Genomic DNA, 110,600 nt, shown 5'->3' with positions numbered 1-110,600 from the left:
ACCAGGCAATTCTGGTCAGTGAAGGGCTGGAGGTGAATGCCGAACGTATGGCACACAACCTCGACCTGACTCAGGGCCTGGTACTGGCCGAAGCGGTGAGTATCGTGCTCGCCCAACGCTTGGGCCGCGACACTGCGCACCATCTGCTGGAGCAGTGCTGCAAACGTGCGGTCGCCGAGCAGCGCCATTTGCGCGCGGTACTGGCGGATGAGCCGCACGTCACCGCCGAGCTGTCGGCGGCTGAATTGGACCGCCTGCTCGACCCGGCCCATTACCTGGGCCAGGCGTCTACCTGGGTCACGCGTGCGGTGACCGAACATTTTGCTTTGACTGCCTGAGGAGACCGCTGTGGCTTTTGTACAACTCGCCGAGGGCGAACTGCATTACCAACTCGAGGGGCCCGCCGACGCACCGGTACTGGTGCTGTCCAATTCCCTGGGTACCGACCTGCATATGTGGGATATCCAGATTCCGGCCTTTACCGAGCATTTTCGTGTGCTGCGCTTCGACACCCGTGGCCACGGCCAATCCCTGGTGACCGAGGGGCCTTACAGCATCGAGCAACTGGGTGCAGACGTGCTCGCACTGCTGGATGCGCTGGATATCCAGAAGGCGCATTTTTGCGGATTGTCCATGGGCGGCTTGATCGGCCAATGGCTGGGCATTCATGCCGGCGAGCGCCTGCAACACCTGGTGGTGTGTAATACCGCGGCCAAGATCGGCACGCCCGAGGTGTGGAACCCGCGTATCGAAATGGTCCTGCGTGATGGCGCCGCCGCGATGGTGGCGCTGCGCGATGCGTCCATTGCGCGCTGGTTCACCGCAGATTTCGCCGCTGCCAACCCGCACCAGGCCAAGCAGATCACCGATATGCTCGCGGTCACTTCGCCCGAGGGGTATGCCGCCAACTGCGGCGCCGTGCGCGATGCGGATTTTCGTGAGCAATTGTCCTCGATCAAGGTGCCGACCCTGGTGATTGCCGGCACCGAAGACGCGGTGACGCCGCCAGCTGGCGGCCACTTTATCCAGAGCCATGTGCAGGGCGCCGAGTACGCCGAGTTCTATGCAGCGCACCTGTCCAACGTTCAGGCCGGTGCTGCGTTCAGCGACCGGGTGATCGAATTTCTGCTGGCCCGCTGAGGAGCTATTTGTGGACGAGAAACAACGTTACGCCGAGGGCCTGCAGGTGCGCCGCGAAGTACTGGGCGATGCCCATGTCGACCGCAGCCTCAATGCCCTGACCGAGTTCAACAGCGAGTTCCAGGAAATGATCACCCGCCACGCCTGGGGTGACATCTGGACCCGTCCCGGCCTGCCTCGGCATACCCGCAGCCTGATCACCATCGCGATGCTGATCGGCATGAACCGCAGTGAAGAACTGAAGCTGCACCTGCGTGCCGCCGCCAGCAACGGCGTAACCCGCGCCGAGATCAAGGAAGTGCTGATGCAGAGTGCGATCTACTGCGGGATTCCGGCAGCGAATGCGACGTTTCATTTGGCTGAGTCAGTGTGGGATGAGTTGGGTGTGGAGTCTCGCCAACAAGACTGAATGTGAAAGGCGATCACCTGTGGGAGCTGGCTTGCCTGCGATTGCAGCGACGAGGTCTGACTGGGGACCGTGTTGTCTGCATCGCAGGCAAGCCAGCTCCCACAGGGGATCGTCACAGGTTTAAGGTATTAGTGGGAATCAGCATCCCACAGCCAATTCCACACTCCAGGCAGATGCACCGGCTCGTTCACAGCCTTGACCGTACGGGCCAGCGCTGCGCGTTCCAGCGCGGCGTGGTCGGTATAGAACGGCTCGGCCGCGGTCTTCAAACCGTTGACCCGTGCGCTGTCCATCAGAATCTGCAAGTACTCCTGCATATGCCGCGCGGTGTAGCGGTTGATGTCATGGAAGGTCACCACTACCGGGATCACACTCTCCACTGTCGGTAGTTCACCCAAGGCGATGCGTTCGCGTACCACCGACAGTTGCCGATACAGGTTGGCGCGCCGACGCGGGCTGGCGTTGAAGCCCCAGATCTTGCCGTCATTGGCACTCAAATCCGTCAACAGTACCTGCATGCCGTGGCGTTGGTAGGCGGCGAAGGTGCGCTTGTCGTAGTTCCAGAAGGGGGGGCGTACCAGCACGGGGGGCGCGCCCGTGATGGCGGCAATGTCTACGGCGCCTTCGGTAAGGGTGTGTTCCAGCGTGGTGTCGTTCAACCAGCGATGATTGGTGTGAAACGCGGTAGCAGTGTGGAAGGCCAGGATATGGCCAGCGGCGAATTCTCGTTCCATGGTCTTGCGCCCCCGAGAGCTGCCGCCGGAGCGGGCCGCTTCGGTCTGCAGGAAGAACACCGCCTTGATCCCCGGCAGCACCGGGTTGTTGGCCAGGTCCGCCACTACCGAACGGCTCGGATTGTTGTAGCCCGAGGCGCTTGGGCCATCGTCGAAGGTCAGCAAAAAGCGGATCGGCGCTTGGGTTTGCAGGCGCTGTTCGGTTTGAGGCGTCAGGGCGATGGGGGCGCTGATGCAGCCCCCCAGGCTCAAGGCCAGGGCAAACAGTGCGATTGCTGTAGCGAAGGATTTCATGCCGTGCAGGGCCCGAGTAAAGGCCGCTGCTGGGGGGATCAGCAGCGGCAGGCGCGCACCATACAGTAAGTGCTATGCCGGTTTACAGCAGACTGATCGGATAGCTGACGATCAACCGGTTCTCATCGAACTCGTTGTTGCTGTAGTCCCTGCGCATGCTCGAATTGCGCCAGCGCACGTTGAGGTTTTTCAGCGTGCCGCTTTGCACCGTATAGCCTACTTCGGTCTCGCGGCCCCACTCCTTGCCGTCGGTGATGGTGCCGGTGTGCACGTTGCTGCCGCTGATATAGCGGTTCATCAGGGTCAGGCCTGGTACACCGAGGGCGGCGAAGTTGTAGTCGTGGCGAACCTGCCAGGATTTTTCCTGTGCGTTGTCATAGCTGGAGTTGTAGCTGTCGTTGGCCAGGGTGCCGCCGCTGGTGCCGTTGACGCGCATCCAGGCACTGTCGCCGGTGAGTTTTTGCAGGCCGACGTAGAAGGTGTTGCCACCGTACCTGGCCGAGAACAAACCGGACCAGGTTTTGTTGTCCAGGTCGCCGGCGCGGGCGCTGCCGTCGTCCTTACCGTAAAAGAAGCCCAGGTTGGCGCCCAGGGTCCAGTCGCCCACAGGCTGGCTGTGGATCAGATTGACGAACTGCTGGCTGTAGATGTCCTTGAGCTGGGCATTCCACACGCCGACTTGGGTGCGTTTGTCGTTGAATGCGTATTCGGCGCCCTGGAAGTTGAAACGGTCGGAGGTGAAGGCGGTTTTGCCGAACATTGACATGTCGCTCATGCTGCCATCGTCCCGCGGACTATTGGCGCGGAATTGGCCGCCATAGAGGGTCAGGCCGTCGATTTCCTTCGAGGTGATCTGCCCGCCACGCAGGGTCTGTGGCAGGGAGCGGCCATCGTCGGAACGCAGGATCGGCAGCACCGGCATCCATTCGCCCACCTTCAGCTCGGTCTTGGAAAAGCGCGCCTTGAATGCCACGCCCAGCCGGCCAAACTCATCGGCTGGCCGGCCGTCATGGTCCAGCGGCAGCAACTGCGTGCCGCCTGTGCCACGCCCGCCATCGAGCTTGAGCGAGTACAAGCCCAGCACGTCCACACCAAAACCGACTGTGCCTTGGGTGAACCCGGACTTGGCGTCGAGAATGAAACTTTGCGTCCACTCCTGCGCGCCACCCTGAGCCTTGGTCGGGTTGGTGTAGTTGCGGTTGAAGAAGAAATTACGCAGGTTGAGGTTGGCGCTGGCGTCTTCGAGAAAGCCGTGATCCTGGGCGAGAACGGGCAGGGCAGAACTGGCGACAGCAGCCGCCAGCAACAGCTGGCGCGGTTGGAAAGTGCTCATGGTGTGAACCTGTTGTTATTGGGTTTATGCAGGTGGCGGCCATGGTGCGCGGCGGTGCGGGGGCGATGAAAGTAGGGGAAGGTGGGTTGTGGGCGATGATCGAACGCAAGTTGTAAGGGCAACAATGCAGGCATAAAAAAACCGCTTCCGGTGAGGGAAGCGGTTTTCACACCCGCGCTATCAGAACAACTTCAACGGCGGTGCTTGTTCTTTCAACGGCTCGTTCTTCGCAGTCTGCTCGTTCCAGCCACCGCCGAGGGCCTTGTACAGGTTGACCTCGCTGGTGAGCTGCGCCAGGCGGTCGGTGATCAGCGATTGCTGGGCACTGAACAGTTGGCGCTGGGCGTCGAGGAAGGTCAGGTTGCTGTCGACACCAATGCGGTAGCGACGCTCGGCCAGGCGGTAGTAATCCTGGTTAGCCTCGACGAAGCCGCGCTGGGCATCCAGTTGCTGCTTGTAGGTCGCACGCGCGGCCAGGCCGTCGGAGACTTCCTGGAAGCCGGTCTGGATGGCCTTCTCGTAGTTGGCCACGTTGATCTCTTTTTGGATCTTCGAGTAGTCCAGGCTTGCGCGCAGGCTACCAGCGTTGAAGATCGGGATGTTGATCTGCGGGGCAAACGCCCAGGTTCCCGAACCGCCTTTGAACAGGCCACCCAGGGTAGGGCTGGCAGTACCGGCGCTGGCGGTCAGGCTGATGCTCGGGAAGAACGCCGCACGGGCCGCGCCGATGTTGGCGTTGGCGGCCTTGAGGTTGTACTCGGCTTGCACAATATCGGGACGACGTTGCAGCAGGTCCGATGGCAACCCGGCCGGCACTTCGCTGAGCAGGTCATCGGACAGCGGCTTGCTGGCGATATTCGCCGGCAGGCCGGTGCCCAGCAGCAGGGTCAGGCTGTTTTCGTCCTGGGCCACCTGGCGGGTGTAACGCGCCAGTTGCACACGGGCGTTTTCCACCGAGGTGCGTGCCTGGCTGAGGTCGAGGGCCGAGGCCACGCCGACTTCATTGCTGCGCGAGGTGAGCTTGTAGCTTTGCTCGAACGCGGCCAGGGTGTCCTGGGTCAGCTTGAGCAGCTCCTTGTCGGCCTGCCAGGTCAGGTAGGCATTCGCCACGCTGGCCACCAGGCTGATTTGGGTGCTGCGACGTGCTTCTTCAGTGGCGAAGTACTTCTGCAGCGCTTCTTCACTGAGGCTGCGCACGCGACCGAACAGGTCCAGCTCATAAGAGCTGATCCCAAGGCCCGCCGAGTACTGGCTGGCGATGGTCGATTCGCCGGTCTGCGACAGCTTGGCCGGGGTGCGCGAACGGCTGCCGTTACCGGTGGCCGACACGGCCGGGAATAGGTCGGCACGTTGGATCTGATATTGCGCCGCATAGGCGTCGATGTTCAGCGCCGCGACACGCAGGTCACGGTTGTTCACCAACGCGGTCTGGATCAGCTGTTGCAGGGCAGGGTCATGGAAAAACTGCTTCCAGCCTTGCTCGGCAGCGGCCTGGCTCGGCGCCTGGGCCGACGAATACGCCGGCCCCTGCGGGAACTGCGCGGCCACCGGCGCTTCGGGGCGCTGATAGTCAGGTATCAGCGAGCAGCCACTGAGCACGAATGCGGTGACGGCTAGGGAAAGTAGCGACTTGCTCATTGGCCAGCCTCTTTAGGAGTTTCAGTAGTGTCTTTCTTTTTGCGTTCGCCAGCGGCGGACACGGTTGCGTAGAACAGCGGCACCCAGAAGATCGCCAGCACAGTGGCCGTGATCATACCGCCGATAACGCCGGTACCGATTGCGTGCTGGCTGCCTGAGCCGGCGCCGGTGGAGATTGCCAGCGGTAGTACGCCGAGCATGAACGCCAACGAGGTCATGATGATCGGGCGCAGACGCATACGGGACGCTTCGATAGCCGCCTCGACGATGCCTTTGCCTTGCTCGTGCAGTTCCTTGGCGAATTCCACGATGAGGATGGCGTTTTTCGCCGCCAGGCCCACCGTCACCAACAGGCCCACCTGGAAGAACACGTCGTTGGACAAGCCGCGCATGCTGGTGGCGATCAGTGCACCGATCACACCCAGTGGCACAACCAGAATCACCGCAATCGGAATCGACCAGCTTTCGTACAGTGCTGCCAGGCACAGGAACACGACCAAAAGCGACAGTGCGTACAGGGCTGGCGCCTGGGAACCGGAAAGGCGCTCTTCGTACGACAGGCCTGTCCAGGCATAACCGACACCGGCCGGCAGTTCTTTGGCAATGCGTTCGACTTCGGCCATCGCATCACCGGTACTGTAGCCCGGTGCCGGGGTACCGAGGATTTCCATCGCCGCTACACCGTTGTATCGCGAAAGCTTGGGCGAACCATAGATCCACTGGCCCGACGAGATAGCCGACAGCGGCACCATTTTCCCGTCGTTGCTGCGCACGTACCATTTGTCCAGATCTTCAGGCGACATGCGGCTGGCGGCGTCACCTTGTACATACACCTTCTTCACGCGACCACGGTCGATGAAGTCGTTGATGTAGCTACCACCCAAGGCAATGGCCAGGGTCTGCTGGATATCGGCGAGGCTGATGCCTTGGGCACTGGCCTTCTCGTCGTCAACGGTCAGCTCGTACTGCGGCTCATCGTTCACGCCGTTAGGGCGTACGCCGGCCAGCACCTTGCTTTGTGCCGCAGCGCCCAGGAACTGGTTACGTGCAGCCATCAGCTTGTCGTGGCCGACGCCACCCTGGTCTTGCAGGAACACGTCAAAACCGGTGGCGTTACCCAGCTCCAGCACCGAAGGCGGCACGATGGCAAATACCATGGCGTCCTTGAAGGCCCCGAAGAAGTAACCCTGGGCACGCTTGGCCACTTCGAACACCGACTGGCTCGAATCCCGCTCGTCCCACGGCTTGAGCATCACGAACGCAAGACCCGAGCTCTGGCCACGGCCAGCAAAGTTGAAGCCGTTCACGGTAAACACCGATTTCACTGCCTTGCCTTCGCCTGGCTCGCCTTCCTTGTCGTTCAGCAGGAAGGCGCGCATGTCGTCGACGACTTTTTGCGTGCGCTCAGCCGAAGCACCGACCGGTGTCTGCACCTGGGCGAAGATCACACCCTGGTCTTCCTCAGGCAGGAACGCGCTTGGAATACGGGTGAACATCCAGATCATGCCGGCCAGGATCAGCGCGTACACCAGGAATGCCGGGATCTTGTGCTTGATCATGCCGCCCACGCCGCGCTCGTACTTGAGTACGCCACGGTCGAAGGTGCGGTTGAACCAGCCGAAGAAGCCGCGCTTGGGCTGGCCGTGTTTTTCCGGATCAATCGGCTTGAGCATGGTGGCGCACAACGCCGGGGTGAAGATCAGGGCAACCAGCACCGACAACGCCATCGCCGAAACGATGGTGATGGAGAACTGCCGGTAGATCACACCGGTAGAACCACCGAAGAACGCCATCGGCAGCAGTACCGCCGACAGTACCAGGGCAATACCCACCAGGGCGCCCTGGATCTGGCCCATGGACTTGATCGTTGCTTCCTTGGGCGACAGGTGCTCCTCAGCCATTACCCGTTCGACGTTTTCCACCACGACGATGGCATCGTCCACCAGCAAGCCGATGGCCAGGATCATGCCGAACATGGTCAAGGTGTTGATGGTGAAGCCGCACGCCGCCAGGATCCCGAAGGTGCCCAGCAATACCACCGGTACGGTCATGGTGGTGATGATGGTGGCACGGAAGTTCTGCAGGAACAGGAACATCACCAGGAACACCAACACAATCGCTTCGACCAGGGTGTGAACCACACCGGAGATCGACTCGGTCACGACCGGGGTGGTGTCATAAGGCACCACCGCCTTCATGCCAGGCGGGAAGAACGGTTCCAGGGACTTGACTGTTTCGCGGATGGCCTTGCCAGTGTCCAGGGCGTTGGCACCGGCCGCCAGCTTGATCGCCATACCCGAAGCCGGCTTGCCGTTGAACTGTGCACTGATGCTGTAGTTCTGGCCGCCCAGTTCGATGCGCGCGACATCACCCAGGCGAACCTGGGAGCCGTCGGTGTTCACCTTCATCAGGATCTTGGCGAATTCCTCGGTGCTTTGCAGGCGCGTCTTGCCGATGATCGTGGCGTTCAGCTGGGTGCCGGGCAGGGCAGGCAGGCCGCCCAGTTGGCCGGTGGCCACCTGCACGTTCTGGGCCTTGATGGCATTGCTGACGTCCACTGGCGTGAGCTGGTAGTTGTTCAGTTTGGCCGGGTCGAGCCAGATACGCATGGCGTACTGCGAACCGAACACCTGGAAGTCACCCACCCCCGCGGTACGGGAGATCGGGTCCTGGATGTTGGACACGATGTAGTTGGAGAGGTCGTCCTTGGTCATGCTGCCGTCTTCCGACACCAGACCGATCACCATCAGGAAGTTCTTCACCGACTTGGTCACACGGATACCCTGTTGCTGCACTTCTTGCGGCAGCAGTGGGGTGGCCAGGTTCAGCTTGTTCTGTACCTGGACCTGAGCGATATCCGGGTTGGTACCCTGGTTGAACGTCACGGTGATGGTCATGCTGCCGTCGGAGTTACTGTCCGAGGAGACATAACGCAGGTTGTCGATACCGTTGAGCTGTTGCTCGATGACCTGCACCACGGTGTCCTGCACGGTTTGTGCGGACGCGCCTGGGTAGGTCACCTGGATATCAATGGCCGTTGGCGCAATGGCCGGGTATTGGTTGATGGGCAACTTCAGGATCGAGAGTGCCCCGACCAGCATGATCACCAGGGCAATTACCCAGGCGAAAATGGGACGGTCGATAAAAAATTTCGACATGGATTACTCCCCTTGACCAGCAGCGGCAGCAGGCGCTGCGGCAGTACCGGCGGGTTTAGCGTTGGAGGCTTCCGTGACCTTCACCTCGGCGCCTGGCTTGACGTACTGCAAGCCTTCGGTGATGACGCGATCACCGGCATTGAGGCCTTTTTCCACCAGCCAGTAGGCACCGGCGGTACGGTTGGCAACCAGTTCACGTTGCTCGACCTTGTTGTCCTTGTTCACGATCAGCGCCGTCGGAATGCCGCGCAGGTCACGGGTCACGCCTTGTTGCGGAGCCAGGATGGCCTTGCTGTTCACACCGGCCAGCAACTGGGCGTGGACGAACATGCCCGGCAGCAGCACGTGGTCAGGGTTGGGGAACACGGCACGCAGGGTCACGGAACCGGTGGTCTGGTCGACCGACACTTCGGAGAACTCCAGCTTGCCGTCCTGGGCGTAAGCCGTGCCGTCTTCCAGGGTCAGCTTGACCTTGGCAGCGTTGTCGCCGGCTTTTTCCAGTTGGCCACTGGCCAGGTCGCGACGCAGCTTGAGCATTTCAGCTGAAGATTGCGTGACGTCGACGTAGATCGGGTCCAGTTGCTGGATCACCGCCATGGCGTCGGCCTGGCCATTGCTGACCAGTGCGCCTTCGGTGACCGAAGAACGGCCAATACGCCCGGAGATCGGCGCGTACACCTTGGTGTAGCGCACGTTGATCTGGGCGGTTTGAACGTTTGCCTCAGCAGTCATGCGGTTGGCAACGGCGGTGTCGTATTCCTGACGGCTGACGGCCTGCTCCTCGACCAATTGCTTGTAGCGATCGGTGATGGACTTGGTCTGGGTCAGGCTCGCCTGTGCGCTTTTGAGCGTGGCTTCATACACCGACGGGTCGATCTGGTAGAGCTGTTGCCCTTCCTTCACGTCGGCGCCTTCCTTGAACAGGCGCTTGAGAATGATGCCGTTGACCTGCGGCCGAACTTCCGCAATGCGGAAGGCCGTGGTGCGGCCTGGCAGCTCGGTGGTCAGGGTATAGGCTTGCGGTTGAATGGTGACCACGCCGACCTGAGGGGTTTGAGCGGGCGGTGCCGCTTCTTCCTTTTTACATCCGCTGAGCAGCGATGCCAGGGCGACGGCAGTGACCAGAGCGGTAACAGCTGGCTTAAGTTGCATGAAGATCCTCGGGTCAGGCGCGCAGAGTGCGCACAAGAAGTGTGGAAGGGTAAAAAACAAGCCGTGAGTGGATAAGTAGCTTGCTACGCAATATACTTACGTTCATGGTTGTTTGTAAACTCTTGACAGGCTTCGCGCAATGCTGACAAAGCACCGCTGCAAGCCTCGATTCTAGTACGTTCGGCGCCCATGACGGCGTCGTCCCACAATTATTCAGATGATGGTCAAGTACCATCCACAGTGTCCTGATTGAGGTTTTACTGCCATGGTTCGTCGCACCAAAGAGGAAGCTCAGGAAACGCGCAGCCAGATTCTCCAAGCCGCCGAGCAAGCCTTTTATGAGCGTGGCGTGGCGCGCACCACCCTGGCGGACATCGCCGCGCTGGCAGGGGTGACGCGCGGGGCTATCTATTGGCATTTCAGCAATAAGTCCGATTTGCTCCAGGCCCTGCTCGACACGCTGCACGAACCGCTGGACGAACTGGCCCGGGCGAGTGAAAGCGAGGATGAAGCCGACCCGCTCGGCTGTATGCGCAAGCTGCTGATTCATCTCTACCATGAAGTGGCCCTGGACCCGAAAACCCGGCGCATCAACGAGATTCTGTTTCATAAGTGCGAGTTCACCGATGAAATGTGCGACATGCGCCGCCAACGCCAGACCCACACCCTTGAGTGCAACCTGCGCATCGGCTTGACGTTGCGTAACGCGGTCCATCGCGGGCAACTTCCAGCCACGCTGGATACCACCCGTGGGGCCGTGTGTATTCATGCGTTTATCCACGGGTTGATCGGCCAGTGGCTGCTGGTGCCTGACAGTTTTCAATTGCATCAGGACGCCGAGCGCTGGGCGGATATAGGGCTGGACATGCTGCGCCTGAGCCCCAGCCTGCGCAATTGAAACAAAATGCGTAATTGCAACCCGTTGTGTCAACAGTAAAGCCTAAAGACAGTTAATCGTCCTTCTGCCTGATTTGTGGGGTGACTTTATATACGGCCTGGCGGGCGGTTGATAGGTAGCCGGCTAAGTATTTTGTAGCGATATTGTTGCAAGGCTGTGAAGGAATGTTACCTGCGGCCCATAAAAAGCCCTGGCTCTCGAAAGCCGGGGCTTTTTTATTTCAATTGAATGCCAGGGAGGGTGGTTAGGACTTGACAGCGCTGGGCGAGTGAAGGCGGTCAAGTGCGCGGCCGCCTAGCATAAAGGTTATCCGATAACAACTGCCTGAGTAGACAGGTGTGTGGTTTTTTGTGGCTCGTTAGTGTCTGCATCCAGAGCGGGCAGCCGCAGTGGCGAAAAACCTATGTCGATGAGGAAGCAGGTTATGGGTGCGGTAAAGGTGTTTGATGAGTTCACCGTAAAGTATGACGCTGTGCACCGGGCGTATTGGACTAATACGTTGAGTGAAGACGATTTGAAGCAATGGCATGAAGCCCAGCTTAGAACAGTCTTGCGCCACGTTAAAAACAAGTCCGCTTTCTATGCCGGGCATTTGAAGGACATCAATGTCGACGGTGTCACGCTGGCGAATCTTTCGTCACTGCCTTTTACCACCAAGGACGATTTGCGCGAGTCCATGCTGGACATCCTGTCAGGCACATTGGAAGACAGTATCTATTACTACGAAACCACCGGTACCACCGGCCCAGCGACACCTTGTCCGAGGGATAAGAAGGAAAGTTATGCCAGCAACAAACAACTGGCCATGTCATATCAAGCGGTATTGGAGAAGCATTTCCCCACAGAGAAAACAGTTGTAGGCGTCATGGGACCGACCGAGGTGCATTCCTTCGGCGATACCTTGGGCGATGTCTGCCAACAACTGGGGGTCTGTAACGCCAAAATCTGGCCACATTCCCCCGTCATCGGGTACCCCAAGACGCTCCAGTTGATGAAGGATTTGCGTATTGGTGTTGTTGCGTCCGCACCTGGACTATTACTGGCATTGGCCAAGGAAGCCGAGCGACTTGGCTTTAATCCTAGTCAGGACTTTCACTTGCGGGCGTTCATGATGAGCGGCGAATTGTGCACGCCAGCGCTGAAGAACAACTTGTATAGCCTCTGGGGCTGTGAAGCCTACAACAGCCTGTATGGCTCCCAGGAAACAATGATCATTGCCGCGGCCAACGCCAGCGATCAACTGATGCCTCACCGACTCAACTACATCATTGAAGTGCTGAATCCGCAAACGGGTGAAAGCCTGGGTGACAGTGGCGAAGGGGAGCTGTGCGTCACAATGTTGATCGATGGAGTGAAGCCGCTGATTCGCTACCGTACGGGCGACCTGGTTTGCATACAAAAAAATCCGAAGAACCCTATCGCCCATGCGCACGTCATGAAAGTGGTCGGGCGGGTCAAGGATGCGATGACGCTCAACGGTAAGGCTTTCACCGCTGGTCATATCGAGCAGGCGCTGCTTGAAGGTGTGGAGCAATGTCTGGGTTATCAGATCGTCATTAACTCCGTGAACGGCAGGGATACGGTGATCGCCAAGATGGAAATGTCCAGGTTCTATGAAGGCGACCGCAGCCAATTGACATTACTGATTCGTGAGCGTGTACGCGAACGCCTGGGCGTCGAGGCCACGATCATGGTCGTCGATGACCTGGATGATCACGTCAACCTGGGCAGTTGGTTTAGTTGGAAAGAAGCGCGAATCGTCGATCAGCGCAATCGCTAGGCTGGGTCTGCGCATGAGCATGTCCGTGAAAATCGTTTCTGCGAAAAGTGAACTGTTCCAGAAAGTCTGCGCATTAAGGTCTCGCTATATAGGTGATAACCCGGCCAACGAGGAAAGTTTTTTCGATGCCGAGGTGGTGCGCGATACCTGTTCGTACCACATGGCTTATTTCGACGGCGACGAGATAGTCGGCGCTATCCGGATAACGCCATTGGGGCATGGCATGAGCTTTGTCGAACGTGTAGTTGACGTAGGCCACTACTTTGCTCACCCCCTGGACTCATTTGATGCCAATCGGTTGGTGTTGGATGAAAAATACAGAGGGGGATTGCACTTGAGGTCATTTCTTCTGCAAACCGCCATCTGGTTGAAGGCTAATACGCACTTTCAGTACATCTCGGCTTTATGCCGTGGGCGTTTGGCTGCCCTGTATGTCGATATCGGCGGCCATGTTCTGGCTGACGATATTACCTGGACGAACCGCCAGTCATCACGGGATTACAGTTTGGTTTACCTGGAACTGGAAACCGTCTTTAACACCATCAAAGGAAAAATAGCTCATGGATAATTTTTTCAAAGAACTGGACGCGATTGTTGATAGCGGCTGGGCCAAAATCAAGAAAGGACGTTATTGGAATCACAGCCTTGAGCAGACGATGACGGTCGAGCTTTATCAGCAGGTGATGCTCCAAGTTTATCACTACACCCGTTTCAACTCGATTAATCAGGCGGCCTGTGCGTTCAGCGCGGACCCCAGTCAGACTACGTTACTTCGCTTTGTCTACAAGCATGCGCTTGAAGAATTGGGGCACGAAAAAATGGTGATTCGCGACTTGGAATCCATCGGCGCCTTGCCTGTATCACTGCCCGCGCCGCTCCCGCCTACTCAGGCGCTGATCGCTTATTTGAATGACGTCGCCATTCGTCTTGGGCCGGTCGCGCGACTGGGTTACAGCTATTGGGCGGAGGAGGTGTATGAGCATATCCAGCCGATCCTAAACAAGTTTCGCACCGACCTGGGGCTCAAGGACGAGCAGATGACATTCTTCGTCGCCCATTCGAGCATTGACGAAAAACACTCCGAAGAAGTTCGTCTTGCGATGCAACGCTCGGTGAGGACGGATGAAGAGCGGACGCTTATCAAGGAAGTCGCCCGGGTGACCCTGTACCTCACCGGTCAGTTGCTGGAAGAGTCGTTGCTCGAATACGAGCGTATCGCCGACGCGCCGCTGGCCAAGGCGTCCTGAACTGATGAAGCTGATCGTCATTGTCGGGTCAAACCGCTTGCACGGGGTCAGCAGCCAGGTGGTGTCGTTGATTCGACGCCACTTGGAGGGACGCGCCTCTGTCCAAGACCTTTGGCTGCGCGATTATCGTATCGACTATTGCGACGCTGATAACGCGTGCTCACATCGCGATTGTTTACTGCAGGACGATGTCGGCGCGATTGTCGATGAAATGGCCAGGGCCGACGCCATCCTGTATCTACCCGTCATGCATGCCTATGGTACCAACAGCCGGTTCCAGGCGTTCCTGGAACGGGTGGGTTACGGCTTTTTGCGCCCCAGGGAGCGGCCGTTGCGGGACAAGCTTGCCGCGGTGGCAGTGGTGGGGCGCCGGTACGGACATACGGCCGTGTTCAGTCAGGTGGTGCTGAACGTTCTGTTGAACAAGATGGTGCTCGTTGGCTCCGGCTTTCCAGCCACATTCAACACGCAACTGGTTCAGGACACTGAGGCGGAACAGGCTCTGCGGGAGACGCTGGATCGCCTCCTTGAACACTTTCAAAAATTGAATGCACACCCACGCCAAGGCGCGGAGCGCCTGCGTCTGCTCAAGCAAGTCCAATTTCAAACGGGATGATGAATTAATGCCTATTCGCGATTCGTTGATAGCTGTCCTGGTCGCTTTTTTATGGGGCGCCCAAGTGACAGCAGTTAAAGTTGGGGGGCAGGAACTTCCGCCAATTCTCATGGTTGCCATGCGCTTTGCCTTGATGGCGATTGTATTGGTGCCGTTTTGCGGGATTCCTAAACGCCGTGAGCTCCTTCCTGTGTTCTGGATCGCCTCGCTGGTGGGAGCTCTGCATTTCGGGCTTTTATACTGTGGCATCTCGCGGGTGGATGCCTCCACTTCTGCTGTTGCGTACCAACTGGCCACACCTTTCACGTTGCTGTTGGCTTTCGCCGTCTTGAAGGAGCGAATTGGTTTGCAGGTGGTAGTCGGGATTGTCATCGCATTGATTGGAGTGCTGACGGTGGTAGGGGGGGTTGGCCGCGGCGGTGCGTTGTCGGGGGTGTTGCTGGTGATTGTTGCGGCGTTTGTTTTTGCGGTGGGCACTGTCCTTACCAAGCGCTGGGGACCTTTCAATCCTGTGGCGATCAGCGCGTGGACAGCATTGATTGCCGCACCGGAGTTACTGATGGTCTCCGCCGCGGTGGAGGGGGATGCATGGGGTTCGGTGCTGACTGCCAGCCCGAAAGCATGGGCTGCCGTCCTGTATACCGCTGTCAGTGGCGGGCTGATTGGGTTTGGCCTGTGGTATTGGCTTTTGGGGCGGCACCCGGTTCAGCGCCTTACGCCGTTCCTTCTATTGGTGCCAGTATTTGCAGTGGCGGTCAGCCAGGTACTTCTGCAGGAAGGTGTTTCGCTGAGCTTGGTCGTCGGTGGTGTTGCGGTTTTGGCAGGCGTTGCACTGTGCCAGGTCCGGCTACCGGCACGGCAAGTCCGCGCCGGAGATGCTCCTGTCGAATGATTGGCGAACCCGTTGAGAGGTAATGTTCGATGAATTGGCCAGGTCAGTGGGTATTGCTCGCCATGCGTAAGCAAAACCGGTTCCGCTACAGGCTTAAGGTCCGGCGGTGGAAGGGGCAAGGTTATGAAGTCGCCTACTTGCAATCGAGCAGGGTCAAGACCGGCCCTACCTTGGTGTTCCTTCATGGCCTGGGAGCCAGCAAGGACCAGTGGGGCCCTAAGCTTTACTCGTTGGTTGAGACCTGTAACTGCGTTTTCCTTGATCTTCCTGGAGAAGGCGAGTCGTCTTTCGACGGCTTGCAAAGCTATGACCCTACGGCTCAGGTGGTCCGATTAAGGGCGTTTTTCGAGGCGCATGCCTTCCCGGAGCTGGTGTTGATAGGCAGCTCTATGGGCGGCTGCATTGCCTGTCTTTATGCTGCCACTTATCCGGCAGAAGTTTGCGGTGTAATCGCGCTGGCACCTGCGGGGTTATCTTCGACACGGCTCAGTGCGGCGATGAATCAGTTTCTGGAGTCGGGCAGACACCCTTTTGGCTATCGCTGCGTTGACGAAATGCAGGCCCTGTGGGAGATGATATTCACCCGGCCGCCGAGGGTACCAGCCTTTCTGGCGAGGGCGCTGGCCAACAAGGGGGCGCAGCGCTATGAGAAAATCGGAAAAATACTAAGGGACTTCAAGGACGCCGGACTGTACCCGCTTCAATCGCGATTGGCGGACGTTCAAGCCAAGACGTTGGTGGTGTGGGGGCGCAATGATCGGGTCTTTGATGTTTCGTGCCTGCATGAGGTCCACCGGCTTTTGCCACAGGCCAGTATTTGCGTTATCGAAGATGCGGGGCATGTACCCTACCTGGAGTGTGCCGAGCAAACCCTGCAGGCTATTCAGTGGTTTCTCGCAGGGACTCAAGCGTTGCCTGACTCAGTGTGAGAGCACCTGTAAACCGTGGGTAATTGAGGTTGACCCCTATTGAACCTATGAGTAGTATCCAACGGGTATTCAGGAATCACTCCTGCAATGCCCTCAAGACACAGGAAGTCTTAAATGTACTACCGACTATCAGTGCTGAAGAGCTCCCTCGGATCGTCCTCCGGGTCCAACACTGCCCATCTTTCGGTTTTCAAAAGCAATATCTGGCGTCGCTAATCCAGCAACCGCCGGTGTCTTGCTGCCTGTTTCAGTCAAACACCCCTAATTGGTAACTCATTAATAGCCGAGCGCTATTATTCGATTTTTCGTGGCTGGTCCCGGGAAAATCGTAATAGGCGAATGGTGCGCTGAAGTTCTGTCTCTTTTTTGAGTAGGTGCTTTTGCGGGCCCGAGTGCGCGTGTGGCTGATGAGTCCTTCACATCAATAATTAACTGGTTGAACTGCCAGGCAGTTTAAGTAATCGCTCTGTGCGTTCGATTCTGCTGTGTGAGCCTGTTATCCATAAAAAGGAGTTATGTCATGCGTGGGATAACCACACCCGTGAGCGTTAAACTACATACCGAAAGTTTGAAGTGCGACCCGCTTGTTGTCTATGAAGCGGCGGCAAAAGTACTCGGTGCCGACAAAGTCTTCATTCTCGAATCGCTGTCCGGCCCCAGCCGGGATCGCAAGGCAACAATTATCGGACTAGAACCTCTATTGGCGGTAAAAATTTATGAGGGGTATGCAACACTCGAAGCCAATGAGCAACTGTTCAGTTATTTAAGAAGTGCATTGTCTGCTCAGGAAATAGTTCTGGATGACCATGGCCGTATAAACATTCGTTCGAACGATGCGGTATGGAATTTGCTGCGTGCGTTACAAACACCCTTTGAGGTTCAGCGTCAGACTCACCCCAGCCTCGCTTTTTTTGGCTACCTCTCTTATGACTGCGTTCGGTTTGTCGAGGAAATTCCCCACTTGACCGAGCAAACCAATGATTATCCGATTATTGCCTTGACCGTATTTCAGACGCTGGTTTACTTCCATTCCAATGGAACAGTGGACCTCATGGTCAACAACAGTTCCCTCTGGAAATCCCGTAGTACCGATGACTACGTTGCGCTACTGGCAGATGCCAAGGGTATCCCGGCTGATGACTCTCCGATTATTTACCCGTCGGTCACGGTCGCGCGCGATACGGTGCAAAAAGAGCAATTCCTTGGCTGGGTCGACAAGGCGCTGGAGCACATTCGCCAAGGTGATATTTATCAGATCCAATTGGGTCATGAGGTGCAGGTGGATACGCCGGTCAAACCTTTTGATGTGTACCGTGCGTTGCGCAAGAACAACCCGTCTCCTTACATGTATTTGGCCAACCTGGGGGGCGTTGACCTGATTGGCGCAAGCCCCGAGCTATTTGTTCGCATCAAGGACGATCTGATTGAGATGAGGCCCATCGCCGGCACCGTGGGCAAAACCCCTGGCATACCGTCGAGCGAGCTGATTTTAAGCATGACACGCTCTGAAAAAGAACGGGCTGAACATTTGATGCTGGTGGATTTGTGCAGGAATGACATCGGTCGTGTCTGCCAGCCAGGTTCACTTGAAGTCGATGAATTGATGTTGGTCGAAGAGTACTCGCACCTCTATCACATGGTCTCCAACGTGCGTGGCTTGTTGCGAAAAGGCTTCGATGCCTTCGACGTGATCAAGGCTTCTTTCCCCGCGGGAACCATGACCGGTGCGCCAAAAATACGTGCGATGCAGATTATCGAAAGCATGGAAAATAACCGTCGTGGAATATATGCCGGAGCAGTCGGTTTGATCGGATTCGACGGCAGCATCAATACGGCTTTATGCATTCGCTCAGCGGTTCATAAAGAAGGTACTTATTACCTGCGTGCGTCGGCAGGCGTGGTGGCCGACTCGGTTCCGGATAAAGAGTGGACCGAAACCTTCTACAAAATGGGTTCTGTCTATCGTGCGGTTACCGGCAAGGAGATGCTGCAATGAAAGTTTTCTTGATTGATGCCTATGACAGTTTTGTTTTCATTATCAGCCAGTATCTTGAACAGCTTGGACTGGAAACCCATGTGGAGCGCAATGATGTTCCAAATTTGATCGAACGTATCGAAGCGTATGCGCCAGACTTTTGTGTCTTGGGCCCAGGGCCTGGGCACCCGCAGGACGCGGGGTACATTGAAGTCATCCAAAACTTTAAAGGGCGCCTGCCGATATTGGGCGTCTGTTTGGGGCATCAAGCCATCGGTCTGGCGTTTGGCGGGGCGGTCATCCGAGCCTCGCATGTCATGCATGGCAAGATCAGCGCCATCGATAACGATGGGCTAGGTGTCTACGCCCATACAGGGGGGCGTTCGATCAAGGCGACTCGTTACCACTCGCTGATTATTGATAACGAGGGGCTACCCGGTGAACTGGCAGTAACGTCCACCTCGACCGATGATGGATACATCATGGGCGTGCGGCACGCTGACTATCCGATAGAGGGAGTCCAGTTTCACCCCGAAAGTATATTGACGGAGGACGGCCTTGGAATATTTAAGAGCTTTATAGACCAACACTGTCTCCAAGCAGGATTGTAAGCGGCGCGCAACGGGTCGCTTGTTCAGCGGCCCGTTTTTTTAACCAAGTTGTATCAAAAAAGCTTCTATGAGTGGCAGGGATTCATCGTGGATGACTTATTTAGGTATAAAAAAGAAGACGTACTCCTGAGGGTTAATTTCAAAGAAGTATTGGATGACTTTTCCGTGCTGGCCACCGACTTGCACCGACGAGATTGGGAACGCCATCTGCGCAAGGTGCTGCGTCGTATTGGCTATCAAAGCTATTTGCTGAGCTTGGGCCCTTCAACCACCAGTGACCCCTTTAACAGGATCATGACGACTTATCCTTCTGACTGGCTCAGGCGATACAAGGAGGAGAACTTCATTCAGGTGGACCCGATAATCAGGCATTGCCGCCATCACTTCGCGCCTCTTTTCTGGGGGCTGGCACGCAGACAAGCACGAGGTCGGTCCCATCAGTTCTGGACGGAGCGCGAGGGGTATGGGCTTTTGCAGGGTGTCAGTATTCCCCTGCGTTTTAACGAAATGGCCGGATCGCTCAACGTCGCTCAATGCGTGAGCTTTACCGACGATCTTGGCGATGACCTGAATGGTCCGTTAGGCAAGCTATTCATGCTGATTCCCTTCCTTCTGGAGGGCTCCCAAAAACATTTGAACGCAGTGGGTGAGCAACTCTGCAATCTGACATTAAGGGAGTCAGAAGTGCTGAAATGGTCTGGTGTGGGCAAAACGACTTGGGAAATGAGCTGCATCTTGGGATGTTCAGAGAGAACCATCAATTTTCACATTGCAAATGCGAGTCGAAAGTTGGGCTCTTTCAGCCGGCGGCAAGCCGTCGGCGTGGCGTTGGCGCAGGGACTGATCTCTCTATAGAAAATGATTCAAGAAGAGGCCGGTCATTTCAAATCATGCCAAGCGTTTCTCGCCGTCCATAAAAAGCCCCGGCTGTCGCAAGCCGGGGTTTTTTGTTCCAGTCGATCAGAGTGCCAGCGTCGGGTAGTCGATATAACCCACCGGGCCTTTACCGTAGAAGGTCTCCGGATGCGGCTCGTTCAACGGCGCATCAGCCTTCAGTCGCGCCGGCAGGTCCGGGTTGGCGATGAAAGGAATACCGAAGGCCACTGCATCCGCCTTGCCCGCCGCCAGCCAGGCATTGGCGCTGTCTTTGGTGAAACGTTCGTTGGCGATGTACGCGCCGCCGAAGGCTTTTTTCAGCTGCGGGCCAAGGCTGTCTGCGCCTTCTTTTTCACGGGAGCAGATAAAGGCGATACCGCGCTTGCCCAGTTCGCTGGCGACGTAGGTGAAGGTCTCGGCGAGGTTGTCGTCGCCCATGTCATGCGCGTCAGCACGCGGTGCCAGGTGCACGCCCACGCGGCCGGCGCCCCAGACTTCGATGGCGGCGTCGGTGACTTCCAGCAACAGGCGCGCACGGTTTTCCAAAGAGCCGCCGTACTGGTCGGTGCGCTGGTTGGTGCTGCTTTGCAGGAACTGGTCGAGCAGGTAGCCGTTGGCGCCGTGGATTTCCACGCCGTCGAAGCCTGCGGCCTTGGCGTTCTCGGCGCCGGTGCGGTAAGCGTCGACGATGTCGGCGATTTCAGCGGTTTCCAGGGCGCGCGGGGTCGGGTAGTCGGCCAATGGGCGAACCAGGCTGACGTGGCCTTTAGCCTGAACCGCACTCGGAGCCACCGGGGTTTCGCCGTTCAGGTAGGACGCGTGGGAGATGCGGCCCACATGCCACAACTGCAGGAAGATCTTGCCGCCCGCGCCATGCACGGCCTTGGTGATGTTGGCCCAGCCGCGCACCTGGTCGTTGGACCAGATGCCGGGGGTGTCCGGGTAGCCCACGCCCATCGGTGTCACGGAAGTGGCTTCGCTGAGGATCAGCCCGGCGGAGGCGCGTTGCACGTAGTACTCGGCCATCAGCGCATTGGGCACGCGGCCGGCATCCGCGCGGCAGCGGGTCAGCGGCGCCATGATGATGCGGTTCGACAGTTGCAGGTCGCCCAGTGTGATCGGATCGAAAATAGTCGTCATGGGAAAAACACCTTCTCTTTCAAGTTGATCAGTGGGTCGCGGGGGCCAGGTCGGCATTGGCGCCCTGACGGAAAGTGATCAGGGTCACCAGCAGCGCGAGAATCGCCAGTGCGGCGGCCGCCAGCGGCACGCTGGTCAGGCCGAAGCCGTGGGCAATCACGCTGCCGCCGACCCAGGCGCCGAGGGCGTTGCCAATGTTGAAGGCCCCGATGTTCAGGGTGGACACCAGGTTCGGCGCGGCCTTGCCGAAGGTCACCACGTTGATTTGCAGCGCCGGCACGGCGGCGAACGAAGCGGTGGCCCACAGGAACAGGGTGATTTCAGTCGGTATCACCGCAACGCTGGTCCAGCTCAGCACCGTGCAAACCACCGCCATGCTGATGAACACGCCGATCAAGGTGGCCGCCAGGCGCTTGTCCGCCAGTTTGCCGCCGATGATGTTGCCCACGGTGAGGCCCAGGCCGATCAGCAGCAGGGTCCAGGTCACGCCTTTGGGCGACACGCCAGTGACATCGCCCAGCAGCGGCGCGACGTAGGTAAAGAGGGTAAACATGGACGCGGCAAACAGCGCAGTCATGCTCAGTGACAACCAGATACCGGCGCCCTTGAGGGCGGCCAGTTCGGCACGCATGTCGAGTTTTTCTTCGTCACGCTTGGCGGGCAGGAAGCGAATAAGGCCGATCAAGGCGATCACGCCAATCACGGTCACGGCCCAGAAGGTCGAGCGCCAGCCGGCTTCCTGGCCCAGCGCCGTACCCAGGGGCACGCCCAGCACGTTGGCCAGGGTCAACCCGGTGAACATCAGCGCCACCGCCGACGCACGTTTGTTGGCCGGCACCAGGTTTGCCGCCACCACCGAACCAATTCCGAAGAAGGCTCCGTGGCACAACGCCGTGACCACACGGGCAAACATCAGCACGTTGTAGTCGCTTGCCAGGGCGCAGAGCAGGTTGCCGATAATGAAAATACCCATCAACGCTACCAGCGCCGCCTTGCGTGGCAGCCTGGCGGTGGCCAGTGCCATGAACGGTGCGCCGATGGCCACGCCCAAGGCGTAACCGGTGACCAGCCAGCCGGCGCCGGGAATTGACACACCCAGGTCTGCCGCCACATCGGGCAGCAAGCCCATGATGACGAACTCGGTGGTGCCGATGGCGAAGGCGCTCAGGGCCAGTATGAGTAGCGAGAGGGGCATGTACGTGTCCTTGGTGATTACGGTGCGCTGAGTTCGGTAATGAGCGCAGTCAGAAAGGCTTGGATCACTTCCTCATTGCGCTTGAAAAAGTGCCACTGTCCAGCCTTCTGGCTGCTGATCAGACCCGCACGTTGCAAGGTGGCCAGGTGGGCCGACACCGTCGACTGGGACAAGCCGCAGCGCTGGTCGATCTGCCCGGCGCAGATGCCGTATTCGTGGTTGTGCAATTGCTCGGGGAACTGCACTTTCGGGTCTTTGAGCCAGGTGAGGATGTCTCGTCGTACTGGGTGCGCCAGGGCTTTTATTATTTCGTCGAGGTCGATGGACATGGCAGGGTGCTCGGTGTCGTAAAGCGTTATATCGCGATAAGGCGAACTTTAGATCGTAATATCCCGATATACCAATATGATTTTGATCTGAGGCCAGGTCGAATCGGTATATCGGGTTATAACGATATGTTGGTGGCAGTGGTAGACTGCGCGGCATGAATTATCTCGCACATCTGCACCTGGGCGGCCAACTTCCTGCGCAATTGCTGGGTAGCCTTTATGGCGACTTCGTCAAAGGCCGCCTGCAGGGCCAGTTCAGCCCGCAAATCGAAGCGGCGATCCAGTTGCATCGCTCCATCGACCGCTTTACCGATAGCCATCCGCTGGTGGGCGAGGCCTTGTCGCGCTTCAGTCTGACCCGCCGGCGCTATGCCGGGATCGTCCTCGATGTGTTTTTTGACCATTGCCTGGCGCGGGATTGGGCGCTGTATGCCGACCAGCCTCTGGAGCGTTTCACGTCCCAGGTGTATCAGGTGTTGGCGGCTGAACCCGCGTTACCGGGGCGGCTGGCGCAGATTGCGCCGTATATGGCCGCGGATGATTGGTTGGGCTCGTACCGCGAGTTTGCGGTGATGGACCAGGTGCTGCGCGGGATTTCGCGGCGGCTGACGCAGCCTGAGGAGTTAGGATATGCGATGCAGGAGTTGCGGGTTTTATATGAGCCCCTGAGTGAGGACTTTCGACTGTTCTACCCAGAGTTGCAGAAATTTGCGCAATCTCAACTGACTACATGAGAGCTGAATGTGGGAGCTGGCTTGCCGGCTCCCACATTTGGATTGTGTTCACATTGCTTCAGGCTGCGAATGCAGGTCGAGCAGCCACTTGCTCTGCTTCCGGCACTGGCCCAAACAACGCCTTCTGCACCGCTTGCTGCGCCTGATACGCCAACGCCGCACGTTCCTGCCCAGTGCAGGCAATCGGCTTGAGCACATGAATCTCTACATCGCCCTGGTCATTGGAAAACAAGCGCATCAGGTGCGAGAGCAAATCATCATCGCCAATAAAGGGCGCCAGCGGGTCGACCTGGCCGTCGCGCAGATACCGAATCGCCACCGGCTGCAGCGACACATCCGCATCGATCGCGCTGGCCAGCAAGCGCCCGTGGAACGTGCGCAGGCCGCGACCGTCGGTGGTGGTGCCTTCGGGGAACATCAGCAAGGGGTGCTGTTGTTCCAGATGACGGGTCATCTGCTTGCGAATCAGTTGGCTGTCACCTGAACCGCGACGAATAAACAGGCTGCCAGCCTTGGCCGCCAGCCAGCCCGCCACCGGCCAGGTACGTACTTCGGCCTTGGACAAAAACGACATCGGCGCCACCATGCCCAGCAACGGGATATCCGTCCAGGACACATGATTGCTCACCCACAGCATCGGCGTTTGCGGCAACTCGCCATGCACCGTCACGCGAAAGGGCAGGGCGTTGGTCAGCCGTGCCATGAAGAAGCGCGACCAACGCTGGCGCCGCACCATCGAGTTAGCCACCCCCAGGCGCTCGAACAGGCCGAACACACTGGCCATGCTCAACCCCAGCCCCACCACCAACAGCACGCGGGCGATGCGCCCGTAAATGCGCAGGCGGTTCATCACATGGCCGCCTTGAAGTGGCGCGCGTAACGCGGGCACAACTCGTCGCGCTTGAGCAGGATAAACACGTCGGCTACCTGGAAGTCTTCATCCCAGCACGGCTCGCCGCAGATCTTCGCGCCCAGGCGCATGTAGGCCTTGAGCAGCGGCGGCATTTCGGCGATGACGTTGGACGGCAAGTCCAGGGCCGGCAGCGGTTTTTTCGGTTCGGCGCGCAGGTGTTCGTTGCACAGGTAGCGCTCGCGCAGGCGCTGCATGATCGCGTGGGCCTGGATGCCGCCATCGTGCATCGGGATGCTTGCGCAGCCCATCAGGTAGCTGTAGCCACCCTGGTTGAGTACCTCGGCCAACTCGCCCCACAACACCGCGATGGTGCCGCCATTGCGATAGGCCGGGTCGACGCAGGTGCGGCCAATCTCCAGAATCGGGCCCTGCAAGTGCAGCAGGCCATGCAGGCTGAATTCTTCTTCGCTGTAGAACCGGCCCAGGGTGCTGGCGGCCTGGTGGTCGAGCAGACGGGTAGTAGCGACGAGTCGACCGCTGTTCAAATCCCGCACGCCGATATGGCTGCAGTGAACATCATAGTCATCCATGTCCAGACCCAGTTCCGCGCCTTTCAGCTTGGCGTTGAACTCGCCGCTGAACACGTTGAACCGCAGGGCCTGGGCTTCCTGCAATGCCTGTGCGCCTACCAGGCGTTCGGCTTGCAGACGGCGTTCATTGCCTTTGTCGCTGATGCGGGCGATCTGAGTCATAGCGAGTCTCCGGGTGCCGGCCAGGTTGCGGCCAGTCGACTTTGTTGTCCAAAGTCAGGCTATGTAGCCTCGGTGTCAGCTCCATGAAGTTACGGTGACGGTTGGATGACAGCCCCCTTGTCGCAAATCTGTCACTGGCGTGAGCTAGGCTCGCGGGCTTGAATGCCCCCCTTGAGTTTGCGTCCATGGTCCGAGGCCTGTTGTGCGTTGCCCTGTTGTTTGTCGCCGTGAATGCTCGCGCTGAAATCTGGCCTGAAAAGGAGTGGGCCGTGGGCACAGCCCTCACTGGTCCCGCTGTCGATGCCCTGAACGCCTACGCTTTCCCACCCCGTGACGATGCCACCCGCAACGGTATTCGCACCGACGCGTTGCTGGTCATTCGGGATGGCGAAATCATCTATGAACGCTACGCCGCACCCACCACTGCCAGCACACCGCACCTGACCTGGTCCGTCAGCAAAAGCCTGATGGCTACCGTGCTGGGCGTGGCCTATGGGCAAGGCCGCTTCAAACTCAGCGACCCTGTCGCACGTTTCTACCCGCCGATGAAGCAGCACCCTAAGGTAACCATGGCCGACTTGCTGCACTGGGCCTCCGGGTTGGATTGGCAGGAAGACTACGAATACGCCCCGCTGAAGTCTTCGGTAGTGGCGATGCTCTACACCCGTGGCCACACCGACATGGCGCAATTCACGGCGGATACCGAAGCCGCCGCCGCCCCCGGCCAGGTTTTCCGCTATTCCAGCGGCGACAGTAACCTCTTGTCCGCCGCGCTCAAGGGCATGCTCGGCCACAAGGCTTACATGAACTACCCATGGGACGCGCTGTTCCAGCCCCTGGGCATTCGCGACGCAACCTGGGAAACCGATGCGGATGAAACGTTTGTCGCGTCGTCCTATGCCTATCTCACAGCCCGCGATCTGGCACGAGTAGGGCTACTGATGGCGCGGGATGGGCGCTGGGGCGAGCGACAACTGCTGCCCAAGGACTGGGTCGCCTTCAACCGCCGGCCCTTCGATCGCTACAAAGCCGGCCAGGATGAAGCCGTGCCGGGCGGCCATTGGTGGCTCAACACCGGCGCCCCCCAACCCTGGCCCGACGCACCGGCCGCCACCTTTGCCGCGCTGGGGCACTGGGGCCAGGCGCTGTTTGTGCTGCCCGATGAACACCTGGTGATCGTGCGTTACGGCGATGATCGCGATGGCAGTTACCGGCATAACGAACTGCTCAAACGAGTGCTGGCGGCGGTGCGCTCATGATGCGTCGTCATCCGTTCATCAGCGTTTTACTGGTGTTGCTTTTCGCATTGTTCGGCTGGGTTTGGCACGAGCGCGTCAACCTGCAAGCCTTCCCCGACATCATCGCGGCGTACACCGCCAAGGAGTATTGCTCGTGCCGGTATGTGGCCAACAACCCTGCGCAGTATTGCCTGGGGTATGTGAAGCAGTACGTGCCAACCAGTGCGTTCACTGACTCGCCGGAACGCAGTGAAGTCACGGCAAGCGGTTTAGGGCGTACGCAGACGGCGCGGTGGTTGGGCGACCGTCAAGGCTGCCGCCTCAACCCCTGACACACCCAAATTCCCCTGTGGGAGCTGGCTTGCCTGCGATAGCGCCAGGTCAGTCAACATCACGGGTGCCTGTGCCGCCGTCATCGCAGGCAAGCCAGCTCCCACATTTAGATTATCTGCGTGGGTTCTCGGAAAAAGAACCGGCCCTGAGGTTCCACAGAGTGGAACCACCTTTGATTGTCCTCACGCGCACATCGCGCTTAGCTGTCGATGTGTCGCCAACAAGAACGGGACCACTCGCCTGTGAGGAGAATCACCATGCGCCCGCACCAGCACATCCTGGATTGGCTCAGTGACGTTGCCAGCGACTTGCACGCTGTGCGTCACGATATCCACGCTCATCCTGAGCTTGGCTTTGAAGAGAACCGCACCTCAGCACTGGTCGCGCAGTCATTGCGGGAGTGGGGGTATGAGGTGCATACCGGCATCGGCAAGACCGGTGTGGTCGGCGTGCTGCGTAACGGCAACAGCTCGCGCACGTTGGGGATTCGCGCCGACATGGACGCCTTGCCCATCATCGAAAATACCGGCGCGGTCTATACCAGCCAGCATGCCGGCTGCATGCACGCCTGCGGCCATGACGGCCACACCACCATGTTGCTCGGTGCCGCGCGTTACTTGGCGGCGACGCGGCAATTGGACGGCACTTTGAACCTGATTTTCCAACCCGCCGAAGAAGGCCAGGGCGGCGCCGAGGCGATGCTGGCGGACGGTTTGCTGGAGCGCTTTCCTTGCGACGGGTTGTTCGGCATGCACAATATGCCGGGTTTGCCGGCGGGGCATCTGGGCTTGAGAGTTGGCCCGATGATGGCGTCCCAGGATTTGCTTACCGTGACCCTCGAAGGTGTCGGTGGCCACGGCTCCATGCCACACCTCACTATCGATCCACTGGTGGCGGCAGCCAGCATGGTCATGGCTCTGCAAACGGTGGTGGCGCGCAATATCGATACCCAGGAAGCCGCCGTGGTCACCGTCGGCGCCTTGCAGGCCGGCCAGGCGGCCAACGTGATTCCCCAGCAAGCGTTATTGCGCCTGAGCCTGCGCGCACTCAACCCCAAGGTGCGTGAACAAATGCTGGAACGGGTCAACGCGATCATCCAGACCCAGGCCGCCAGCTTCGGCTGCACCGTGCAGGTCGAACACCGCCCGGCCTACCCGGTGCTGGTCAACCACGCCGAAGAAACCGAATTCGCCCGTCAGGTCGGCGTGGCCTTGCTCGGTGCCGACGCCGTGGACGGCAACACCCGCACGCTGATGGGCAGCGAAGACTTCGCCTGGATGCTGCAACGCTGCCCAGGCAGTTATCTGTTTATCGGCAACGGCGTGTCGCGGCCGATGGTGCACAACCCCGCCTATGACTTCAACGACGACATCCTGCTGACCGGCGCAGCCTACTGGGGCGCGCTGGCCGAGAGCTGGCTCAAGCCGGCCTGACGACCTCTTTTTTCTGCCGCTGGACCCTTTCCCTGATCGGTTGAACGGAGTGTTCCTCATGCAGACTGCAAAACCTGGTGTTTCGCGCACCCGCCAAGTGGTGGCGGCGGTGATTGGCAACGCGTTGGAATGGTATGACTTCATCGTCTACGGCTTTCTCGCCAGTATCATCGCCCGGCAGTTCTTCCCCTCGGAGGACGAATACGCCTCGCTGCTGATGGCCCTGGCCACCTTCGGCGTGGGCTTTTTCATGCGCCCGGTGGGCGGCATCCTCTTGGGCATCTACGCCGACCGCAAAGGCCGCAAGGCGGCGATGCAGTTGATTATCCGGTTGATGACCGTGTCCATCGCGCTGATCGCCTTCGCGCCGAACTATGCTGCCATCGGCATGGGCGCGCCGTTGCTGATTGTGGTGGCGCGCATGCTGCAGGGGTTTGCTACCGGCGGTGAGTACGCGAGTGCCACGGCATTTCTGGTGGAAAGTGCACCGGCCCATCGCAAGGGATTGTATGGCTCCTGGCAACTGGTGGGGCAATGCCTGGCGGTGTTCGGTGGGGCAGCGATGGTGGCGCTGGTCACGCATTTCTTTTCGCCCGAAACCCTCGACTTGTGGGGCTGGCGCCTGCCGTTTGTGCTGGGCTTGCTGATCGGCCCGGTGGGGTTGTGGATTCGTCGGCACATGGAAGACCCGGAAGAGTTCATCGAAGCGCGCAAGCAAGCCACCGGCCCGGCGCCGAGCCTCATGCAAGTGCTGCGTGAGCATCGGCGCAGTATTCTGGTGTCGATGGGGCTGGCCTGCGGCGCGACGGTGTCGTTTTATGTGGTGCTGGTGAACATGCCGACCTTCGCTCACAAGAACCTTGGCCTGCCGCTGGACCAGGTACTGATGGTGCAGATGTTTGCGGTAGCGCTGATGACTGTGGTGATTCCGTTGTCCGGCCTGCTCTCGGATCGATGGGGGCGGCGGCCGGTGTTGATGGCCTTCACCTTGGCGTTCTTCGTGATGGTCTACCCGTTGTATGTGTGGGTGGCCGCCGCGCCGTCTATCGAGCGCCTGCTGGTGATGCAGGTGATGTTGTGCACGGCGATTGGCGGGTTCTTCGGGCCAGCGCCGACGGCATTGGCCGAGCAGTTCCCTATCGAGGTGCGCTCGACCGGTGTGTCGGTGGCCTATAACGTGGCGGTGATGGTGTTCGGTGGTTTCGCGCCGTTGATCGTGACCTGGCTGAGCAAGGTACTGGGCACGCCGGTGGCGCCCTCGTTCTATGTATTGTTTGCGTGCGTGCTGACGCTGCTGGGCACTTACTGCATGCGCGAGGCACCCCGTGCGAGCAAGCCGCTGCCGTTTTCCAGAGAGGTGAAGCCTTGAGTATTGTTGATTGGGATGCCACTGAGCTGTCGCGGGCCATTCATGGGCGGCAGGTGTCGTGCGAAGAGGTGATGCAGGCGTACCTGGCACAGATTCAGCGCTTTAACCCTGGCGTGAATGCGCTGGTGTCGTTGCGCGACAGCGAGGCCGTGCTGGCCGAGGCGAGGGCGTGCGATCGTGAGTTGGACCAGGGCCACTCCCGTGGCTGGATGCATGGCATGCCCCAGGCCATCAAGGACCTGGCGGCCACCCAGGGTTTGCGCACCACCCTGGGCTCACCGCTGTTCGCCGAGCATGTACCGAACGAAGACGCCATCAGCGTGGCGCGGGTGCGGGCCAGTGGTGCGATCATCATTGGCAAGACCAACGTGCCGGAGTTCGGCCTGGGCTCCCACACCTACAACACGCTGTTCGGTACCACCGGCAACGCCTATGACCCGCGCCTGGCGGCCGGCGGTAGCAGTGGCGGAGCGGCGGTGGCCCTGGCGCTACGCATGCTGCCGGTGGCCGACGGCAGCGACATGATGGGCTCGCTGCGCAACCCGGCGGCGTTCAACAACGTGTTCGGCTTGCGCCCCTCCCAAGGACGGGTGCCCCACGGGCCGATGCCGGAGTTGTTCGTGCAGCAACTGGGCACCGAAGGCCCGATGGGGCGCAGCGTGACGGATGTGGCGCGGTTGCTGAGCATCCAGGCCGGTTACGACCCCCGCACGCCGCTGTCATCCCAGGCCGATCCGGCGGTGCTGGGCCAGCCGTTGCAACGCGACTTCAACGGCGCACGCCTCGGTTGGCTGGGGGACTACAACGGTTATCTGCCGATGGACGATGGCGTGATGAGCCTGTGCGAGGCGGCGTTGGATGATTTCGCCAGGTTGGGCTGTGAAGTGCACAGCTGCCAACCGGACTTTTCCATGGCGCGCCTGTGGCGGTGCTGGTTGGTACACCGCCATTGGCTGGTGCACGGCAACCTCGGCGCGGCCTATGCCAACCCGCAAAAACGCGCACTGCTCAAACCCGAAGCGCAATGGGAAGTGGAGGGCTGCCAGGGCTTGAGTGCTCAGCAGGTTTACCAGGCGTCGGTGGACCGCAGTGAGTGGTACCGCGCCTTGGGCAAGCTGTTCGAACGTTACGATTTCCTGCTGTTGCCCACCGCCCAGGTGTTCCCTTTCGATGCACAACAGCCTTGGCCACGCCTCGTCGGCGGGCGTGAAATGGACACTTATCACCGTTGGATGGAGGTGGTGATCGGCCCGACCCTCGCCGGTTTGCCGAGCATGAGCATTCCGGTGGGCTTCAACCCCCAGGGCTTGCCCATGGGCCTGCAAATCATTGGCCCGGCCCAGGCCGACAGGGCCGTGCTGCAATTGGCCTACGCCCATGAGCAACTGACCCAATGGGTACAACGCCGGCCGCCGGCGTGCCTTGCAACGCCGCGCTGAGTGCTGACCGGGCCTGTATCTTGCTGTGAAAAAAGATCATCCACCGGCAACAGGGAGATCGAACATGGAGACAGGCACCGTACGCTCGGTTGAACGCGCACTGGCAATTGTCGAGTTGCTGGGCGAGCACCAGGCCCTGGGGCTGGAAGAGTTGCACTACCTCACGCGCCTGCCCAAGGCCACGGTGTCGCGCATGTTGCTGACCTTGCAGGAACAGGGTTGGGTCTATCGGGGCCTGAGTGATCGGCGTTACCGCCTGCGTGCCCGGCGCTTGTTCGGCGATACCCAGCAACGCTTCAAGCGCCAAGTGGTGGAGAGCGCCGCGCCCTGGTTATTGGAGCTCAGCGAGCGCACCGGGCTGGTGGTGGACTTGTCGTGCTTCGATGGTGAGCGCCTGGAGGTCATGGAGAGTGCAATTCCCAGCGTGTTACGCAAGCTGTACCCGAACAACTGCCAGATCGTCGGGCAGTATGCCAGCCTGTTCCATTCCGCGATGGGCAAAGCCTGCTTGACGCAATTGCCGGCCGAAGAAGTACATCGCCTGGCAGGCCGTAATCATGTGGCGGCAGACGAGCACTATCGCGCATGCGAGCAAACCCAGCACCAGGGCTTTGGCCAGCGTACCGAGGGCTATTGGGAATATCCTGTGCGTTTGCCGTTCCTGATCCGGGCGGTGGCGCTGCCGGTGCGCGCCAATGGCCGCCTGGTGGGGAGCATGGCGCTGCATTGGCCAATGCATCAGGCGCCGGTGGAGCGAGTGTTGAATTTGCATATGGGCAGCCTTGAACAGGCGGTGTGCGAAGTGCAGCGAACGCTGGATTAAAAACACCGCAAAACCCTGTGGGAGCTGGCTTTGTGGCGAGGGAGCTTGCTCCCGCTGGGGTGCGTAGCGCCCCCAAAGAGCCGGCTCCAGCTGCGCTGTCGAACGGGAGCAAGCTCCCTCGCCACAGCAAGCCAGCTCCCACATTTGAATTTGCGCCGGTTGTGAGATTGCGCTTAAGGTTCGCCCAGGTTTTTTGCCCCATGAGTCTTTATGTTCAATGTCAAACCTCTGGTCTTCGCGCTGCTGACCTGTGCTGCCGTGCCCGCCCACGCCGACTGGTACCTGGATAACGAATCCTCACGCCTGTCCTTCGTCACCACTAAAAACACCGAAGTGGCTGAAGTCCAGCGCTTCCTGGTATTGCATGGCAAGGTCGACGCCAAAGGTGCGGCTCGGCTGGAAGTGGAGCTGGACTCAATCAACAGCGGCATCCCGCTGCGCGACGAGCGCATGCGTAAAGAGCTGTTCGAGATCAAGACCTTCCCCGAAGCGCAGATCAGCGCGCAAATCAATCTGCAGCCCATCAATGACCTGGCATCCGGCGCGCAGTTGGAATTGCGCCTGCCCTTGAGCGTCACGCTGCACGGCAAGACCCAGACCTACAGCGCCGAACTGCTGGCCACGCGCCTGGATGAGCGGCGTTTCCAGGTGGTAACCCTGGAGCCCGTGGTGCTGCATGCCGAAGATTTCGACCTGGCGCCCGGTGTGGCTACCTTGCGCAAGGCGGCGGGGCTCAAGTCGATCAGTTTGTCGGTGCCGGTGGGTGCGGTGCTGATCTTCACGGCGCGCTGACATGAGCGGCGCGGTGTTCCCGTGGCGCAGCGCCAATCAGTTCGAATTGCTGATCGACGGGCCGAATTTCTTCCCGCAGATGCTGGTGGGCATCGCCCGGGCTGAGCAGCAGGTTGACCTTGAGTTGTACCTGGTCGAAGCCGGGGCCTGCGCCGAGGCCATGGTGCAGGCACTGGTGCTGGCCGCTGAACGCGGCGTGCAGGTGCGTTGCCTGTTTGACGATTACGGCAGCCTGGCGTTTACCCTTGGGCTGCGCAAGCGCTTGACCGACGCAGGCGTGACGCTGCGCTTTTACAACCGCCTGAATTGGCGGCGCTGGATGCGCAACCTGTATCGCGACCATCGCAAGCTGCTGCTGATCGACCAGCGCATTGCGGTGGTCGGCGGCACCGGTGTCACCGACGAGTTCTGGACGCCGGGGCAAGACACCGCCGACTGGCATGAAGTGATGGTGCAGATCAGCGGCCCGCTGGTGCTGGACTGGCAGGCCCTGTTCGATCGGCAATGGCACGCTAACGCCGCGCGCCGTGAATGGAAACCGGCGACCCATTTTGGTTTGCCCCGCTTACCCAAGGTGCCCGCCACCGGGCCGGGGCTGGGTCGCGTGGCGTATGCCGATGCGCGTCAGCACCGTGACATTCTGCAATCGTTGATTCGCGCCTTGAACAGCAGCAAATCGCGTATCTGGCTGGCGACCCCGTACTTCCTGCCTACCTGGAGCGTGCGCCGTGCCTTGCGCCGGGCGGCTGGGCGCGGCGTGGACGTGCGACTGTTGCTCACCGGGCCGCGCACTGATCACCCGTCGGTGCGTTACGCCGGGCACCGTTATTACCCGCGTCTGCTGCGTTCAGGGGTGCAGATCTTCGAATACCAGCCGTGCTTCCTGCACCTGAAGATGGTGCTGGTGGACGATTGGGTGAGCATTGGCTCGTGCAATTTCGACCACTGGAATTTGCGTTTTAACCTGGAAGCCAATCTTGAAGCGCTGGACCCGGGATTGACGGCGGCGGTGGTGGGCAGTTTCGAAGCGGACTTTGCCCAGAGCCAGGCGGTGAGTCTGGAGGCATGGAAGGCGCGGCCATTGTGGCGGCGGGTAAAGCAGCGGGTGTGGGGCTGGATTGATCGGTTGGTGGTCAACCTGCTGGATCGGCGCGGCTAGTCGGGCCAACTCAATCAACTGTGGGAGCTGGCTTGCCTGCGATAGCATCACCTCGGTACACCTGACAAACCGAGGTGCCTGTATCGCAGGCAAGCCAGCTCCCACAGCGACCGTGTTGACAGCTTCAGATCAGAGCAGTTCGAAGGTTTGCTGCTGCACATCCTGGGAATCCAACCCGATCTGTACATTGAACTCACCCGGTTCGGCTGCGTACTTGAGCTGGGTGTTATAGAACTTCAGGTCGTCCTCGGTGAGGGTGAAGTGCAGCGTGCGCGCTTCGCCAGCCTTGAGCATGACCTTCTGGAAGTGCTTGAGCTCCTTGATCGGGCGGATCATCGAACCGGCCACGTCCTGGATATACAACTGCACAACCGTTTCGCCATCGACCTTGCCGGTGTTCTTCACGGTGACGCTGGCGTCGAGCTTGCCGGTCTTGTTCAGCGTGGTGGACGACAGTGCCATGTCCGACAGGCTGAACGTGGTGTAGCTCAGGCCATAGCCAAACGGAAACAGGGGACCGGTGGTGTCATCGAAGTACTGTGAGGTGTAGTTGCCCGGCTTGCCTGGGGTGAATGGCCGGCCCACGGTCAGGTGGTTGTAGTAAGTCGGAATCTGCCCCACCGAACGAGGGAAGGTGATCGGCAGTTTGCCCGACGGGTTGTAGTCGCCGAACAGCACGTCGGCAATGGCGTTGCCGCCTTCGGTACCTGCGAACCAGGTTTCCAGGATCGCATCGGCCTGTTGGTTCTCTTCGAGAATCGACAGCGGACGGCCGTTCATCAACACCAGCACCAGCGGTTTGCCGGTGGCTTTGAGGGCCTTGATCAAGTCGCGCTGGCTTTGCGGGATGTTCAGGTCGGTACGGCTCGACGATTCGTGGGACATGCCACGGGACTCGCCCACCGCCGCAACGATGACGTCGGCGTTGTTCGCCGCCTTCACCGCTTCATCAATCAGCACCTGGGCAGGGCGCGGGTCATTCACCACTTCCGGGGCATCGAAGTTGAGGAAGTTGAGGTAGTCGAGCACCGCCTTGTCGCCGGTGATGTTGGCGCCACGGGCATAGATCACTTTGCCTTTTTCGCCGATCACGGCGTTCATGCCGTCGAGCAGGGTCACCGACTGCGCAGGCCGGCCGGCAGCAGCCCAACTGCCCATCATGTCGATGGGTGCCTTGGCCAGCGGGCCGACCAAGGCAATGGCCGCGGATTTTTTCAGCGGCAGGGTGTCGTTGTGGTTCTTGAGCAACACCAGGCTGCGGCGCGCAATGTCGCGGGCCTCGGCGCGGTGCAGGCGGCTGTCGGCGTAGGTGTCGACCGGGTCATCCTCGGCCTTGCCGATGCGCAGGTATGGGTCCTTGAACAGGCCCATGTCGTACTTGGCACCGAGCACTTCGCGCACGGCGTTGTCGATGTCGCTCTGCTGGATCTCGCCGGACTTGAGCAGCCCCGGCAATTCCTTGCCGTACAGCGAGTCGTTCATGCTCATGTCGATGCCGGCCTTGATCGCCAGCTTGGCGGCTTCACGCCCGTCCTTGGCCACGCCGTGCTTGATCAGCTCGAAGATCGCGCCGTGGTCGCTGACGGTCAGGCCCTTGAAGCCCCAGTCCTTGCGCAGCAGGTCGTTCATCAGCCAGGTGTTGGCCGTGGCGGGCACGCCGTTGATCGAGTTGAGCGCCACCATCACGCCGCCGGAGCCGGCTTTGATCGCCGCGTGGTAGGGCGGCAGGTAGTCCTGGTACATCTTGACCGGGCTCATGTCGACCACGTTGTAGTCGCGCCCGCCTTCCACCGCGCCATAGAGGGCAAAGTGCTTGACGCTGGCCATGAGGCTGTCGGCATTCGCGGGGCTGGTGCCCTGGAACGCCTTGACCATGACTTCGGCAATACGTGACACCAGGTAGGTGTCTTCACCGAAACCTTCTGAAGTGCGGCCCCAGCGCGGGTCGCGGGAGATATCGACCATCGGCGCAAACGTGATGTCGAGGCTGTCGGCGGCGGCTTCCTGGGCGGCGATGCGCCCGGAGCGGCCAATGGCGTCCATGTCCCAGCTGGAAGCCAGGGCCAGGCTGATCGGGAAAATGGTGCGGTGGCCGTGGATCACGTCATAGGCGAAGAACATCGGGATCTTCAAGCGGCTGCGCATGGCCGCGTCCTGCATTGGACGGTTTTCCGGGCGGGTGATGGAGTTGAACGTGCCACCGATGCGGCCGGCGGCGATTTCCTTGCGGATCAGCTCGCGGGGCATTTCCGGGCCGATACTGATCAGGCGCAATTGGCCGATCTTCTCATCCAGGGTCATTTGCTTGAGCAGGTCGCTGACGAAGGCGTCCTTGTCGTTAAGCGCAGCAGGCTTTGTTTCTGCCCATACGGGGTGGCTGGCCAGAGTGGCAACAAGGCCGAGCAAACACAGCTTTTTCATGAATATCCTTTTTCGGCGACTGCGCAGCATTCAGAGAGATGCTGTCGGCCAAAATGTGGGGAACGTCTATTGTTGTTCGGGTGTTGTTCAGATAAATGCAGCACACTCTGAACTCTTTTTCGCGCTGGGCATCTTTGTAGCTGATTGGCTCGAAGCATTCCAGTGGTGGCGGATTATGCCCCAAGCGCGTGGTTTATAGGGTTAGTCGTCACATTCCATCAGATCGGGCAGGAGAAACACTATGCAAGCAGCACACACTTATCGCTGGGGCTTCAAGGCTGCGGCGCTGTTACTGATCAGCAGCGTGCTGAGCGGTTGCGGCATCAACAACATCCCGACCCTGGACGAACAGGCCAAGGCCGCCTGGGGCCAGGTGCAGAACCAGTATCAACGCCGTGCCGACCTGATCCCCAACCTGGTGGAAACGGTGAAGGCGTATGCCGCCCACGAACAGGAAACCCTCACCGCGGTGATTGAAGCGCGGGCCAAGGCCACCTCGATCCAGGTGGATGCGAGCACCCTGGACAACCCCGAGAAGCTCAAGCAGTTCCAGCAAGCCCAGGATGGCCTGAGCGGCGCACTCAGCCGTTTGATGGTGGTGTCCGAGCGTTACCCGGACCTGAAGGCCAACCAGAACTTCCTGGCCTTGCAATCGCAACTTGAAGGCACCGAGAACCGTATCGCTGTGTCTCGCCGTGACTTTATCCAGGCCGTACAGGCTTACAACACCGAGATCCGTACTTTCCCGGGCCGCCTGTGGCACAGCGTGATGTACAGCGATTTGCCGATCCGCGCCACGTTTGAAGCCACCAGCGCCGATGCCGATAAAGCGCCGCAAGTGAAGTTCAAATAAGGCTGCACTGAGGTGTCGATGCGTTTATTACGGATAGGCCTGGCGCTGTGGCTGTTGGCCTGCGTGGGCGTGGCCCAGGCGGCACTGAGCTTCCCGGCGCTGACCGGGCGGGTGGTGGACAGCGCGCAGATGATCGACCCGGCGGTGCGCGAGCAACTGACCCAGCAATTGCAGGCGCTGGAGCGGACCTCGGGCGACCAGCTGGTGGTGGTCACCGTGCCCGACCTGCAAGGCGTGCCTATTGAGGATTACGGTTATCAACTGGGCCGCCAGTGGGGCATTGGCCAGAAGGGCAAGGACAACGGCGCGCTGTTGATCGTCTCCCGTGATGACCGCCAATTGCGCATCGAAGTCGGCTATGGCCTGGAAGGCGTGCTGACGGATGCGCAATCCTGGGTGATCATCAACCAGGTGATCCTGCCCAAGTTCAAGGCCGGCAATTTCAGCCAGGGCATCAGCGACGGCGTGGCCGCGATGATCCAGGTGGTGGGCGGTGAGCCCTTGGCGGTGCCGGCTCATGTGGCGGATGCGAACTTCGCCATGGATAATCCCGGTTTTTCCATCGGCCTGTTTATTCTGCTGATCGGCGTGCTGTGGCTGTGCAATCGCATGGGCTTGCCGGTGGGCGCTATCCTGCTGGCGATTCTCAACAGCAGCGGGCGCGGCGGTGGTGGGGGCGGCGGTGGCGGTGGTTTCCGCGGCGGCGGCGGTGGTTTTGGCGGTGGCGGGGCTTCGGGCAGCTGGTAATGACAATAACGAGAATAGAGCATCTACAACCATGGCATTACTGACTGAACACGAGCAGCGCCAAGTCGCCGAAGCGATCGCCCGGGTCGAGAAAACCACCGACGCGGAGTTGGTCACCGTGCTGGCGGCGCGCGCCGACGACTACGCCTACATTCCGTTGCTGTGGGCGAGCTTGATCGCGTTGGTGGTGCCGGGCGTGGTGCATTACCTGTCGGGTTACCTGACCATGTACACCTTGCTGGTGGCGCAGTGGGCGACGTTCATTGTGCTGTGCCTGGTGTTCCGCTTGCCCAAGGTCACTACTCGGCTGATCCCGCGTTCGGTACGCCACTGGCGTGCGTCCAACCTGGCGCGGCGGCAGTTTCTGGAGCAGAACTTGCACCACACGCTGGGCAGCACCGGGGTGCTGATTTTTGTCAGCGAGGCTGAGCGTTATGTGGAGATCCTGGTGGATGAGGGGATTTCCAAGCGCCTGGATGACAGCAATTGGGACGCTATTGTCCAGGCGTTTACCCAGCAGGTGAAACAGGGGCAGACGCTGGCCGGGTTCATCGCCTGCGTTGAAGCCTGTGGCGAGTTGCTCAAGGTGCATGTGCCCGTTACTCACACCCGCAACGAACTGCCCAATCGCCTGGTCGTACTCGAATAACTGCTTTCTGTGGGAGCCGGGCTTGCCCGCGATGGCATCGCCTCGGTTTGCCTGATTAACCGAGTGGCCTGCATCGCAGGCAAGCCAGCTCCCACACAAGGCAGCATCCTTATTCGGGTTGATTGACCGTTGATCAAATAACCCCGTGCCCTGAACCCCCATCCCGCCTAAAATGCCCGGCATTCTTTACCCGAGGCGTTTTTGTTCATGTCCGTCACCGCTCAACCTGCCCGCCCTGCGCCGGATCATCATGCCCAGTTCATCGAACTGTTGAGCGCAAGCCTGGCCCAGAACGCTTTTATCAAGCTGGTGCTGGCCAAGTACGTCGGTGAGGAAGCCGAGTTGCAGCGGCTGATCATCAAGCCGGTAGTCGTCAAGGACCGGCCATGCCTGTCGTTCGTCTATCGCTACAAGACCCGCGATATCACCAAGAACTTCCCCTTGGACGACGGCGTTGCGGCGATCGGCGAGCTGTTGCCCAGCGCGTTCAAGAACGCGCACTTGCTGGCGCTGACCGACGAAGCCCAGTTGGAATACAGCAAGAAGAACAAAAGCTCGCTGTTCAAAAGTAAACCGCAGCAACTGCGCGAGGCGCCTTCGGCTGAGCATAACCGCGAAAAAAATCGCTTCCTCGACCTGAGCCGGCCGTTCCTCGCCGACCTGGGCGTGACCGACGCCAAGCAGGCGCTGATCCCCTCGATGTCGCGCAAGTGGAAGCAGATCAACAAGTTCATCGAAGTGTTCAGCCATGCGCTGACGTCGTCGCCGTTGCAGCTCGACCGCCCGGTGCGTGTCGCCGATTTCGGCTCGGGCAAGGGCTACTTGACCTTCGCCATTCACGATTACCTGCGCAATACCCTCAAGGCCGAGGGCGAGGTCACCGGTGTCGAGTTGCGTGAAGACATGGTCACCCTGTGCAACAGCGCCGCCGCACGCCTGGAACACCCGGGGCTGGTGTTCAAATGCGGCGATGTACGCAGCGTGGCGCCCAGTGAGCTGGACGTGATGATTGCCTTGCATGCCTGCGACATCGCCACCGACTACGCGATCCACACCGGCATCCGTTCCGGTGCGTCGATCATCATGTGCTCGCCGTGCTGCCACAAACAGATCCGCCTGCAGATCCAGAGTCCGGCGTTGCTCAAGCCGATGCTGCAATACGGCCTGCACCTGGGCCAGCAGGCAGAAATGGTCACCGACAGCCTGCGTGCATTGTTGCTTGAAGCCTGTGGCTATGAGACCAAGGTGTTCGAGTTCATCTCGTTGGAACACACGAACAAGAACAAGATGATCCTGGCGGTCAAACGTGCCGAGCCTGTGGACAACGCGCAGCTATTGGCAAAAATCCAGGAGCTCAAGGCGTTCTATCACATCACCGAGCACTGCCTGGAAACCCTGTTGCGCGGGGATGGCTACCTGGCCTGAAATGGGCGCGGTTCCCTGTGGGAGCTTGCTCCCGTGACGGCCCCGGCGGCCAGCGCATATCTACCTGACGCCCCACGATCCAAATGTGGGAGCTGGCTTGCCTGCGATAGCGGCCTGACAGCCGACGCCTATCTGCCTGACACCCCACAATCCAACTGTGGGAGCGGGCTTGCTCGCGAAGGCGGCCTGGCAGTCAACACCGTTGGATTGTGTGTATATCCATTCCTGCGGTAACGGCCACCTAGGGTTCCGCTCTGACAGCGGCTCACTTTTGAAAAGCCGGAATGCCGGCCCAGACAAAAGTAAGCAAAACGCTCTTGCCCCACCACTCGGCACCTCGCTTAGGCTCGGTGTGCCCGTAATCCGCCAGTGATTTGGGGGGCCGCCGCCACGCGCCATCCATGGCGCGGGGCGGCTAAACCGGCATCCCTGCCGGTTTACCCCCCAAATCCCTGTCGAATTCCGGCCAGCGTGGTTTGACGGGGCGCTTGAGATCAAAAGCAGATCAAGATCAAGAGCGGCTCGCTTCGCATCGTGGTTATCGTCGACCGTTACAGCGTTGTGTAGATACTTTTGGCTATCGCAGGCAAGCCAGCTCCCACAGTTGGAATACGTGCGTGCTTAGAAGAAACGCGTCACGCTGATCTTCGCATCACGCCCTTTCGTGTACGCCCGGTCGCCGCTCAAGGCCGGGCGGAAGTTTTTGTTGAACAGGTTGTCTACCGTGAAGTTCACCTCGGTGCCTTTGAGGTACGCCTGCTGCGGTGTCCATTTGGCGAACAGGCCCTGGGTGTTGTAGCGCTTGTTGCCGTACTGGTCGTAGAACAGATCGCCGACGCTGGAGCCCGGGCCGCCCGAGTATTTGTCGCTGGGCAGGCGGTCGGTGGCGCCGATGAACTGGCCCATCCAGCCCACCTGGGCATCCCAGGCCGGGATGTGGGTACCCAGTACCAGCACCCATTTGGTCGGCGGGATGTCTCGTGCGGCTACGTCCGGGCCCCAAGGGTTGGTGTAGGCGCCTTGGTGCTGGCCCTTGGCATAGGCGAACGACACCGAGCCAAACAGGTAGGTGGAGTTGTAAATCGATTCGAGCTCAACGCCCTTGATGGTCAGGCTGCCGATATTGCGGTAGTTGGACATCGGCCCAGGCGGGCAAGCTGAAGCGATGCTGCCGCCATTGACTGCCTGGTTCTGGCAGCCCACGCCGGTGGCCTTGAAGATCTCGTCTTCGACCTTGTTGTGAAACAGGGTGGTGCGCAGTTGCAGGTTATCGTCCTGGGCGATCAGGTTGTCGAAGCTGGTGATGTTGCCCAGGGTGATCGAGGTGATGCGCTCCGGGTCCAGGTCGACGCTGGTGGCGGTGCGACTGCCCACGCCCTGCACTTCGTATTGTTCGTCGATCACCGGGGCGCGCCAGGTCTGGCTCCAGTTGGCGAACAGCCCCACGTTCGGCGTCACGGTCCAGAACAGCGCCAGGCGTGGCGACCAACCTGTGTAGGTGCGGTCGCTGTAGTCGTGACCCACTGCCGGGCTGGGGTTGTTGTAGTAGGGCGCATCGTTGCCTTCGCCGCGGTTGCGCACATGGTCGTAGCGCAGCGAAGGCGTGATCGTCACGTCGCCCAAGGTCACCGCGTCCTGGATAAAGAAGCTGTTGGTATCGACTTTGCCGTGGGGCATGAAGCCCGGCTGGAAGTGCCCGTAGTTGTAGCGCGGCGTGTTGTAGGTGGCGCCGGGCATCCACATCTCGGTTTCGCGGGTGTGCTTGCGGATTTGCCCGCCGACCGTCACGGCATGCTGCAAGGGGCCGGTGTCAAACAGGCTGACGTTGCGGATGTCCAGGAGCTTGTCGGTGTAGGCGGTGTCCATCTTGCGCCCGCCGGTGGCCAACTGGAAAAACGCCGTGGCGTCACGCTCATCGGTCTGCTCGGTGTTGGACTGTGAGTACTTGACGGTCAAGTCCACCAGCGGGTTGTCCAGCGGCTGGTATTCATACTTGCCCGACCAGGTGGTGTCGACCGTGTCACGGTGGGCGAGGAAACGCTTCAACGCGCCTTCGTAGCCGTAGCGATCGATGTTGAACTGGGTTGGCGGCGTGGGGTAACTGGCGGCGGAAAACGGGGTCCAGCGGTTGCTGTGGGAGCGCGAGTATGACAGCCCGACACTGTGCTCATCGGTAAAGTGCGCGTTGACCTTGAACAGCTTGCCGTCCACATCCTGGGCGCTGTTGGGCAGGCGCTGAGGGTTGATCGGGTACTCATTGTTGTCGTTGGGCAACTTGGCGGCCACTTTCATATCGCCGCCGTCGCGTTGGGTCAGGTAGGCCAGCGCATCGAAACGGCCGTCGTCGGTACGGCCATAGACGGCACTGCTGTAGACCTGCTCATGGTCGTTGCTGGAGTAGCCATATTTGAGCATCGCACCGCTGTTGCGGCCGTCCTTGAGCAGGTCCGGGGCGTCCTTGGTGACCATGTTGACCGTGCCGCCGAAGCCGCCATTACCGGTGAACGGCGAGTTGGGACCTTTTTCCACTTCGATGCGCTTGATCAGCTCGGGCTCGATAAACACTGTACCTTGCTGGTAACGCTCAAAGCCCGTCTTGGTGGCACCGTCAACGGTCAGCGGCACGTCTTCGGCATCGCCGAAACCGCGGATGTTGATGGTCTGGCCGCCGGGTTTCAGCGAGCCGCCCTGGCTGACACCGGGCAAGGTCTGCAACAGGCTGGGAATGTTATTGGACTGGTAACGGTCGATGTCGGCCTGGGTCAGGGTGGAGCGGTTGACGGTGCTGGCGTTCACCTCGTTGCCGGTGCCGATCACGCTCAAGGTGTCCAACTGGATTGCCCCACCGGTGGTGGTGGTTTTACCCTCATCGGGGCGCACCACGTAGGTACTGCCGACCTTGAGCAGGATGAGTTCACCGTTTTTGAGCAGGGAGCGGATGGCCACTTCCGGGGTGTAGTCACCGTTAAGCGCCGGGGCCTGCACATTCTTGAGCAGGGTTTCATCGAACAGCAGCTGGATTTTCGCCTGCTGGGCCACCTGGCTCAGGGACGTGGCCAGCGACTGGGCAGGCAGGTGCAGCTTGAACGACTCGGCTTCGGCGCTGAGGCTCAAGGCCAGGCACGTAGCCAGGAGTGTCGGTCGAAGAAACAGGTGCGAAGCGTGACAAGGCGCGCGAAACATGAAATCCCCCGGAGCGGCTAAATAGCCAAAAAGGTGTGCGTATCAAACACGGACAGGAGGAAGACGGGGCAGGCAAAAAAAACCACACATGCGAATGCAAAATATTCTCATGTGTGATGTTGCCGCCTATTTGCTTGGCTCGATTCTCATGATGCCGTCCGCCGAGAGTACGGTTTTCACCGGCAACAGCGCGGGCAAGGCATTGAGCAGGGCGTCCGGGTCATTCACATCCAGGTTGCCCGAAACCTTGAGTTGCGCCACGGCCTTGCTCACCTGCAACGACGCCTGTGGACGGTACAGGCTCAGTTCGTCGATCAGGCTGGCCAGCTCTCGATTGCGAAACGACAAGTGCCCGCTGCGCCAATCGGCGACCTCTTCGGCGCTGAGGCTTTGCGGTTGCACGGTGCCTTTGGCGTAGTTGTATGAGGCCCGTTGCTGGGCGCCGAGCAGGGTGACGGGGCTTTTGCCATTGGGCGCGAAAGCGACCTGACCATGGGCAACGCTGACCACCAATTGCTGCTGCCCTCGGCGCACATCGAAAGCAGTGCCCACCACCCGTACGCTCGACTCGCCGGCTTGCACGTAGAGGGGGCGTTCCTTGTCGGCGGCTACTTCGAGGTACAGCTGACCTTTGTCCAGGTGAAGCACCCGTAGATGGGCGCTGAAGTCCACGCGGATATGGGTGTTGGCATTCACATACAAGGTACTGCCATCCGGCAGATTCAACGTGCGCATGCCCTTGGCCTGGGTGGCAACCTGGCTGTGATACAGCTCGCGCGGTGCGCCGATAGAGGTCGCCAACACGGCGCACACCAAGGCAGCGGCCACCGCCAGGGCAGGGCGCCACAAAGCGGGCTTGCGCTTGGGCAGTGCCAACGGTTTGTTCAGTTGTTGCAACTGGGCGAGGTCGGCCCATAACTGTTCGAATTCGGCATAGGCGCGCGCATGGTCGGGCACCGCCTGCCAGGCAGCAAAGGCTTTACGGTCGGCGCGGCTTACTTCGTTGCGGTTGCGTGCAAACCAACTGGCGGCCTGGGCATCGATGGAATCGCTCGCTTGGCTGTCCAGCGCGTTTGTGTCGCTCGGGCGGTTCATTCTGGCTGCTCCGTGCCGGTGTCGGGTTGAAGGCGTCGCTTGCAGTGCAGCAGGGCAAAGGCGATGTGCTTTTCCACCATGCTGGTGGAGATGCCCATGCGCGTTGCGATCTGCGCCTGGCTCAAGCCTTCGAAGCGGTGCAGCATAAGGGCTTCTCGCCGGCGGGGCGAGAGTTCGGCGAGGACTTCTTTCAACTGTTCCAGGCGTTGCAGGCGAAGGGCGGCGGCCATAGGGTCGTTGTGCTCGTCGGTGACCGGCTCGGCATCCATTTCGGCGTGATCAGGGTGGACGATTTGCCGTACCTTCTGTTTACGCCAGTGGTCGCGCAGCAGGTTGCGTGCCATCTGGAACAGAAACGCCCGTGGCTGCTCGACCTTGGCCCGGTCGCGGTAGCCCAGCCATTGGGTAAACACATCCTGGGCCATGTCTGCCGCATCGCTGGCGTTGTCCGTGCGTTTGCGCAGGAAATACAGAATGTCTGCATAAAACCCGCGACAGGCATCGGCCGACGACGGGTCGGGCTGGGGACGAGACATGGATACCCTTCTTGACGAAGCACGATGTGGAAAAGTCGCGAATGATATCGAGAATTATTGTCATTTGTCTCCAGCTAAATAGATCTCCCGTGTTTGGCTGGAAAAAATTGGGGCATGGCCTTTAATCCTACAAGTTTGGGAGCGATATCCCACTCAAAGGAGAAAGTCATGGCTGGATGGTATGAGTTGAGTAAAAGCAGTAACGGGCAGTTTCGTTTCGTGCTTAAGGCGGCGAACGCAGAAACCATATTGACCAGCGAGCTTTACACCACCCGCGGTGCTACTGAAGCCGGCATTGCTTCAGTGCAGGCAAACAGCCCACATGATGAACGTTATGAGAAAAAAGTGGCCAGCAACGGCCAACCGTTCTTCAACCTCAAGGCGGCCAATCATCAAGTGATCGGCAGCAGTGAGCAGTACACCTCTACAGCCGCACGAGACAATGGCATTGCCAGCGTCAAGACCAATGGTTCCAGTGTCACTATCAAGGACAAGACCTGACGGTTGTGCAAGAAGGCCTACGCCCGGCTCGCGAGAGCCGGGCGTTTTTTATACCGATGACAGCAACGCTTTGAGCTGTCCGATCCCTGCTTCGCCCAACGGGAACACCGGCAAGCGCGGATGACCCACCTCCAACCCGGTCAAGCGCAACCCGGCCTTGATCGTCGCCGGCAGCCCGCCTTTGAGGATGAATTGCAGCAAGGGCAACTGTCGGTAGAACAGCTCCCGCGCCTTGTTCAAATCATCGGCCAGTACGGCCTGATACAAGCTCAGGTTCAGTTGCGGGATCAGGTTCGGCGCCGCGGTGCACCAGCCTTTGGCGCCAGCCGCGAAGGCTTCCAGCGCCAGCGGGTTGCAGCCGTTGTAGAACGGCACGTCACTTTGCAGTTTCAACTGGTGCATGCGCTGGATGTCGCCAGTGCTCTCCTTGACCATCGTCACGTTCTCGACCTGCTTGAGGATGCGCAGGATCAGCTCCACCGACATGTCGGTGCCGCTGGTGGCCGGGTTGTTGTAGAGCATGATCGGCACGCCGATGCTGTCGCCGATGGCGGCGTAGTGAGCGAGGATTTCCGCGTCACTGAGTTTCCAGTACGAGGCCGGCAGCACCATGACCACATCGGCGCCGTGCTCTTCGGCATAGCGGGCGCGGCGTACGGCTTTGGCGGTGGTCAGGTCGGACACGCTGACAATGGTCGGCACGCGCTTGGCGACTTTCTTGATGCTGTAGGCGCTGACTTCATCCCACTCGGCATCGCTCAGGTAAGCGCCTTCGCCCGTGCTGCCCAAGGGCGCAATGGCGTGGACGCCGCTGTTGATCAAGCGGTCGATGGAGTGCCCGAGGGCGTCGAGGTCAACGCGTTGGCCGTCGGCACTGAAGGGGGTGATGGTGTAGCCGATAATGCCGTGAATGGTTGGGTTGGACATGGGAAAAACTCCGGTCGAAAAGGGGGACAATCAGTTCAGGCAGTCGGCGTGCTTGCGCAGGTTTTGCCGGGCGTAGTAGTTGAACGCGGCGCCGTGGCGTTTGGGCTTGGAGATCCAGTCATGGGCCTCGCGCCCCAGCTCCGGCAGGATCGGTTTGACGCTGCCCGCAGACATCGCCAGCAACTGCAACTTGGCAGCCCGTTCGATCAGTTGCGCAATCACGCAGGCTTCTTCGATGTTGGCCCCGGTGGACAACTGCCCGTGGTGCGAGAGCAGGATGGCGCGCTTGTCGCCCAGGGCCGTGGTGATGATTTCCCCTTCTTCGTTGCCCACCGGCACGCCGGGCCAGGCCTCCAGGAACGCGCAATCTTCGTACAGCGGGCAAAGGTCCATGTGCGACACCTGCAACGGCACTTCCAGCATCGACAGCGCGGCAATGTGCGTGGGGTGTGTGTGGATGATGCAGTTTACATCCGGGCGGCCGCGGTACACCCAGGTGTGAAAACGGTTGGCGGGGTTGGGAATGCCATGGCCTTCCAGTACTTCGAGGTCTTCGTTGACCAGCAGCAGGTTGCTGGCGGTAATTTCATCAAAGCCCAGGCCCAGTTGCTGGGTGTAGTAGGTGCCGGGCGTCGGCCCACGTGCGGTGATCTGCCCGGCCAGGCCGGAGTCGTGGCCGTACTCGAACAGGATTCGGCAGGTCAGCGCCAGCTTTTGCCGGTCGGTCCACGTATTATCTGCCAGGCTGTTTTGCATCTGGCTCAGTGCTTGCTTGACCAGTTGGTCTTTTGGGAGTGCTAATGTCTTGGCCATATCGGTGTCCTTTGGATGGTTCAATGGACGTCGGATTTGCTGGTCGCCCGCTGCTCGCAAGGTCGTTGGGTGAGTGCAAATGACACTAAAGATGCTATATGACACTTTGTGTCATTGGCAAGCCTGTCTCATCGCTTTCTGCATGGATTAACCGCAGCAAATGTCTATCCGCTTGAAAATATTAAGAAAAAAACTTGGCGTAACCCTGGAGGCCCTGGCCGAAAAATCCGGGATGACCAAGAGTTACCTGTCGAAAGTCGAGCGCGGGCTCAATACGCCCTCCATCGCCGCGGCATTGAAACTGGCCAAGGCTCTGAACGTGAAGGTCGAAGAGCTGTTCAGCGAAGACAACGTCAGCCTCGACAGCTACAGCCTGGTGCGCAGCCATGAGCGGCCCGACACCTCGCCGGGTTATGCGGTGCTTGCCCACCAAGTCAGCGAGCGCAGCCTGCTGCCGTTCATCATTTATCCGCCGGCGGAGTTCACCGACAAGACCTTCAAGGAGCACCTGGGGGAGGAGTTTTTATTCGTGCATGAAGGCCAGGTTGAGGTGGATTTCATGAGTGAGCGCGTGCTGTTGGCGCGCGGCGATGCGCTGCATTTCAACGCGCAGAAACCCCACCGGATTCGCTCGGTGGGAGAGGTGCAGGCGCAGTTGCTAGTGGTGGTGCACAGCGCTGAGGAATGAGGCTGATCCCGACTTGAAATGCAGTCAATGTGGGAGCTGGCTTGCCTGCGATAGCGGTTTATCGGTGCCCGATCTGTGGCTGACCCACCGCCATCGCAGGCAAGCCAGCTCCCACATTTTGCTCAGCGTTCCACAGGGACGGACAATGCCGGATTACCCAGTGGGTGCGTACGCGCTGTAAAGAACCTCAGTTCCACAGCAGAGCCCTCGAACAACTCCAGATACCGCCGCTTCTGCTGGCGAATAAACCCATCGCTGCGCCCCGACACCGAGATCGCCAGGGTGTTGATGCTGGCCTGGCCGATAGCATCCACCAGGTGTTTATCCTGCGGCCCCAAGTCATGGCCGAAGATGCACAGCGCGCCTTCATGGCTCAACAGCTGTTCATAACAGAACGACAGATAATCCGAACTGCGGATACTTTTGAGTTTCTCCTCCACCTTGCCTTCACTGACAAACAGCGGCACATCGTCGAGGGTCTTGATCGTGTTGTTGATGGCAAAACTGCTGAGCAGGGTGCTGTCGGTGTACGGCAATTTGCGCGCCGTGCCGTCGAGGTTGCGCACCAGGTGCAGGCCGCCGTGCAGGTACAGGATGCGGGTGGCGTCGGTGTGCGTATTGCGCAGGTCGAAGCTTGAGTCGGCGCTGCGAAACAGGTCGTCAATGCCCGGTGCGTGCAGGGTCGCCCAATAGTTGAGCAAGTCGTAGTTACTGGTGAAGACGGTGGCGTAGGTGGTCAGCTCCGCGTTGATCGTCGTCAGCGTCGACGGCTGCACCAGGCGCCAGGGAATGTGCACGGTATGAATGGTGTTGATCAGCGCTTCCTTGATCGCGTAGTAACGGTTACGCGGCGCCGCCGAGCTGACCGCCAGGGCCTTGTTGACCCGGCTGGTGGTTTTCAAGGCGCCCAGCGCTTGCTCGAAACTGCGGGTCTGCAAGGCGTCGAACACGCTGAGTTCGGAGGCGCTCAGGGGTTTTTCTTCGACGGTACGGGCGTTTTCGAACAGCGAGTCGTAGGCAAAGTCTTCCCAAATCGTACGGCTGGCGCCGTTACCGATCAGTATCCCGCTGAAGTCGACGGCAGCGCGCAGGGCACTCCAGTCTTCAAGGTGGGCGTCAATATCCTGGAAATCCTTCATTGCGGCGGGTCTACTCGAAGTCGGCTGGGGGGTGACTTTATCACGAGCCGGCATTGATCCTGATCAAGATGCGCCACGCGGTACAGGTTGATTCTGTCGGCATAAAGCCTTTGAGGATTGATCATGAGCAGCACGTTCTTCATCCCCGCCGTCAACATCATGGGTATCGATTGCCTCGACGAAGCGATGACCGCCATCCGCAACTACGGCTTTGACAAGGCGTTGATTGTGACCGACGTGGGCCTGGCCAAAGCCGGTGTGGCCGGCATGATCGCCGAGAAGCTGGCGATGCAGGATATCGACTCGGTGATCTACGACGGCGCCAAGCCCAACCCCAGCGTGGAAAACGTCGAAAAAGGCCTGGCGTTGCTGCAACAGAGCGCCTGCGATTTCGTCGTGTCCCTGGGTGGCGGTTCGCCCCATGACTGCGCCAAGGGCATTGCCCTGTGCGCCACCAACGGCGGGCGCATCGGCGACTATGAAGGCGTCGACCGATCGAGCAAGCCGCAACTGCCGCTGGTGGCCATCAATACCACCGCTGGCACGGCCAGCGAGATGACGCGTTTTTGCATCATCACCGACGAAAGCCGCCACGTAAAAATGGCCATCGTTGATCGCAATGTCACGCCGTTGCTGTCGGTCAACGACCCGGCGCTGATGGTCGGCATGCCCAAGGGCCTCACCGCCGCCACGGGCATGGATGCGCTGACCCACGCCATCGAAGCCTACGTGTCCACCGCCGCGACACCGATCACCGACGCCTGCGCGATCAAGGCCATCGAGTTGATCAGCGCCAACCTGCGCCTGGCGGTCCGCGACGGCACTGACAAGGCCGCACGGGAAAACATGGCCTACGCGCAATTCCTCGCCGGCATGGCCTTCAACAATGCGTCCTTGGGTTTCGTGCATGCCATGGCTCACCAATTGGGCGGCTTGTACGACCTGCCCCACGGCGTGTGCAACGCCGTGCTATTGCCCCATGTACAAAGCTTCAACGCCAGCGTCTGCGCCAAACGCCTGAGAGACGTGGGCCGCGCCCTTGGTGCGGATATCAAGGGCATCACCGCCGAGGAGGGCGCCCAGGCTGCCATCGCGGCGATTCGTCGGTTGTCCCAGGACGTGGAAATCCCTGCGGGCTTGCGTGAGCTTGGCGCTAAGTTGCAGGACATTCCATTGCTGGCCAGCAATGCGTTGAAAGATGCCTGCGGGCTGACCAACCCACGGCGGGCGGACCAGCGTCAGATTGAGGAGATCTTTCGTAGCGCGTTTTGATCCGAGCTGCAGCGGGCAAGGCATACGCATGTGCCGCCCGCCAACGCCACACACAACACCGCCAGCGGCCACGCCTGCTGGCTCACCAGTAGGCTTGCCGCACCGCCGATCATGGCTGCCATCAACTGATGCACAAAACCGCCGAGGGCCATGGCGTAGGGGCCGCTGATGGGGGCCTCATCATTGGCGAGAGATAAACTGATAGGGTAACTGATCGACTGCCCCAGCACCGCCACGCAATAGGGCAACCACAGCAGCACCGCGAGCCCACTGGCAAGCACGCTGCCTAGCAACATGGTCGCCGTACCGAGCAGTACCAATGCAACGCCTGCACGCATCATTCTCAAGCGACCTGTGCGTGCAACGAAGCGATTGACCATTAACGCACCTGCCAGGTAAGCCCCACTGATCGGCCAACCCAGCCAGCCGTATTCCATTGCGCTCCACTGAAAACCTCCCTGAAAAATCAACGGTGCGCAGGTATTGAATGCAATGATCACCCCATAGCCCAAACCGCCGGCCAGTGCGGCGTGCAGAAAGGGAGGATGTCGCGCAATCGCGTTGTAAACACGCCAAGCGCGGACCGGGGAGCCAGCTTTTGCTTGCGTCGCAAATACCACCCGCTGCAACACCCCTATCAAAGCGACAGCCCCGATTGCCAACGTATAGAAAATTGCCTTCCAGCCAAACGCCATTTGCAATAACGAACCCACGAATTGGCCAATACCCAAGGCGACCACGAAGGTCATCCCCAGCCACGATAGTCCTTTGGCCAACTGTGCACCGCTGAAGTTGTCGCGCACTAATACCCGTGCCATGACGGACATCCCACCAGCCCCCAAGCCTTGAAGCAGGCGTAAGGCTAGAAATGACTCAACATTGAACGCTGATGGGATCGTCGCACTCGCCAGGGCATACACCGCCAAGGCTGCAAGTAACACCGGTTTTCTGCCAAGTCGCTCAGCCAGACTACCCCACAGCAGCATTGGCAAGGCCATGCCCACCAGATACACCGCTAGAGCCAGAGCAACATGCTTTTCGACGGCTAAAGCTTGCGCGATTGCTGGGACTGCGGGCAGATAGCTGCTGATACCAGCTTGAGCGAGGAAGGCAGCACTACAGGCGAGGAGGAGAGCGATATTGCTTTTCAATAAAAATCGTCCTATATCCTAAGTAAGGAAGAAACTGCTAGTTCGGCATCGTTTACACAGTTTTTAATCCGTTTCAGTAATCGTGGCCATTAATGAACGTCCCCATTAGGTAGCTTCTGACTGGGAGTGCAAGCTGGTGCTGGTTTTTGAGGCCGTGGTTAGTTGGGTTAGCTGTGCGCAAAACGACTCTATCGTTGTAGGGGACATATCTGCTCGGAGCGTTATGCGTACGGCTGATTTTCCTTTTGGAACTACCGGAAAAAATACAGCAGATGTAAAAAAGCCAATGTCCGAAAGTCGGGTGGCGAGCTCATTCGCTTTTTCAGCTTCTCCACAGTTAATTAAGCGTATGGCAGTCTGGGTGCCGTGCTGCTCTGTATATATTAATTTGTCAAATAGCTGAATGTTAAATTGAAGTTTTTCTTGAAGCTCGTATAGCTCTTCAGTCTGGTGTATTTTTAGCGACGCCAGCCCAGCGCCAATAGCCGCTGAGTTCAGACTTTGCGACCAGTTGCTCGGGCCACCATAACGGTACATCAGACTTTTTTGTCGTTCGCTGCCAAACATGATCAACCCGCCGCTAGCACCGAAAGACTTTCCTAAGGACGCGACTATTAATGTCTGATCGTCTTGCGCATGCATAAATGGCCGGATGTAACCACGTCCTCCCTCTCCGAATACCGACAGCGCATGCGAGTCGTCCATATAGAGAAATAGCCCATAACGAGCTTTTAAGTAAAGTAAACCGTCAACGTCCGCAACGCCGCAGGGTTTTGGCCTCCCTTATTCCCTGCATCGCACCTTCTATTATGGCCGGGTGGTGATCGAGCCCAAGATATGAGGTTGTGCAGAAGTGATGGAAGTCGCGCCCATATTGATCTGTCAGGTAATTATTGCTTTTGACGGTGACATTGAGCTCGCATATTCGCCCGCTCTTTGCCGAGTGCCAGTCCGTTTCGGCCAATGCTATGAGTTTTTTGTAATTTGAGAATTTGTGTGTGTGCGATGAGTTTTCCATTTCTCTAGCGTCCTTTGGGGGGGCTGGAAAACACTACCGGGAAAATTTTGATTCGATAAGTCAGACGATTCCCATGTGCGATAGCCCGGATGGAGTATTTCGTGTAGGTACATTCCTGCTTTTAGGATGGCACAGTAATGTCATTCGAATAGCTGCCTACAATGTCCTGGTGTGCCAAGGGACCTGAAGGGGGGTGATATCATGCGATTTAATGGGCGTGTGCGTCAGTAAATTGGGTAAGGTGCCGGCGTGCAGGGCGGATGTGCCGGTAGCCTTCAAGAGGCTCGTCTATCGACTCGCCAAGTCAGTGGGATGAAGGAATATTTGATGAGAGTTCTGTTATTCGGCGCCACCGGCATGGTGGGCCAGGGTGTGCTGCGCGAGTGCCTGCTGGCGGCCGATGTGCAGGAAGTGGTAGCCGTCGGCCGCACGCCCCTGACTCAGGAGCACGGCAAGCTGCATCAGGTATTGCACAACGACATGCTGGATTTCCAACCCCTGGAAAACCTGCTGCAGGGTTTTGATGCCTGTTTCTTTTGCCTCGGCGTTTCGTCGGCGGGCATGAAGGAGGCGCGCTACACCCACCTCACCTATGACCTGACCCTGGTGGCGGCCAGCACCCTGGCGCGGCTCAATCCGCAGATGACCTTTATCTATGTGTCCGGCGCCGGCACGGACAGTTCCGAAGCCGGCAAGTCGATGTGGGCGCGGGTCAAGGGCAAGACCGAAAATGCCTTGCTGCGCTTGCCGTTCAAGGCGGTGTATCTGTTCCGCCCGGGGATCATCCAGCCGTTGCACGGTGTGCGTTCGAAGACGCCGTTGTACCAATCCTTCTATAGCGTGCTCGGGCCGGTGCTTTCGTTTGTGCGGCGACTGAAACCGGATTGGGTGGTGAGCACCGAGACCGTCGGCCGTGCGATGTTGCAGGCGGCCAGCCAGGGCGCGCCGCAGCCCGTGGTGGAGCAGGCGCAGATCAATCGCCTTGCGGCTGAGCGCCGCTGAACTGAATCAGCGCAACGGCGCTGATCAGCAGTAGCGCGCCCAACACCCGGGAGGTTGTCAACTGACGTTCCACCAGGCCGAACAGGCCGAAATGGTCCAGCAGCAATGACGCGAGAACCTGCCCGGCCATGGCCAGCGCAATGAAGCCCGATGCGCCGAGCTTGGGCAGCAGCATCAACGCCAATGAAATAAAACACACGCCAAAGGCACCGCCGGCCCACATCCACAACGGTGCCTTGCTGATAAAGGCCAGGCTCGGCAGGGGTAAACGCAGCGCCACAATCACCGGCAGCAGCACGATGATGCTCACCAGTAACGAAGCCAGGGTGGCCCACAAGGGATGGCCGAGGCCGCGCCCGAGGTTGGCGTTGATCGCACTCTGAAACGGCACCACCGCGCCGGCGAACACCGCCAGCGCTAACAAACCTACCCAATGCAACACAGTCATCTCGACGCTCCCAAAGGTTTTGCTGGACTCTAGGGTATTCGTCGCGCAAATTTAAATTCCGAATTATTATGCCGAGCATGCAGCTGATGAATGATCTGCGTCGCATCGACCTGAACCTGCTGGAGATCCTCGACGCTTTGCTCAGCGAGCAACACGTCACCCGCGCCGCCGAGCGCCTGCACCTGAGCCAGCCGGCGGTCAGCCATGCGTTGGCGCGGCTGCGCGATATGCTGGGCGACCCGCTGCTGATGCGTCAGGGCGGCACATTGGTGCCAACCGCCCGAGCCATGGAATTGGCGGCGCCATTGACCGAAGCCCTGGCCCAGGTGCAGGCCTTACTGGCGCCGAATCGTTTTGACCCCACTTCTGCCAAGCGCCGCTTTCGTGTGGCGATGTCGGACTACAGCGCGGCGATATTCCTGCCCGGCCTGGTTCGCCTCCTACGCCATGAAGCGCCCGGTATCGACTTGCAGGTCATCCAGGCTAGCCGCGAAGGCATGGTTGAGGGTGTGCTCAATGGCGATCTCGACCTGGCTGCGGGCGTATTCCCCGACATGCCCGCCGAAATGCGGACTACGCCGCTGTTCGAGGAGCATTACACCTGCCTGGTCGACCGCGATAGCCTGGCGCCCGCCGGGGTGCTGGACCTGCCGGCCTATCTGTCGCGCCCCCATGTACTGTTGGAGATGCGCGGCAGCGGCACGCCGGAAATCGAACGGGCGCTGACGGCCATTCGTGAACGCCGCCATGTAGCCATAAGCCTGCCGCACTGGGGTGTGGCGCCGCAGTTGATCCAGGGTACGGACCTGATTCTGACGGTGTCGTCCCGGGGTTTGATAAATATTGACGCTCGGCAATTGCTGGCCGTGCCACCGCCGTTTCATATTCCGTCGTTTGCCTTTGAGCTGGCCTGGCATACGCGGCGGGGTGGGGATGTGGGGTTGCAGTGGTTGATTGGCAGGGTGGTGGGTGTATTGTCCGCAGACCCACGATAACGCGAGAACACCTAGATGCTCAGCGGTTTCAACCACCTGACCCTGGCCGTCACCGATGTGCCGCGCAGCGTCAGTTTCTATCACGATCTGCTGCGCCTGCAGCTCGACGCAACCTGGGACAACGGTGCCTACCTCTCACTGCCTGGGCTTTGGCTGTGCCTGTCGCTGGACCCGTTGCGCTCGACTGCTCCGGCGGTGGATTACACCCACTATGCCTTCACTGTCGATGCTGCTGATTTCACTCCCTTGGTCGAACACCTGCGTGCTGCCGGGGTACAGGAATGGCGAGACAACCGCAGCGAAGGCGCATCGTTTTATTTTCTCGATCCCGACGGCCATAAGCTGGAGGTTCATGTCGGCGATCTGGCCTCGCGGCTGCAAGCCTGTCGCGCCCAGCCCTATGCTGGAATGAAGTTTTACCCACCGCGCTGAAACATGCAGAATCAATCACCTTTTAGCGTCTGTCGGAGCGTCTATCCATGACCCCATCCTTGCTGCTCGCCGTGCTGGCTTCGGGTTTTATCTACGGCATTACCCCAGGCCCCGGTGTCCTGGCCGTATTCGGCATCGGTGCGGCTCGTGGCCGGCGTGCCGGGGCAGGATTCTTGTGCGGTCATTTGCTCGGCGATGTGGTGTGGTGCAGCACGGCGCTGATTGCCATCGTCGGTGCGCGGGAAGTCGGCAGCAGTGCCTTTGACGTACTCGGTGTACTCAGTGGAATGTATTTGTTCTGGCTCGGCTGGCGTGCGATCCGCACCCAGCGGCGCAATAGCGATGCCCCTCAGGGCGCGGCGCGCCATCCGTTCTGGCACGGTATTCTGTTTGGCTTGACCAACCCCAAGGCCTACCCGGTCGCCGTGGCGACGTTCACCGCGTTACTGTCCAGCCGAGCCGAGTTGTTGACTTGGTCGATGTTGCCGACGTTGATTCTGCTGAGCTTTATCGGTGGCTTGCTGGCCTACGCGATCCTGATCGGCGTGGTGGGTGCCCAACGGGTGCGCACGCTGTATCAACGCCATGAAATCCTGATCACCAAGCTCTGCGGCGTGATGTTTATCGGCTTCGCCCTCAATGCCCTGGCGCACGCATTGCCGGGCCTGTTCGGCAGCAAAGCGGCCTGAGGCGACGACGACCGTTCGTCGCACAGGTAAGTTTTTTCTAAACCTTTACCGCCGTGAAAATTCGAATTCAGGGCGGGTTGTATGCTCCCGCGCCTATTTTTGCCCTGGAGGAACCCATCATGAGCCGCATGGCTACCCGGTTACGCACCGCCAGTTTCGCGATGCTGCTGGGCCTCGGCGCCAGCAGTGCTTTCGCCCAGTCGCCTGCAGAATTCATCGAGCAGGCTTCGGCCAAAGGCATGGCCGATATCGAAACCAGCCGCATGGCCCACGCCAAGACCTCGTCCCAGGAAATCAAGGACTACACCATTGAGGTTATCAACGAGCGCACGCTGGCCAACCAGCACTTGGCGGCGATCGCCAAGAAGCTTGATTTGCCAGTGGCCCCACGGGAGAAGATCGTTGATAAGGCCGAAACCCTGATGCCTGAACTCAAGGACGGCGATTCGTTTGACGCTGCCTATACCGCGCAGCAGGTCAAGGAGAACGAAGACGCCATCGCCCTGTTCAAGAAAGAAGGCGCTGCGTCGGATGTGCCAGAGATAAAGGCACTGGTGGATGAGACGCTACCCAAGCTTGAAGAGCGCCTGCAAAAAGCCAGGGCCCTGGCCTCGACCTACGGTAAGGGCCATCAAGGCGACGGTTGAGGCGACTACTGGAAATGAAAAAACGGCGGTTGGAGAGGATCCAACCGCCGTTTTCATATCAACAGGACTGTGGGTTTTTCTGCCGTGCTTTTAGGAGCGAGCCTACGGTATCTCAAGGCGGCGAGCGCAAGACTGGGTTTTTACCTGGATAACCCCTATGACCGCATATGCCACCTGCGACCTGCGCACACTTTATCACCTGACCGAAGATCACTATTTTTCTGCCACCTGCGGCCTGCATCGCCGTTATAGCGCGGCTATCAACGCTTATTTCGTTGACGTATGTTCTGGCCTGTATGACTTGTTATTTATTCGCGTGGGCAGCGCTCCATTGGGCGAAGCTTTTGCTGCCCCGTTGGGCTTGATCCATGGTTCCGTCCTTGCAATACGCATTGTGGTTCATGAGGAAAAGGTGGCTGAGCTACGCGAGGCGCTCTGCGCAATCGGTTTCCAGCCTGCTGAACAGACAACCGCGATGGTTCTCGAGCTGTCGCGTTTTATTCCAAGGATGAGCGAGGGGACTCTACAGGTCTGCCTGACGCGGGATTTGAACGAATGGGCGGGTCCAGTTGGCAGCGCATATTCGATGCTTCCCGAGGTCGTTGTGAACTATCAGGCACGGCACCAGAGGGCGCTTGATGCGGGTGAGGCCCTTTACCACTTCACCCTGTCCGCCGAGGGGCGTGTGAGCTGTTCGTTGACGTTGTCACTGTGTGAAGGCGAGGCCCGTCTGAATGATGTCGGCACGCTCAAGGGCTTTCGTGGAAGAGGCTATGCCACTTGCCTGATTCAAGCTGCCCTGCTTCACGCCTCGAGCCTGGGGGCTCACCGATGTTTTCTCGAGGCCTCGACGGAGGCCATCTCGCTGTATCAACAGTTGGGCTTTGCACGTTTGTTCGAGTATCAGGCTTTCACTCGCGGAGCGCTTGCTGACCGGTTATCAAAAAGCCATTTTTGCCTGGGTGCGATCCTCAAGCGTCAGTAGATACTGCTTGGCCTCAAGCCCTCCGGCAAACCCGGTCAGCCCGCCCGAAGCCCCCACCACTCGGTGGCATGGCGCAATGATCGAGATCGGGTTGCGCCCATTCGCGGCCCCGACTGCGCGCACGGCTTTGGGGTTGCCGATCTGCTCGGCGATCTGGCTGTAGCTGCGGGTTTCGCCGAAGGGAATGGTCAGCAGTGCCTGCCAGACCTGCTTCTGGAAGTCAGTGCCGGCGAAATCCAGCTCCAGTTCGAACTGGTTACGCGTTCCGGCAAAGTATTCCTTCAATTGGCGTTCGGTTTCTCGCAGCACCGGGCTGTCGTTGGCCTCAATCAATTCACCCAGGCGTACGCGATTGGCGCGTTCTACTTCCCAGAGGATGGCGCTGAGTTTGCCATCGCGCGCCACCAGGGTGAGTTCACCGACAGGGGAAGGCATGAGCTTGTACTGGTAGGTCATGAGCTGTTTCCTTGAAGGGCGTTGAGGGGGGACGACGCCACTGTAGTTCCACCAAGGGGTTAGGGAACTACGTTTCTTGCGGTCAAATTCTTCGCCCCATTAGAAATTCCAGTAAACCCAGTTGGAATAATAGGGGTACCCGTAGAGCCAGGCGATAATGTAAAGGGCCTTGAGTACTGACGCGGTACCTAACATGAACATAGAAATGACGTTGAGCAGGGTGACAAACAAAGCGAACACAGCCACGCGTGGGGTTGCGTGACGCCAGGCAAACCTCACGCCATACGCTGACGCGGCAATCACTCCTAACTCCAGCAAAAATCTAAGGGGGAAGGGGAAGGGCAGCCGTACAAACGAGATCAGCAGCGGCAAAACCAACACCCAGCCGACTACTTGGCGCAGGATGATGTTGGGTGTGGTTTTTTGGGTGTCCAGCATTGCCATATTCCGAACTCTGGGCCGATGAGCCTACATTATCGCGCGGTGTTGCCGGCCTTGCCGTAAGACTTTGCTTAGGCGTACCTACCGCTGCTGCTGTAATACCTGGAGCGCTGCGGATGCCAGAAAAGAAATCCCGAGCAGCTTTTTTTCCTGTGGATGATTCAACACAAGGTGCTTCACACCCTCAGGCTCGACTGCCGAGCAGCAGATGAGCGCTGGAGAATAAATTTCAGACATAAAAAAACCGGTCACCAAGGACCGGTTTTTTGTGCATCCTGCGTCAGAACCTTCCTGACGCCAGCGCAAATCTGAGTGGAGCGGGTAGAGGGAATCGAACCCTCGTCGGAAGCTTGGGAAGCTACTGTTCTACCATTAAACTATACCCGCTCAGAGCGGCTGACTTTGTACCAGATGTTCGGCTGGATTTGAAGTTTTTCTTTGAAAAATGTGAGAGTTGCGTGTGGCGAGGGAGCATGCTCGCCACAGTGTCAGGCTTGATCTCAAAGCGCCCACGCATGTTGCGCCTGGCCCTGGCTATACCGCAACGGGCTGGCGGGCCGCTGCCCTTTCAAGAAGCCCACCACGGCCTCACGGCTATCGCGGCACGCGGCTTTATGTTCCATGTCCAGGAAATGCCCCGTTGCCTGGATGGTGCTGAAGCAGCTCTTGGCCACATGCTGGCCAAACAGCTTGGCGTCGTCTGCGCTGGTGTATTCGTCCCACTCGCCGTTCAAGAACAGCACCGGAATGTCGATTTGCCTGGCCGCCTTGAGGTAGCACTGCCGGTCGCTGTTGAGCACGTGGCTGATGTGGAAGTGCATTTGCCCGTATTCGTGTGCGGCCAGGCTGCTGACATGGCGGTAATTGAAGCGTTTGAACAGCGAAGGCAGGTGCTTGCCAATGGTGCTGTTGACCAAGTGGCCGACACGGTCGCGGTCGAGGTTGCCCAGGTAGTCGACGCCTCGTTCGAGGTAGTCGCGCATCGGCGCATTGATTACCGGCGAGAAGGAGCTGATCACGGCTTTTTCTATCCTACGGGGCCGGTGTGCAAGGGCGACCAACGTGGCGGCGCCGCCCCAGGAGAAGGACAGCACATATTCAGCTGCGAAGTGGTCGAGCAGTTCCAGGAGGATCTGGCCTTCGACTTCCTTGGTGAGCATCTGCTCATGACGGTTATGGATTTTGGAACGGCCAGCGTAGGGCTGGTCGTACAACACCACATTGAATTGCGGGTACAGGCTTTTGACGGTTTGAGCGAAGGACGCCGTGGTCGCCATGGAGCCGTTGACCAGGACGATGGTCTTTGCCGCCGCGTCCGCGCGATAGAACTCCGTGTAAACCCGATACTGACCCTGTATATCCAGCACAGCGATTTCTGGCCTCATGTCGTAAGACTCCTGGCAAGCGGGTAGTGCGCGCAAATCACTTTGCACGTGCTTTATGACAGGTAGGCATACGCCTGGAAAATGAAGGCTCACGTCGGTCCGATGACGGCTGGCCGGCGGGTGTTGTTATGGCGGGCGGTTTGCCGGGAGGGCCCGACGATCAAGCACGGGCGCGGCAGGTGTTTCTTGGAGGTTATAGGGCGACTCATCAGTCATCATCTGGCTGAAGCCTTGATTCAAGCAGCACCGAAGGCAGGTCGCAAGGTAAGCGGTTGGTTTTTTGCCATCACCGGCTGAACGGTCGTCAGATTAGTCGGATCTCGTCGTCAGTCAGTGGCCGATACTGACCCGGCGCAAGCGAGGTATCCAGCACCAAGGGGCCCATTCGCTCGCGGTGCAGGCCGATTACCTTGTTATCAAAATGCCCGAACATGCGCTTCACCTGGTGATAGCGGCCTTCGACGATGCTCAACCGGGCCGTTCTTGGGCCCAGCCGTTCAAGTTTGGCAGGTTGGGTAGTGAGATCTTCAAAGGCGAAATACACCCCTGCCGCGAACGTCATCGCATACTGCGGGCCGATGTCCTGTTCGGTTTGCACGTGGTACACCTTGGGCAACTTGGTCTGTGGTTGCGTGAGGCGCCGTGACCATTGGCCATCGTTGGTGATCAGCATCAGGCCGGTGGTGTTGAAATCCAGGCGCCCGGCGATATGCAGGTCGGCTTTGTCCGGTTCGTGCAGCAGGTCCAGGACCGTGGAGTGTTGCGGGTCCGACGTGGCGCTGACGCAGCCCTGGGGTTTGTGCAGCATGAAATAGCGTGCCGGCTTGCCCGCTTGCAGAATTTCACCGTCAACGCAAACCTGGCTGAACTCACGTACGTCATGGTGCGGATCGCTGACTGCAACACCCTCGACGGTCACCCGGCGCTCCACCAGCAACAAGCGCACTTGTTTACGATTGAACTGTGGCAGGTTGCTTAGGAAGCGATCAACGCGCATGGCGGTTACGCAACTGTTCGTCCACTTGGGCGCAGCGTGGGCACAGGCAGGCTTTATTGCGCACCTCATCCGGCAGGGCTTCAAGCACCGCCGGGTCGATGATGACGCTGTAGCACCAGCAGGCTTGATCGGCCGTGCGCGGATCGGCCAGGGAGCAGTCGTTGCGGGCACCGCAGGCGGGGCATAGGGTCGGTGTGGTCATGGGTCGGTTCAGGCAGGCATCGGGTAGGACAGCGGTAGTTGTTGCACGATACAGCGCGGCTGGGCGGCATTCCATCATCATGGGTTTTTGACAGACCTTCACTTCGTCTGAAACAGATGTTTCCACTTGTGTCGCGAACGCACCAGATTCGGTTTTTGATGTCAGATGTTTCGTCATTCAGTGAAAGCTGAATGCCGCTCGCCAGCGTCGCTGGAGGAGCTCTTCCGCGGTCCAGGAGGCCGCCATGTATCGACGACTGCTGCTCATCGCTTTGCTCGGCCTGACCCTTTCAGCCTGCGTGCCCTATTACGATGGAGGCGCCACCTACTATCGCTCCGAGGTCTACACCGCGCCGGCGCCAGCCTATTACTACGGCGGCCCGCGTTATTACCCTTCTGGGCGCAGCTATTACGCGCCAGCGCCTCGCTACTATGCGCCACAGCCTCGCTACTATTCGGCGCCGCGCTACTACCAACCAGCCCCGCGCTATTACCCTCGCGCCGGCTACCGACCCTACCCCAACCAGGGGTGGGGCGACCGCTGGGGTAATGGCGGGCGTGGACGCGGTTCCGACCACGGAGGTGGTCGCGGCGGTCACCGTTAAATATCTTGAAAAACAAGCGGCGCATCATGCGCCGTTTTTTATAGGTACCGTATGTCCGTACTGTCAGATTTAACAGCTATCTTTGAGGCGCTAGCTGTACTTCACTAACGAGAAGCCTTGTGCTTTTGCGTGGTGAGACTGAGCAGATGGAATCCCTATGTTCAAACAATTGATTTGCGTGCTCCTGCTGATGAGCTGCTTCATTGCCTCGGCAAGTGCGGAGCAAGGCTGTCCTTATCCGTCGCAGATCGTGTACGCCGATGGCCATTATCGCGCCCAAGACAACGGCCTGCGCTGGCAAAGTCCGAAGGTCGCGTCGCGTGGTGTTGTCGACGGGTTCATTGGCGCAGTCTTCATGCCGGGCGACGGCGAGGAGAGAGGAAACGGCTACATGGACAAGTGCATCTACCGCACCAACTGGAGCGGGGTAGTAGTAGCGTTGAGGCCAAGCAGGGGCAATGAGATTATCAACATGTCGTTGACCAGCTCCTTGTATTGGAAGCTGCAGCCCGATGCGTTCGAGTTGCCGGTGTATACGTGCGTGGACAGCCAACCGGACAATTGCAAGTTCAAGGTCAACGACAAACGTACAGACCTGTCAGTAGTCAGATAAATCTGCCAGAGGATTTCTACCTTCCCAGGCCTTGTCAAAGTGCGCCTGCACCACCGCTTCCGGGAGTGTGTTGATATCCGGCCAGTGCCAATGAGGCGCCTGGTCTTTGTCGATCAGGCGCGCCCGCACCCCTTCGGCAAATTCCGGATGACGGCAGCAGTTGAGGCTCAGGGTGTATTCCATCTGGAACACCTGGGCCAGGGATAGGTGGCGGGCGCGCTGGAGCTGTTCCCACACCAGATGCGCCGTCAGTGGGCAGCCCTCACTCAGGGTTTTGCCGGCCCGGCTCAATAGCGGGTCGCTGTGGTCGCGCAGCAGGTTCAAGGCGCGCCAGGCACAGCGTACATCTCCTACATCCAGCCATTCGTCGATCTGTGGGCGGCGTGGTAGCCATTGCGCGTCGGGTTGATCGCTGATCGCCTCCTGCGCCAGGGCCTTGAGCAAGCTGTTGAGTTGCATCGCGCTCTGTTCCTGCCAGTTCAGCTGCAGCAGGCCATCGAGCAATTCGTCTTGCTGGTCATCACGCAGAAAACGGTCTGCCAGGCCCAAGTCCAGCGCGTCGCGACCGTTGATATGGGCGCCGGTGAGGCCCAGGAACAGGCCGAGCTTACCCGGCAAGCGGGACAAGAACCAACTGGCCCCCACATCCGGGTACAAGCCAATGCTGATCTCGGGCATGGCCAGACGACTGCTTGGCGTAACGATACGCACGGCGGCGCTTTGCAACAGGCCCATGCCACCGCCCAAGACATAACCGTGGCCCCAGCAGATCAACGGCTTTGGGAAGGTGTGCAGGCGGTAGTCAAGACGATATTCAGCGGCAAAAAACTGGGCGGCCAGAGCCGGAACTTCGCCGGGCTGCTCACGGCAAGCCTGAGCCAGGCTGCGCACTTCGCCACCGGCGCAAAAGGCTTTGGGACCGTTACCGCGTAGCAGCACACAGACGATCTGCGGATCTTTGGCCCAGGCCTCCATGCGCTCATCCAGGGCCAGAATCATTGGCAGGGAGAGGGCGTTAAGGGACTTTGGCGCGTCCAGGCTGGCGATACCGATGCGAGCGCCGCCACTGCCGGTCAGTTCTTCGAAATGCAGGTTCATCGTGACCTCAATCGAGAAGGTGAAGGATGAGTATGATCCCTTCGTGAGAAAGTGCCGGTGCTGTGTCAGATCAATTGACAAGCGGGGTCGGCTTTCCTAGGGTTCGCCTCATTCTTTTTTACAAGACAATTCAACTATGACCGATGGCGACCGTATCAAACTCGAACCCAGCTGGAAACACGCTCTGCGTGAAGAGTTCGAGAAGCCTTACATGGCGCAATTGCGCGAGTTTCTGCGCCAGGAGCATGCCGCTGGCAAAGAGATCTACCCGCCCGGCCCATTGATTTTCAACGCACTCAATTCAACACCGCTGGACAAGGTCAAGGTCGTGATCCTCGGCCAGGACCCCTACCACGGCCCTGGCCAGGCCCATGGCCTGTGTTTCTCGGTGCAACCGGGCGTGCCGGCGCCGCCGTCGCTGGTCAATATCTATAAAGAGCTCAAGCGCGACCTGAACATCGACATCCCCAACCACGGCTACCTGCAAAGCTGGGCCGACCAGGGCGTGCTGATGCTCAACACCACCATGACCGTGGAGCGCGCCAACGCCAACGCCCATGCGGGCAAGGGTTGGCAGTTCTTTACCGATCGGATTATCGAGGTAGTCAGCGAGCATCAGCCGCACCTGGTGTTCCTGCTGTGGGGCGCCCATGCTCAAAGCAAGCAGAAGCTCATCGACGCCACCAAGCATCTGGTGCTGACCTCGGTGCATCCTTCGCCGTTGTCGGCGTATCGCGGGTTTCTGGGCTGCGGGCATTTCAGCCGGGCCAACAAGTTTCTCGAGCAGAATGGCGAGGCCCCCATCGAGTGGCGTTTGCCACCCGTCTGAGGCCTGGCACATTCAACATGTGGGAGGTTTTAGAGGGGGGCGGGCTGACGGTTCCAGTGCCGAAACAACGGCTCGGCCAAGAACAGCACGAACAACAAGCGCATCACCTGCATCGCCGTCACCAAGGGCACCGACAGCTGCAGGGTTTCAGCTGTCAGGCTCATCTCAGCGATACCGCCTGGCATCATGCCCAGGGTCAGTGATCGCAGGTCGAGGTGAGTGAGGGCGCTCAAGCCCACCGCCGCTAACGTCGCCAGCAGCATGGTCAATGCCGTGCCAATCAAAGTGCGGCCCATGAATGAGGGCGCGCGACGGAAGAACTGCCGATTGAAGTGGCAGCCCAACCCGCTGCCGATCAACCATTGGCCGATCTGGCTGCCGCCGTCGGGCAGGCCAATGTGTAAATCCCAGGTCACACTGGCAATCGCACTCACCAACAATGGCCCGAACAGCCAAGGGTTGGGTTGGCGCAAGCGTTGCCAGCCCCAGGCAACCAGCGCACCCACCGGAAACAGCAGGGCCAGCCACGCCCAGTCCACCGGCGCCGGGTGAAACTGCGGTGCGCCGCCTCCGAGCAAATACTTGAAGATCGCCGGCACACATAACACCACCACCAGCACACGCAAACTCTGCCCGGCCGCAACCCGGCTGAGCACCGCGCCGTTGCGAGCGCCCAGGTTGACCATCTCCCCGGAACCGCCCGGCATGCTGGAGAAAAACGCCGTGGCGCGGTCTTCCCCGCTGCGGCGCATCAACCACACGCCGACCACACTCGACAAGCTGGTGACCAGTGCACCGAAGAAGATCAGGCCGAAGTGGCTCATCACCTGCTCGATCACCAGTGGGGTGAAGTGCAGGCCAATGCCGATGCCCACCACCCATTGGCCGCATTTGCGCCCGCCGGGAATCTCCGCCAATTGCCAGGGCGTGAGGCAACGCACCAGGATAATCGCCAGCAACGAGCCGACCATGTACGGCAACGGCCAGCCCACCAGGCTGGCCAGGTAACCGCCGGCCAGGCCGACCAGCGGTGTTCCCCACCAATGTTTAAAGGTGACCTCAGACATCGGCCAGGGCACGACGCTGTTGCACGCGTTTACGCCAGATACGCAGCAGCGGTACAAGCAGCATGATTGCGGTCAGCACCCAGACGCCAAAGGTGATCGGGCTCGACCACAGGATTTCCAGCGCACCGTTGGAGATCGACAGCGCACGGCGCAGGTTCTGCTCCATCAAACCGCCGAGGATAAAGCCCAGCAGCAGCGGCGACAGCGGGAAGTCCAGCTTGCGCAGGATGTAGCCGAAGATGCCGATGGCGATCATCAGGAACAGATCGAAGGTGGTGGCATGCACGGCGTACACGCCAATCGCGGTGATGATGGCGATCACCGGCACCAGCGCCCAGTTCGGCACGGCGAGGATACGGGTGAAGATGCGGATCATCGGGATGTTGAGCACGACCAGCATGATGTTGGCGATGAACAACGAGGCGATCAGGCCCCAGACAATGTCCGGTTGCTGTTGGAACAGCAGTGGGCCGGGAGTGATGTTGTACAGCGACAGGGCGCCGATCATCACCGCTGTGGTGCCGGAGCCAGGAACGCCGAGGGTCAGCATCGGCACCATGGCGCCGCAGACCGATGCGCCAATGGCGGTTTCAGGGGCGGCCAGGCCGCGCATGTCGCCTTGGCCGAACTTGCCGCTGGCGCCTGCGATGCGTTTCTCGGTCATGTAGGCAACGGCCGAGGCCATGGTCGCACCCGCACCCGGCAATACGCCTATGATAAAACCCGATACGCCGCAACGAAGGTTCACGGTCAGTACCGATAAGGCTTCCTTGACGTTGAACATCATGCGCCCGGTGGCTTTCACTGCTTCCTGGCCACGGTGGGTTTTTTCCAGCAGCAGGAGAATCTCGCTGATGGAGAACAGGCCGAGTACCAACACCACGAACTGGATGCCATCGGTCAGGTGAATATTGTCGCCGGTAAAGCGGTACACACCGCTGTTGGCGTCGATGCCCACGCAGGAAAGGAACAAGCCGATCAGCGCCGCAACAAAAGTCTTCAGTGGTTTGTCACCGGCCATGCCGCCCAGGCAGACAATCGCAAACACCATTAAAACAAAATATTCCGCCGGGCCGAACGCAATTGCCCACTTGGCCAGCAGCGGGGCGAACAGCACCATGCCGCAGGTGGCGATAAACGCCCCAATGAACGAACTCCAGGCCGACAACGACAGTGCCACGCCGGCCAGGCCTTTGCGGGCCATCGGGTAACCGTCGAGGGTGGTCATCACGGTGGACGCTTCGCCCGGGATGTTCAGCAAAATCGAACTGATGCGGCCACCGTATTCGCAGCCCAGGTACACGGCTGCCAGCAGGATCAGCGCCGACTCTGGCGGCAAGCCCAGAGCAAAGGCGATGGGGATCAACAGTGCCACGCCGTTGATCGGGCCCAGGCCCGGCAACAGGCCGACCACGGTGCCAATCAGGGTGCCGCACAACGCGGTCACCAGGTTATAGGGGCTCAGCGCAACGCCGAAACCCTGGCCCAAATAGCCAAAAGTATCCATGTCAGTTCTCCAGAACGTCGAGCAGGCCGAGGGGCAACGGTACGTCCATGGTTTTATCGAACAGCAGATAAAGACCGACGCTCATCAAGGTGATGATCACCACGCTGGGCAACCAGCGGCCGCCGTACAGCCGTGCCATCGGAATACCGATCAGCATGCTGCTGAGAATGAAACCCAAGGATTCGAATGTGCCGGCAAACACCAGCAGCAGGGCCACACAGATGCCGATCTTGATCAACGTGGGTTGATCCAGCGCGGGTTCATCGTCGGTGTGTTTGGTCGCCTGCGGGCGAATCATCATGTAGATGAGCGCCAGGCCCATCAGCCCGAGCAGCAGCAGGGGAAAGGCCCTGGGCCCTACAGGTTCGTAGGAAAAGGCCGCTTGATACGGCCAGGCCATGAGCGCCAGGCCGATACAGGCCAGTAACAGCACGGCAGCGAAAATGCGTTGTAAGAGCATAGAAAACTCCAAGGCCCCTGTAGGAGCGAGCAAGCTCGCTCCTACAGGGGCATTACACAAAAAGAGGAGCGATTACTGGATCAGGCCGAACTCTTTGGCCAGCACTTTGTAGTCAGCCACCTGTTTCTTCACGTAGGTGTCCAGCTCCTGGCCCGTCATGGCGAACGGGAACAGCTCGCGCTGGTCTCGCAGCTTGGCGAACTCCTCGGAAGCCAGCAGTTTGTCGAAGGCGTCTTTCCACCAGGCGTAGTCGGCATCGCTGACCTTTGGCCCCAGGTAGAAGCCACGCACCACCGGCCAGACGATGTCGTAGCCTTGCTCTTTGGCGGTCGGGATGTCCTTCATTTCCGGCTCATCCAGGCGTTGCTCGGAGAACACCGCCAGCAGGCGCATATCGCCGCTCTGGATATGCGGCATGGAGTCGGAGATGTCGGTACTGCCCACCTGGATGTGCCCCCCCAGCAGAGCCGTAGCGATTTCACCGCCACCCTCAAGGGCGACGTAACGCAGTTCGCGCGGGTTGATCCCGGCGGCCTTGGCGATCAGCGCGGTTTGCATCCAGTCCTGGCTGCCGACGGTGCCGCCGGAGCCGATCACCACGCTGCCTGGGTCTTTCTTCAGGGCTTTAACCAGGTCATCGAGGGTCTTGTAGGGCGAGTCGCTTTTCACCGCGATGGCGCCATAGCTGGTGCCCACTGCCGCCAACCAGCGCACGGCGCTTTCATCAAAACGGCCGAACTTGCCCTGGGCCAGGTTCAGCAACGAACCGCTCGACCAGGCGACCAACGTGCCGGCATCTGCAGGGCGCTGGGCGACGACCGCGTTGTAGGCCACCGCGCCCACGCCGCCTGGCATGTAGGTCACACGCATCGGCTTGGTCAGCAGCTTCTGGTTCACCAGCGCGCTTTGCGCCAGTTTGCAGGTCAGGTCAAAACCGCCGCCAGGGGAGGCCGGGGCGATGCATTCCGGACGCTTGGGTTCGTCGGCGGCCAGCAGTTGGCCGGCGAACAGCATGCAGCCGGCGGCGAGGGCAAATTTACGCAGTGAAGGGGTCATGGCGATCTCCATCGTTGTTGTTATGAGGGGTACTACCAAAGTGCGACGCTATAGCTGACCAGCAAGCGCATTTCATCCGCATCACGGGCCGAGTAGTTGGAACGATAGGTGGCGTTACGCAGGCGCACGGCCACATCTTTGAACGTGCCGCTTTGCACCACGTACTTGATCTCGCTGTTGCGTTCCCACTCCTTGCCGGTCTCGCCGTTCTTGAGCTTGATGTTGTCACCCGAGAGGTAACGGCTCATGAAACTCAAGCCAGGAATGCCCAGCTTGGCGAAGTCGTAGTCGTAACGTGCCTGCCAGGAGCGTTCTTCGGCGCCGGCAAAATCGTTGATCTGCACGAAGTTGACCAGGTATGGGTCGCTGCCATCCACATATGGGAAGGCGCTGTCGCCGGACATGTGCTGGTAGCCGGCGCTGAGCTTATGGCCATTGAGGGCATAGCTGAACAGGCCGTTGAGGGACTTGTTGTCGATATTGCCGCCGCGGGCCGAGCCGGTGTCATCGCTGATGGCCAGCCGCAGGTCGGCGGCGAAAGTGCCAGGGCCCATCGGGCGTGAGGCGACCATGCCGAAGAAGTGTTGGCGATACACGTCGTCGAGTTGGGCGAAGTGGTAGCTGCCGGTGATCTTGTCGGCGAACTTGTAGTCGACGCCACCGAAGTTGAAGTGCTTGCCGGTGGCACCGCTGAGGAAGCGGCTGTTCTTGTTATTGAGCGCGATGTCTTCGTAGTTGGTGTCGTCGCGGTCCTTGGCTTTGTCCAGGCGGCCACCGGTGAACACCAGGTTCTTGAATTCCTTGGAGGTGATCAAGCCACCGTTGAAGGTCTGCGGCAGGATGCGCCCGTCGTTGGGCTTGAGGATCGGCAGTTCGGGGATCAGCGAGCCGATTTTCAGCTCAGTCGCCGAGATTTTCACTTTGCCGGTCAGGCCCAGCTTGGCGTACTCGTTGGCGGCGCGGCCGTCATCGTGGGTCGGCAGCAGGCCGGTGCCGGTGCGGTCGGGGCTGGAGTCGAGCTTGACGCCGAGCATGCCCAGCGCATCCACGCCAAAGCCGACGGTGCCGTCGGTGTAGCCTGATTGCAGGTTGAGCATGAAGCCCTGGGCCCATTCGTCGCGCTTGGATTGCTGCGCACTGGTACCGTCGCGAAAGTCGCGATTGAAGTACATGTTGCGGGTTTCCAGGGTCGCGCTACTGTCTTCGAAGAAGGCAGCCTGGCTGAGCGGCGCAAAGCCGGCAAGGGCAGCGGCACTGGCGAGGGCGGTGTGGGTCAGACGGCAAGAGCGAACAGGCGGGCAAGCCTGTGGCTGGGTCGACAGCATCGTGGTGTACTCCGTTATTGTTCTTATTTTGGCGAAAACGCTTCGAGGCGTTTTTCGGGCGCTACGGGTCAGGCAACTCGGCGGGCATAGACCACCGTGGTTGGATGCTAAAGGGCGAAGCTTTCACTAACCTTTCAATCGCCTTTCAATGTTTTCGGGCTTCACAGGCCAGGTTGCGGCTGTAAACTGCCGGGCAAAGCGTGGCGCCGACCACCCCTGAATGAGGTAGAAATCCATGCGTGTCCTCCTGGTTGAAGACCATCTGCAGCTCGCCGAAAGTGTCGCCCAAGCGCTCAAGAGCATGGGTTTGACCGTTGATGTGTTGCATGACGGCGTGGCGGCGGACCTGGCCTTGAGCAGCGAGGAATACGCCGCGGTGATCCTGGACGTAGGGCTGCCGCGCCTGGATGGTTTCGAGGTGCTCGCGCGTTTGCGGGCACGTGGAAAAAACCTGCCGGTGCTGATGCTGACTGCTCGCAGTGATGTAAAAGACCGCGTGCACGGCCTGAACCTGGGCGCCGATGACTACCTGGCTAAACCGTTTGAACTCACGGAACTCGAAGCACGGGTCAAGGCACTGTTGCGGCGCAGCGTGTTGGGCGGCGAGCGTCAGCAAACCTGCGGTGTGCTGGTGTACGACCTCGACACTCGGCGCTTCACGGTCGCAGGCGAGCTGATGACCTTGACCTCCCGAGAACAAGCGGTGCTCGAAGCCTTGATCGCCCGGCCGGGGCGCGTGATGAGCAAGGAGCAATTGGCTTCCCAGGTATTCGGCCTGGACGAGGAGGCCAGCCCCGACGCCATCGAAATCTACGTGCATCGCCTGCGCAAGAAGCTCGATGGCCAACCCATCGCCATCGTCACCTTCCGCGGCCTTGGCTATTTGCTGGAAGCCCGTGATGCATAAGCCCAGCAGCCTGCGCTGGCGCTTGCTGTGCAACCTTGCGTTATTGCTGGTGTTGTTGATGCTCGCCAGCGGCATGAGCGCTTATTGGAACGGTCGCGAAGCCGCCGACACCGCTTATGACCGCACGCTGCTGGCCTCGGCACGCACCATTGCCGCCGGTTTGACCCAGGTGGACGGCACCCTCAGCGCCAATGTGCCCTATGTGGCCCTGGACACCTTTGCCTACGACAGTGCCGGGCGCATTTATTACCAGGTCAATGATATTGATCAGAAACTGATTTCCGGTTACGAAAACCTGCCCGGCCCGCCGCCCGGCACGCCCCGCACCGACGATTACCCGGCCTTGGCGCGGTTCTACAACGCCATGTATTTGGGCCAGCCTGTGCGCGTGGTGAGCCTGCTCAAGGCCGTCTCGGAACCGAACATGAACGGCATGGCCGAAATTCGTGTTGCGGAGACCGACGAAGCCCGGGTGGCCATGGCCCGCAGCCTGATGGCCGACACCTTGTTGCGCCTGGGCATGCTCGCCATCGGTGCGTTATTGCTGGTGTGGTTCGCGGTGAGCGCCGCGCTGCGCCCGCTGGAACGCCTGCGTACAGCGGTGGAAGAGCGCCAGCCTGATGATCTGCGGCCCCTGCCCTTGGTGGAAGTTCAGGACGAGTTCGGCCCACTGGTACGCTCACTCAACCATTTCACCGAACGTCTGCGCGGGCAGTTCGAGCGCCAGGCGCAGTTTATTGCCGACGCTGCCCACGAGCTGCGCACCCCCCTGGCGGCGCTCAAGGCCAGGCTGGAACTGGGCTTGCGTGCCGAAGAACCCGCCACCTGGCGCAACACCCTGGAAACGGCCGCCCAGGGCACCGACCGGCTGACGCACCTGGCCAATCAATTGTTGTCCCTGGCCCGCATCGAAAACGGTGCCCGGGCCATTGCCGAAGGCGGTGCGCAACTGCTCGATTTGAGCCAATTGGCCCGTGAGCTCGGTATGGCCATGGCGCCGCTGGCCCACGCGCGGGGCGTGGCCCTGGCGCTGGAGGCCGACGAGCCGGTATGGCTGCGCGGCGAACCGACGCTGTTGAATGAGCTGCTGAGTAACCTGGTGGATAACGCCTTGGCCCATACCCCGCCCGGCGGCAATGTGATTCTGCGCGTGACGGCCCCGGCGGTGCTGGAGGTGGAGGATGACGGCCCCGGCATCCCGCTGGATGAGCGGGACCGGGTATTCGAGCGCTTTTATCGACGCAGCCAGCAGGGCATGGGGTCGGGCTTGGGGCTGGCGATTGTCGGGGAGATTTGCCGTGCGCACCTGGCGCAGATCAGCCTGCATGATGGCGAGCTGGCGGGGCTTAAGGTGCGCGTGAGTTTTATCGCGGGTTGATCAGTAAAACATCGAGCGCGCTTCGTCCAGTTCGCTGCGCAGGGCGTCGCTGTGCAGGTCTATGCGTAACTTCGTGATGGCCGGCAATGTGGCAATCGGCGCGGTCCCCAGGGGATGGTCGGTGCCGCGGTGGCAGTACAGCGCGGCGACCTGCACCAGGTCGACGTAGTCCAGGCTTGCAGAGTCGCGCGTCAGGTCCAGGTATTGGCCTGGCACGTTCACCAGCATCTCGGGAAAGTCCCAGACCCGCAGCAGCTTGTCGCCCAGCACCGGGTGGATGCTGTCGATGACGTGGTTGAGGCTGACGGGGTCGGCCAGCAGCTCATAGTGATCCTCGGCATAGGTGAGGATCGGCAGCACGCCGATCTGATGCACCAGGCCACCCAGGGCCGCCTGGTCTGGCTTGAGCTGGCTGTGGCGACGGCACAAGGCGTAGCTCACGCCCGCCACCTCCAGGCTGCGGCGCCATACGTCGCGCATTTTCTGTTCGACCACCTCGGAGCGGGCGTGAAAGATCTGCTCCATCACCAGGCCGATGGCCAGGTTGCTGCTGTAGTTGGTACCAAGCCGGGTGATGGCGGTGTGCAGGTCGGTGACTTCCTGGCTGGCCCGTAGCAACGGGCTGTTGACCACTTTGATCAGGCGCGCCGACAGGGCCGTGTCACGACTGATCACTTTGCTCAGGTGGCTGATGCTGATGTCCGGGTCTTCGGCGGCCTGGCGAATTTTCAGGGCCACCTCCGGCAATGTCGGCAGAACCAGGTCATCGTTGTCGATGGCCGTTACCAACGCTTGTTGGACTTTTTCCGCCAGCTTGTTCATTCATGCTCTCTAGGGTGCTGCAAAAAAGTACGGCGATTAACGCTGGATCTCGCGATCACGGTCCAGTTGGTAGGGCAGGTCAAGCAGGTGCAAGCCCGGGCCCTCCAAGGTGCCCAAGCGCACGTCGCCACTGTCGGCAGCTTCGGCTTGCAGCACAGCGAGAAGTTCAATCGACTGGTCAGCTTTTGCCGCGATGACCACTTCGCCGATTGCGCTGTTATGGCTGGGGGAAAACAGCGGCGTGCCTGGCTCGGGAAGTTCGTCGGCCTCCAGGCTCAGGCGATACAGGCGCCGCTTGAGTTTGCCCAGGTACTGCATGCGCGCGACGATTTCCTGGCCGGTGTAGCAGCCTTTCTTGAAGCTGACGCCACCCACGGCCTGCAGGTTGAGCATCTGCGGGATGAACAACTCGCGCGTCTGGGGCATCACCTGGCCGATACCGGCACGGATCTGACCAAGCAGCCAGGCATTCAATTGAGCTTGTTGCAACTGCGCGGCCAATTGGCTGCGCACGGCGCCGGCGTGTTCGGCAGGTACCCAGAGTTCGGCACGGCCCGGGGAAACGCGGACGGCGATCAATGCTTCGTTGCGCGCCACGCTATCGGTCTCGACCGGCAGCGCGAGGCCCAGGGCGCTCAGGGCCGCGTCTGCGTTCGCCAGGCCGAAGCGCGCCCAGGCAGCGCTTTCGTCGGTGAGCTTGGATTTGGAGAACACCGCGTACTTTTTCAAATCTGCCAGCTGCGGTTCAAGCAACTCGGTGGCCATGGCCAGGAGTACGCCATCACCCTGCAGCAGGATGCGGAAGCTCGACTGCATCCGGCCTTTTTGCGTGCAGCGCGCGCCCAGGCTGGCCTGGGTTTCACTCAGGTAATTAAGGTTGCAGGTCAGTTGGCCCTGCAGGAACTTGGCAGCATCAGAGCCGCGGACGGCGAGAACGCCTTCGTGGGACAGGGAGCAGAAAAAAGCGGAGTCAGCCATGGGTCATCGCAGGTCAAAAAGTCATGGGTGCATCATAGAGGGGCGTCCGGCAAATGCATAGTTTCGTCGCGGTCGACCAAAGCCGACTGTTCCGGTGTCGCCTGGGCTGTATACTTGCGCTCTATTTTAGGAGGGCTCCATGGTCGAAGATGTAGAAATCAATCGCCTCTACTGGCACAGCCGTCGCGGCATGCTGGAGCTGGATGTGTTGCTGGTGCCTTTCACCAAAGAGGTGTACGCGACGCTCAATCAGGTGGACCGCGACCTCTACGTCAGGTTGCTTACGTGCGAAGACCAGGACATGTTTGGCTGGTTCATGGAGCGCGCCGAATCCGAAGACCCGGAGCTGCAGCGCATGGTTCGGATGATCCTGGACCGTGTCCAGCCCAAGTAATCGTTTCGAATGCCGCTGGCAGGCCTCGCGGCTGTTGCTGGCGGCCTATGTGCTTGCCCAACTGATCGCGCTGGGCAGCCTGCTGGTTCTAAACCTGCCTTACTCAAGCCTGGGCATCCTGTTATGCCTGGCTCATTGTGCCTGGGTGTTACCGCGGCAAATTCTGCTCACTCACCGTTCGTCGATTCGTGGCCTGCGCCGTGACGACGATGGCTGGCAATTATGGAGCGCCGCACGCGGGTGGCACCCTGTGCAACTGCGGCCCGACAGCCTGGCGTTGCCGCTGATCGTGGTGTTGCGTTACCGGGCGCAGGGTGAACGGCGAGTGCGGTCCATCTGCGTGCCAAGGGATGCACAGGCCGCCGATGTGCACCGGCGCCTGCGGGTACGCCTGAAGTTCAGCCGGCGTAGGTGGTTGGCACCAGGATAGTGTCCCGGGCTTCGGGCAGCATCTGTGGATAGTCGAGGGTGTAATGCAAGCCGCGGCTTTCCTTGCGCTCCATGGCCGACCGGATCATCAGCTCGGCCACTTGGGCCAGGTTGCGCAATTCGATCAGGTCGCGGCTGACCTTGTAGTTGCTGTAGAACTCGTCGATCTCATCCAGCAGCAAGCGCACCCGATGTTGCGCCCTTTGCAGGCGCTTGTTGGTGCGCACGATGCCCACATAGTCCCACATGAAGCGTCGCAGCTCGTCCCAGTTGTGAGCGATGATCACGTCTTCGTCCGAATCAGTGACCTGGCTCGCATCCCAGCGGGGCAGGGCGGCTGGTACCGGGATGCGCGGCAGTTGCTCAAGAATGTCCGCTGCCGCCGAGCGGGCATACACGAAGCATTCGAGCAATGAATTGCTGGCCATGCGGTTGGCGCCGTGCAGGCCAGTGAAGCTGGTTTCGCCGATGGCATACAGGCCCGGCACGTCGGTGCGGCCATGCTGATCGACCATCACGCCACCGCAGGTGTAGTGCGCGGCCGGCACCACGGGGATCGGGCCCTTGGTGATGTCGATATTGAAGGTCAGGCAGCGTTCGTAGACGGTCGGGAAGTGGGTCTTGATGAAGGCTTCGGGCTTGTGGCTGATGTCCAGATACACGCAGTCGATACCCAGGCGCTTCATTTCGTGGTCGATGGCGCGGGCGACGATATCGCGTGGTGCCAGCTCGGCGCGTGGGTCGAAGCGCTGCATGAAGCGTTCGCCATTGGGCAGCTTCAAATGTGCGCCTTCGCCGCGCAGGGCTTCGGTGATCAAAAAGCTCTTGGCCTGCGGGTGATACAGGCACGTGGGGTGGAATTGGTTGAACTCCAGGTTGGCGACCCGGCAGCCCGAGCGCCAGGCCATCGCAATGCCGTCGCCGCACGCACCGTCGGGGTTGCTGGTATAGAGGTAGACCTTGGCGGCGCCGCCCGAGGCGAGAATGGTGAAGCGTGCGCCATAGGTATCGACTTCACCGCTGGTGCGGTTCAGTACGTAGGCGCCCAGGCAGCGTTCGCCCGGCAGGCCCAGGCGTTTTTCGGTGATCAGGTCGACGGCGACGCGCTGCTCCAGCAATTGGATGTTGGGGCGTTGGCGGGCCTGATCGAGCAGGGTCTTGAAAATCGCGGCCCCGGTGGCATCGGCAGCGTGAATGATTCGGCGATGGCTGTGGCCGCCTTCGCGGGTCAGGTGGAACTCAAAGCCACCGTCGTCGCTGCCGGCATGTTCATCGCGGGTGAAGGGCACACCTTGGTCGATCAACCATTGGATGGCTTCCCGGCTGTGCTCGACGGTGAAGCGCACGGCGTCTTCGTTGCACAGGCCACCGCCGGCGTTAAGGGTGTCTTCGACGTGGGATTGCACGGTGTCTGTGTCGTCCAGCACCGCAGCCACGCCGCCCTGGGCCCAGAAGGTCGAGCCGTTGGCCAGGTCGCCTTTGCTCAAAACCGCTATACGCAAATGGCTGGGCAGGGTCAGGGCCAGGCTCAAGCCGGCGGCGCCGCTGCCGATGACGAGGACATCGTGTTGAAACTGTTGGCTCATTTGACGGATTCCGCAAAAAGCGATCCAAAGGGGGGCGCAAACAGGACGCCTGGATCGGCGAATCAAAGGGTCACACGGGCCACTAGTATATAGAGGGGTGGAGCGGCACAATAGCCACGCCTTCGTGGCATTGTGAGATTATGCTGCGCAGCGTTGGGAAACGGCCGGTTGGCGGGACGGGAACTTTTTGCATAAGCCCCGACTCAATAGCAGGTTGCCCGAAAGCTGGGAAAACGTTGAGTTTATTGGCCCGTCGGGAGCATTGGACGCGTCACGAAACCGGCGACAAGATTATTCGCGCAGCCGGCACCGACCGTGCTGCGTTTTTCGTGTGTGCCAAATCAGTGCATGCCGGAAACTTGCTTGAAGGGGGAGAACTTTTGCGAAAAGCCCGAGTCTATGTTTGCAAGCCTGATCGTTTAGTTATGCAAGCCTCCTTCAAGTACAACGAGGAGTGTTCATGCTAACCCAGGAAGAGGATCAGCAGCTGGTCGAGCGCGTACAGCGCGGTGATAAGCGAGCATTTGATCTGCTAGTGCTGAAATACCAGCACAAAATTCTCGGGTTGATCGTGCGGTTTGTGCACGACACCCATGAAGCGCAGGACGTTGCACAGGAAGCCTTTATCAAGGCTTACCGTGCACTTGGAAATTTCCGCGGTGACAGTGCGTTTTATACGTGGCTGTACCGCATCGCCATTAACACGGCGAAAAACTATCTGGTGTCACGCGGTCGCCGCCCACCAGACAGTGATGTCAGTTCAGAAGATGCAGAATTTTACGATGGTGATCACGGCCTCAAAGATCTCGAGTCGCCGGAGCGTGCATTGCTGCGCGACGAGATCGAAGGCACCGTTCATCGCACTATTCAGCAACTGCCAGAAGATTTGCGTACGGCGTTAACTTTACGTGAATTCGATGGTCTGAGTTACGAAGACATTGCGAGCGTCATGCAATGTCCGGTGGGGACTGTGAGGTCACGGATTTTCCGGGCCCGAGAAGCCATCGACAAAGCCTTGCAACCGTTGTTGCAGGAAAACTAAAGACAGCGGCGACAGCCAAGAGAGGAACCGCCATGAGTCGTGATGCCCTGCAGGAATCGCTGTCCGCAGTGATGGATAACGAAGCGGATGAACTGGAACTTCGTCGAGTGCTCAACGCATTTGATGACGCCGAAACCCGTGATACCTGGTCTCGTTACCAAGTCGCTCGGGCGGTGATGCACAAGGATCTCCTAATCCCTCGTCTGGATATTGCTGCGGCCGTTTCTGCTGCACTGGCGGATGAAGCCGTTCCGGCAAAAGCCTCGCGTGGTCCATGGCGTAGCCTGGGTCGTCTGGCAGTGGCCGCCTCGGTGACCGTTGCTGTGTTGGCAGGCGTTCGCCTGTACAACCAGGACGAGATCGCAGGCAACGAGCTGGCCCAGCAGACTCAGCAGCCGGTCATGGCCGGTCCGCAAGTCAAAGGCCCGGCCGTGCTGGCTGGCTACAAGGAAAGCACCGATACCACCGGCCCTATGGCCAATGGTGTACTTCAGGGGCAATCCGGCTGGCAAGATCAGCGCCTTCCAGGCTACCTGCGTCAACATGCGCAGGAATCGGCCGCCAAAGGCACTGAAAGCGCTCTGCCATACGCTCGCGCAGCAAGCCAGGAAAACCGCTGATTCGCTAAGGAGCCCTATGCGCGCCATACCGCTCCTTGCGCTTTTGCTCAGTAGTTGGTTTGCACTATCCGCCCATGCCGATGAAGCCCAAGACTGGCTGACTCGACTTGGGCGTGCAGAGCAGCAGCAAAGCTTCGAAGGTACGTTTGTCTACGAACGTAACGGCAGTTTTTCAACCCATGACATCTGGCACCGCGTCCAGGATGGTCATGTCCGTGAACGATTGTTGCAACTTGACGGCTCCGCCCAAGAAGCGGTCAGGGTTGATGGTCGGGCACAATGTGTCAGTGGCACGTTGGTTGCCGGTCTCGGTCATTCGCCTGAGGCACCCTCGCGTATTCTTGATCCAAAAAAACTCACTTCATTCTACGATCTGGCCGTCATTGGCAAATCCCGTGTGGCCGGTCGTAATGCGGTGATTGTGTCGATCAGCCCGCGTGACCCCTACCGTTATGGGTTTGAATTACACTTGGACCGTGAAACTGCGCTGCCGCTCAAGTCCTTGCTGCTAAATGACCAGGGGCAGTTGCTGGAGCGTTTTCAGTTCACCCGCCTGGATACTTCGGCCACTCCTTCTGAGCAGAGCTTGCAGCCCGGCAGCGACTGTTCGCCGGTAACAATGTCCGCCGCTAAATCTCCTGACATGTCTGCCACGCAAAAGTGGCATCTGGACTGGCTACCGCCTGGTTTCCAACAGATCAGCAGCGCTACGCGCAAAGATCCCCAAACGAAATCTACCGTCGACAGCCTGATGTATGACGATGGGCTCGCGCGTTTTTCGGTGTTTCTTGAGTCAGCCAACGGCGCTGATGTAAATGAAACCCGCGCTCAGCTTGGGCCGACCGTGGCAGTATCCCGGCGATTGAATACGGTGGATGGCGAAATGATGGTTACGGTGGTGGGCGAAATTCCCATCGGCACAGCTGAACGTATCGCGTTGTCGGTGCGTGGTGAAAAAGCCGCCGCCAAGCCCTGAGATTGTTAATCTTATGTTCATCCTGGTCTATCAATCTGGGCCCGAATTTCGTTGGGTGCTGGGCGTATGAAATCTCTGGACAGCATTTTCACTTGCAAAAACTTCCCATGTTTTTTATAGGTCAGGGTTTGATGGCTCTGGCCTTGTTTGTTCGCGGAACAAAAATGCCACTCGCAGTATCCGGCGTTTATTGAACCCTGTCGCTTAACCCTGCTCGTCGTAACGGGAGCTGTATGTCGATACCACGTTTGAAGTCTTACTTATCCATAGTCGCCACAGTGCTGGTGCTGGGTCAGGCCTTACCTGCGCAAGCGGTCGAGCTGCCTGATTTCACCCAGCTGGTGGAGCAGGCCTCGCCTGCCGTGGTGAACATCAGTACCACGCAGAAGCTGCCGGATCGCAAAGTCTCGAACCAGCAGATGCCCGACCTGGAAGGCTTGCCGCCCATGTTGCGCGAGTTCTTTGAGCGCGGGATGCCCCAACCTCGCTCTCCCCGTGGTGGCGGTGGTCAGCGCGAAGCCCAGTCCCTGGGCTCCGGCTTCATCATTTCGCCTGACGGCTACATCCTCACTAACAACCATGTGATTGCCGATGCCGACGAGATTCTCGTGCGCCTGGCCGACCGCAGTGAACTCAAGGCCAAGCTGATTGGCACCGATCCACGTTCCGACGTGGCTTTGCTCAAAATCGATGGCAAGGATTTGCCGGTGCTTAAGCTGGGCAAGTCTCAGGACCTGAAAGCCGGTCAGTGGGTGGTCGCGATCGGTTCACCGTTCGGCTTTGACCACACCGTTACCCAAGGCATCGTCAGTGCCATCGGTCGCAGCCTGCCAAACGAGAACTACGTACCGTTCATCCAGACCGACGTGCCGATCAACCCGGGTAACTCCGGTGGCCCGCTGTTCAACCTGGCCGGCGAAGTGGTGGGGATCAACTCGCAGATCTACACCCGCTCCGGTGGCTTCATGGGCGTGTCCTTCGCGATCCCGATCGATGTGGCCATGGACGTCTCCAATCAGCTCAAAAGCGGCGGCAAGGTCAGCCGCGGCTGGTTGGGCGTGGTAATCCAGGAAGTGAACAAGGACCTGGCTGAGTCCTTCGGTCTCGACAAGCCGGCCGGTGCTCTGGTTGCGCAGATTCAGGACAATGGCCCTGCGGCCAAAGGCGGCCTGAAAGTGGGCGATGTAATCCTGAGCATGAACGGCCAGCCGATCATCATGTCGGCAGACTTGCCTCATTTGGTCGGCGCGCTCAAGGCCGGCGGCAAAGCCAAGCTGGAAGTGATTCGTGACGGCAAGCGCCAGAACGTCGAACTGACCGTTGGGGCAATTCCGGAAGAAGGCGCGACCCTGGACGCCCTGGGCAACGCCAAGCCAGGTGCCGAGCGCAGCAGTAACCGCCTGGGTATCGCCGTGGTTGAACTGACCGCCGAACAGAAGAAAACCTTCGACCTGCAAAGCGGTGTCGTGATCAAGGAAGTTCAGGACGGCCCAGCCGCCTTGATCGGCCTGCAACCGGGTGACGTGATCACCCACTTGAACAACCAGGCAATCGATACCACCAAGGAGTTCGCCGACATCGCCAAGGCGTTGCCGAAGAATCGCTCGGTGTCGATGCGCGTCCTGCGTCAAGGCCGTGCCAGCTTCATCACCTTCAAGCTGGCTGAGTAATCCGCTAGACCTATAAAAAAGCCCCGCTGCCGGTTAACGGCAGCGGGGCTTTTTTGTGGGCGACGGGTTCAGCTCATCATGCCTTTCACCAGGCGCTCCTGTTCGATCAGCTCACGCTGACGGGCGTCGATGCGCGAGGACAGCGGGAAGTTATTGCCAGCACGCCGCTTGGCAAAGTCCAACTGCTGGATGGCTTGTTGGAAATCCCCCACCAATGCGAAATATTCAGCGCGAGCCTGATGCAGGCCAATAATGTTGCCGGACAAACCGCGTGTTTCAGCAACCTGATACCACACGTCCGGATCGTCCGGCCGCGACTTGAGTAGCCCGTCCAGCGCCTTTTCTGCATCGGCGGTACGGTTCTGTTTAAGCAACAGATCTACCCGCACCTGGTTCAATGGATAGTTGCTGGGGTACTGGGTGAGCATGCGGTCGGTACGTTGCTGCGCATCCGGCATGCGGTTGCTGGTGATGTCCAGTTCGATTTGGGCCAGGTTGTAGGTGATGTCGTTAGGCGCCTTGGCCAGCAACGGCGCCAGGCTTTCCCGCGCTTCCTTGAGTTGAGTACCCTTGATCTGGGCGATGGCCAGGCCATAACGCGCTACATCATTTTTAGGGTTTTCATCCAGCTGTGCCTGGAAGCGCTTGGCGGCCAGACCTGGCGTGTCTTCGTATTTGAGCTGCACCCGTGCGCGAATCAATTGATAGCGCAGGCTGTCTTCCTTGCCGCCAGGTTTGGCTTGTTCGGCGCGGTTGCGGGTGTCGGCGATACGCGATTCGGTTACCGGGTGAGTCAGCAGGAATTCCGGCGGCTTGGCGTCGAAGCGGTATTGGCGCATCAGCCGTTCGAACATGGTGGGCATGGAGCGCGGGTCGTAGCCGGCTTTCTCCAGGTTGAGAATACCGATGCGGTCGGCCTCTTGCTCGTTCTGGCGAGAGAAGCGGCGCTGTTCCTGGATCGCGGCGGCTTGTGAGCCGGCAATCGCGGCGATACCGGCATCACCGGCACCCGCAGCAGCGGCGATAATGCCCCCAAGCAGGGCGGCCATCATCGGCAGTTGCATGCGTGATTGCGCTTCCACGCCTCGGGCGAAGTGGCGCTGGGACAAGTGTGCCAGTTCGTGGGCCAGTACCGACGCGTATTCACCTTCGGTCTGTGCATTGAGAAACAGGCCGCCGTTGACTCCGACGATCCCACCGGGAGCCGCAAAGGCGTTGAGCTGTGGGCTGTTGATCAGGATGAATTCCAGGCGCCGGTCATTGACCTGGCTGGTCTCCACCAGCTTGTACACGCTGGTTTCAACGTAATCCTTGAGTTGCGGGTCGTTGAGTTGCGAAACCTGGCCGCGCAGGTAGGCCAGCCAGGCGCGGCCCAGTTGGTATTCCTGTTGCGGCGAGACAATGGCAGAACTGGCATCACCAAGTGACGGCAGGTCGTCAGCGAAGGCCGGGGAGGCCAGCAGGCAGGCCAGCGTCAGCAGGGTAGGGCGCAAAAAAGTCATGCACAAAGCCTTTCGACAAAGAGCTTACTGTAGCCGGACACTGAGCTTGGGACCAGATATTCTAAGCAGCCCGAATGTTTGCCTGGAGTAACACCATGACCGACGCTGTAGCCTGTGACGCCGAACTCGACGCCAGCGGTCTGAACTGCCCTTTACCATTGCTCAAGGCCAAGCTGGAGCTCAATAAAATGGCCAGTGGTGCCGTGCTCAAGGTGACTGCCACCGACGCCGGCTCCCAGCGTGATTTTCGCACCTTTGCCAAGCTGGCCGGCCACACCCTGGAGCATGAAGACGCCGCCGAGGGTGTGTACCGTTATTGGTTGCGCAAGGCCTGAAGGCCTTATCGAGGCAAGATCAAGCCTTGTTCAGCGCCTGCGCTGCCGCCAGAACCGCATCAACATGGCCCGGCACTTTCACGCCGCGCCATTCCTGACGCAGGACGCCTTGGCTGTCGATCAGGAAGGTGCTGCGATCCACGCCCAGGTATTCCTTGCCATACAGCTTCTTCAACTTGATTACATCAAACAGCTGGCAGACCGCTTCGTCCTTATCGCTGATCAGCTCGAACGGAAATTCCTGTTTGCCCTTGAAGTTCTCGTGGGACTTCACGCTGTCACGCGACACGCCGAACACTTCGGTGTTGGCGGCCTTGAACGCGGCGTACTGGTCACGAAAACCCTGGCCTTCGGTGGTGCAGCCAGGGGTGCTGTCCTTCGGGTAAAAGTAGATCACCACTTGCTTGCCCTTGAAGGCTGCAAGGCTGAAGGTCTGGCCGCTGGTGGCCTGGGCCTCGAAATCGGCCACGGGTGTGTCGATGGCTACCGGCATAGAGAAGTACTTCCTTACATTGGGTTCTGTGGGCGCCATGGCTCAATCAAGGCGTCGAGGTTCAGGGCATCGGCGAAATCCAGGAACTGGTCGCGCAACCAACTGATCTGTACACCGGCCGGCAAGGTCACGGTAAAGGTGGCATTGAGCATGGTGCCGCCGGTTTGTGGCGCCTGGTAGGTGTCACAGGTCAGGTTTTCCAGCTCGACGTTGTGGTCGATAAAGAACTGGCACAACTCGTTGACGATGTCCGAACGGTAGGCCGAGCTGACATAGGCTACGTAAGGCAGGGCCTGGGGACGGTTTTCCAGGGCAGCGCTGCGTACCACGTTGACGGTGAAATCATGCTTCTTGGCCAGGCCTGGCAGGCCGGTTTCCAGACGCGCCAAGGCATCCCAGGAGCCAGAAATCTGCAGGACCAGCGCACTGCACTCGCCATGGCGGGTCAGGCGGGAGGTCACGACGGCGCAGCGGTTCTCATGGCTGGCGCGGCACAGGACGTTGGTCAGCTCCATGGGGTTGGCGCCGAGGGCACTGATAACAAGGAATTGTTCGCGAACTGTGGGGGTGGACATGCAGCCTTCCTAAAGCGATGAGCGGTCGATACCGTGTGGGCGGTATCGATCAAAGGATCAAGGGTAGCGAAAAGCGTCGCCAAGGGCTAGGAGGTGGCGTTTTCATTGCGTGATCAGCCCGCTTCGGGCGGTGCTTTGGCCTAATGATGGCATTGCCCGTCGTTTAGTTGCGCCAGAACGCATCCTCACGCGGTACTTCGCTTGTACAAGCATCTTGGCGCCAGTACCATTACGGCTCTCTTTTTCCGGCAGGAGCGGTTGCATGATTGCGGGCAGTATGGTGGCACTGGTCACACCCATGGATGCACAAGGTCGTCTCGACTGGGACAGCCTGGGCAAACTGGTGGACTTCCACCTGCAAGAGGGCACCAACGCCATTGTGGCGGTCGGCACCACAGGTGAATCGGCCACCCTTGATGTGGAAGAACACATCCAGGTGATCGAATTCGTGGTCAAGCGCGTAGCGGGCCGCATTGCCGTGATTGCCGGTACGGGCGCCAACTCGACGCGTGAAGCGATCGAGCTGACCAAGAACGCCAAGAAGGCCGGCGCCGACGCTTGCCTGCTGGTGACTCCGTACTACAACAAGCCGACCCAGGAAGGCTTGTACCAGCACTTCAAAGCCATCGCCGAAGCCGTGCAGATCCCGCAGATCCTCTACAACGTACCGGGTCGCACCGCGTGCGACATGAAGGCCGAGACCGTGATCCGCCTGTCCACCGTGCCGAACATCATCGGCATCAAGGAAGCCACCGGCGACCTGCAGCGCGCCAAGGACATCCTGGCCGGCGTGAGCAGCGACTTCCTGGTGTATTCCGGTGACGACGCCACCGCTGTCGAGCTGATCCTGCTGGGTGGCAAGGGCAACATCTCCGTGACCGCCAACGTGGCCCCGCGCGCCATGAGCGATATGTGTGCCGCCGCCATCGCGGGCGATGCAGCCACCGCGCGTGCGATCCACGAGAAGCTGATGCCGCTCAACAAGACACTGTTTATCGAATCCAATCCTATTCCCGTGAAGTGGGCGCTGTTTGAGATGGGCCTGATGCCGGACGGTATCCGTCTGCCGCTCACCCGCCTCAGCGAAGCCTGTCACGAACCGCTGCGACAGGCCCTGCGCCAGTCCGGCGTCCTGGTTTAATTGAGGAAGCACTACGCATGAAGCGATTGGCCGGACTTTCCGCACTTGCCTTGATTATCTCCAGCACCAGTGGCTGCGGTTGGGTATGGGGCCCGGAAGGCTACTTCCGTGACCGCGGCAGCGATTACCTGGAAGCGCAAGCAACCAAACCGATGCAACTGCCGCCTGATGTCAATGTCGCCAAGCGCCTTGACCCGCTGCTGCCGATTCCACGCAACGTTGCCGACGACACGGTCAAGGGTGAGTACGTAGTGCCACGCCCACAGCCGATTATGTCCGTGGCCGATGCCAGCGACTACAGCCTGCAAAAAAGCGGCGACAATCGTTGGATCGTGGCTCAGCGTCCGCCTGCCGAAGTCTGGCCGGTGGCGGTGCAGTTCTTCCAGGACAACGGTTTTAGCATCGACCAGCAACGCCCGCAGACCGGTGAGTTCACCACCGCGTGGCAGCAAGGTCGCGAGCTGTCCGCCAACATGGCCCAGCGCCTGCTGGCGGGCGGTGTTGCCGCCGACAGCGAAGCTCGTGTGCGTGTGCGCATCGAGCCAGGCGTGCAGCGCAACACCAGCGAAGTCTATGTGGTCAGCGCCGAGCGTCCTGCAGGCAGCACAGCCAACGTCGATTTCACTCCACGTTCGGTCAACACGGGTGTTGACGCCGCGCTGGTCGACGAAATGCTCGCCAGCATGAGCCGTATTTCCGAGAAGGGCGGTTCCGTATCCTTGCTCGCCGCCCGTGATTACGACACCCCTAGCCGCGTCAGCCTCACCGAAGACGGCAGTGGCAACGTCGTGCTGAACCTGGGTGAAGATCTAGACCGTGCCTGGGCCAGTGTTGGCCGCGCGTTGGAGCAGGGCCCTTGGCGCGTTGAAGACATCAACCGCAGCCTGGGCCTGTACTACATCAACGTGGCTGAAAAGGCTGAGAAGAAGGACGACGAGCCAGGTTTCTTCGGCAAATTGTTCGGCAGCGCGCCGACCAAGGAAGAGATCGAAACCCGTGCCGAGCGTTATCAGGTTCGTTTGAGCAAGGTGGGCGAAAGCGTGCAAGTCACCGTCGAGAAGAACATCAACACCGTCGCGCCAGCTGAAACAGCGCGCAAAGTGTTGGGCGTGATTCAAGACAACCTGGGCTGATCCGATGCGTTTTGCCGTTCTCGGCAGCGGTAGCCAAGGGAACGGTACGCTGGTCGCCCATGATGACACGTACGTGCTGGTCGATTGTGGTTTCTCGTTAAGAGAAACCGAGCGACGCCTGCTGCGCCTCGGTGTTCACCCGGCGCAGTTGAGCGCGATTCTAGTGACCCACGAACATGCCGACCACGTGCATGGCGTGGGTTTACTGTCTCGGCGCTACAATCTGCCGGTGTACATGAGCCGCGGCACGTTGCGCGGGATGCGCAAACCCATCGAGCCGGCAGGTTTTCTGGCTGGTGGCGAGCAACTGCAAATCGGTGCCCTGAGCATCAATGTCGTCGCGGTTGCCCACGATGCCCAGGAGCCGACGCAATACGTATTCAGTGACGGTGAGCGGCGCTTCGGTGTGCTCACCGACCTGGGTTCTTATTGCGCCAAGGTGCTGGAGGGTTACCGGGACCTCGATGCCTTGATGATCGAGTCCAACCACTGCCGAGACCTGCTGGCACGCGGTCATTACCCTTACTTTCTCAAGCAACGGGTGGGCGGCGAGCTGGGACATTTGAACAACCACCAGGCCGCATACCTGGTGTACGAGTTGGGCTGGCAAGACCTGCAACATCTGGTCCTGGCTCACCTCAGCAGCAAGAACAACCTGCCGACGCTTGCCCGGCAATGTTTTGTCGACACCCTAGGGTGCGACCCGGACTGGCTGCAACTGGCCGATCAAGATTCAGGGCTCGACTGGCGACACATCGCCTAGCCCACCTTACTCAAAGCGGAGCCCATCATGGAAAAACGTGAAGAACTCTACCGCGGTAAAGCCAAGTCGGTGTACAAGACCGACGACGCCAACCGCCTGATCCTGCTGTTTCGCAACGACACCTCGGCGTTCGACGGCAAGCGCATCGAACAACTGGATCGCAAAGGCATGGTGAACAACAAGTTCAACGCCTTCATCATGCAGAAGCTCGAAGCGGCCGGTATCCCGACTCAATTCGACAAACTGCTGGGCGACAACGAGTGCCTGGTCAAGAAGCTCGACATGATCCCGGTGGAATGCGTCGTGCGCAACTACGCCGCCGGCAGCCTGGTCAAGCGCTTGGGCGTGGAAGAGGGCCTCAAGCTCAACCCTTACACGTTCGAACTGTTCTTGAAGGACGACGCCAAGGGCGACCCGTTCATCAACGAATCCCACGTCGTGGCGTTCGGCTGGGGCACCGCTGAGCAACTGGCGCGCATGAAGGAGTTGTCCCTCAAGGTCAACGACGTGCTGACCAAGCTGTTCGACGACGCCGGCCTGTTGCTGGTGGACTTCAAGCTCGAATTCGGCGTATTCCACGACGGCTCCATCGTCCTGGGCGACGAATTCAGCCCGGACGGCTGCCGCCTGTGGGACAAAGACACCAAGAAGAAGATGGACAAAGACCGCTTCCGCCAAGGCCTCGGTGACGTGATCGAAGCCTACGAAGAAGTCGCCAATCGTCTCGGCGTACCGCTGTAATCGACGCAAGCATCTGATAGCACGGAAAAAAATCACCTTTGGGGTTTGCTTCCGCGAAACACACTGTTATGATGCGCGCCGTTGGAGAGATGCCAGAGTGGCCGAATGGGACGGATTCGAAATCCGTTGTACCTTCACCGGTACCTAGGGTTCGAATCCCTATCTCTCCGCCATTACATAGAAAAAGCCCCGCAGCTGAATAAGCTGCGGGGCTTTTTCATTTCCAGTCTTTATCAGCGACTGCTTCAGGGATATTTTCCAGTCCTGCCTAACGCTGATCAAGGCGCTCAGACGCTTTGCGATAAGCCTGATCACGCTCACGTTTATCAACGGCGACCACGAACACCGCAATTTCCTGATCGATCACTTGATACACCAGCCTGTACCCGCTACTACGCAGTTTGATCTTGTAGCAGTCAGGCCGGCGATGTAGGCGATTAGCCTCAATACGTGGGTTGTTCAGGATTTCGACCAGCTTCTTTTTGAGTTGCTGACGGAGGGTGTCACCGAGCTTTTGTCATTCTTTCAATGCACGCGCATCAAAATCAAGGCTATAGGTCATCCAAAGAAACCCTTATGCGTTGAGGCGATGCAAGACGCTCACGTACGGTCGCCATCAAGGCTTCATCCTCTTCAGTCATCAGCACAGGCTTAAATGGCAACTGGCCGCGCTCGGCAACATATTGCAACGCCTGGCGTATCAGTTCGGAAGGGGTGACACCAAGTTTCTCCAGCTCCAGGTAGGCGCGAGTTTTCAAGTCGTCATCGATACGAATGTTGATAGATGCCAAGGGATAGCTCCTTGTGTAATGACGTTGGTCATTACATTGGAGCAATCGGGTTTCATTGGCAAGTTTGTCTGGACATACGGCAGTCGCTCTCATCTGTTGATCCTACTTTTTGGCCGTCGGCTTTGCCGGGCGCTTTTTATCGGTTTCTTTCACCGTTTCCCTTGGTCTTTTCTTCGCCTCTTGCTCGGTTACGTATTCACCTGTGACCGCATCGCGATATCTCGTTGGCATATCAGCACCCTTGACAGTATGTCGCCACGGCGGCGACTTTTTGAGACTAGCTCGCAGGCTTATGCACACAAGGTTCCCGGTGGAGATTCTGGTTACCAAGCTTTGCCGAAACAGGTGCTTACGTTGTGCAGGTTCGGCAGTTTTCGTGCAGGGTTGCGTTGGCTGGGGTTACATCATGAATAAGATCACCGCTGATTCTACCGAAGGGCATGCACGCAAAATCTTTTGCGTAGCCGATGATGTCGGCACCGAAGAAACCCTTATAAACGCCACCGAAACCCTCTCATCCGCCCTTCAATCCGCCTACCAATGCGCCGAAGATCCAGTCAGCACGCAGTCGCCCGTGATCATGGCCCTGGCTCAATTGATCGAGAACGCGCAAGCCTTGGTGGATGCTGTCCTTGAGCGTGATTTCCCCACGGCCAAATAAATACCTGCTCCCTGAAACGAAAAAGCCTGCTGAGCTCAATGCTCAGCAGGCTTTTTTGCGCCTACAACCCGGTCAGGCTGGCTGCGCCACCAGGCTATTACTCACCTTGCGTCCCAACACCAGCACGGTCGCAAATCCGAAACCCACCAACACCGTGGCCAGGCTCAACAACACCGAGCTGCCCATCTGGTCGACGATCCGCCCGCCAAAGAACGAGCCCAGGGCAATGATCACCTGAAACAGCGCCACAAACAGCGGCATGCCGCGTTCTACATCCTTGGGCGCCACGACGAACATCCAGATGCTCGCGCAGGCCGGGAAAGCCCCGAAGGCGAAGCCCCACAGGGCGATCAGCATCGCCGCGCCGGTCATGCCGGTGGCGAAGTAGGGGAACAGCGCGGTGCTGGTGCCGATCATCAGTGCGACCAGCAACAGGGTGTTGCGTACGCTGCGGTTGGCGGCAAAGCCGGCGAAGATATTGCCCAGCACCCCAGCCACGCCATACAGCAACAACAGCGAGCCAATCGTCGGTCCGTCGAAGCCGGAGCTGTGTTTAAAGAACGGTGCGACATAGGTGTATGCGGCAAAGTGTGCGAGACCGATCAGCAGCACGGCGATCAACCCGACCCGTGCTTGTGGGTTGATAAACAAAGCCGGCAGGTCACGGATCTGAATGGCTTTCTCCGGGGTGAGTCGCGGCAGCAGGAAGATCTGCGCCAGCAGTACCGGAATGCCCACCAACGCCGTGACCAGGAAGGTCATGCGCCAGCCCATCAGGCCGCTGAGCCATGTACCTACCGGCACGCCCAACACGGTGGCCAGGGTTACGCCCATCATGATGATCGAGGTGGCTTTCGCAACCCCCACGCCTTTGGGCGCCAGCCGCCCGCTGAGGGCAATGGCGGTGGCCCAGAAGCCGCCGATGCTGATGCCGAGCAATACGCGGCCGAACAGCAGTAGGCTGAAATCGGTGGCAAAGGTCACCACCGAGTTGGCGATGATCATCACCAGTGTCAGGCCAATCAGCAGGTAGCGACGGTCCATGGCGCCAATGCTGACCGACAGAAACGGCGCGGCGAGGGCGGCCATGATGCCGGGTAATGTGACCATCAATCCGGCGTGACCGGCACTGATACCCAGGTCGCTGGCGACGTCGTTGAGTACGCCCACCGGCAGGAATTCACTGGTCACCAGGGCAAAGGCACCCACGGCGACCGAAAGAATCGCCAGCCACTGCTGTTTGACGCTTTGTTGATTATGTTCGGGAAGGCCGTTAGAGGCCTGGCTCGCGCTTGGCATGGTGTGGGATTCCAAGGTGAAAGTCGCCTGAGGTCAGACGCAGGAGAGGGAAGCTGGGGGCGATTATAGGAATCAGTGTTGGCAATCGAGCAGGCGCTCGTTTCGATAGTAATCATCAGTGCTATCGATGTGAGGTTTTTGAAGAGTCCTCACTCAGCATCACAAACGAAAAAGCCCGAAGTTGAGTCAGCTCCGAGCTTTTCCGGTTATGACGATGTTTAAGGTGCAGGGGGGGAGTTTTATTTTAGCTAGCCAGCGCGTTCAGTACATGTACCGGGTCGTTATGGATAGCTTTCAACAACGCCTTTGCCGGCCCAGTAGGTTCGCGACGACCCTGCTCCCAGTTGCGCAACGTACCGAGCTGAACGTCAATCAGCGCTGCGAATTTAGCCTGGGTCAGCCCTGTTGCCTTACGGATCTCTTTAACTCGCATTGAGTCGACATGAAATTCACGGGATGGCTCCCGTTCTCCGCGCAGGATCTCGTTCATCTCTTGAACGCTTTCCATCAATTCATCAAAAAGTCGGCTCATAGCTATCTCCAGTGCTCAATCGCAGCCTTCAGTGACTTGCGTTCGTCGGCGCTCAAGTCCTGCTGTTCATTTTTGGGATAGATCATCAGTAAAACAATCTGTGATGCCGAGGCGAAGTGGTAATAGATCACACGTGCCCCGCCTCGTTTACCATGGCTCTTGGCTGCTACTCGTATTTTGCGGATACCGCCCGTACCCTCAATCACATCGCCTGCAGCGGGATTCACTACAAGCACGTTCTGAAAGGCCGTGTAGGCATCTTCGTCGATCAATTCTTTAACGCGACGTGTGAAGACCGATGTCTCAATGAAAATCATCGCTAATGTACGCCATTGGCTTAGTTCGCTGCAATCCTAGCCGTGCGCGCTTCGGTGCGCATCCGGTGAGTTGTAACTGCTTTTTGGCGCACTCGGATGCGGCCAATTATGTTCTGGCCAACCGCTCCAAAAGGCACTCAATAAACACCCCCTCCGCCCGACTCATCTTCTGCTCCCGGTTCCAAAGCACGTGAATATCCACATCCGCAATGCCCTCATCCGGCGGCAGCCGCCAGAGCAGCCCGTTCTGCACATCTTCGGCCACTACATGCACTGGCAGGCATCCCAGGCCATACCCGGCAATCACCAGGCGCCGCACTTCTTCCAGGCTGGATGACGACGCCACAATCCGCCCGCCGAACCCTTGCTGATCACGGAAAATAGTCAGCGGCGAGAGCATCCCGCCAATCTGGTCGCTGGTAAAGCTCACGAAATTTTCCGATTGCAGATCCCCTTCGACCAACCCTGTGCGTCCGAACAATGGGTGGTGTTTCCCACAAAAAAACGCATAACGCTGACGCAGAAACAGATGCTGTTCCAGGCGCGGTTGTGGCCGGCGGTTGAGGCTGAGCCCCAGGGTCGCGGTTTTTTCCAGCAGCGCGGCAACAATGTCGGAGCTGCGCATCACTTCGACCTCCAAGTCTACCCGTGGGTGCTCGCGATGAAAGCCTGCGAGAAAGTCATCGAAAGTGTCGGAATTAATCCGGCTGATCATCAGCAAGCGCACTTTGCCGATCACTTCATCACCCGGCTTTTGCAGGGCGTTGCTCATCTGCGAAACCTGGCCGTACATCTCCCCGGCAATGGCGAAGATCTGTTCACCCGCCTCGGTGAGTACGAAGCGCGGGCCACGGCGCAGGATGAGCTGGCAATCCAGCTGTTCTTCCAGGCGCTTGAGCGCCTGGCTGATCGCCGGTTGCGTCAGATGCAGGCGGGCAGCAGCGCGGCTGATGCTCAGTTCCTGGCCGATCACGCGGAAGGTGCGCAGCAGGTTCCAGTCCAGGCGGTCGTTGAGCAGGGGGTGAATATCGCGGCGGGATTCGGGCATGGCATCGCTCGATAATAAGCAGTTTTTATAATTAAGATAATAAATAGAAAATTGACTAATCATAGCCCCGGGCCGAAAAATCGGGCTTAACGAGCGCCACCAGAGCGCACTGGTTTGATCTTCTCCTGCCAAAAAAATAACCAAAGGAGCCAGCCCCATGAAGCCTTCTGCTTCGCCGCAGCCTCGCCGTGCCGCGGCCGCCGCCTTTATCGGCACCATGATCGAGTGGTACGACTTTTACATCTATGCCACCGCCGCCGCGCTGGTGTTCGGTCAGCTGTTCTTCCCTTCCGACGATAAACTGTTCAGCACCATGGCCGCCTTCGGCACCTTCGCCGTGGGCTTTTTCGCACGGCCGTTGGGCGGCATCGTGTTTGGCCATATCGGCGACCGCATCGGGCGCAAGAAGTCCCTGGTGATTACCCTCGTGATGATGGGCGTGGTGACGGTGTGCATCGGCCTGTTACCGACCTATGCGCAGATCGGCGCTGCCGCGCCAGTGCTGCTGATACTGTTGCGAGTGGTGCAGGGCATTGCGGTCGGCGGCGAGTGGGGTGGGGCGGTGTTGATGGCCGGGGAACATGCGCCAAAGGGGCGACGTAACTTCTTTGCATCTTTCGCGCAGTTGGGCAGCCCGGCCGGTTTGATTCTGTCCTTGCTGGCGTTCAGCGCCGTCACTCGTCTGCCGGAAGAAGACCTGCTCAGTTGGGGCTGGCGCCTGCCGTTCCTGGCCAGCGCCTTACTGCTAGTGGTCGGCCTGGCGATTCGCCTGGGTGTGAACGAGTCGCCGGAGTTCCTTGAAGACAAGGCCCTGGCGGAAAAGGCCCGTGCTATTAAAAAGGACCAAGCCCCCGTCCTCGAAGTGCTGAAGACCGCTTGGCGCCCGCTATTGCTGTGCATTGGCGCCAATACGTTGGGGATTGCCGGCGTGTATTTCACTAACACCTTCATGATTGCCTACAGCACTCAGCAATTGGACCTACCGCGATCGCTGATCCTGGAATGCCTGTTCTTCGTTGCCATTATCCAGTTCTGCGCTCAGCCATTGGCCGCCTGGGTGGCGGAGAAGGTCGGCGCTACGCGGTTCCTGTGCGCCATGTGTGTACTGGCAATGGCTTCGCCGTATCCGATGTTCGTCTTGGTCAGCAGCGGCCAGGCGCCCTTGATCATCCTCGGCATTGCCTTGGCGGTGGTGTGCATGGCGTCGTTCTACGCCGTCATCGCAGGTTTTGTCAGCGGCCTGTTTGAAACCCGTGTGCGCTACACCGCGATTTCCCTCGCCTACCAGGTATGCGGCGCGTTGGCCGGTGGTTTGACGCCGCTGATCGGCACCTGGCTGGCTCATCAATACCTGGGCCAATGGTGGCCGATGGCAGTGTTTTACAGCGTGATCGCGGCGGTCTCGTTGGTGTGCGTGCTGGCCTTGTCCCGCCGCCACGCCACGGCTCACCGCCTGGAAATGGCACACAGTTGAGGGAGTCAGTAATGTTGAAGATTAATGGCGAGCGCCTGTGGCATAGCCTGATGGACATGGCCGAGATCGGCGCGACGGCACGCGGTGGCAGCTGCCGTCTGGCATTGAGCGCTGAAGACAAGGCCGGTCGTGAGCTGTTCAGTCACTGGTGTACAGCCGCTGGCCTGACGTTGAGCGTGGACGCTATTGGCAACCTGTTCGCCCGCCGCGGCGGCACCGATAAGGACGCAGCCCCTGTGATGATGGGCAGCCACCTGGATACCCAGCCCGAAGGCGGACGCTTCGATGGGGTGTACGGTGTGTTGGCTGGCCTGGAGGTTATCCGCAGTCTCGACGACCATGGCATCCAGACGCGCAAGCCGTTGGAAATTGCAGTGTGGACCAACGAGGAGGGCGCCCGTTTCACGCCAGCGATGCTGGGCTCGGCGGTGTTCACCGGCACGCTCGCCCTGGATAAGGCACTGGCCACCGTTGATGTCGACGGTATCAGCGTGAACGAGGCGTTGCGCACCACCGGCTACAACGGTGAGCGCCCGTTGGGTGGCGCAGTGGATGCGTATTTCGAAGCGCATATCGAGCAAGGCCCGATTCTGGAAGACAACGCCAGCAGCATCGGCGTAGTCACCGGTGGTCAAGCGATTCGCTGGCTCGATGTACGGGTCGAAGGCATGGCCGCGCACGCCGGGACCACGCCGATGCCGTTGCGTAAAGATGCGCTGTACGGCGCGGCGAAAATGATCCAGGCCCTGGAAAACCTCGCTGCCGATTTTGCCCCGCAGGGCCTCACCACTGTGGGTGAACTGAGCATCGTCAAGTCGTCGCGCAACACTATTCCCGGCTTGCTCAATTTTACCGTCGACCTGCGCCATCACCGCGACGCCGACATCGACGCCATGGAGCAGCAAGTGCGTGCACGCCTGCAGGCTATCGCTGACCACCGTGGCCTGAGCGTCACCATCACGCCTCAATGGATCAGCCCAGCCACGCCGTTCGACGCCGAGTGCGTGGCTTGCGTGCAGGCTGCGGTGGACGTCTTGGGCTACAGCCAGCAGACCATCGTCAGCGGTGCCGGCCACGATGCGATTCACCTGGCGCGCTATTGTCCCACCGCCATGATCTTCATCCCCTGCGTTGGCGGCCTCAGCCACAACGAAGCCGAAGATGTCTTGCCCAACGATGTGCGCCAGGGCACCGATGTATTGCTCAACGCCGTCTTGAAACGCGCCGGGCATGTTCATTTCTAAAGGCCGACGCCGCACCCCTGTGGGAGCTGGCTTGCCTGCGATAGCGGACTGTCAGAGAACAATGTACTGCCTGATTCACCGCTATCGCAGGCAAGCCAGCTCCCACAGGTTCTGTGTTTATCCAGGAGCAACTCATGAAGACGTTTTTTCACCCCGAACAACTCCTGCATCACCCACGTAGTTACTACTCCCGCGGCCAGATGCGCACGCCCCAGGAGGTTCCCGAGCGCGCGCGCAACCTGTTGCTGGCTGCGCAAACCCTGGGCTTCGATATCCAGCAACCGGCCGACTACGGTCTGGATCCGTTGCTCGCCGTGCACGGCGGCGACTACCTGGCTTTTCTTCAAGAAGCTCACCAGCGCTGGAAAGAAATCCCCGAAGACTGGGGCGACGAAGTCATGTCCAACATCTTCGTGCGCGAACCCAATGCCTTGCGCGGCATCCTGGCCCAGGCGGCACGCTACCTGGCCGATGGCAGTTGCCCCATCGGTGAGTTGACCTGGCGCTCGGCTTATTGGTCAGCCCAAAGCGCCATCGCCGCAGCGGGAGACATCCTCGATGGCGCCCCTGCCGCCTACGCCTTGTGCCGGCCCCCGGGCCATCACGCCCGCTTCGATGCGGCCGGTGGCTTCTGTTACATCAACAATGCGGCCGTGGCTGCGCAAGCACTGCGCCAAGGTTTCCAGCGTGTCGCCGTGCTCGATGCCGATATGCATCACGGCCAAGGCATCCAGGAAATTTTCTACGACCGCGACGACGTGCTGTATGTGTCGATCCACGGCGACCCGACCAACTTCTATCCTGGCGTGGCAGGCTTTGCCGAGGAAAAAGGCGGTGGCGCCGGCGAGGGGTATAACCTCAACCTGCCGATGCCCCATGGTGCCAGCGAAGCGGTGTTCTTCGAAAAGCTGGAGCAGGCCCTGGCAGCGGTGAAGGACTTTTCGGCGGATGTGCTGGTGTTGTCACTGGGCTTCGATATCTACGAGCTGGACCCACAAAGCAAAGTCGCGGTGACGCGGGAAGGCTTTGCGCGGTTGGGAGCCCGCATCCGCGCGCTGGGGTTACCCTGCGTGATCGTGCAGGAAGGCGGGTATCACTTGGAAACGTTGGACAGTAATGCCCAGGCGTTTTTCGGTGCACCAACGGCGTGGAACGCGCTATCAGGCCCTTCGCTAAAGGGTGATTGAACGCTAAAAGCCTGCTGATCAGTTTTCAGCAGGCTTTTCAGCCCTTGTCGGGTGTTCGTTCTCATCTGCATGCAACAACGCCGTGTAGTCTTGCCCGCCGTAAAACACCCCCACTATCGATACCGTTTTGAAGTCAGGCTTCACCCTGAACGCAATAATGGTGCTGCGACGATAGTGAGTGATGCGCAAGTCTTTCAGCAGGTTGTCACGGTGCATGCCGCGCAAGGGAAACAGGGCAAGGCTTTCGCAGTAGCTGACAAGATTGTCGATAAAACGCACCGCTACAAGAGGGGAGCCCACATCGCTGATGTAGTCTTCGAGGGCATCGAGCTGCGCCAAGACCTCGGGCGAAAAAACTACCGAGTAGCTCACGCTTGCCCTGTGCCTTTGCCCCGTCGTCTGGCGGCCATATGTTCGCGGACCTGTTCTGGCGATAACCCAAGCTCAGGCTTCGCCTCAAGGGCGGTCGCTGCTGGGATGACTTCGTCTCTGAGCCAATCTTCCATGGCACGATCACGCGCCAGCAACGCCCGCAGGCCATCGCGAATCACTTCACTTTCGCTGGCATATTCGCCAGCAGCCACCTTGGCTTTGACCATGGCAGCCATTTCAAGGGGCAAGGTGATGCTCATTTGCTGGGTTGAGCGCATGGGGTTATCCGCCAGGGTTGAGTAGGATTCAATCCTACTCGACCATTGGCGCGATGCAAGAAGCAACTGATCGATGCCGATGCCCGGCGACTCGTCGTCCATCCAGAAGGGGTAGGTTTCCATGAGTTGCTACGTCTCCAGTTGTGTAGGTCAGGCCCCAAGTATTGACCCGTTTTGGCGATCGCGTGGCCGCAGGCGGCCGATAACTTGCTGATATGTATGACTTCATATGTGTAACAGGATGATCTCGGCAAACCGTCTCGGCATACATGGCGTCCCACCGGCTCCCATACGATAATGCTTGTCACCTCGACCACCTTTGGCCAGCCTCCCGTGATCATCAACTTCGACCTCAACGACCTCCAAGCCTTCCGCGCCGTGGTGGACAAGGGCAGTTTTCGTGGCGCTGCCGAGGCCATCCGTATCTCGCAACCGGCCCTCAGCCGGCGTATCGAAAAGCTCGAATCCGCGCTGGATGTAAAGCTGTTCGAACGCACCACGCGGCGGGTCAGCCTGACCATGGTCGGGCGTGCGTTTTTGCCCCAGGTGGAGCGAATGCTCGATGATCTGGACATCGCCTTGATGGGCATCAGCAACGTCGCGTCCACACGCATGGGCAACGTCACCATCGCCTGCGTGCCGTCTACCGCGTACTACTTCATGCCCCACGTGATCTCCGAATTCCATAAGCTGTACCCGAAGATTCGCCTGCGGGTGTTGGATGCCAGTGCCGGCGAGGTGTGCAATGCGGTGGCCAGCGGCGAGGCGGACTTTGGTGTGAGTTTCAGCGGCAGCCTGGCCGATGAGGTGGAATTCGAGTTGCTGTTGCAGGAGCGCTATGTGTTGGCCTGTCGGCGTGACCACCCGTTGGCTGAGCGTGACAGCGTGAGCTGGACCGAGGCCTATGAGCATGACTACATCGAGGTGGATAAGACGTCGGGCAACCGCTTCCTGCTCGACCAGGCCCTGCGAGGGGGGCGGGTGAAAAAGCCGAGTATCTGCGAGACGCACCACGTGACCACGATGATCGGGCTGGTGGAGGCAGGGTTGGGCGTAGCGATGGTGCCGTCGATTGCGATGCCGGCGCACACTCACCCGATTCTGGTCAGTGTGCCGCTGGTGGAGCCCCAGGTGCTGCGCAATGTGGGCTTGATCAAGCGCCGCGGGCGGACATTGCCACCGGCGGCGCTGGAGTTGGAGCGGTTGGTGCGGGAGATGCCGTTCCGGTCAGCGTGACACCGAGTCCAGGCCGGTGGATTGCACCTCTGGTTGGGCCTCGGGCGATGCCATGAACTGCAACAGCGCCTTGGCCTGCTCCGGGTGTTCGGCGTTTACCGGAATGCCCGCGGCAAAGCGCGTCACCGACTGCACGTCTTCCGGGATCTTGCCCACAAACGTTACACCCTTGACTGGCAACAGCTCCGCCACTTGTTGCAAGCCGACCTCGTAATCGCCCTTGGCCACCTGCTCGCCCACCGGCACGCGTTCGATCATGGTGCCCTTGGCCGGCATGCCGAGTTTCTTGAACAATTGCTTCTCGACATACACGCCGCTGGCGCTATCCGAATAGGCCACCGACTTGGCTTGGCTCAGCACAGCCTTGAGCTCGGCGTCGGTATTGATCGAAGGTTTGGCCGCACCTTCCTTCACCACCAGGCCGATCCGCGAGTCCGCCAATTCCACGCGGGAGGCGGGGTCGACTTTGCCTTGTTTGATCAATTCGTCCAGGGCATAGCCGACCATGATCACCACATCGGCGTGCTCGCCACGGGCCAGGCGGTTGGGAATCGCTTCCGGCGCCTTGCCCATGGACGGGCCAAGAATGGTCTCGAGGGTGTCACCACTTTGCTTGGCGTATTGCGGGCCGAGCAACTTATACGCGGCGGTGAAGCCGCCCGAGGTCATGACTTTGAGTTGCTCAGCCTGGGCGGCCAGCGCCAGGGTGCCGAGGACGACAGCGGTGAGGGTCTTGAACAGCGGCTTCATTGCGCGGCCTCCTGCAGGACTTGGCCACGGGTATTGGCGCGGCGATACAACGCCAGGGTCGAACACAATGCACACAGCGCGGCAAAGATCATCCAATACGCAGGTGAAGCCTTGTCTTCAGTGATGTGAATGAACCAGGTGGAGATCGCCGGGGTAAAGCCACCGAACACTGCTGTCGCCAGGCTGTAGGCCAGGGAAAAACCCGCCACACGCACTTCCACCGGCATGATTTCAGTCAACGCCGGGATCATCGCGCCGTTATACATGCCATACAGGAACGAGAACCACAGCAGGGTTTCCAGCATGTGCGCAAAGCTTGGTGCGTTGACCACGTAGGACAATGCCGGATAAGCCGTAAGGACAGTCAGCACTGTCATGGCAATCAGCACCGGTTTGCGGCCGAAGCGGTCGCTTAACGTGCCGCCGATTGGCAGCCAAAAGAAGTTCGAAATCGCGACCAGCAAGGTCACCAGCAGGGCGTCCGAGGTGCTCAGGTGCAACACGGTTTTGCCGAAGGTCGGTGCGTACACAGTGATCAGGTAGAACGCGGTGGTGGTCATGGCCACCATCAGCATGCCGCCGATGACCACGGTCCAGTTCTTCACCAGGGTCGCCATCACTTCACGCATGGTCGGGCGATGCTTGCGGTTGGCGAACTCTTCGGTTTCCTGCAGGTTGCGACGCAACACGAAGATAAACGGAATGATCACGCAACCGACGGCAAACGGAATACGCCAGCCCCAATCGGCCACCACCGCAGGTTCCATCCACACGTTCAGGCCATAACCCAGGGCCGCGGCGACGACGATGGAGATCTGTTGGCTGCCCGACTGCCAGCTGGTGTAGAAGCCTTTACGGCCCGGCGTAGCCATTTCGGACAGGTACACCGACACGCCACCCAGCTCCGCGCCGGCCGAGAAGCCTTGCAGGAGGCGCCCCAACAGCACCAGAAACGGTGCCCATAGGCCGATGGTCTGATAACTGGGCACCAGTACGATCAGCAGCGTACCGCTGGCCATGATCGACAAGGTCACGATCAAGCCTTTGCGACGGCCCACGTCGTCGATGTAGGCACCCAGAATGATCGCGCCCAATGGACGCATCAGGAAGCCAGCGCCGAACACGGCGAAGGTCATCATTAATGACGCAAACTCATTAGCGGCCGGGAAGAACGCGGCAGCGATATAGGTGGCATAGAAACCGAACAGAAAGAAGTCGAACTGTTCGAGGAAGTTGCCCGAAGTAACGCGCAATACAGCGCCTACTTTGGAGGGGGCAGCCGCAGGCCGGGAAGGGGTCGTCATGGTTTTGTGTCTCCAGCGTTCTTTTTAAAGTGCTTGTTTCGCTTAAGACTTGGGATAGTGGCTGACACATTTAGAAATGATAAGTGACTAATTTGGATGAATTGATGCGTATTTGCTATCAATCTGGGCCGGCTTCAAAACAGCCTGTTGTGTTCTATGCTTGAAGCTGTATCCAATTCTTATGGGCGCAGACCTTTATGGGGAACGAACAGAAGCAGCACCACGAGCCGGAGCGTGAAGAGCATCGGCAGAAGCCTGAAGAAGAAAAGCCGCAAACCTGGAAGCATCCGGACGACGGCACCGAGCTTTCCGAGCGTGACCAGGAGCGTCCGCTCAAACCCTGAGTAACAGGTCAAACGCGGTCAAATTGTGGGAGCGGGCTTGCCCGCGATGGCGGTGTGTCAGTCAACCAATGTGTGACTGACACACTGCATCGCGGCCAGGCCCGCTCCCACATGTCTATGTGCTCACGCTCATTGGCGGGAAATCATTTGACATATTTGATTTGTGATCACATATTGAGGCCATAACAACCACAACACAGGTTTTGCCTCATGACCGATGGTCCGCTCCTCCTGCCCACCTTGCGTCAGGTGTCCCGCGATACCTTGCAAGACCAGGTCTACCGCCAGATCCGCGAAGCGCTGATGAGTGGCCGTTTCCAGCCTGGCCAGAAACTCACCATCCGTGGCCTCGCCGAAGCGCTCGGCTCCAGCCCCATGCCGGTACGTGAAGCGTTGCAACGCCTGAGCGCCGAAAACGCCTTTGAAGTCACCGAAACTTCCCGCCTGCGAGTGCGTTTGATGACCGCCGAACGCTTGCGTGAAATTCGCGACACGCGGGTAGCCCTTGAAGGCTTGCTGGCGGAAAAAGCCGTGCTGCTCCTGCAAAAACACGACCTCGACGAAATCACCGATCTGTGCAACCAGATGCAACACGCCGCCGATGAGGTCGACGTATCCCGCTACCTGTGGACCAACTTCGCCTTTCACCGTCGCATTTATGCAGTGGCCCAGGCCGAATTGACCATGGCAGCGGTGGAGAATTTCTGGCTGCACATGGGGCCGTGTTTTGCCCTGGTCGCCCCCGATAAAGCCCACCTGCAACGTTCGATGGAAGCGCATACGCGCATCGTTGAAGCCCTGGCTGCCCGCGATGGCGCCGGCGCGCGGGCAGCGGTGACCGACGACATCATGCAGGCCGCCGATTCCCTGGCGCGCTTGCTCGTCAAAAACGACCGTGCGCGGTCGTCTGTATCAGGAGGTAAACGTGCATGAGTGTCCTACAACGGCTACAGCCTTATCCTGGGTTACGTGTGTTGATTTCCGGCGGGGCTGCCGGCATTGGTGAAGTGTTGGCCGCGGCCTATATGGAAGCCGGCGCCCAAGTGCATGTGTGTGATGTGAGCGAGCCGGCGCTGGCGGCGTTTCGGGATAAATACCCTGGCAGCGTCGCGACCCGCGCCGATGTCAGCGATGCCGCGCAGGTCGAGGCGGTATTCAAGGTGCAGCGCGAGCAGTTCGGCGGTTTGGACGTGTTGGTCAACAATGCCGGAATTGCGGGGCCTACGGGAGGTATCGACACCATCAGCGACGCCGAGTGGCAAGCCACCATCAACATCAATCTCACGGCCCAATACCGCTTTGCCCACCACGCAGTACCGCTGCTCAAGGAATCGTCCCACGGCCATTTGCTGCATATCGCCTCGGTGGCGGGGCGGCTAGGCTACGCGTGGCGTACGCCCTATGCGGCGACCAAATGGGCCATTGTCGGCCTGATGAAATCCTTGGCTTCGGAGTTGGGCGAGAGCGACATCCGCGTCAACGCCTTGCTGCCCGGCATTGTCGAAGGCCCGCGCATGGACGGTGTGATCCGCGCCCGCGCTGAGCAACTCGGCGTGCCCGAAGCTCAGATGCGCCAGGAATACCTCAACAAGATCTCCCTCAAGCGCATGGTCACCGCCGAAGACGTGGCTGCCATGGCCTTGTTCCTCTGTTCGCCCGCCGCACGCAACGTGACCGGCCAGGCGATCAGTGTCGACGGTAACGTCGAGTACCTGTAAGCCACGCAAGCACATATCGCGCTGCACCCAGGATTTTTTTCATAAGAATAAAAGTCGGAGAATCGTCATGCCCAAAAATCGCCCTGTCATCATTACCTGTGCTGTTACCGGCGCCATTCATACGCCGTCGATGTCACCGCATTTGCCCATCACCGCGCAGCAAATCGCCGACGCAGCCATCGGCGCCGCCCAAGCTGGCGCGGCCATTGTGCACTTGCATGCCCGTGACCCGATTGATGGGCGCCCTAGCCAGGACCCGGCGCTGTTCGCCGAATTTTTGCCGCAGATCAAGGCGGCCAGTGACGTGGTGATCAACATCACCACCGGCGGCGCGCCGACTATGGGCGTGGAGGAGCGCCTGCAACCGGTGATGCAGTTCAAGCCGGAATTGGCCTCGTTGAACATGGGGTCGATGAATTTCGGGCTGTACGAAATGCTCAACCGCTTTACCGAGTTCCAGCACGATTGGGAACGCCCGTATCTGGAAGAGAGCGACGACCGGATCTTTCGCAACACCTTCCGCGACATTGCCCACATCCTCAATGCCTGTGCCGATAACCGCACCCGCTTTGAAATCGAGTGCTACGACATCGGCCACCTCTACACCGCCGCGCATTTCCTGGAACGCGGCCTGCTCAAACCACCACTGTTTATCCAGTCGGTGTTTGGTCTGCGTGGCGGCATCGGTGGGCACCCGGAAGACCTGGCGCACATGCGGCGCACTGCTGACCGCCTGTTTGGCGATGACTACGTGTGGTCGATCCTCGGTGCCGGGCGTGGGCAGATCCCGCTGGCGACCATGGGCCTGTCCATGGGCAGCAACGCACGGGTGGGCCTGGAGGATTCGTTGTGGGACGGGCCGGGCAAGCTGGCGGCTTCGAATGCCGACCAGGTACGGCGCATTCGCACGGTGATCGAGGCTCTCGGCCACCGCGTCGCCACGCCCGATGAAGCGCGGGAAATCCTCGGGCTCAAGGGGCGTGACCAGGTCAATTTCTGATCCCGTTTATTTATCGACAAAAAGGCCGCGTCATGACGTGGCCGACATTCCCGCACAACAACAATAAGGGGATCACACCATGCGTATCGAAGTGCCCAAGCACGTCAAGACCGGTTCACCCCGTGAACCGCAGGCCCTCAACAGACTGATGTTTGCCAAGTTGATGCCACTGTTGATCATTGCCTACATTCTGAGCTTTCTGGATCGCACCAACATCGCCCTGGCCAAGCATCACCTGGACGTCGACCTGGGTATTTCTGCCGCCGCCTACGGGTTGGGCGCCGGACTGTTTTTCCTGACCTATGCACTGTCAGAAATCCCCAGCAACCTGATCATGCACAAGGTTGGAGCGCGGTTCTGGATCGCCCGCATCATGGTGACCTGGGGCCTGATCTCTGCGGCGATGGCGTTTGTGCAGGGCGAAACGTCGTTCTACGTATTGCGCCTGCTGCTGGGTATTGCCGAAGCCGGTTTATTTCCCGGTGTCATGCTGTACCTGACCTACTGGTTCAACCGCGAACAGCGGGCGCGCGCCACCGGGTATTTCCTGCTGGGCGTGTGCTTTGCCAACATCATCGGTGGCCCTGTGGGCGCGGCTTTGATGCGTATGGACGGTATGCTCGGCTGGCACGGCTGGCAGTGGATGTTCCTACTCGAAGGCCTGCCCGCCGTGGCGTTTGCCTGGGTGGTGTGGCGCAAGTTGCCGGACCGTCCGAGCAAGGCGCCGTGGCTGTCGGCCGAAGAAGCACGCGGTATTGAACAGCGTATCGCCCAGGAAACCGAGGAAGGTGCGGGGGCGGGCGGCCATGCGTTGAAAAACTGGCTGACGCCGCAAATCCTGCTGGCGATCTTTGTGTATTTTTGCCATCAGATCACCCTCTACACCGTGATCTTTTTCTTGCCGAGCATCATCAGCAAATACGGCGAGTTGAGCACCATGAGTGTCGGCCTGCTGACCTCGTTGCCGTGGATCGCGGCGGCACTGGGTGCGGTATTGATCCCGCGTTTTGCGACCACGCCCGGGCGTTGCCGCCGGCTGCTGGTCACTGGGTTGCTGACCATGGCATTGGGGCTGGGCATTGCGTCGGTGTCGGGGCCGGTGTTCAGCCTGTTGGGTTTTTGCCTGTCTGCAGTGATGTTTTTTGTGGTGCAGTCGATCGTGTTTCTCTACCCGGCCTCGCGCCTTAAAGGCGTGGCCTTGGCGGGAGGGCTGGGGTTTGTGAATGCGTGCGGGTTGTTGGGCGGCTTTGTCGGGCCGTCGGTGATGGGCGCCATTGAGATGAGCACGGGCAATGCCATGAACGGCTTGAAAGTCATTACCGTGGTGTTGGTGGTGGCTGCGTTGTCGGCTTTACGCCTGCGCCAGGGCCAGGAAGCGTCTCACACCAGCAACGAAGTGGGGAATCCGGAAGCCAGCACCAGGTAAACCAGCACCGCCGCCAGGCACAAGCCGACAAATGCGCGCAGCAGTGTCCTGGCGGTGGGGTGCACAATGAATTTGATGGCCCAGAGCAAAGCCCCGCTGAGCAGGACGCTTAAGGCGAAAATGACCAGCACAAGGGGGTACCTGCAACCTTCAAGACCTGATTTATAGTCCCAAACCCGTTTATTGAACAGTGCGCACATAGACGCAGCCCCGCAGCCTTCCTAAACTGCCGCTTGTCTTGGGCAAAGGGGCAGGCGCCGATGAATCGCAATGAATTACGCAAGGCCGACATCAACTTGATGGTGGTCTTCGAAGCACTGATGCTCGAGCGCAATGTGACGCGGGTGGCGGAGAAGCTGTTTCTCGGCCAACCGACCATCAGCTCGGCCCTCAACCGCCTGCGTACCCTGTTCAACGACCCACTGTTTATTCGTGTCGGCCATCGCATGGAGCCTACGGCGCGCGCCGAGGAGATCATCCAGCACCTGTCGCCAGCCCTGGACTCGCTGTCTTCGGCCCTGAGCCTGACCCATGATTTCGACCCGTCCATCAGCACCATGACTTTCCGCATCGGCCTGTCCGATGACGTGGAGTTCGGCCTGCTGCCACCCTTGCTGCGCGCCTTGCGCCAGGAGGCGCCGCAGGTGGTGTTTGTGGTGCAGCATGTGGATTACTGGCGCATTCCGGACCTGTTGGCTTCCGGCGATATTACCGTCGGCATCACCCAGACCCGCGGGCTGCCGGCCAATGCCAAGCGTAAGCTGTTGCGGCACATCCGCCCGTGCCTGCTGCGCGCCGATGCCTCGGACACACCGCTGACCCTCGACGAATATTGCGCACGGCCCCATGTGCTGGTGTCCCACACCGCCAACGTCGCCGGGTTTGCCGATGAGTGGCTGGCCGAGGTGGGCCGCAAACGCCATGTAGTGCTCTCGGTGCCGCAATACAGCTCGTTGCCGGCCTTGCTTGCCGGCACCGACATGATCGCCAGCCTGCCCGATTACACCGCCCAGGCCATGGCTGCCAGCGGGAACCTGTTCTGCGAGCCGTTCCCGTTCGAAACCCCGACTCTGGATTTGTCGATGGTGTGGCTCAGCCATGTCGACACCGACCCGGCGGAGCGCTGGATGCGCTCGCGGCTGGAGGCATTCATGAGTGATAGAGGGCTGGTGGCCAAGGCTTGAGGTGTTTTTCCGTGGTATATAGCTTGGCATCTTCCTACAAAAAACTCGGAGAAAAGCATGCCGCACCTGCACTTGGAACACACCGCCAACCTGACGCAACTGGACATCGACAAGGCCCTGTTGCGCCTTAACCATGCGTTGGTGGCCTCCGGTCAGTTCGGCGCCGAGTTCGACATCAAGAGCCGTGCGGTGGCGGTCGAGCGATTTCGGGTCGGCACTGGCCTGGGTGAGCGCGGTTTTGTCGCGGTGCGTCTGGCGTTATTGAGCGGGCGTTCACCGCAGATCAAGAAGCAGCTATCAGAAAGCCTGCTGGCGGTGCTTCAGGACCTGGGCCCGTGGCCCGAAGGTGTGCAGGTACAACTGAGTGTCGAGCTGCTGGATATTGATCGCGATTCCTACAGCAAAATCGCCATCGGCTGACTTCCACCATCGCCATCCAATTACAAAAGGCCCTGATCCGCACACACCTTCACCACTTGCTCCCGAAACCAGGTATTGGCGCTGTCCTGCCCACTGGTTTCGTTCCACTGCATATCCAGGGTGAACCCCGGCAAACCGTTAGGTGCTTCGCAAACACCGAATGCCGGCGCCGGTGCCAGTAACTTTTGCACGCGGCGGGGCAGGGTGACGATGAAGTCGGTGCCGGCAATCATCTTCAATGCCGCGCTGTAGCTGTTGGCCCGTGCAATCACCTGACGCTTGCGCGCCTGGCGCGCAAGCCAGCCGTCGATCATGTTGGTGTCGGAGGTCCAGGGTGTGGGGAATACGTGGCGCCGCTCAACGAAGGACTGCAGGCTGAACGCCTGTTCCCTCGGCGCTGAGCGTTGGTCGCACACGCAGACCAAGTCGTCCTCCAACAGCATCTGGGTCTTGAAGTCTTTGTGAGCGCGGTGAAAGTGCGGGCCGAAACAGATCACCAGGTCCAGGCGACCCTCACGCAGGTCGTCGGCGGGGATGTCGGTTTCCAGCTTCTGCACGTTGACGATCACCGGCAGGTCTGCATGGTCGAAACGCTTCAACAGGCGCGGCAGAATCAGCTGCTCGAAATATTCCGGCGCACACACATTGAAGGTCACGGCCTGTTGGGTCGGATCAAAAGCCTGGCCACCGGCATGGCACAGGTTGATGCTTTCCAGAATCTTCTGCACATGCTCGTACATGGTGGTGGCCTTGTACGTAGGACGCATGCCTGCGCGGGTGTTGATAAACAGCTCATCTTCAAAGCTGGTGCGCAGCTTCTTCAGGCTATAGCTCACGGTGGACTGGCTGACGAACAGCGTTTCAGACACCTCGGTAACGCTGCTCTGGTCGTAGACGGCGATAAACACCATCAAATCCTGCATATCGAGCTTTCTGAGCAAGTTACTGTTTAGCATCGGTTTCGTCCGTAAACCCTTTGTACCGAACTCAGTACAAGACTGAGCAAAATGTTAACGGAACGCTCGTACCAATAGAAAGCTCTGTAGGACCTTTCAATGTTTTGGGTGGGACAAAAAATGTTTTTAATACGACGTCAGCGGATATGGCGTGCGTAATGCGTCGGGTTGAAACGCATGACGATCAGCAGCATCAGCCCGCTCACAGCCATCAATGACCACCAGGCCCATTCGAAGCTGCCCAACTGGTCGCGGATCATGCCGGCGATCAGCGGCGACAGGCCGGCGATCAGATAACCGATGCCCTGCACAAACGCGGTAAGGCCACCGGCACGGCGCGGGTTGTCGAGGTGGTCCAGGGACAGGATCAGGCTCATCGGGAACAGGCCGCCAATCCCCAGGCCTAGCAGGCAGGGCCACAACAGGCTCCAATGTTGCGGGCTGAGGATTAGGCCGCAGAAACCCAGGATGATCAGCACCAGCAGCACCGCCACCACGCCGCGTTTATCCTGGCGGCGGTTGGCGATGGCCGGTGTGACCAGGCCGGAGATCACTTCCATGGCAGTCAAGAAACCCAGCAGCAAACCGGCATTTTGTTCACTCCAACCCTGCTCGACGTAGTACGGCGCCAGCCATGCCAGCACACAGGTGTAGGACGCGGTGCCGAGGCCAAAAAAGATCGCCAGCAACCAGGCGCGGCGATTGCTGAAAAAAGCCTCCTGGGGGCCCGAACCGGCGTGGGGTAAGGGCGGCAGGGCCGAACGCTGCGCATACCAGAACACCAGGGCCAACAACGCCAGCAGTGCCCAGATCGCCAGGCCGATACGCCAGCTGCCGGTCTGGGTTTGCACCAACGGCGAGAACGAAGCAGCCAGGGCCGCGCCGCCCATGATCGCGGTGACATACAGGCCCATGAATAACGAAACATTGGCGCTGAAACGCGACTTGATCAGCGCCGGCATCAACGCCTGGATCAGCGCAATGCCGACACCCGCCGCAATGGCACTCGCGATCAGCTCCAGTGCCGAATCCAGGAACAACCGCGACACAGTCGCCAGCCCAATCACCAGCAACGACACCACAATGCTGCGATGCTCGCCCACGCGCTTGGCCAGGCCCATGCCAAAGAACATCGCCAGGCCCATGGCCATGACTGGCAACATGGTCAGTAAGGCGGCGGTGCTGAAACTTAGCGGCACATCCGCACGAATCGACGCCAATAACGGCCCCACGGCCGCCATCGACGGACGCAAATTGAGGGCGACGAGCACCACGCTGATCATCAGCCATAGTGCGCAGGTGGATTTTGCCTGAACGTTTTCCATGGGCCTGCCTTGAATGCACAAGGGCGAATCAGGCCATGGAGTGTGTAGCGGGGCAAATCAGAAAGTCGCAGGGGCTATTGAAAAAATGCGGATGCGAAGTGGTGAGGTAAAAGCGCATTGGGCGTCGGCTGTCAGGCCGTCACGGGAGCAAGCTCCCTCGCCACAGGCCCAACTTAGCGGGATTACAGACTCGGCAACTCCCACCGCGCCTGGTCGATTTCAAGCAATGTGGGCCCCTGGCGATCAGCGGCGGCACGTAAAGCCGTGCGCAACCCTTCAATGCCATGGACGCTTTGTGCCGCGCAGCCCAGAGCCTTGGCCACACCGATAAAGTCCGGCGTGTAGATGTCCACACCCACCGGCTCGATGTCACGGTTGACCATGTACTTCTTGATCTCTTCATAACCCTGGTTATTCCACAACAGCACGATCACCGGTGTACGGGCCTCCACCGCGCTGGCCAGTTCCGGCAGGGTGAATTGCAAACCGCCGTCGCCGATCAGGCACACCACCGGTTGGCCATCGCCGCGCCCGAGCCAGGCCCCCATGGCGGCGGGCAGGGCATAACCCAGGGTGCCGTAACCGGTAGAGGCGTTGAACCAGCAGCGTGGGTGGTCGAGGTTCAGGGTCAGGTTGCCGCTGTACACCGGTTGAGTGGAGTCGCCCACGAACACTACGCCCGGCAGTTCCTCCAGAACGGCGTTGAGAAACCGGGTTTGCACGCGCGTCGCAGCGTCCCACGTAGGTTCCAGCTCGGCCCATAAACGGGCGACGCGTGCTGTGCCCCAGTCGGTAGTGCGCGGCGTCAGCGGCTGGCGGTTGATTTCGGTGAGCAGGGCCTGGGCGGCGATGCGTGCGTCGGCCACTAGTGCCACTTGGGGCGGGTAGTTGCGTACGGTCTGGTCCGGGTCAATATCGATGCGCAACAGCGCACCGGGAATGTTGAAACCACCGGCGAAGGTGACGTCGTAGTCGGTCTCTGCCAACTCGGTGCCGATCGCCAATACCACGTCAGCCTCAGCCACCAGGGCACGGGTGGCGGGCAGTGTTTGCGTGGAGCCGATCAGCAGCGGGTGCGCGGCCGGCAACATACCCTTGGCGTTGATGGTCAGGGCCACGGGCGCGCCGAGGGCTTCTGCGAGGCGGGTCAGTTCGGCGGCTGCGTCAATGGCGCCGCCACCGGCCAGGATCAGCGGGCGCTTGGCCGCAGCCAGCCTCTGGCTCATCTGCTGCACGGCCGCCGGTGCCGCGCCAGCGCGGGTGACGCTGACAGGCGTGCTACCCAGCAACGCGTCGGCATTTTCCACCAACACATCCAGGGGGATCTCGATATGCACCGGGCGCGGCCGACCGGCCTGGAACAACGCAAACGCCCGCGCCAGCACGGCGGGCAGTTCAGCCGCCGACATCAAGGTGTGGGAGAACGCCGCCACCCCGGCCACCAGCGCGCTCTGGTTCGGCAGCTCATGCAACTTGCCGCGCCCACCGCCCAGTTGGCTGCGTGACTGCACGCTGGATATCACCAGCATCGGGATCGAGTCGGCATAGGCCTGGCCCATGGCCGTGGTGATATTGGTCATGCCGGGGCCGGTGATGATAAAGCACACGCCGGGCTTGCCAGAGGTGCGCGCATAACCGTCGGCCATGAAGCCGGCGCCCTGTTCGTGGCGCGGGGTGACATGTCGAATGCTGGAGCGCGCCAAGCCCCGGTACAGCTCCACGGTATGTACGCCGGGAATGCCGAATACGTGGTCCACGCCGTAGCGTTCCAGGAGGTGCACCAATACTTCGCCGCAGGTCGCCATACAGGTCGCTCTTGTGATGGGGTCGAAGCGCTATTGGAGCGGTTGGCCGGTGGCGGCAACAATCGATAAAAAGTCATACTCGCCATGTCCTCCCGTCATGGCTGCGCCCCGATGAAACGCCTCCCACCGTTACCTGCGTTGCACACCTTCTGGGTCACAGCCCAGTGCTGCAACTTCACCCGTGCCGCCGAACACCTGCACATTACCCAGGGCGCGGTGAGTCGACAGGTGGCCGGGTTGGAAAGCCAGTTGGGCTATGCCTTGTTTCAGCGCCAGGCGCGTGGCTTGAGCCTGACGGAGGAGGGGCGCGAATGGCTGGCATGCGCGCAACAGGTGTTTGGCTTGCTCGCTGACGCGGTGGAGCACATCGGTGACCGGCGCCGCACCTTGCAGCTCAAAGCGTCCACCTGCGTGATGCGCTGGTTGTTGCCGCGCTTGCTGCAATGGCAAAAAGAACGCCCGGATGTGCCGGTGGAGCTCACCACGACGGTGGCCTATAACGTCGACTTTCGTCGTGAGCCGTTTGACGCGGCGGTGATCTACGGGCCCATCGCCGAGCAGTCGGCCGAGGCGCGGCATCTGTTCGACGAGCGTCTCACGCCGGTCTGCGTGCCTGGGTTGCTGGGCAGTTTGCGTACGCCGCAGGATTTGCAGCATCAGGTACTGTTGCACCCGACCCGAGACGAGCGCGATTGGACGTTGTGGCTCAAGGCTGCCAATGCCTGCTTGAGCGACCCCATCCAACGGCACCACTTCGAAACCTTGGACTTGGCAATGACCGTAGCGTCCCAGGGCTCCGGGGTGGCGATGGGCGACAGTGCGTTGATTGGCGAGGATCTGAGGGCGGGGCGGTTGGCGATGCCGTTTGAACTGCGGGTGTCGACGGGGATGGGGTATTTCCTGGTGTATCCGCCGGGGAAGGAACCGTCGGTTGGGTTGGTCGCGCTGATGGATTGGTTGGTGAGTGAGGCCAGTGTGGGATGACAGCCTACGCCTATCTACCTGACTCGCCGCGATCCAACTGTGGCTGGCTTGCCTGCGATGACGGCCTGAAAGCCGACACCTATCTACCTGACACCCCGACGATCCAGATGTGGGAGCTGGCTTGCCTGCGATGAGGGCCTGAAAGCCAACGCCTATCTACCAGACACCCCACGATCCAACTGTGGGAGCGGGCTTGCTCGCGAAGGCGGACTGACAGTCAACACAGTTGGATTGTGTACATATCCATTGCTGCGGTAACGGCCGCCTAGGGTTCCGCTCTGACAGCGGGTCACTTTGGAAAAGAGCCGGAATGCCGGCCCAGCCCAAAGTAACCAAAGGGCTCTTGCCCCACCACTCGGCACCTCGCCTAGGCTCGGTGTGCCCGTAATCCGCCAGTGATTTGGGGGGCCGCCGCCACGCGCCATCCATGGCGCGGGGCGGCTAAACCGGCATCCCTGCCGGTTTACCCCCCAAATCACTGTCGAATTCCGGCCAGCGTGGTTTAACGGGGCGCCTAAGATCAAGATCAAAAG

At 59.7% G+C, this 110,600-nt stretch carries 113 protein-coding genes, 2 tRNA genes and 2 pseudogenes (1 of these 117 running past the window's edge); 65 read left to right on the top strand and 52 right to left on the bottom strand.

Annotation, left to right across the window (positions count from 1 at the left end):
- The 3 genes in view from AC4PS6_RS01810 to pcaC are tightly spaced (at most 10 nt apart) and all read left to right on the top strand, a layout consistent with a single transcriptional unit that may run on beyond the window.
- Positions 1–338 carry the 3' portion of a 3-carboxy-cis,cis-muconate cycloisomerase gene (locus AC4PS6_RS01810; protein WP_032903223.1) on the top strand. 1,027 nt of this gene lie to the left of the window's left edge, so only the last 338 of its 1,365 coding nucleotides appear in the window; its start codon lies off the left edge, out of view; it ends in the stop codon at positions 336–338.
- A gap of 10 nt (positions 339–348) precedes the next feature.
- A complete protein-coding gene (gene pcaD / locus AC4PS6_RS01805; protein ID WP_336826883.1) occupies positions 349–1,140 on the top strand; it encodes a 3-oxoadipate enol-lactonase in 792 nt (263 codons plus the stop codon).
- 10 nt (positions 1,141–1,150) lie between these two features.
- Complete coding sequence (gene pcaC / locus AC4PS6_RS01800; protein WP_003189316.1) at positions 1,151–1,549, top strand: 4-carboxymuconolactone decarboxylase; 399 nt, start codon at positions 1,151–1,153, stop codon at positions 1,547–1,549.
- A gap of 128 nt (positions 1,550–1,677) precedes the next feature.
- On the opposite strand, the gene AC4PS6_RS01795 is transcribed toward pcaC, so the two are convergent.
- The 5 genes from AC4PS6_RS01795 to AC4PS6_RS01775 form a co-directional block, all read right to left on the bottom strand.
- Entirely contained in the window at positions 1,678–2,577 is a 900-nt protein-coding gene (locus AC4PS6_RS01795) for a polysaccharide deacetylase family protein (RefSeq protein WP_492180631.1), read from the bottom strand.
- Positions 2,578–2,659: 82 nt separating this feature from the next.
- On the bottom strand, positions 2,660–3,910 hold the full coding sequence (locus AC4PS6_RS01790; protein ID WP_019817827.1) for an OprD family porin: 1,251 nt from the start codon (positions 3,908–3,910) through the stop codon (positions 2,660–2,662).
- A gap of 180 nt (positions 3,911–4,090) precedes the next feature.
- A complete protein-coding gene (gene adeC, locus AC4PS6_RS01785) occupies positions 4,091–5,548 on the bottom strand; it encodes an AdeC/AdeK/OprM family multidrug efflux complex outer membrane factor (RefSeq protein ID WP_003189337.1) in 1,458 nt (485 codons plus the stop codon).
- Entirely contained in the window at positions 5,545–8,706 is a 3,162-nt protein-coding gene (locus AC4PS6_RS01780) for an efflux RND transporter permease subunit (RefSeq protein ID WP_014717302.1), read from the bottom strand. The genes adeC and AC4PS6_RS01780 overlap by 4 nt, the downstream gene beginning before the upstream one ends.
- A gap of 3 nt (positions 8,707–8,709) precedes the next feature.
- A complete protein-coding gene (locus tag AC4PS6_RS01775; RefSeq protein ID WP_014717303.1) occupies positions 8,710–9,858 on the bottom strand; it encodes an efflux RND transporter periplasmic adaptor subunit in 1,149 nt (382 codons plus the stop codon).
- A 265-nt stretch (positions 9,859–10,123) separates the two neighbouring features.
- On the opposite strand from AC4PS6_RS01775, the gene AC4PS6_RS01770 reads away from it, so the two are divergent.
- From AC4PS6_RS01770 to AC4PS6_RS01725, 10 genes are all read left to right on the top strand, one after another.
- Positions 10,124–10,756, top strand: coding sequence for a TetR family transcriptional regulator (locus AC4PS6_RS01770; RefSeq protein ID WP_020300997.1), 633 nt, complete (start codon positions 10,124–10,126; stop codon positions 10,754–10,756).
- A 424-nt stretch (positions 10,757–11,180) separates the two neighbouring features.
- Positions 11,181–12,536 carry a phenylacetate--CoA ligase family protein gene (locus tag AC4PS6_RS01765; protein ID WP_014717305.1) on the top strand — a complete coding sequence of 452 codons (1,356 nt, stop codon included), beginning with the start codon at positions 11,181–11,183 and terminating at the stop codon, positions 12,534–12,536.
- A gap of 13 nt (positions 12,537–12,549) precedes the next feature.
- Positions 12,550–13,104, top strand: coding sequence for a hypothetical protein (locus AC4PS6_RS01760; RefSeq protein ID WP_019817825.1), 555 nt, complete (start codon positions 12,550–12,552; stop codon positions 13,102–13,104).
- Positions 13,097–13,783, top strand: a complete 687-nt coding sequence (locus AC4PS6_RS01755; RefSeq protein WP_014717307.1) for an iron-containing redox enzyme family protein — start codon at positions 13,097–13,099, stop codon at positions 13,781–13,783. Before AC4PS6_RS01760 ends, AC4PS6_RS01755 begins: the two co-directional genes overlap by 8 nt.
- Positions 13,784–13,787: 4 nt before the next feature.
- Complete coding sequence (locus tag AC4PS6_RS01750) at positions 13,788–14,399, top strand: flavodoxin family protein (protein ID WP_014717308.1); 612 nt, start codon at positions 13,788–13,790, stop codon at positions 14,397–14,399.
- 7 nt (positions 14,400–14,406) lie between these two features.
- A complete protein-coding gene (locus tag AC4PS6_RS01745) occupies positions 14,407–15,291 on the top strand; it encodes a DMT family transporter (protein ID WP_014717309.1) in 885 nt (294 codons plus the stop codon).
- A gap of 29 nt (positions 15,292–15,320) precedes the next feature.
- A complete protein-coding gene (locus AC4PS6_RS01740; protein ID WP_014717310.1) occupies positions 15,321–16,220 on the top strand; it encodes an alpha/beta fold hydrolase in 900 nt (299 codons plus the stop codon).
- A 520-nt stretch (positions 16,221–16,740) separates the two neighbouring features.
- Entirely contained in the window at positions 16,741–18,216 is a 1,476-nt protein-coding gene (locus AC4PS6_RS01735) for an anthranilate synthase component I family protein (RefSeq protein WP_014717311.1), read from the top strand.
- Positions 18,213–18,806, top strand: a complete 594-nt coding sequence (locus AC4PS6_RS01730; protein WP_014717312.1) for an anthranilate synthase component II — start codon at positions 18,213–18,215, stop codon at positions 18,804–18,806. Before AC4PS6_RS01735 ends, AC4PS6_RS01730 begins: the two co-directional genes overlap by 4 nt.
- A gap of 87 nt (positions 18,807–18,893) precedes the next feature.
- Positions 18,894–19,661 carry an autoinducer binding domain-containing protein gene (locus tag AC4PS6_RS01725; protein WP_019817822.1) on the top strand — a complete coding sequence of 256 codons (768 nt, stop codon included), beginning with the start codon at positions 18,894–18,896 and terminating at the stop codon, positions 19,659–19,661.
- Positions 19,662–19,766: 105 nt separating this feature from the next.
- Here the strand turns inward: AC4PS6_RS01725 and AC4PS6_RS01720 are convergent, their stop codons facing one another.
- From AC4PS6_RS01720 to AC4PS6_RS01710, 3 genes are read right to left on the bottom strand one after another with little or no spacing between them, the layout of a single operon-like run.
- Positions 19,767–20,822 carry an alkene reductase gene (locus AC4PS6_RS01720; RefSeq protein WP_014717314.1) on the bottom strand — a complete coding sequence of 352 codons (1,056 nt, stop codon included), beginning with the start codon at positions 20,820–20,822 and terminating at the stop codon, positions 19,767–19,769.
- 28 nt (positions 20,823–20,850) lie between these two features.
- The gene (locus AC4PS6_RS01715) at positions 20,851–22,017 is read right to left on the bottom strand and encodes an MFS transporter (RefSeq protein ID WP_020300999.1); all 1,167 of its coding nucleotides are present in this window, start codon (positions 22,015–22,017) and stop codon (positions 20,851–20,853) included.
- Between the two features lie 17 nt (positions 22,018–22,034).
- Positions 22,035–22,346, bottom strand: a complete 312-nt coding sequence (locus AC4PS6_RS01710) for an ArsR/SmtB family transcription factor (RefSeq protein ID WP_003189349.1) — start codon at positions 22,344–22,346, stop codon at positions 22,035–22,037.
- A gap of 155 nt (positions 22,347–22,501) precedes the next feature.
- Between AC4PS6_RS01710 and AC4PS6_RS01705 the strand changes: the two genes are divergently transcribed.
- A complete protein-coding gene (locus AC4PS6_RS01705; protein ID WP_014717316.1) occupies positions 22,502–23,080 on the top strand; it encodes an acyl carrier protein phosphodiesterase in 579 nt (192 codons plus the stop codon).
- Between the two features lie 58 nt (positions 23,081–23,138).
- On the opposite strand, the gene AC4PS6_RS01700 is transcribed toward AC4PS6_RS01705, so the two are convergent.
- Positions 23,139–23,930: a lysophospholipid acyltransferase family protein gene (locus tag AC4PS6_RS01700; protein ID WP_014717317.1), complete on the bottom strand. Its 792-nt coding sequence runs from the start codon at positions 23,928–23,930 to the stop codon at positions 23,139–23,141.
- Entirely contained in the window at positions 23,930–24,685 is a 756-nt protein-coding gene (olsB, locus tag AC4PS6_RS01695) for an L-ornithine N(alpha)-acyltransferase (RefSeq protein ID WP_003189352.1), read from the bottom strand. Before olsB ends, AC4PS6_RS01700 begins: the two co-directional genes overlap by 1 nt.
- A gap of 185 nt (positions 24,686–24,870) precedes the next feature.
- Between olsB and AC4PS6_RS01690 the strand changes: the two genes are divergently transcribed.
- From AC4PS6_RS01690 to AC4PS6_RS01655, 8 genes are all read left to right on the top strand, one after another.
- Entirely contained in the window at positions 24,871–25,944 is a 1,074-nt protein-coding gene (locus AC4PS6_RS01690) for a serine hydrolase domain-containing protein (RefSeq protein ID WP_106111529.1), read from the top strand.
- The gene (locus tag AC4PS6_RS01685) at positions 25,941–26,255 is read left to right on the top strand and encodes an amidase (protein ID WP_201915502.1); all 315 of its coding nucleotides are present in this window, start codon (positions 25,941–25,943) and stop codon (positions 26,253–26,255) included. The genes AC4PS6_RS01690 and AC4PS6_RS01685 overlap by 4 nt, the downstream gene beginning before the upstream one ends.
- A 258-nt stretch (positions 26,256–26,513) precedes the next feature.
- Positions 26,514–27,689 carry a M20 aminoacylase family protein gene (locus AC4PS6_RS01680; protein ID WP_020301004.1) on the top strand — a complete coding sequence of 392 codons (1,176 nt, stop codon included), beginning with the start codon at positions 26,514–26,516 and terminating at the stop codon, positions 27,687–27,689.
- 58 nt (positions 27,690–27,747) lie between these two features.
- The gene (locus AC4PS6_RS01675; RefSeq protein WP_014717321.1) at positions 27,748–29,058 is read left to right on the top strand and encodes a citrate-proton symporter; all 1,311 of its coding nucleotides are present in this window, start codon (positions 27,748–27,750) and stop codon (positions 29,056–29,058) included.
- Entirely contained in the window at positions 29,055–30,497 is a 1,443-nt protein-coding gene (locus tag AC4PS6_RS01670; RefSeq protein WP_336826884.1) for an amidase, read from the top strand. The genes AC4PS6_RS01675 and AC4PS6_RS01670 overlap by 4 nt, the downstream gene beginning before the upstream one ends.
- A 64-nt stretch (positions 30,498–30,561) precedes the next feature.
- Positions 30,562–31,320 (top strand): helix-turn-helix domain-containing protein, encoded by a 759-nt coding sequence (locus AC4PS6_RS01665; RefSeq protein ID WP_014717323.1) that lies wholly within the window; start codon positions 30,562–30,564, stop codon positions 31,318–31,320.
- A gap of 210 nt (positions 31,321–31,530) precedes the next feature.
- A complete protein-coding gene (locus AC4PS6_RS01660) occupies positions 31,531–32,112 on the top strand; it encodes a YceI family protein (protein WP_003189365.1) in 582 nt (193 codons plus the stop codon).
- 1 nt (position 32,113) lies between these two features.
- Positions 32,114–33,271 carry a phospholipase D-like domain-containing protein gene (locus tag AC4PS6_RS01655; protein WP_003189367.1) on the top strand — a complete coding sequence of 386 codons (1,158 nt, stop codon included), beginning with the start codon at positions 32,114–32,116 and terminating at the stop codon, positions 33,269–33,271.
- A gap of 129 nt (positions 33,272–33,400) precedes the next feature.
- On the opposite strand, the gene bglX is transcribed toward AC4PS6_RS01655, so the two are convergent.
- On the bottom strand, positions 33,401–35,692 hold the full coding sequence (bglX, locus tag AC4PS6_RS01650; RefSeq protein WP_336826885.1) for a beta-glucosidase BglX: 2,292 nt from the start codon (positions 35,690–35,692) through the stop codon (positions 33,401–33,403).
- Positions 35,693–35,933: 241 nt separating this feature from the next.
- On the opposite strand from bglX, the gene AC4PS6_RS01645 reads away from it, so the two are divergent.
- From AC4PS6_RS01645 to AC4PS6_RS01630, 4 genes are all read left to right on the top strand, one after another.
- Positions 35,934–36,545, top strand: a complete 612-nt coding sequence (locus AC4PS6_RS01645; RefSeq protein WP_014717327.1) for a LemA family protein — start codon at positions 35,934–35,936, stop codon at positions 36,543–36,545.
- An 18-nt stretch (positions 36,546–36,563) separates the two neighbouring features.
- The gene (locus AC4PS6_RS01640) at positions 36,564–37,292 is read left to right on the top strand and encodes a TPM domain-containing protein (RefSeq protein WP_032903209.1); all 729 of its coding nucleotides are present in this window, start codon (positions 36,564–36,566) and stop codon (positions 37,290–37,292) included.
- A gap of 31 nt (positions 37,293–37,323) precedes the next feature.
- The gene (locus tag AC4PS6_RS01635) at positions 37,324–37,941 is read left to right on the top strand and encodes a TPM domain-containing protein (protein ID WP_032903207.1); all 618 of its coding nucleotides are present in this window, start codon (positions 37,324–37,326) and stop codon (positions 37,939–37,941) included.
- Positions 37,942–38,148: 207 nt separating this feature from the next.
- Complete coding sequence (locus AC4PS6_RS01630; RefSeq protein WP_336826886.1) at positions 38,149–39,366, top strand: class I SAM-dependent methyltransferase; 1,218 nt, start codon at positions 38,149–38,151, stop codon at positions 39,364–39,366.
- Between the two features lie 621 nt (positions 39,367–39,987).
- Here AC4PS6_RS01630 and AC4PS6_RS01625 read toward each other — a convergent pair.
- The 3 genes from AC4PS6_RS01625 to AC4PS6_RS01615 form a co-directional block, all read right to left on the bottom strand.
- Positions 39,988–42,549, bottom strand: a complete 2,562-nt coding sequence (locus AC4PS6_RS01625; protein WP_032903205.1) for a TonB-dependent receptor — start codon at positions 42,547–42,549, stop codon at positions 39,988–39,990.
- Positions 42,550–42,675: 126 nt separating this feature from the next.
- Positions 42,676–43,644 (bottom strand): FecR family protein, encoded by a 969-nt coding sequence (locus AC4PS6_RS01620; protein WP_032903204.1) that lies wholly within the window; start codon positions 43,642–43,644, stop codon positions 42,676–42,678.
- A complete protein-coding gene (locus AC4PS6_RS01615) occupies positions 43,641–44,180 on the bottom strand; it encodes an RNA polymerase sigma factor (protein ID WP_019817813.1) in 540 nt (179 codons plus the stop codon). Before AC4PS6_RS01615 ends, AC4PS6_RS01620 begins: the two co-directional genes overlap by 4 nt.
- Positions 44,181–44,348: 168 nt before the next feature.
- Between AC4PS6_RS01615 and AC4PS6_RS01610 the strand changes: the two genes are divergently transcribed.
- The gene (locus AC4PS6_RS01610) at positions 44,349–44,681 is read left to right on the top strand and encodes a YegP family protein (protein WP_014717333.1); all 333 of its coding nucleotides are present in this window, start codon (positions 44,349–44,351) and stop codon (positions 44,679–44,681) included.
- A 48-nt stretch (positions 44,682–44,729) separates the two neighbouring features.
- Here AC4PS6_RS01610 and AC4PS6_RS01605 read toward each other — a convergent pair whose 3' ends face one another.
- Complete coding sequence (locus AC4PS6_RS01605) at positions 44,730–45,608, bottom strand: dihydrodipicolinate synthase family protein (RefSeq protein WP_019817812.1); 879 nt, start codon at positions 45,606–45,608, stop codon at positions 44,730–44,732.
- A 30-nt stretch (positions 45,609–45,638) separates the two neighbouring features.
- Positions 45,639–46,421, bottom strand: a complete 783-nt coding sequence (locus AC4PS6_RS01600; RefSeq protein ID WP_014717335.1) for an aldolase — start codon at positions 46,419–46,421, stop codon at positions 45,639–45,641.
- A gap of 160 nt (positions 46,422–46,581) precedes the next feature.
- On the opposite strand from AC4PS6_RS01600, the gene AC4PS6_RS01595 reads away from it, so the two are divergent.
- Positions 46,582–47,109: a helix-turn-helix domain-containing protein gene (locus AC4PS6_RS01595; RefSeq protein WP_014717336.1), complete on the top strand. Its 528-nt coding sequence runs from the start codon at positions 46,582–46,584 to the stop codon at positions 47,107–47,109.
- Between the two features lie 122 nt (positions 47,110–47,231).
- Here AC4PS6_RS01595 and AC4PS6_RS01590 read toward each other — a convergent pair whose 3' ends face one another.
- Positions 47,232–48,248 carry a DUF4917 family protein gene (locus AC4PS6_RS01590; RefSeq protein ID WP_103451996.1) on the bottom strand — a complete coding sequence of 339 codons (1,017 nt, stop codon included), beginning with the start codon at positions 48,246–48,248 and terminating at the stop codon, positions 47,232–47,234.
- Positions 48,249–48,371: 123 nt separating this feature from the next.
- On the opposite strand from AC4PS6_RS01590, the gene yiaY reads away from it, so the two are divergent.
- The gene (yiaY, locus tag AC4PS6_RS01585) at positions 48,372–49,520 is read left to right on the top strand and encodes an L-threonine dehydrogenase (RefSeq protein WP_032903202.1); all 1,149 of its coding nucleotides are present in this window, start codon (positions 48,372–48,374) and stop codon (positions 49,518–49,520) included.
- On the opposite strand, the gene AC4PS6_RS01580 is transcribed toward yiaY, so the two are convergent.
- Together AC4PS6_RS01580 and AC4PS6_RS01575 are read right to left on the bottom strand one after the other, a co-directional pair.
- Positions 49,487–50,671, bottom strand: a complete 1,185-nt coding sequence (locus AC4PS6_RS01580; protein WP_020301016.1) for an MFS transporter — start codon at positions 50,669–50,671, stop codon at positions 49,487–49,489. The genes yiaY and AC4PS6_RS01580 overlap by 34 nt on opposite strands.
- A gap of 105 nt (positions 50,672–50,776) precedes the next feature.
- Positions 50,777–51,689: pseudogene (locus AC4PS6_RS01575) on the bottom strand (aminotransferase class I/II-fold pyridoxal phosphate-dependent enzyme).
- A gap of 327 nt (positions 51,690–52,016) precedes the next feature.
- Between AC4PS6_RS01575 and AC4PS6_RS01570 the strand changes: the two are divergent.
- Positions 52,017–52,691: an NAD(P)H-binding protein gene (locus tag AC4PS6_RS01570; protein ID WP_019818511.1), complete on the top strand. Its 675-nt coding sequence runs from the start codon at positions 52,017–52,019 to the stop codon at positions 52,689–52,691.
- Here AC4PS6_RS01570 and AC4PS6_RS01565 read toward each other — a convergent pair.
- Positions 52,663–53,139 (bottom strand): DMT family transporter, encoded by a 477-nt coding sequence (locus AC4PS6_RS01565; protein WP_336826887.1) that lies wholly within the window; start codon positions 53,137–53,139, stop codon positions 52,663–52,665. The genes AC4PS6_RS01570 and AC4PS6_RS01565 overlap by 29 nt on opposite strands.
- A 77-nt stretch (positions 53,140–53,216) precedes the next feature.
- On the opposite strand from AC4PS6_RS01565, the gene AC4PS6_RS01560 reads away from it, so the two are divergent.
- The 5 genes from AC4PS6_RS01560 to AC4PS6_RS01540 all read left to right on the top strand — a co-directional run bounded on the left by AC4PS6_RS01560 (position 53,217) and on the right by AC4PS6_RS01540 (position 56,887).
- Positions 53,217–54,134 (top strand): LysR family transcriptional regulator, encoded by a 918-nt coding sequence (locus AC4PS6_RS01560; RefSeq protein ID WP_492180630.1) that lies wholly within the window; start codon positions 53,217–53,219, stop codon positions 54,132–54,134.
- A gap of 15 nt (positions 54,135–54,149) precedes the next feature.
- Entirely contained in the window at positions 54,150–54,566 is a 417-nt protein-coding gene (gene fos / locus AC4PS6_RS01555) for a fosfomycin resistance glutathione transferase (RefSeq protein ID WP_019818507.1), read from the top strand.
- Positions 54,567–54,613: 47 nt separating this feature from the next.
- Positions 54,614–55,255, top strand: a complete 642-nt coding sequence (locus AC4PS6_RS01550) for a LysE family translocator (RefSeq protein ID WP_014717344.1) — start codon at positions 54,614–54,616, stop codon at positions 55,253–55,255.
- Positions 55,256–55,374: 119 nt separating this feature from the next.
- Positions 55,375–55,902, top strand: coding sequence for a DUF4142 domain-containing protein (locus AC4PS6_RS01545; protein WP_014717345.1), 528 nt, complete (start codon positions 55,375–55,377; stop codon positions 55,900–55,902).
- Between the two features lie 157 nt (positions 55,903–56,059).
- On the top strand, positions 56,060–56,887 hold the full coding sequence (locus AC4PS6_RS01540) for a GNAT family N-acetyltransferase (protein ID WP_050587241.1): 828 nt from the start codon (positions 56,060–56,062) through the stop codon (positions 56,885–56,887).
- On the opposite strand, the gene AC4PS6_RS01535 is transcribed toward AC4PS6_RS01540, so the two are convergent.
- From AC4PS6_RS01535 to AC4PS6_RS01510, 6 genes are all read right to left on the bottom strand, one after another.
- Positions 56,843–57,343, bottom strand: coding sequence for a methylated-DNA--[protein]-cysteine S-methyltransferase (locus AC4PS6_RS01535; RefSeq protein WP_032903201.1), 501 nt, complete (start codon positions 57,341–57,343; stop codon positions 56,843–56,845). The two genes, AC4PS6_RS01540 and AC4PS6_RS01535, sit on opposite strands and share 45 nt — an antisense overlap.
- A gap of 99 nt (positions 57,344–57,442) precedes the next feature.
- Positions 57,443–57,781 carry a hypothetical protein gene (locus AC4PS6_RS01530; protein WP_014717348.1) on the bottom strand — a complete coding sequence of 113 codons (339 nt, stop codon included), beginning with the start codon at positions 57,779–57,781 and terminating at the stop codon, positions 57,443–57,445.
- Positions 57,782–58,097: 316 nt separating this feature from the next.
- Positions 58,098–58,171: transfer RNA gene (locus AC4PS6_RS01525), tRNA-Gly, on the bottom strand.
- A 113-nt stretch (positions 58,172–58,284) separates the two neighbouring features.
- Positions 58,285–59,169, bottom strand: a complete 885-nt coding sequence (locus AC4PS6_RS01520) for an alpha/beta fold hydrolase (RefSeq protein ID WP_032903200.1) — start codon at positions 59,167–59,169, stop codon at positions 58,285–58,287.
- Positions 59,170–59,473: 304 nt separating this feature from the next.
- Entirely contained in the window at positions 59,474–60,166 is a 693-nt protein-coding gene (locus AC4PS6_RS01515; RefSeq protein WP_014717350.1) for a pseudouridine synthase, read from the bottom strand.
- Positions 60,156–60,368 carry a cysteine-rich CWC family protein gene (locus AC4PS6_RS01510; protein ID WP_019818502.1) on the bottom strand — a complete coding sequence of 71 codons (213 nt, stop codon included), beginning with the start codon at positions 60,366–60,368 and terminating at the stop codon, positions 60,156–60,158. The genes AC4PS6_RS01515 and AC4PS6_RS01510 overlap by 11 nt, the downstream gene beginning before the upstream one ends.
- 244 nt (positions 60,369–60,612) lie before the next feature.
- On the opposite strand from AC4PS6_RS01510, the gene AC4PS6_RS01505 reads away from it, so the two are divergent.
- The gene (locus AC4PS6_RS01505) at positions 60,613–60,972 is read left to right on the top strand and encodes a hypothetical protein (protein WP_019818497.1); all 360 of its coding nucleotides are present in this window, start codon (positions 60,613–60,615) and stop codon (positions 60,970–60,972) included.
- Positions 60,973–61,129: 157 nt separating this feature from the next.
- On the top strand, positions 61,130–61,585 hold the full coding sequence (locus tag AC4PS6_RS01500; RefSeq protein ID WP_019818495.1) for a DUF3757 domain-containing protein: 456 nt from the start codon (positions 61,130–61,132) through the stop codon (positions 61,583–61,585).
- Here the strand turns inward: AC4PS6_RS01500 and dspII are convergent.
- The gene (dspII, locus tag AC4PS6_RS01495; protein ID WP_032903199.1) at positions 61,571–62,683 is read right to left on the bottom strand and encodes an enoyl-CoA hydratase/isomerase DspII; all 1,113 of its coding nucleotides are present in this window, start codon (positions 62,681–62,683) and stop codon (positions 61,571–61,573) included. The two genes, AC4PS6_RS01500 and dspII, sit on opposite strands and share 15 nt — an antisense overlap.
- A gap of 136 nt (positions 62,684–62,819) precedes the next feature.
- Between dspII and ung the strand changes: the two genes are divergently transcribed.
- The gene (gene ung, locus AC4PS6_RS01490) at positions 62,820–63,512 is read left to right on the top strand and encodes a uracil-DNA glycosylase (protein ID WP_020301023.1); all 693 of its coding nucleotides are present in this window, start codon (positions 62,820–62,822) and stop codon (positions 63,510–63,512) included.
- 29 nt (positions 63,513–63,541) lie between these two features.
- On the opposite strand, the gene AC4PS6_RS01485 is transcribed toward ung, so the two are convergent.
- From AC4PS6_RS01485 to AC4PS6_RS01465, 5 genes are all read right to left on the bottom strand, one after another.
- On the bottom strand, positions 63,542–64,579 hold the full coding sequence (locus tag AC4PS6_RS01485; protein ID WP_014717354.1) for an AbrB family transcriptional regulator: 1,038 nt from the start codon (positions 64,577–64,579) through the stop codon (positions 63,542–63,544).
- Complete coding sequence (locus AC4PS6_RS01480; RefSeq protein ID WP_014717355.1) at positions 64,572–66,086, bottom strand: tripartite tricarboxylate transporter permease; 1,515 nt, start codon at positions 66,084–66,086, stop codon at positions 64,572–64,574. The genes AC4PS6_RS01485 and AC4PS6_RS01480 overlap by 8 nt, the downstream gene beginning before the upstream one ends.
- 1 nt (position 66,087) lies before the next feature.
- The gene (locus AC4PS6_RS01475; protein WP_003189430.1) at positions 66,088–66,546 is read right to left on the bottom strand and encodes a tripartite tricarboxylate transporter TctB family protein; all 459 of its coding nucleotides are present in this window, start codon (positions 66,544–66,546) and stop codon (positions 66,088–66,090) included.
- 72 nt (positions 66,547–66,618) lie between these two features.
- On the bottom strand, positions 66,619–67,602 hold the full coding sequence (locus AC4PS6_RS01470) for a Bug family tripartite tricarboxylate transporter substrate binding protein (protein ID WP_014717356.1): 984 nt from the start codon (positions 67,600–67,602) through the stop codon (positions 66,619–66,621).
- A gap of 32 nt (positions 67,603–67,634) precedes the next feature.
- Positions 67,635–68,927: an OprD family porin gene (locus tag AC4PS6_RS01465; protein ID WP_014717357.1), complete on the bottom strand. Its 1,293-nt coding sequence runs from the start codon at positions 68,925–68,927 to the stop codon at positions 67,635–67,637.
- Positions 68,928–69,162: 235 nt separating this feature from the next.
- Between AC4PS6_RS01465 and AC4PS6_RS01460 the strand changes: the two genes are divergently transcribed.
- Both AC4PS6_RS01460 and AC4PS6_RS01455 read left to right on the top strand, forming a co-directional pair.
- A complete protein-coding gene (locus tag AC4PS6_RS01460) occupies positions 69,163–69,834 on the top strand; it encodes a response regulator (protein WP_014717358.1) in 672 nt (223 codons plus the stop codon).
- Positions 69,827–71,212: a sensor histidine kinase gene (locus tag AC4PS6_RS01455; RefSeq protein ID WP_014717359.1), complete on the top strand. Its 1,386-nt coding sequence runs from the start codon at positions 69,827–69,829 to the stop codon at positions 71,210–71,212. Before AC4PS6_RS01460 ends, AC4PS6_RS01455 begins: the two co-directional genes overlap by 8 nt.
- Here the strand turns inward: AC4PS6_RS01455 and AC4PS6_RS01450 are convergent, their stop codons facing one another.
- Both AC4PS6_RS01450 and ygfZ read right to left on the bottom strand, forming a co-directional pair.
- Complete coding sequence (locus AC4PS6_RS01450) at positions 71,213–72,034, bottom strand: HDOD domain-containing protein (RefSeq protein WP_336826888.1); 822 nt, start codon at positions 72,032–72,034, stop codon at positions 71,213–71,215.
- Between the two features lie 36 nt (positions 72,035–72,070).
- Positions 72,071–73,012, bottom strand: coding sequence for a CAF17-like 4Fe-4S cluster assembly/insertion protein YgfZ (ygfZ, locus tag AC4PS6_RS01445; protein WP_020301027.1), 942 nt, complete (start codon positions 73,010–73,012; stop codon positions 72,071–72,073).
- Between the two features lie 139 nt (positions 73,013–73,151).
- Here ygfZ and AC4PS6_RS01440 point away from each other — a divergent pair, with 139 nt between their 5' ends.
- Both AC4PS6_RS01440 and AC4PS6_RS01435 read left to right on the top strand, forming a co-directional pair.
- Complete coding sequence (locus tag AC4PS6_RS01440; protein WP_014717362.1) at positions 73,152–73,406, top strand: FAD assembly factor SdhE; 255 nt, start codon at positions 73,152–73,154, stop codon at positions 73,404–73,406.
- Positions 73,390–73,836 (top strand): protein YgfX, encoded by a 447-nt coding sequence (locus AC4PS6_RS01435; protein WP_003189446.1) that lies wholly within the window; start codon positions 73,390–73,392, stop codon positions 73,834–73,836. The genes AC4PS6_RS01440 and AC4PS6_RS01435 overlap by 17 nt, the downstream gene beginning before the upstream one ends.
- Here AC4PS6_RS01435 and nadB read toward each other — a convergent pair.
- Complete coding sequence (gene nadB, locus AC4PS6_RS01430; protein ID WP_003189449.1) at positions 73,805–75,421, bottom strand: L-aspartate oxidase; 1,617 nt, start codon at positions 75,419–75,421, stop codon at positions 73,805–73,807. The genes AC4PS6_RS01435 and nadB overlap by 32 nt on opposite strands.
- Positions 75,422–75,881: 460 nt before the next feature.
- Here nadB and rpoE point away from each other — a divergent pair, with 460 nt between their 5' ends.
- From rpoE to AC4PS6_RS01410, 4 genes are all read left to right on the top strand, one after another.
- On the top strand, positions 75,882–76,463 hold the full coding sequence (rpoE, locus tag AC4PS6_RS01425) for an RNA polymerase sigma factor RpoE/AlgU (RefSeq protein WP_003172477.1): 582 nt from the start codon (positions 75,882–75,884) through the stop codon (positions 76,461–76,463).
- A gap of 32 nt (positions 76,464–76,495) precedes the next feature.
- The gene (locus AC4PS6_RS01420) at positions 76,496–77,083 is read left to right on the top strand and encodes a sigma-E factor negative regulatory protein (RefSeq protein WP_003189451.1); all 588 of its coding nucleotides are present in this window, start codon (positions 76,496–76,498) and stop codon (positions 77,081–77,083) included.
- A 16-nt stretch (positions 77,084–77,099) separates the two neighbouring features.
- Positions 77,100–78,059, top strand: a complete 960-nt coding sequence (locus AC4PS6_RS01415) for a MucB/RseB C-terminal domain-containing protein (protein WP_014717364.1) — start codon at positions 77,100–77,102, stop codon at positions 78,057–78,059.
- A 233-nt stretch (positions 78,060–78,292) separates the two neighbouring features.
- On the top strand, positions 78,293–79,729 hold the full coding sequence (locus AC4PS6_RS01410; protein ID WP_014717365.1) for a DegQ family serine endoprotease: 1,437 nt from the start codon (positions 78,293–78,295) through the stop codon (positions 79,727–79,729).
- Between the two features lie 68 nt (positions 79,730–79,797).
- On the opposite strand, the gene AC4PS6_RS01405 is transcribed toward AC4PS6_RS01410, so the two are convergent.
- A complete protein-coding gene (locus AC4PS6_RS01405) occupies positions 79,798–81,231 on the bottom strand; it encodes a M48 family metalloprotease (protein WP_003189458.1) in 1,434 nt (477 codons plus the stop codon).
- Between the two features lie 95 nt (positions 81,232–81,326).
- On the opposite strand from AC4PS6_RS01405, the gene AC4PS6_RS01400 reads away from it, so the two are divergent.
- Positions 81,327–81,566: a sulfurtransferase TusA family protein gene (locus tag AC4PS6_RS01400; RefSeq protein ID WP_014717366.1), complete on the top strand. Its 240-nt coding sequence runs from the start codon at positions 81,327–81,329 to the stop codon at positions 81,564–81,566.
- 19 nt (positions 81,567–81,585) lie between these two features.
- Here the strand turns inward: AC4PS6_RS01400 and AC4PS6_RS01395 are convergent, their stop codons facing one another.
- Together AC4PS6_RS01395 and AC4PS6_RS01390 are read right to left on the bottom strand one after the other, a co-directional pair.
- Complete coding sequence (locus AC4PS6_RS01395; RefSeq protein WP_014717367.1) at positions 81,586–82,059, bottom strand: peroxiredoxin; 474 nt, start codon at positions 82,057–82,059, stop codon at positions 81,586–81,588.
- 14 nt (positions 82,060–82,073) lie between these two features.
- Complete coding sequence (locus AC4PS6_RS01390) at positions 82,074–82,634, bottom strand: glycine cleavage system transcriptional repressor (protein ID WP_003189463.1); 561 nt, start codon at positions 82,632–82,634, stop codon at positions 82,074–82,076.
- Between the two features lie 262 nt (positions 82,635–82,896).
- Between AC4PS6_RS01390 and dapA the strand changes: the two genes are divergently transcribed.
- The 5 genes from dapA to AC4PS6_RS01365 all read left to right on the top strand — a co-directional run bounded on the left by dapA (position 82,897) and on the right by AC4PS6_RS01365 (position 86,585).
- A complete protein-coding gene (gene dapA, locus AC4PS6_RS01385; RefSeq protein WP_014717368.1) occupies positions 82,897–83,775 on the top strand; it encodes a 4-hydroxy-tetrahydrodipicolinate synthase in 879 nt (292 codons plus the stop codon).
- Between the two features lie 17 nt (positions 83,776–83,792).
- Positions 83,793–84,908, top strand: coding sequence for an NlpB/DapX family lipoprotein (bamC, locus tag AC4PS6_RS01380; protein ID WP_014717369.1), 1,116 nt, complete (start codon positions 83,793–83,795; stop codon positions 84,906–84,908).
- 4 nt (positions 84,909–84,912) lie between these two features.
- On the top strand, positions 84,913–85,671 hold the full coding sequence (locus AC4PS6_RS01375; RefSeq protein ID WP_014717370.1) for an MBL fold metallo-hydrolase: 759 nt from the start codon (positions 84,913–84,915) through the stop codon (positions 85,669–85,671).
- A gap of 27 nt (positions 85,672–85,698) precedes the next feature.
- A complete protein-coding gene (gene purC, locus AC4PS6_RS01370) occupies positions 85,699–86,412 on the top strand; it encodes a phosphoribosylaminoimidazolesuccinocarboxamide synthase (protein WP_005786030.1) in 714 nt (237 codons plus the stop codon).
- A gap of 83 nt (positions 86,413–86,495) precedes the next feature.
- A tRNA-Ser gene (locus tag AC4PS6_RS01365) sits at positions 86,496–86,585 on the top strand.
- A 95-nt stretch (positions 86,586–86,680) separates the two neighbouring features.
- Here the strand turns inward: AC4PS6_RS01365 and AC4PS6_RS01360 are convergent.
- Together AC4PS6_RS01360 and AC4PS6_RS01355 are read right to left on the bottom strand one after the other, a co-directional pair.
- A pseudogene (locus AC4PS6_RS01360) lies at positions 86,681–86,974 on the bottom strand (type II toxin-antitoxin system RelE family toxin).
- On the bottom strand, positions 86,964–87,203 hold the full coding sequence (locus tag AC4PS6_RS01355) for a type II toxin-antitoxin system RelB/DinJ family antitoxin (protein ID WP_103451386.1): 240 nt from the start codon (positions 87,201–87,203) through the stop codon (positions 86,964–86,966). Before AC4PS6_RS01355 ends, AC4PS6_RS01360 begins: the two are co-directional and overlap by 11 nt.
- Positions 87,204–87,609: 406 nt before the next feature.
- On the opposite strand from AC4PS6_RS01355, the gene AC4PS6_RS01350 reads away from it, so the two are divergent.
- Positions 87,610–87,864: a DUF6124 family protein gene (locus tag AC4PS6_RS01350; protein WP_019818461.1), complete on the top strand. Its 255-nt coding sequence runs from the start codon at positions 87,610–87,612 to the stop codon at positions 87,862–87,864.
- Between the two features lie 72 nt (positions 87,865–87,936).
- Here AC4PS6_RS01350 and AC4PS6_RS01345 read toward each other — a convergent pair whose 3' ends face one another.
- The 4 genes from AC4PS6_RS01345 to AC4PS6_RS01330 all read right to left on the bottom strand — a co-directional run bounded on the left by AC4PS6_RS01345 (position 87,937) and on the right by AC4PS6_RS01330 (position 91,060).
- Positions 87,937–89,163, bottom strand: coding sequence for an MFS transporter (locus tag AC4PS6_RS01345; protein WP_336826889.1), 1,227 nt, complete (start codon positions 89,161–89,163; stop codon positions 87,937–87,939).
- Between the two features lie 244 nt (positions 89,164–89,407).
- On the bottom strand, positions 89,408–89,695 hold the full coding sequence (nadS, locus tag AC4PS6_RS01340; protein ID WP_014717446.1) for a NadS family protein: 288 nt from the start codon (positions 89,693–89,695) through the stop codon (positions 89,408–89,410).
- A gap of 2 nt (positions 89,696–89,697) precedes the next feature.
- Entirely contained in the window at positions 89,698–90,012 is a 315-nt protein-coding gene (locus tag AC4PS6_RS01335; RefSeq protein WP_032903171.1) for a type II toxin-antitoxin system RelE/ParE family toxin, read from the bottom strand.
- Between the two features lie 106 nt (positions 90,013–90,118).
- Entirely contained in the window at positions 90,119–91,060 is a 942-nt protein-coding gene (locus AC4PS6_RS01330; RefSeq protein ID WP_014717448.1) for a LysR family transcriptional regulator, read from the bottom strand.
- Between the two features lie 157 nt (positions 91,061–91,217).
- Between AC4PS6_RS01330 and AC4PS6_RS01325 the strand changes: the two genes are divergently transcribed.
- From AC4PS6_RS01325 to AC4PS6_RS01315, 3 genes are all read left to right on the top strand, one after another.
- Positions 91,218–92,534 (top strand): MFS transporter, encoded by a 1,317-nt coding sequence (locus AC4PS6_RS01325; protein ID WP_058410350.1) that lies wholly within the window; start codon positions 91,218–91,220, stop codon positions 92,532–92,534.
- An 11-nt stretch (positions 92,535–92,545) separates the two neighbouring features.
- Positions 92,546–93,778: a Zn-dependent hydrolase gene (locus tag AC4PS6_RS01320; RefSeq protein WP_336826890.1), complete on the top strand. Its 1,233-nt coding sequence runs from the start codon at positions 92,546–92,548 to the stop codon at positions 93,776–93,778.
- Positions 93,779–93,912: 134 nt separating this feature from the next.
- Positions 93,913–94,965, top strand: coding sequence for a histone deacetylase family protein (locus AC4PS6_RS01315; RefSeq protein ID WP_019818455.1), 1,053 nt, complete (start codon positions 93,913–93,915; stop codon positions 94,963–94,965).
- 18 nt (positions 94,966–94,983) lie between these two features.
- Here AC4PS6_RS01315 and AC4PS6_RS01310 read toward each other — a convergent pair whose 3' ends face one another.
- Both AC4PS6_RS01310 and AC4PS6_RS01305 read right to left on the bottom strand, forming a co-directional pair.
- Positions 94,984–95,337: a type II toxin-antitoxin system RelE/ParE family toxin gene (locus AC4PS6_RS01310; protein ID WP_014717452.1), complete on the bottom strand. Its 354-nt coding sequence runs from the start codon at positions 95,335–95,337 to the stop codon at positions 94,984–94,986.
- Positions 95,334–95,738, bottom strand: a complete 405-nt coding sequence (locus AC4PS6_RS01305) for a ribbon-helix-helix domain-containing protein (RefSeq protein WP_014717453.1) — start codon at positions 95,736–95,738, stop codon at positions 95,334–95,336. Before AC4PS6_RS01305 ends, AC4PS6_RS01310 begins: the two co-directional genes overlap by 4 nt.
- A gap of 210 nt (positions 95,739–95,948) precedes the next feature.
- Between AC4PS6_RS01305 and AC4PS6_RS01300 the strand changes: the two genes are divergently transcribed.
- Positions 95,949–96,851 (top strand): LysR family transcriptional regulator, encoded by a 903-nt coding sequence (locus AC4PS6_RS01300; RefSeq protein ID WP_201915678.1) that lies wholly within the window; start codon positions 95,949–95,951, stop codon positions 96,849–96,851.
- Here AC4PS6_RS01300 and AC4PS6_RS01295 read toward each other — a convergent pair.
- Together AC4PS6_RS01295 and AC4PS6_RS01290 are read right to left on the bottom strand one after the other, a co-directional pair.
- Positions 96,843–97,601: a substrate-binding domain-containing protein gene (locus tag AC4PS6_RS01295; protein ID WP_032903168.1), complete on the bottom strand. Its 759-nt coding sequence runs from the start codon at positions 97,599–97,601 to the stop codon at positions 96,843–96,845. The two genes, AC4PS6_RS01300 and AC4PS6_RS01295, sit on opposite strands and share 9 nt — an antisense overlap.
- Positions 97,598–98,905 carry an MFS transporter gene (locus AC4PS6_RS01290; protein WP_014717456.1) on the bottom strand — a complete coding sequence of 436 codons (1,308 nt, stop codon included), beginning with the start codon at positions 98,903–98,905 and terminating at the stop codon, positions 97,598–97,600. Before AC4PS6_RS01290 ends, AC4PS6_RS01295 begins: the two co-directional genes overlap by 4 nt.
- 197 nt (positions 98,906–99,102) lie before the next feature.
- Here AC4PS6_RS01290 and AC4PS6_RS01285 point away from each other — a divergent pair, with 197 nt between their 5' ends.
- The 5 genes from AC4PS6_RS01285 to AC4PS6_RS01265 all read left to right on the top strand — a co-directional run bounded on the left by AC4PS6_RS01285 (position 99,103) and on the right by AC4PS6_RS01265 (position 103,393).
- A complete protein-coding gene (locus AC4PS6_RS01285; RefSeq protein ID WP_014717457.1) occupies positions 99,103–99,249 on the top strand; it encodes a hypothetical protein in 147 nt (48 codons plus the stop codon).
- Between the two features lie 210 nt (positions 99,250–99,459).
- Positions 99,460–100,182, top strand: coding sequence for a GntR family transcriptional regulator (locus AC4PS6_RS01280; protein ID WP_014717458.1), 723 nt, complete (start codon positions 99,460–99,462; stop codon positions 100,180–100,182).
- Positions 100,179–100,967 carry an SDR family oxidoreductase gene (locus AC4PS6_RS01275; protein ID WP_014717459.1) on the top strand — a complete coding sequence of 263 codons (789 nt, stop codon included), beginning with the start codon at positions 100,179–100,181 and terminating at the stop codon, positions 100,965–100,967. The genes AC4PS6_RS01280 and AC4PS6_RS01275 overlap by 4 nt, the downstream gene beginning before the upstream one ends.
- A 67-nt stretch (positions 100,968–101,034) precedes the next feature.
- A complete protein-coding gene (gene kce, locus AC4PS6_RS01270; RefSeq protein WP_019818448.1) occupies positions 101,035–101,967 on the top strand; it encodes a 3,5-dioxohexanoate:acetyl-CoA acetone transferase in 933 nt (310 codons plus the stop codon).
- Between the two features lie 79 nt (positions 101,968–102,046).
- Positions 102,047–103,393 (top strand): MFS transporter, encoded by a 1,347-nt coding sequence (locus AC4PS6_RS01265; protein WP_019818444.1) that lies wholly within the window; start codon positions 102,047–102,049, stop codon positions 103,391–103,393.
- Here the strand turns inward: AC4PS6_RS01265 and AC4PS6_RS01260 are convergent.
- The gene (locus AC4PS6_RS01260) at positions 103,348–103,524 is read right to left on the bottom strand and encodes a hypothetical protein (protein WP_155766211.1); all 177 of its coding nucleotides are present in this window, start codon (positions 103,522–103,524) and stop codon (positions 103,348–103,350) included. The genes AC4PS6_RS01265 and AC4PS6_RS01260 overlap by 46 nt on opposite strands.
- Before the next feature lie 129 nt (positions 103,525–103,653).
- Here AC4PS6_RS01260 and AC4PS6_RS01255 point away from each other — a divergent pair, with 129 nt between their 5' ends.
- Together AC4PS6_RS01255 and AC4PS6_RS01250 are read left to right on the top strand one after the other, a co-directional pair.
- Positions 103,654–104,577: a LysR substrate-binding domain-containing protein gene (locus AC4PS6_RS01255; protein ID WP_014717462.1), complete on the top strand. Its 924-nt coding sequence runs from the start codon at positions 103,654–103,656 to the stop codon at positions 104,575–104,577.
- 57 nt (positions 104,578–104,634) lie between these two features.
- Positions 104,635–104,997 (top strand): 5-carboxymethyl-2-hydroxymuconate Delta-isomerase, encoded by a 363-nt coding sequence (locus AC4PS6_RS01250; RefSeq protein WP_014717463.1) that lies wholly within the window; start codon positions 104,635–104,637, stop codon positions 104,995–104,997.
- Between the two features lie 20 nt (positions 104,998–105,017).
- On the opposite strand, the gene AC4PS6_RS01245 is transcribed toward AC4PS6_RS01250, so the two are convergent.
- From AC4PS6_RS01245 to AC4PS6_RS01235, 3 genes are all read right to left on the bottom strand, one after another.
- Entirely contained in the window at positions 105,018–105,953 is a 936-nt protein-coding gene (locus AC4PS6_RS01245) for a LysR family transcriptional regulator (protein ID WP_014717464.1), read from the bottom strand.
- A 137-nt stretch (positions 105,954–106,090) separates the two neighbouring features.
- Complete coding sequence (locus tag AC4PS6_RS01240; RefSeq protein WP_020301047.1) at positions 106,091–107,278, bottom strand: cyanate transporter; 1,188 nt, start codon at positions 107,276–107,278, stop codon at positions 106,091–106,093.
- Positions 107,279–107,460: 182 nt separating this feature from the next.
- The gene (locus AC4PS6_RS01235) at positions 107,461–109,083 is read right to left on the bottom strand and encodes a 5-guanidino-2-oxopentanoate decarboxylase (protein WP_020301048.1); all 1,623 of its coding nucleotides are present in this window, start codon (positions 109,081–109,083) and stop codon (positions 107,461–107,463) included.
- Between the two features lie 111 nt (positions 109,084–109,194).
- Here AC4PS6_RS01235 and AC4PS6_RS01230 point away from each other — a divergent pair, with 111 nt between their 5' ends.
- Positions 109,195–110,067: a LysR substrate-binding domain-containing protein gene (locus AC4PS6_RS01230; RefSeq protein WP_020301049.1), complete on the top strand. Its 873-nt coding sequence runs from the start codon at positions 109,195–109,197 to the stop codon at positions 110,065–110,067.
- Positions 110,068–110,600: the final 533 nt, after the last annotated feature.

The sequence above is a fragment of the Pseudomonas sp. DW-iso17 genome (assembly GCF_058725345.1).
This window is presented reverse-complemented; position numbering and strand designations above follow the sequence as displayed.

Coding starts and splice junctions, on each gene's coding strand:
- AC4PS6_RS01795 (WP_492180631.1), bottom strand. CDS start 2,577: ATGAAATCCTTCGCTACAGCAATCGCACTGTTTGCCCTGGCCTTGAGC.
- AC4PS6_RS01790 (WP_019817827.1), bottom strand. CDS start 3,910: ATGAGCACTTTCCAACCGCGCCAGCTGTTGCTGGCGGCTGCTGTCGCC.
- adeC (WP_003189337.1), bottom strand. CDS start 5,548: ATGAGCAAGTCGCTACTTTCCCTAGCCGTCACCGCATTCGTGCTCAGT.
- AC4PS6_RS01780 (WP_014717302.1), bottom strand. CDS start 8,706: ATGTCGAAATTTTTTATCGACCGTCCCATTTTCGCCTGGGTAATTGCC.
- AC4PS6_RS01775 (WP_014717303.1), bottom strand. CDS start 9,858: ATGCAACTTAAGCCAGCTGTTACCGCTCTGGTCACTGCCGTCGCCCTG.
- AC4PS6_RS01770 (WP_020300997.1), top strand. CDS start 10,124: ATGGTTCGTCGCACCAAAGAGGAAGCTCAGGAAACGCGCAGCCAGATT.
- AC4PS6_RS01765 (WP_014717305.1), top strand. CDS start 11,181: ATGGGTGCGGTAAAGGTGTTTGATGAGTTCACCGTAAAGTATGACGCT.
- AC4PS6_RS01760 (WP_019817825.1), top strand. CDS start 12,550: ATGAGCATGTCCGTGAAAATCGTTTCTGCGAAAAGTGAACTGTTCCAG.
- AC4PS6_RS01755 (WP_014717307.1), top strand. CDS start 13,097: ATGGATAATTTTTTCAAAGAACTGGACGCGATTGTTGATAGCGGCTGG.
- AC4PS6_RS01750 (WP_014717308.1), top strand. CDS start 13,788: ATGAAGCTGATCGTCATTGTCGGGTCAAACCGCTTGCACGGGGTCAGC.
- AC4PS6_RS01745 (WP_014717309.1), top strand. CDS start 14,407: ATGCCTATTCGCGATTCGTTGATAGCTGTCCTGGTCGCTTTTTTATGG.
- AC4PS6_RS01740 (WP_014717310.1), top strand. CDS start 15,321: ATGAATTGGCCAGGTCAGTGGGTATTGCTCGCCATGCGTAAGCAAAAC.
- AC4PS6_RS01735 (WP_014717311.1), top strand. CDS start 16,741: ATGCGTGGGATAACCACACCCGTGAGCGTTAAACTACATACCGAAAGT.
- AC4PS6_RS01730 (WP_014717312.1), top strand. CDS start 18,213: ATGAAAGTTTTCTTGATTGATGCCTATGACAGTTTTGTTTTCATTATC.
- AC4PS6_RS01720 (WP_014717314.1), bottom strand. CDS start 20,822: ATGACGACTATTTTCGATCCGATCACACTGGGCGACCTGCAACTGTCG.
- AC4PS6_RS01715 (WP_020300999.1), bottom strand. CDS start 22,017: ATGCCCCTCTCGCTACTCATACTGGCCCTGAGCGCCTTCGCCATCGGC.
- AC4PS6_RS01710 (WP_003189349.1), bottom strand. CDS start 22,346: ATGTCCATCGACCTCGACGAAATAATAAAAGCCCTGGCGCACCCAGTA.
- AC4PS6_RS01705 (WP_014717316.1), top strand. CDS start 22,502: ATGAATTATCTCGCACATCTGCACCTGGGCGGCCAACTTCCTGCGCAA.
- AC4PS6_RS01700 (WP_014717317.1), bottom strand. CDS start 23,930: ATGAACCGCCTGCGCATTTACGGGCGCATCGCCCGCGTGCTGTTGGTG.
- olsB (WP_003189352.1), bottom strand. CDS start 24,685: ATGACTCAGATCGCCCGCATCAGCGACAAAGGCAATGAACGCCGTCTG.
- AC4PS6_RS01690 (WP_106111529.1), top strand. CDS start 24,871: ATGGTCCGAGGCCTGTTGTGCGTTGCCCTGTTGTTTGTCGCCGTGAAT.
- AC4PS6_RS01685 (WP_201915502.1), top strand. CDS start 25,941: ATGATGCGTCGTCATCCGTTCATCAGCGTTTTACTGGTGTTGCTTTTC.
- AC4PS6_RS01680 (WP_020301004.1), top strand. CDS start 26,514: ATGCGCCCGCACCAGCACATCCTGGATTGGCTCAGTGACGTTGCCAGC.
- AC4PS6_RS01675 (WP_014717321.1), top strand. CDS start 27,748: ATGCAGACTGCAAAACCTGGTGTTTCGCGCACCCGCCAAGTGGTGGCG.
- AC4PS6_RS01665 (WP_014717323.1), top strand. CDS start 30,562: ATGGAGACAGGCACCGTACGCTCGGTTGAACGCGCACTGGCAATTGTC.
- AC4PS6_RS01660 (WP_003189365.1), top strand. CDS start 31,531: ATGTTCAATGTCAAACCTCTGGTCTTCGCGCTGCTGACCTGTGCTGCC.
- AC4PS6_RS01655 (WP_003189367.1), top strand. CDS start 32,114: ATGAGCGGCGCGGTGTTCCCGTGGCGCAGCGCCAATCAGTTCGAATTG.
- bglX (WP_336826885.1), bottom strand. CDS start 35,692: ATGAAAAAGCTGTGTTTGCTCGGCCTTGTTGCCACTCTGGCCAGCCAC.
- AC4PS6_RS01645 (WP_014717327.1), top strand. CDS start 35,934: ATGCAAGCAGCACACACTTATCGCTGGGGCTTCAAGGCTGCGGCGCTG.
- AC4PS6_RS01640 (WP_032903209.1), top strand. CDS start 36,564: ATGCGTTTATTACGGATAGGCCTGGCGCTGTGGCTGTTGGCCTGCGTG.
- AC4PS6_RS01635 (WP_032903207.1), top strand. CDS start 37,324: ATGGCATTACTGACTGAACACGAGCAGCGCCAAGTCGCCGAAGCGATC.
- AC4PS6_RS01630 (WP_336826886.1), top strand. CDS start 38,149: ATGTCCGTCACCGCTCAACCTGCCCGCCCTGCGCCGGATCATCATGCC.
- AC4PS6_RS01625 (WP_032903205.1), bottom strand. CDS start 42,549: ATGTTTCGCGCGCCTTGTCACGCTTCGCACCTGTTTCTTCGACCGACA.
- AC4PS6_RS01620 (WP_032903204.1), bottom strand. CDS start 43,644: ATGAACCGCCCGAGCGACACAAACGCGCTGGACAGCCAAGCGAGCGAT.
- AC4PS6_RS01615 (WP_019817813.1), bottom strand. CDS start 44,180: ATGTCTCGTCCCCAGCCCGACCCGTCGTCGGCCGATGCCTGTCGCGGG.
- AC4PS6_RS01610 (WP_014717333.1), top strand. CDS start 44,349: ATGGCTGGATGGTATGAGTTGAGTAAAAGCAGTAACGGGCAGTTTCGT.
- AC4PS6_RS01605 (WP_019817812.1), bottom strand. CDS start 45,608: ATGTCCAACCCAACCATTCACGGCATTATCGGCTACACCATCACCCCC.
- AC4PS6_RS01600 (WP_014717335.1), bottom strand. CDS start 46,421: ATGGCCAAGACATTAGCACTCCCAAAAGACCAACTGGTCAAGCAAGCA.
- AC4PS6_RS01595 (WP_014717336.1), top strand. CDS start 46,582: ATGTCTATCCGCTTGAAAATATTAAGAAAAAAACTTGGCGTAACCCTG.
- AC4PS6_RS01590 (WP_103451996.1), bottom strand. CDS start 48,248: ATGAAGGATTTCCAGGATATTGACGCCCACCTTGAAGACTGGAGTGCC.
- yiaY (WP_032903202.1), top strand. CDS start 48,372: ATGAGCAGCACGTTCTTCATCCCCGCCGTCAACATCATGGGTATCGAT.
- AC4PS6_RS01570 (WP_019818511.1), top strand. CDS start 52,017: ATGAGAGTTCTGTTATTCGGCGCCACCGGCATGGTGGGCCAGGGTGTG.
- AC4PS6_RS01565 (WP_336826887.1), bottom strand. CDS start 53,139: ATGACTGTGTTGCATTGGGTAGGTTTGTTAGCGCTGGCGGTGTTCGCC.
- AC4PS6_RS01560 (WP_492180630.1), top strand. CDS start 53,217: ATGCAGCTGATGAATGATCTGCGTCGCATCGACCTGAACCTGCTGGAG.
- fos (WP_019818507.1), top strand. CDS start 54,150: ATGCTCAGCGGTTTCAACCACCTGACCCTGGCCGTCACCGATGTGCCG.
- AC4PS6_RS01550 (WP_014717344.1), top strand. CDS start 54,614: ATGACCCCATCCTTGCTGCTCGCCGTGCTGGCTTCGGGTTTTATCTAC.
- AC4PS6_RS01545 (WP_014717345.1), top strand. CDS start 55,375: ATGAGCCGCATGGCTACCCGGTTACGCACCGCCAGTTTCGCGATGCTG.
- AC4PS6_RS01540 (WP_050587241.1), top strand. CDS start 56,060: ATGACCGCATATGCCACCTGCGACCTGCGCACACTTTATCACCTGACC.
- AC4PS6_RS01535 (WP_032903201.1), bottom strand. CDS start 57,343: ATGACCTACCAGTACAAGCTCATGCCTTCCCCTGTCGGTGAACTCACC.
- AC4PS6_RS01530 (WP_014717348.1), bottom strand. CDS start 57,781: ATGCTGGACACCCAAAAAACCACACCCAACATCATCCTGCGCCAAGTA.
- AC4PS6_RS01520 (WP_032903200.1), bottom strand. CDS start 59,169: ATGAGGCCAGAAATCGCTGTGCTGGATATACAGGGTCAGTATCGGGTT.
- AC4PS6_RS01515 (WP_014717350.1), bottom strand. CDS start 60,166: ATGCGCGTTGATCGCTTCCTAAGCAACCTGCCACAGTTCAATCGTAAA.
- AC4PS6_RS01510 (WP_019818502.1), bottom strand. CDS start 60,368: ATGACCACACCGACCCTATGCCCCGCCTGCGGTGCCCGCAACGACTGC.
- AC4PS6_RS01505 (WP_019818497.1), top strand. CDS start 60,613: ATGTATCGACGACTGCTGCTCATCGCTTTGCTCGGCCTGACCCTTTCA.
- AC4PS6_RS01500 (WP_019818495.1), top strand. CDS start 61,130: ATGTTCAAACAATTGATTTGCGTGCTCCTGCTGATGAGCTGCTTCATT.
- dspII (WP_032903199.1), bottom strand. CDS start 62,683: ATGAACCTGCATTTCGAAGAACTGACCGGCAGTGGCGGCGCTCGCATC.
- ung (WP_020301023.1), top strand. CDS start 62,820: ATGACCGATGGCGACCGTATCAAACTCGAACCCAGCTGGAAACACGCT.
- AC4PS6_RS01485 (WP_014717354.1), bottom strand. CDS start 64,579: ATGTCTGAGGTCACCTTTAAACATTGGTGGGGAACACCGCTGGTCGGC.
- AC4PS6_RS01480 (WP_014717355.1), bottom strand. CDS start 66,086: ATGGATACTTTTGGCTATTTGGGCCAGGGTTTCGGCGTTGCGCTGAGC.
- AC4PS6_RS01475 (WP_003189430.1), bottom strand. CDS start 66,546: ATGCTCTTACAACGCATTTTCGCTGCCGTGCTGTTACTGGCCTGTATC.
- AC4PS6_RS01470 (WP_014717356.1), bottom strand. CDS start 67,602: ATGACCCCTTCACTGCGTAAATTTGCCCTCGCCGCCGGCTGCATGCTG.
- AC4PS6_RS01465 (WP_014717357.1), bottom strand. CDS start 68,927: ATGCTGTCGACCCAGCCACAGGCTTGCCCGCCTGTTCGCTCTTGCCGT.
- AC4PS6_RS01460 (WP_014717358.1), top strand. CDS start 69,163: ATGCGTGTCCTCCTGGTTGAAGACCATCTGCAGCTCGCCGAAAGTGTC.
- AC4PS6_RS01455 (WP_014717359.1), top strand. CDS start 69,827: ATGCATAAGCCCAGCAGCCTGCGCTGGCGCTTGCTGTGCAACCTTGCG.
- AC4PS6_RS01450 (WP_336826888.1), bottom strand. CDS start 72,034: ATGAACAAGCTGGCGGAAAAAGTCCAACAAGCGTTGGTAACGGCCATC.
- ygfZ (WP_020301027.1), bottom strand. CDS start 73,012: ATGGCTGACTCCGCTTTTTTCTGCTCCCTGTCCCACGAAGGCGTTCTC.
- AC4PS6_RS01440 (WP_014717362.1), top strand. CDS start 73,152: ATGGTCGAAGATGTAGAAATCAATCGCCTCTACTGGCACAGCCGTCGC.
- nadB (WP_003189449.1), bottom strand. CDS start 75,421: ATGAGCCAACAGTTTCAACACGATGTCCTCGTCATCGGCAGCGGCGCC.
- rpoE (WP_003172477.1), top strand. CDS start 75,882: ATGCTAACCCAGGAAGAGGATCAGCAGCTGGTCGAGCGCGTACAGCGC.
- AC4PS6_RS01420 (WP_003189451.1), top strand. CDS start 76,496: ATGAGTCGTGATGCCCTGCAGGAATCGCTGTCCGCAGTGATGGATAAC.
- AC4PS6_RS01415 (WP_014717364.1), top strand. CDS start 77,100: ATGCGCGCCATACCGCTCCTTGCGCTTTTGCTCAGTAGTTGGTTTGCA.
- AC4PS6_RS01410 (WP_014717365.1), top strand. CDS start 78,293: ATGTCGATACCACGTTTGAAGTCTTACTTATCCATAGTCGCCACAGTG.
- AC4PS6_RS01405 (WP_003189458.1), bottom strand. CDS start 81,231: ATGACTTTTTTGCGCCCTACCCTGCTGACGCTGGCCTGCCTGCTGGCC.
- AC4PS6_RS01400 (WP_014717366.1), top strand. CDS start 81,327: ATGACCGACGCTGTAGCCTGTGACGCCGAACTCGACGCCAGCGGTCTG.
- AC4PS6_RS01395 (WP_014717367.1), bottom strand. CDS start 82,059: ATGCCGGTAGCCATCGACACACCCGTGGCCGATTTCGAGGCCCAGGCC.
- AC4PS6_RS01390 (WP_003189463.1), bottom strand. CDS start 82,634: ATGTCCACCCCCACAGTTCGCGAACAATTCCTTGTTATCAGTGCCCTC.
- dapA (WP_014717368.1), top strand. CDS start 82,897: ATGATTGCGGGCAGTATGGTGGCACTGGTCACACCCATGGATGCACAA.
- bamC (WP_014717369.1), top strand. CDS start 83,793: ATGAAGCGATTGGCCGGACTTTCCGCACTTGCCTTGATTATCTCCAGC.
- AC4PS6_RS01375 (WP_014717370.1), top strand. CDS start 84,913: ATGCGTTTTGCCGTTCTCGGCAGCGGTAGCCAAGGGAACGGTACGCTG.
- purC (WP_005786030.1), top strand. CDS start 85,699: ATGGAAAAACGTGAAGAACTCTACCGCGGTAAAGCCAAGTCGGTGTAC.
- AC4PS6_RS01350 (WP_019818461.1), top strand. CDS start 87,610: ATGAATAAGATCACCGCTGATTCTACCGAAGGGCATGCACGCAAAATC.
- AC4PS6_RS01345 (WP_336826889.1), bottom strand. CDS start 89,163: ATGCCAAGCGCGAGCCAGGCCTCTAACGGCCTTCCCGAACATAATCAA.
- nadS (WP_014717446.1), bottom strand. CDS start 89,695: ATGAGCCGACTTTTTGATGAATTGATGGAAAGCGTTCAAGAGATGAAC.
- AC4PS6_RS01335 (WP_032903171.1), bottom strand. CDS start 90,012: ATGATTTTCATTGAGACATCGGTCTTCACACGTCGCGTTAAAGAATTG.
- AC4PS6_RS01330 (WP_014717448.1), bottom strand. CDS start 91,060: ATGCCCGAATCCCGCCGCGATATTCACCCCCTGCTCAACGACCGCCTG.
- AC4PS6_RS01325 (WP_058410350.1), top strand. CDS start 91,218: ATGAAGCCTTCTGCTTCGCCGCAGCCTCGCCGTGCCGCGGCCGCCGCC.
- AC4PS6_RS01320 (WP_336826890.1), top strand. CDS start 92,546: ATGTTGAAGATTAATGGCGAGCGCCTGTGGCATAGCCTGATGGACATG.
- AC4PS6_RS01315 (WP_019818455.1), top strand. CDS start 93,913: ATGAAGACGTTTTTTCACCCCGAACAACTCCTGCATCACCCACGTAGT.
- AC4PS6_RS01305 (WP_014717453.1), bottom strand. CDS start 95,738: ATGGAAACCTACCCCTTCTGGATGGACGACGAGTCGCCGGGCATCGGC.
- AC4PS6_RS01295 (WP_032903168.1), bottom strand. CDS start 97,601: ATGAAGCCGCTGTTCAAGACCCTCACCGCTGTCGTCCTCGGCACCCTG.
- AC4PS6_RS01290 (WP_014717456.1), bottom strand. CDS start 98,905: ATGACGACCCCTTCCCGGCCTGCGGCTGCCCCCTCCAAAGTAGGCGCT.
- AC4PS6_RS01285 (WP_014717457.1), top strand. CDS start 99,103: ATGGGGAACGAACAGAAGCAGCACCACGAGCCGGAGCGTGAAGAGCAT.
- AC4PS6_RS01280 (WP_014717458.1), top strand. CDS start 99,460: ATGACCGATGGTCCGCTCCTCCTGCCCACCTTGCGTCAGGTGTCCCGC.
- AC4PS6_RS01275 (WP_014717459.1), top strand. CDS start 100,179: ATGAGTGTCCTACAACGGCTACAGCCTTATCCTGGGTTACGTGTGTTG.
- kce (WP_019818448.1), top strand. CDS start 101,035: ATGCCCAAAAATCGCCCTGTCATCATTACCTGTGCTGTTACCGGCGCC.
- AC4PS6_RS01265 (WP_019818444.1), top strand. CDS start 102,047: ATGCGTATCGAAGTGCCCAAGCACGTCAAGACCGGTTCACCCCGTGAA.
- AC4PS6_RS01255 (WP_014717462.1), top strand. CDS start 103,654: ATGAATCGCAATGAATTACGCAAGGCCGACATCAACTTGATGGTGGTC.
- AC4PS6_RS01250 (WP_014717463.1), top strand. CDS start 104,635: ATGCCGCACCTGCACTTGGAACACACCGCCAACCTGACGCAACTGGAC.
- AC4PS6_RS01245 (WP_014717464.1), bottom strand. CDS start 105,953: ATGCTAAACAGTAACTTGCTCAGAAAGCTCGATATGCAGGATTTGATG.
- AC4PS6_RS01240 (WP_020301047.1), bottom strand. CDS start 107,278: ATGGAAAACGTTCAGGCAAAATCCACCTGCGCACTATGGCTGATGATC.
- AC4PS6_RS01235 (WP_020301048.1), bottom strand. CDS start 109,083: ATGGCGACCTGCGGCGAAGTATTGGTGCACCTCCTGGAACGCTACGGC.
- AC4PS6_RS01230 (WP_020301049.1), top strand. CDS start 109,195: ATGAAACGCCTCCCACCGTTACCTGCGTTGCACACCTTCTGGGTCACA.